The organism is Bradyrhizobium erythrophlei (assembly GCF_900129425.1).
Classification (GTDB): domain Bacteria; phylum Pseudomonadota; class Alphaproteobacteria; order Rhizobiales; family Xanthobacteraceae; genus Bradyrhizobium; species Bradyrhizobium erythrophlei_C.
The window spans coordinates 455,764-569,007 of record NZ_LT670817.1; the positions used below are offsets into that span (position 1 = coordinate 455,764).

Annotated in this window: 109 protein-coding genes and 4 pseudogenes (2 of these 113 cut by a window edge); 39 read left to right on the forward strand and 74 right to left on the reverse strand. The window is 60.3% G+C overall.

From position 1 onward, the window contains the following. A protein-coding gene (locus tag B5527_RS02160) for a GNAT family N-acetyltransferase (protein ID WP_079599837.1) crosses the window boundary here: on the forward strand, window positions 1-368 show its 3' portion. The gene continues 220 nt to the left of window position 1, outside the view; only the last 368 of its 588 coding nucleotides appear in the window; its start codon lies off the left edge, out of view; it ends in the stop codon at window positions 366-368. Between the two features lie 122 nt (window positions 369-490). Next, a complete protein-coding gene (locus tag B5527_RS02165; protein ID WP_425305055.1) occupies window positions 491-1,174 on the forward strand; it encodes a hypothetical protein in 684 nt (227 codons plus the stop codon). A gap of 138 nt (window positions 1,175-1,312) precedes the next feature. Here the strand turns inward: B5527_RS02165 and B5527_RS02170 are convergent, their stop codons facing one another. The 5 genes from B5527_RS02170 to B5527_RS02190 form a co-directional block, all read right to left on the reverse strand. Next, window positions 1,313-1,798 carry an ATP F0F1 synthase subunit B gene (locus tag B5527_RS02170; protein ID WP_079599838.1) on the reverse strand — a complete coding sequence of 162 codons (486 nt, stop codon included), beginning with the start codon at window positions 1,796-1,798 and terminating at the stop codon, window positions 1,313-1,315. A gap of 5 nt (window positions 1,799-1,803) precedes the next feature. Beyond that, window positions 1,804-2,361 (reverse strand): F0F1 ATP synthase subunit B', encoded by a 558-nt coding sequence (locus B5527_RS02175; RefSeq protein WP_079599839.1) that lies wholly within the window; start codon window positions 2,359-2,361, stop codon window positions 1,804-1,806. 65 nt (window positions 2,362-2,426) lie between these two features. Beyond that, window positions 2,427-2,654 carry a F0F1 ATP synthase subunit C gene (locus B5527_RS02180; protein ID WP_009796340.1) on the reverse strand — a complete coding sequence of 76 codons (228 nt, stop codon included), beginning with the start codon at window positions 2,652-2,654 and terminating at the stop codon, window positions 2,427-2,429. 41 nt (window positions 2,655-2,695) lie between these two features. Further along, window positions 2,696-3,445 (reverse strand): F0F1 ATP synthase subunit A, encoded by a 750-nt coding sequence (locus B5527_RS02185; protein ID WP_079599840.1) that lies wholly within the window; start codon window positions 3,443-3,445, stop codon window positions 2,696-2,698. A 65-nt stretch (window positions 3,446-3,510) separates the two neighbouring features. Continuing rightward, window positions 3,511-3,888: an AtpZ/AtpI family protein gene (locus tag B5527_RS02190; RefSeq protein ID WP_079599841.1), complete on the reverse strand. Its 378-nt coding sequence runs from the start codon at window positions 3,886-3,888 to the stop codon at window positions 3,511-3,513. A 525-nt stretch (window positions 3,889-4,413) separates the two neighbouring features. On the opposite strand from B5527_RS02190, the gene B5527_RS02195 reads away from it, so the two are divergent. The 3 genes from B5527_RS02195 to B5527_RS02205 all read left to right on the forward strand — a co-directional run bounded on the left by B5527_RS02195 (window position 4,414) and on the right by B5527_RS02205 (window position 6,253). After that, window positions 4,414-5,037: a 2-hydroxychromene-2-carboxylate isomerase gene (locus B5527_RS02195; protein WP_079599842.1), complete on the forward strand. Its 624-nt coding sequence runs from the start codon at window positions 4,414-4,416 to the stop codon at window positions 5,035-5,037. A 62-nt stretch (window positions 5,038-5,099) separates the two neighbouring features. After that, window positions 5,100-5,627 carry a hypothetical protein gene (locus tag B5527_RS02200; RefSeq protein ID WP_079599843.1) on the forward strand — a complete coding sequence of 176 codons (528 nt, stop codon included), beginning with the start codon at window positions 5,100-5,102 and terminating at the stop codon, window positions 5,625-5,627. Window positions 5,628-5,779: 152 nt separating this feature from the next. After that, window positions 5,780-6,253 (forward strand): secondary thiamine-phosphate synthase enzyme YjbQ, encoded by a 474-nt coding sequence (locus tag B5527_RS02205; RefSeq protein ID WP_079606991.1) that lies wholly within the window; start codon window positions 5,780-5,782, stop codon window positions 6,251-6,253. Between the two features lie 78 nt (window positions 6,254-6,331). Here the strand turns inward: B5527_RS02205 and B5527_RS02210 are convergent, their stop codons facing one another. Continuing rightward, window positions 6,332-7,957, reverse strand: a complete 1,626-nt coding sequence (locus B5527_RS02210) for an MFS transporter (RefSeq protein ID WP_172842822.1) — start codon at window positions 7,955-7,957, stop codon at window positions 6,332-6,334. A gap of 377 nt (window positions 7,958-8,334) precedes the next feature. Here B5527_RS02210 and B5527_RS02215 point away from each other — a divergent pair, with 377 nt between their 5' ends. After that, window positions 8,335-9,012 carry a response regulator gene (locus B5527_RS02215; RefSeq protein ID WP_079599845.1) on the forward strand — a complete coding sequence of 226 codons (678 nt, stop codon included), beginning with the start codon at window positions 8,335-8,337 and terminating at the stop codon, window positions 9,010-9,012. Window positions 9,013-9,025: 13 nt separating this feature from the next. Here B5527_RS02215 and B5527_RS02220 read toward each other — a convergent pair whose 3' ends face one another. Together B5527_RS02220 and B5527_RS43275 are read right to left on the reverse strand one after the other, a co-directional pair. After that, entirely contained in the window at window positions 9,026-12,535 is a 3,510-nt protein-coding gene (locus B5527_RS02220) for a PAS domain-containing hybrid sensor histidine kinase/response regulator (RefSeq protein WP_079599846.1), read from the reverse strand. A gap of 81 nt (window positions 12,536-12,616) precedes the next feature. Beyond that, window positions 12,617-12,766, reverse strand: a complete 150-nt coding sequence (locus B5527_RS43275; protein WP_154071946.1) for a hypothetical protein — start codon at window positions 12,764-12,766, stop codon at window positions 12,617-12,619. Window positions 12,767-12,898: 132 nt separating this feature from the next. Between B5527_RS43275 and B5527_RS02225 the strand changes: the two genes are divergently transcribed. Both B5527_RS02225 and B5527_RS02230 read left to right on the forward strand, forming a co-directional pair. Beyond that, window positions 12,899-13,450 (forward strand): carboxymuconolactone decarboxylase family protein, encoded by a 552-nt coding sequence (locus B5527_RS02225; protein ID WP_079599847.1) that lies wholly within the window; start codon window positions 12,899-12,901, stop codon window positions 13,448-13,450. Window positions 13,451-13,550: 100 nt separating this feature from the next. After that, window positions 13,551-14,384 carry a helix-turn-helix domain-containing protein gene (locus tag B5527_RS02230; protein WP_079599848.1) on the forward strand — a complete coding sequence of 278 codons (834 nt, stop codon included), beginning with the start codon at window positions 13,551-13,553 and terminating at the stop codon, window positions 14,382-14,384. Window positions 14,385-14,402: 18 nt separating this feature from the next. On the opposite strand, the gene hemA is transcribed toward B5527_RS02230, so the two are convergent. The 14 genes from hemA to B5527_RS02295 form a co-directional block, all read right to left on the reverse strand. Next, window positions 14,403-15,632 (reverse strand): 5-aminolevulinate synthase, encoded by a 1,230-nt coding sequence (gene hemA, locus B5527_RS02235; protein WP_079599849.1) that lies wholly within the window; start codon window positions 15,630-15,632, stop codon window positions 14,403-14,405. Window positions 15,633-15,872: 240 nt separating this feature from the next. After that, on the reverse strand, window positions 15,873-17,366 hold the full coding sequence (locus B5527_RS02240; RefSeq protein ID WP_154071947.1) for an efflux transporter outer membrane subunit: 1,494 nt from the start codon (window positions 17,364-17,366) through the stop codon (window positions 15,873-15,875). 3 nt (window positions 17,367-17,369) lie between these two features. Next, window positions 17,370-18,599, reverse strand: a complete 1,230-nt coding sequence (locus tag B5527_RS02245) for an HlyD family secretion protein (protein WP_079599850.1) — start codon at window positions 18,597-18,599, stop codon at window positions 17,370-17,372. A 9-nt stretch (window positions 18,600-18,608) separates the two neighbouring features. Beyond that, window positions 18,609-20,159 carry an MFS transporter gene (locus tag B5527_RS02250; protein WP_197689261.1) on the reverse strand — a complete coding sequence of 517 codons (1,551 nt, stop codon included), beginning with the start codon at window positions 20,157-20,159 and terminating at the stop codon, window positions 18,609-18,611. A gap of 338 nt (window positions 20,160-20,497) precedes the next feature. After that, window positions 20,498-21,559, reverse strand: a complete 1,062-nt coding sequence (locus B5527_RS02255; RefSeq protein ID WP_079599851.1) for an MBL fold metallo-hydrolase — start codon at window positions 21,557-21,559, stop codon at window positions 20,498-20,500. Between the two features lie 152 nt (window positions 21,560-21,711). Then, window positions 21,712-23,853 carry a methyl-accepting chemotaxis protein gene (locus tag B5527_RS02260; protein WP_079599852.1) on the reverse strand — a complete coding sequence of 714 codons (2,142 nt, stop codon included), beginning with the start codon at window positions 23,851-23,853 and terminating at the stop codon, window positions 21,712-21,714. Between the two features lie 168 nt (window positions 23,854-24,021). Continuing rightward, a complete protein-coding gene (locus tag B5527_RS02265; protein WP_079599853.1) occupies window positions 24,022-24,735 on the reverse strand; it encodes an outer membrane protein in 714 nt (237 codons plus the stop codon). A 317-nt stretch (window positions 24,736-25,052) separates the two neighbouring features. Further along, complete coding sequence (locus tag B5527_RS47005; protein WP_276329309.1) at window positions 25,053-25,178, reverse strand: hypothetical protein; 126 nt, start codon at window positions 25,176-25,178, stop codon at window positions 25,053-25,055. 75 nt (window positions 25,179-25,253) lie between these two features. Continuing rightward, window positions 25,254-25,652, reverse strand: coding sequence for a cytochrome o ubiquinol oxidase subunit IV (cyoD, locus tag B5527_RS02270; protein WP_079599854.1), 399 nt, complete (start codon window positions 25,650-25,652; stop codon window positions 25,254-25,256). Beyond that, the gene (cyoC, locus tag B5527_RS02275) at window positions 25,649-26,281 is read right to left on the reverse strand and encodes a cytochrome o ubiquinol oxidase subunit III (RefSeq protein WP_079599855.1); all 633 of its coding nucleotides are present in this window, start codon (window positions 26,279-26,281) and stop codon (window positions 25,649-25,651) included. Before cyoC ends, cyoD begins: the two co-directional genes overlap by 4 nt. After that, on the reverse strand, window positions 26,278-28,269 hold the full coding sequence (gene cyoB / locus B5527_RS02280; RefSeq protein ID WP_079599856.1) for a cytochrome o ubiquinol oxidase subunit I: 1,992 nt from the start codon (window positions 28,267-28,269) through the stop codon (window positions 26,278-26,280). The genes cyoC and cyoB overlap by 4 nt, the downstream gene beginning before the upstream one ends. Then, the gene (locus B5527_RS02285) at window positions 28,259-29,089 is read right to left on the reverse strand and encodes a COX aromatic rich motif-containing protein (protein ID WP_079599857.1); all 831 of its coding nucleotides are present in this window, start codon (window positions 29,087-29,089) and stop codon (window positions 28,259-28,261) included. The genes cyoB and B5527_RS02285 overlap by 11 nt, the downstream gene beginning before the upstream one ends. Before the next feature lie 255 nt (window positions 29,090-29,344). Next, window positions 29,345-31,027: a phospholipase D-like domain-containing protein gene (locus tag B5527_RS02290; RefSeq protein ID WP_079599858.1), complete on the reverse strand. Its 1,683-nt coding sequence runs from the start codon at window positions 31,025-31,027 to the stop codon at window positions 29,345-29,347. 63 nt (window positions 31,028-31,090) lie between these two features. Continuing rightward, window positions 31,091-34,756, reverse strand: a complete 3,666-nt coding sequence (locus tag B5527_RS02295; protein WP_079599859.1) for a CHAT domain-containing protein — start codon at window positions 34,754-34,756, stop codon at window positions 31,091-31,093. A 633-nt stretch (window positions 34,757-35,389) separates the two neighbouring features. Here B5527_RS02295 and B5527_RS45635 point away from each other — a divergent pair. After that, the gene (locus B5527_RS45635; protein ID WP_245332466.1) at window positions 35,390-36,073 is read left to right on the forward strand and encodes an integrase core domain-containing protein; all 684 of its coding nucleotides are present in this window, start codon (window positions 35,390-35,392) and stop codon (window positions 36,071-36,073) included. Window positions 36,074-36,251: 178 nt separating this feature from the next. Here the strand turns inward: B5527_RS45635 and B5527_RS02305 are convergent, their stop codons facing one another. The 3 genes from B5527_RS02305 to B5527_RS43285 all read right to left on the reverse strand — a co-directional run bounded on the left by B5527_RS02305 (window position 36,252) and on the right by B5527_RS43285 (window position 38,895). Next, the gene (locus tag B5527_RS02305) at window positions 36,252-37,712 is read right to left on the reverse strand and encodes a YncE family protein (protein ID WP_079599860.1); all 1,461 of its coding nucleotides are present in this window, start codon (window positions 37,710-37,712) and stop codon (window positions 36,252-36,254) included. Window positions 37,713-37,739: 27 nt separating this feature from the next. Further along, window positions 37,740-38,588 (reverse strand): DUF305 domain-containing protein, encoded by an 849-nt coding sequence (locus B5527_RS47490; RefSeq protein ID WP_425305056.1) that lies wholly within the window; start codon window positions 38,586-38,588, stop codon window positions 37,740-37,742. 136 nt (window positions 38,589-38,724) lie between these two features. Beyond that, window positions 38,725-38,895, reverse strand: a complete 171-nt coding sequence (locus tag B5527_RS43285) for a hypothetical protein (protein WP_154071948.1) — start codon at window positions 38,893-38,895, stop codon at window positions 38,725-38,727. A gap of 101 nt (window positions 38,896-38,996) precedes the next feature. Here B5527_RS43285 and B5527_RS02315 point away from each other — a divergent pair, with 101 nt between their 5' ends. The 4 genes from B5527_RS02315 (at window position 38,997) to B5527_RS02330 (ending at window position 42,901) form a co-directional block, all read left to right on the forward strand. Next, a complete protein-coding gene (locus B5527_RS02315; protein WP_245332467.1) occupies window positions 38,997-39,215 on the forward strand; it encodes a hypothetical protein in 219 nt (72 codons plus the stop codon). Window positions 39,216-39,784: 569 nt separating this feature from the next. Continuing rightward, window positions 39,785-40,297 (forward strand): integrase core domain-containing protein, encoded by a 513-nt coding sequence (locus B5527_RS45645; protein WP_197689262.1) that lies wholly within the window; start codon window positions 39,785-39,787, stop codon window positions 40,295-40,297. 565 nt (window positions 40,298-40,862) lie between these two features. Then, a complete protein-coding gene (locus B5527_RS02325; RefSeq protein ID WP_154071949.1) occupies window positions 40,863-42,572 on the forward strand; it encodes a hypothetical protein in 1,710 nt (569 codons plus the stop codon). A 128-nt stretch (window positions 42,573-42,700) separates the two neighbouring features. After that, window positions 42,701-42,901, forward strand: a complete 201-nt coding sequence (locus B5527_RS02330; protein ID WP_079599863.1) for a hypothetical protein — start codon at window positions 42,701-42,703, stop codon at window positions 42,899-42,901. A 7-nt stretch (window positions 42,902-42,908) separates the two neighbouring features. Here B5527_RS02330 and B5527_RS02335 read toward each other — a convergent pair whose 3' ends face one another. Then, on the reverse strand, window positions 42,909-43,334 hold the full coding sequence (locus tag B5527_RS02335) for a hypothetical protein (protein ID WP_154071950.1): 426 nt from the start codon (window positions 43,332-43,334) through the stop codon (window positions 42,909-42,911). 155 nt (window positions 43,335-43,489) lie between these two features. Between B5527_RS02335 and B5527_RS02340 the strand changes: the two genes are divergently transcribed. The 3 genes from B5527_RS02340 to B5527_RS02350 all read left to right on the forward strand — a co-directional run bounded on the left by B5527_RS02340 (window position 43,490) and on the right by B5527_RS02350 (window position 45,632). After that, complete coding sequence (locus B5527_RS02340; protein ID WP_079606995.1) at window positions 43,490-43,786, forward strand: hypothetical protein; 297 nt, start codon at window positions 43,490-43,492, stop codon at window positions 43,784-43,786. A 337-nt stretch (window positions 43,787-44,123) separates the two neighbouring features. Continuing rightward, the gene (locus B5527_RS02345; RefSeq protein ID WP_245332468.1) at window positions 44,124-44,873 is read left to right on the forward strand and encodes an integrase core domain-containing protein; all 750 of its coding nucleotides are present in this window, start codon (window positions 44,124-44,126) and stop codon (window positions 44,871-44,873) included. Between the two features lie 213 nt (window positions 44,874-45,086). Continuing rightward, on the forward strand, window positions 45,087-45,632 hold the full coding sequence (locus B5527_RS02350) for a hypothetical protein (RefSeq protein WP_245332469.1): 546 nt from the start codon (window positions 45,087-45,089) through the stop codon (window positions 45,630-45,632). 402 nt (window positions 45,633-46,034) lie between these two features. Here B5527_RS02350 and ftsZ read toward each other — a convergent pair. Next, window positions 46,035-47,276, reverse strand: a pseudogene (gene ftsZ / locus B5527_RS02355) (cell division protein FtsZ); the annotation flags it as partial. Between the two features lie 115 nt (window positions 47,277-47,391). Here ftsZ and B5527_RS43290 point away from each other — a divergent pair. Beyond that, on the forward strand, window positions 47,392-47,724 hold the full coding sequence (locus B5527_RS43290) for a hypothetical protein (RefSeq protein ID WP_154071952.1): 333 nt from the start codon (window positions 47,392-47,394) through the stop codon (window positions 47,722-47,724). A 787-nt stretch (window positions 47,725-48,511) separates the two neighbouring features. On the opposite strand, the gene B5527_RS45650 is transcribed toward B5527_RS43290, so the two are convergent. The 4 genes from B5527_RS45650 to B5527_RS02385 form a co-directional block, all read right to left on the reverse strand. Further along, window positions 48,512-49,195 carry an integrase core domain-containing protein gene (locus B5527_RS45650; protein WP_245332470.1) on the reverse strand — a complete coding sequence of 228 codons (684 nt, stop codon included), beginning with the start codon at window positions 49,193-49,195 and terminating at the stop codon, window positions 48,512-48,514. 360 nt (window positions 49,196-49,555) lie between these two features. After that, a complete protein-coding gene (locus B5527_RS02375; protein WP_154071953.1) occupies window positions 49,556-49,801 on the reverse strand; it encodes an aldo/keto reductase in 246 nt (81 codons plus the stop codon). 188 nt (window positions 49,802-49,989) lie between these two features. Continuing rightward, window positions 49,990-51,159, reverse strand: a complete 1,170-nt coding sequence (locus B5527_RS02380; RefSeq protein WP_079599869.1) for a saccharopine dehydrogenase family protein — start codon at window positions 51,157-51,159, stop codon at window positions 49,990-49,992. 297 nt (window positions 51,160-51,456) lie between these two features. Beyond that, window positions 51,457-52,011 carry a thioredoxin family protein gene (locus B5527_RS02385; RefSeq protein ID WP_079599870.1) on the reverse strand — a complete coding sequence of 185 codons (555 nt, stop codon included), beginning with the start codon at window positions 52,009-52,011 and terminating at the stop codon, window positions 51,457-51,459. A 98-nt stretch (window positions 52,012-52,109) separates the two neighbouring features. On the opposite strand from B5527_RS02385, the pseudogene B5527_RS45990 reads away from it, so the two are divergent. Then, window positions 52,110-52,322, forward strand: a pseudogene (locus tag B5527_RS45990) (hypothetical protein); the annotation flags it as partial. A gap of 88 nt (window positions 52,323-52,410) precedes the next feature. Here B5527_RS45990 and B5527_RS43300 read toward each other — a convergent pair. The 13 genes from B5527_RS43300 to B5527_RS02450 form a co-directional block, all read right to left on the reverse strand. After that, the gene (locus B5527_RS43300; protein WP_154071954.1) at window positions 52,411-52,584 is read right to left on the reverse strand and encodes a hypothetical protein; all 174 of its coding nucleotides are present in this window, start codon (window positions 52,582-52,584) and stop codon (window positions 52,411-52,413) included. 15 nt (window positions 52,585-52,599) lie between these two features. Continuing rightward, complete coding sequence (locus B5527_RS02395; RefSeq protein WP_079599872.1) at window positions 52,600-53,964, reverse strand: MFS transporter; 1,365 nt, start codon at window positions 53,962-53,964, stop codon at window positions 52,600-52,602. A 5-nt stretch (window positions 53,965-53,969) separates the two neighbouring features. Beyond that, window positions 53,970-55,877 carry a bifunctional sugar phosphate isomerase/epimerase/4-hydroxyphenylpyruvate dioxygenase family protein gene (locus tag B5527_RS02400; protein ID WP_079606996.1) on the reverse strand — a complete coding sequence of 636 codons (1,908 nt, stop codon included), beginning with the start codon at window positions 55,875-55,877 and terminating at the stop codon, window positions 53,970-53,972. Between the two features lie 116 nt (window positions 55,878-55,993). Then, window positions 55,994-56,827 (reverse strand): shikimate dehydrogenase family protein, encoded by an 834-nt coding sequence (locus B5527_RS02405; RefSeq protein WP_079599873.1) that lies wholly within the window; start codon window positions 56,825-56,827, stop codon window positions 55,994-55,996. 33 nt (window positions 56,828-56,860) lie between these two features. Continuing rightward, entirely contained in the window at window positions 56,861-57,319 is a 459-nt protein-coding gene (aroQ, locus tag B5527_RS02410; RefSeq protein WP_079606997.1) for a type II 3-dehydroquinate dehydratase, read from the reverse strand. Window positions 57,320-57,343: 24 nt separating this feature from the next. Then, window positions 57,344-58,039 carry a hypothetical protein gene (locus B5527_RS02415; protein WP_154071955.1) on the reverse strand — a complete coding sequence of 232 codons (696 nt, stop codon included), beginning with the start codon at window positions 58,037-58,039 and terminating at the stop codon, window positions 57,344-57,346. Beyond that, on the reverse strand, window positions 58,029-58,940 hold the full coding sequence (locus tag B5527_RS02420; RefSeq protein ID WP_079599875.1) for an alpha/beta fold hydrolase: 912 nt from the start codon (window positions 58,938-58,940) through the stop codon (window positions 58,029-58,031). The genes B5527_RS02415 and B5527_RS02420 overlap by 11 nt, the downstream gene beginning before the upstream one ends. After that, window positions 58,937-60,568: an AMP-binding protein gene (locus tag B5527_RS02425; RefSeq protein ID WP_079606998.1), complete on the reverse strand. Its 1,632-nt coding sequence runs from the start codon at window positions 60,566-60,568 to the stop codon at window positions 58,937-58,939. Before B5527_RS02425 ends, B5527_RS02420 begins: the two co-directional genes overlap by 4 nt. Before the next feature lie 85 nt (window positions 60,569-60,653). Continuing rightward, the gene (locus B5527_RS02430) at window positions 60,654-61,421 is read right to left on the reverse strand and encodes an SDR family NAD(P)-dependent oxidoreductase (RefSeq protein WP_079599876.1); all 768 of its coding nucleotides are present in this window, start codon (window positions 61,419-61,421) and stop codon (window positions 60,654-60,656) included. Window positions 61,422-61,452: 31 nt separating this feature from the next. Continuing rightward, on the reverse strand, window positions 61,453-61,929 hold the full coding sequence (locus tag B5527_RS02435) for a lipocalin-like domain-containing protein (protein WP_079599877.1): 477 nt from the start codon (window positions 61,927-61,929) through the stop codon (window positions 61,453-61,455). Between the two features lie 62 nt (window positions 61,930-61,991). After that, the gene (gene pcaG / locus B5527_RS02440; protein ID WP_079599878.1) at window positions 61,992-62,630 is read right to left on the reverse strand and encodes a protocatechuate 3,4-dioxygenase subunit alpha; all 639 of its coding nucleotides are present in this window, start codon (window positions 62,628-62,630) and stop codon (window positions 61,992-61,994) included. 1 nt (window position 62,631) lies between these two features. Further along, a complete protein-coding gene (gene pcaH / locus B5527_RS02445) occupies window positions 62,632-63,357 on the reverse strand; it encodes a protocatechuate 3,4-dioxygenase subunit beta (protein ID WP_079599879.1) in 726 nt (241 codons plus the stop codon). A gap of 145 nt (window positions 63,358-63,502) precedes the next feature. After that, entirely contained in the window at window positions 63,503-64,906 is a 1,404-nt protein-coding gene (locus tag B5527_RS02450; protein ID WP_079599880.1) for an MFS transporter, read from the reverse strand. Window positions 64,907-65,345: 439 nt separating this feature from the next. Here B5527_RS02450 and B5527_RS02455 point away from each other — a divergent pair, with 439 nt between their 5' ends. Further along, on the forward strand, window positions 65,346-65,993 hold the full coding sequence (locus B5527_RS02455; RefSeq protein WP_197689263.1) for a TetR/AcrR family transcriptional regulator: 648 nt from the start codon (window positions 65,346-65,348) through the stop codon (window positions 65,991-65,993). A gap of 241 nt (window positions 65,994-66,234) precedes the next feature. Here the strand turns inward: B5527_RS02455 and B5527_RS02460 are convergent, their stop codons facing one another. From B5527_RS02460 to B5527_RS02505, 9 genes are all read right to left on the reverse strand, one after another. After that, complete coding sequence (locus B5527_RS02460) at window positions 66,235-66,504, reverse strand: integrase core domain-containing protein (protein ID WP_079599882.1); 270 nt, start codon at window positions 66,502-66,504, stop codon at window positions 66,235-66,237. Between the two features lie 651 nt (window positions 66,505-67,155). After that, the gene (locus B5527_RS02470) at window positions 67,156-67,920 is read right to left on the reverse strand and encodes a cupin domain-containing protein (protein WP_079599884.1); all 765 of its coding nucleotides are present in this window, start codon (window positions 67,918-67,920) and stop codon (window positions 67,156-67,158) included. Continuing rightward, complete coding sequence (locus B5527_RS02475; protein ID WP_197689264.1) at window positions 67,917-69,758, reverse strand: acyclic terpene utilization AtuA family protein; 1,842 nt, start codon at window positions 69,756-69,758, stop codon at window positions 67,917-67,919. Before B5527_RS02475 ends, B5527_RS02470 begins: the two co-directional genes overlap by 4 nt. Window positions 69,759-69,789: 31 nt before the next feature. Continuing rightward, window positions 69,790-70,566 (reverse strand): enoyl-CoA hydratase-related protein, encoded by a 777-nt coding sequence (locus B5527_RS02480; RefSeq protein WP_079599886.1) that lies wholly within the window; start codon window positions 70,564-70,566, stop codon window positions 69,790-69,792. Between the two features lie 42 nt (window positions 70,567-70,608). Further along, window positions 70,609-71,892, reverse strand: a complete 1,284-nt coding sequence (locus tag B5527_RS02485) for a CoA transferase (protein ID WP_338065087.1) — start codon at window positions 71,890-71,892, stop codon at window positions 70,609-70,611. Between the two features lie 75 nt (window positions 71,893-71,967). Next, window positions 71,968-72,738 carry an ABC transporter permease gene (locus tag B5527_RS02490; protein WP_172842454.1) on the reverse strand — a complete coding sequence of 257 codons (771 nt, stop codon included), beginning with the start codon at window positions 72,736-72,738 and terminating at the stop codon, window positions 71,968-71,970. Beyond that, window positions 72,735-73,565, reverse strand: coding sequence for an ABC transporter ATP-binding protein (locus tag B5527_RS02495; RefSeq protein ID WP_154071957.1), 831 nt, complete (start codon window positions 73,563-73,565; stop codon window positions 72,735-72,737). Before B5527_RS02495 ends, B5527_RS02490 begins: the two co-directional genes overlap by 4 nt. 26 nt (window positions 73,566-73,591) lie before the next feature. Then, complete coding sequence (locus B5527_RS02500) at window positions 73,592-74,644, reverse strand: ABC transporter substrate-binding protein (protein ID WP_079599887.1); 1,053 nt, start codon at window positions 74,642-74,644, stop codon at window positions 73,592-73,594. 39 nt (window positions 74,645-74,683) lie between these two features. Next, complete coding sequence (locus tag B5527_RS02505; protein ID WP_154071958.1) at window positions 74,684-75,514, reverse strand: VOC family protein; 831 nt, start codon at window positions 75,512-75,514, stop codon at window positions 74,684-74,686. Between the two features lie 282 nt (window positions 75,515-75,796). On the opposite strand from B5527_RS02505, the gene B5527_RS02510 reads away from it, so the two are divergent. Both B5527_RS02510 and B5527_RS02515 read left to right on the forward strand, forming a co-directional pair. Then, window positions 75,797-76,579: a DNA-binding transcriptional regulator gene (locus tag B5527_RS02510; protein ID WP_172842455.1), complete on the forward strand. Its 783-nt coding sequence runs from the start codon at window positions 75,797-75,799 to the stop codon at window positions 76,577-76,579. 515 nt (window positions 76,580-77,094) lie between these two features. Next, window positions 77,095-77,763 carry a hypothetical protein gene (locus B5527_RS02515; RefSeq protein WP_079599890.1) on the forward strand — a complete coding sequence of 223 codons (669 nt, stop codon included), beginning with the start codon at window positions 77,095-77,097 and terminating at the stop codon, window positions 77,761-77,763. 375 nt (window positions 77,764-78,138) lie between these two features. Here the strand turns inward: B5527_RS02515 and B5527_RS02520 are convergent, their stop codons facing one another. Continuing rightward, entirely contained in the window at window positions 78,139-78,657 is a 519-nt protein-coding gene (locus B5527_RS02520) for a phasin family protein (RefSeq protein ID WP_079599891.1), read from the reverse strand. 699 nt (window positions 78,658-79,356) lie between these two features. Here B5527_RS02520 and B5527_RS02525 point away from each other — a divergent pair. The 5 genes from B5527_RS02525 to B5527_RS47495 all read left to right on the forward strand — a co-directional run bounded on the left by B5527_RS02525 (window position 79,357) and on the right by B5527_RS47495 (window position 83,753). Further along, window positions 79,357-80,370: an alpha/beta fold hydrolase gene (locus tag B5527_RS02525; RefSeq protein ID WP_079599892.1), complete on the forward strand. Its 1,014-nt coding sequence runs from the start codon at window positions 79,357-79,359 to the stop codon at window positions 80,368-80,370. 617 nt (window positions 80,371-80,987) lie between these two features. After that, window positions 80,988-81,671, forward strand: a complete 684-nt coding sequence (locus B5527_RS45655; RefSeq protein ID WP_245332473.1) for an integrase core domain-containing protein — start codon at window positions 80,988-80,990, stop codon at window positions 81,669-81,671. 568 nt (window positions 81,672-82,239) lie between these two features. Continuing rightward, window positions 82,240-82,680, forward strand: coding sequence for a hypothetical protein (locus B5527_RS45160; protein WP_079599893.1), 441 nt, complete (start codon window positions 82,240-82,242; stop codon window positions 82,678-82,680). A 218-nt stretch (window positions 82,681-82,898) separates the two neighbouring features. Continuing rightward, window positions 82,899-83,573 (forward strand): Crp/Fnr family transcriptional regulator, encoded by a 675-nt coding sequence (locus B5527_RS02545; RefSeq protein ID WP_245332474.1) that lies wholly within the window; start codon window positions 82,899-82,901, stop codon window positions 83,571-83,573. 9 nt (window positions 83,574-83,582) lie between these two features. After that, a complete protein-coding gene (locus tag B5527_RS47495; protein WP_425305057.1) occupies window positions 83,583-83,753 on the forward strand; it encodes a DUF6894 family protein in 171 nt (56 codons plus the stop codon). Window positions 83,754-83,790: 37 nt separating this feature from the next. Here the strand turns inward: B5527_RS47495 and B5527_RS02550 are convergent, their stop codons facing one another. Continuing rightward, complete coding sequence (locus B5527_RS02550; protein WP_079599894.1) at window positions 83,791-85,068, reverse strand: DUF892 family protein; 1,278 nt, start codon at window positions 85,066-85,068, stop codon at window positions 83,791-83,793. A gap of 120 nt (window positions 85,069-85,188) precedes the next feature. After that, entirely contained in the window at window positions 85,189-85,326 is a 138-nt protein-coding gene (locus tag B5527_RS02555) for a DUF2934 domain-containing protein (protein ID WP_245332475.1), read from the reverse strand. A 739-nt stretch (window positions 85,327-86,065) separates the two neighbouring features. Here B5527_RS02555 and B5527_RS02565 point away from each other — a divergent pair. From B5527_RS02565 to B5527_RS43315, 5 genes and pseudogenes are all read left to right on the forward strand, one after another. Beyond that, window positions 86,066-86,566 carry a ferritin-like domain-containing protein gene (locus B5527_RS02565; protein ID WP_079599896.1) on the forward strand — a complete coding sequence of 167 codons (501 nt, stop codon included), beginning with the start codon at window positions 86,066-86,068 and terminating at the stop codon, window positions 86,564-86,566. Window positions 86,567-87,791: 1,225 nt separating this feature from the next. Then, on the forward strand, window positions 87,792-88,586 hold the full coding sequence (locus B5527_RS02575) for a PhnA-like protein (protein WP_245332476.1): 795 nt from the start codon (window positions 87,792-87,794) through the stop codon (window positions 88,584-88,586). A gap of 112 nt (window positions 88,587-88,698) precedes the next feature. Beyond that, window positions 88,699-88,908 (forward strand): hypothetical protein, encoded by a 210-nt coding sequence (locus B5527_RS02580; protein ID WP_079599898.1) that lies wholly within the window; start codon window positions 88,699-88,701, stop codon window positions 88,906-88,908. Between the two features lie 173 nt (window positions 88,909-89,081). Beyond that, window positions 89,082-89,309 carry a DUF6894 family protein gene (locus B5527_RS02585; RefSeq protein WP_079599899.1) on the forward strand — a complete coding sequence of 76 codons (228 nt, stop codon included), beginning with the start codon at window positions 89,082-89,084 and terminating at the stop codon, window positions 89,307-89,309. A gap of 685 nt (window positions 89,310-89,994) precedes the next feature. Then, window positions 89,995-90,168, forward strand: a pseudogene (locus B5527_RS43315) (cyclic nucleotide-binding domain-containing protein); the annotation flags it as partial. Here the strand turns inward: B5527_RS43315 and B5527_RS02595 are convergent. From B5527_RS02595 to B5527_RS02610, 5 genes are all read right to left on the reverse strand, one after another. Next, window positions 90,146-90,397 carry a DUF2243 domain-containing protein gene (locus B5527_RS02595; protein WP_079599901.1) on the reverse strand — a complete coding sequence of 84 codons (252 nt, stop codon included), beginning with the start codon at window positions 90,395-90,397 and terminating at the stop codon, window positions 90,146-90,148. The pseudogene B5527_RS43315 and the gene B5527_RS02595 sit on opposite strands and share 23 nt — an antisense overlap. A gap of 721 nt (window positions 90,398-91,118) precedes the next feature. Further along, entirely contained in the window at window positions 91,119-91,352 is a 234-nt protein-coding gene (locus B5527_RS02600; protein ID WP_079599902.1) for a DUF6894 family protein, read from the reverse strand. A gap of 335 nt (window positions 91,353-91,687) precedes the next feature. Next, window positions 91,688-91,912, reverse strand: a complete 225-nt coding sequence (locus B5527_RS43320; RefSeq protein ID WP_154071961.1) for a hypothetical protein — start codon at window positions 91,910-91,912, stop codon at window positions 91,688-91,690. Window positions 91,913-92,003: 91 nt separating this feature from the next. Further along, on the reverse strand, window positions 92,004-92,216 hold the full coding sequence (locus tag B5527_RS02605) for a hypothetical protein (RefSeq protein ID WP_154071962.1): 213 nt from the start codon (window positions 92,214-92,216) through the stop codon (window positions 92,004-92,006). 177 nt (window positions 92,217-92,393) lie between these two features. Continuing rightward, window positions 92,394-92,651: a hypothetical protein gene (locus B5527_RS02610; RefSeq protein WP_172842456.1), complete on the reverse strand. Its 258-nt coding sequence runs from the start codon at window positions 92,649-92,651 to the stop codon at window positions 92,394-92,396. A 307-nt stretch (window positions 92,652-92,958) separates the two neighbouring features. Here B5527_RS02610 and B5527_RS02615 point away from each other — a divergent pair, with 307 nt between their 5' ends. Continuing rightward, window positions 92,959-93,210, forward strand: a complete 252-nt coding sequence (locus B5527_RS02615; RefSeq protein ID WP_154071963.1) for a hypothetical protein — start codon at window positions 92,959-92,961, stop codon at window positions 93,208-93,210. A 309-nt stretch (window positions 93,211-93,519) separates the two neighbouring features. Here B5527_RS02615 and B5527_RS47285 read toward each other — a convergent pair whose 3' ends face one another. The 4 genes from B5527_RS47285 to B5527_RS43330 all read right to left on the reverse strand — a co-directional run bounded on the left by B5527_RS47285 (window position 93,520) and on the right by B5527_RS43330 (window position 96,086). After that, a complete protein-coding gene (locus tag B5527_RS47285; protein ID WP_338065088.1) occupies window positions 93,520-93,810 on the reverse strand; it encodes a sensor histidine kinase in 291 nt (96 codons plus the stop codon). A gap of 106 nt (window positions 93,811-93,916) precedes the next feature. Beyond that, complete coding sequence (locus B5527_RS47290; RefSeq protein WP_338065089.1) at window positions 93,917-94,720, reverse strand: HWE histidine kinase domain-containing protein; 804 nt, start codon at window positions 94,718-94,720, stop codon at window positions 93,917-93,919. Window positions 94,721-95,365: 645 nt separating this feature from the next. After that, window positions 95,366-95,521, reverse strand: coding sequence for a hypothetical protein (locus B5527_RS43325; RefSeq protein WP_154071964.1), 156 nt, complete (start codon window positions 95,519-95,521; stop codon window positions 95,366-95,368). A gap of 328 nt (window positions 95,522-95,849) precedes the next feature. Further along, the gene (locus tag B5527_RS43330) at window positions 95,850-96,086 is read right to left on the reverse strand and encodes a hypothetical protein (protein ID WP_154071965.1); all 237 of its coding nucleotides are present in this window, start codon (window positions 96,084-96,086) and stop codon (window positions 95,850-95,852) included. Window positions 96,087-96,797: 711 nt separating this feature from the next. Here B5527_RS43330 and B5527_RS02630 point away from each other — a divergent pair. Together B5527_RS02630 and B5527_RS02635 are read left to right on the forward strand one after the other, a co-directional pair. Beyond that, window positions 96,798-97,499: a Crp/Fnr family transcriptional regulator gene (locus B5527_RS02630; RefSeq protein ID WP_154071966.1), complete on the forward strand. Its 702-nt coding sequence runs from the start codon at window positions 96,798-96,800 to the stop codon at window positions 97,497-97,499. Window positions 97,500-97,832: 333 nt separating this feature from the next. Next, the gene (locus B5527_RS02635) at window positions 97,833-98,993 is read left to right on the forward strand and encodes an IS30 family transposase (RefSeq protein WP_079599908.1); all 1,161 of its coding nucleotides are present in this window, start codon (window positions 97,833-97,835) and stop codon (window positions 98,991-98,993) included. An 82-nt stretch (window positions 98,994-99,075) separates the two neighbouring features. Here the strand turns inward: B5527_RS02635 and B5527_RS47295 are convergent, their stop codons facing one another. Then, window positions 99,076-99,234: a hypothetical protein gene (locus tag B5527_RS47295; protein ID WP_338065120.1), complete on the reverse strand. Its 159-nt coding sequence runs from the start codon at window positions 99,232-99,234 to the stop codon at window positions 99,076-99,078. An 821-nt stretch (window positions 99,235-100,055) separates the two neighbouring features. Between B5527_RS47295 and B5527_RS02645 the strand changes: the two genes are divergently transcribed. Then, on the forward strand, window positions 100,056-100,880 hold the full coding sequence (locus tag B5527_RS02645; RefSeq protein ID WP_079599910.1) for an IS5 family transposase: 825 nt from the start codon (window positions 100,056-100,058) through the stop codon (window positions 100,878-100,880). A gap of 155 nt (window positions 100,881-101,035) precedes the next feature. After that, window positions 101,036-102,259, forward strand: a complete 1,224-nt coding sequence (locus B5527_RS02650; RefSeq protein ID WP_079599911.1) for an NAD(P)/FAD-dependent oxidoreductase — start codon at window positions 101,036-101,038, stop codon at window positions 102,257-102,259. 254 nt (window positions 102,260-102,513) lie between these two features. Here B5527_RS02650 and B5527_RS02655 read toward each other — a convergent pair whose 3' ends face one another. Next, on the reverse strand, window positions 102,514-103,494 hold the full coding sequence (locus tag B5527_RS02655) for an ABC transporter substrate-binding protein (RefSeq protein ID WP_172842457.1): 981 nt from the start codon (window positions 103,492-103,494) through the stop codon (window positions 102,514-102,516). A 253-nt stretch (window positions 103,495-103,747) separates the two neighbouring features. Beyond that, window positions 103,748-104,116, reverse strand: a complete 369-nt coding sequence (locus B5527_RS02660; RefSeq protein WP_172842458.1) for an ABC transporter substrate binding protein — start codon at window positions 104,114-104,116, stop codon at window positions 103,748-103,750. Window positions 104,117-104,710: 594 nt separating this feature from the next. On the opposite strand from B5527_RS02660, the gene B5527_RS45660 reads away from it, so the two are divergent. After that, window positions 104,711-105,211, forward strand: coding sequence for an integrase core domain-containing protein (locus B5527_RS45660; RefSeq protein ID WP_197689265.1), 501 nt, complete (start codon window positions 104,711-104,713; stop codon window positions 105,209-105,211). 37 nt (window positions 105,212-105,248) lie between these two features. Beyond that, complete coding sequence (locus B5527_RS43335; protein ID WP_154071967.1) at window positions 105,249-105,758, forward strand: hypothetical protein; 510 nt, start codon at window positions 105,249-105,251, stop codon at window positions 105,756-105,758. Window positions 105,759-106,984: 1,226 nt separating this feature from the next. Here B5527_RS43335 and B5527_RS02680 read toward each other — a convergent pair. Beyond that, window positions 106,985-107,252 (reverse strand): annotated as a pseudogene (locus B5527_RS02680) (hypothetical protein). Window positions 107,253-107,710: 458 nt separating this feature from the next. Here B5527_RS02680 and B5527_RS02685 point away from each other — a divergent pair. After that, window positions 107,711-107,899, forward strand: coding sequence for a hypothetical protein (locus tag B5527_RS02685; RefSeq protein ID WP_079599914.1), 189 nt, complete (start codon window positions 107,711-107,713; stop codon window positions 107,897-107,899). 592 nt (window positions 107,900-108,491) lie between these two features. On the opposite strand, the gene B5527_RS02690 is transcribed toward B5527_RS02685, so the two are convergent. The 5 genes from B5527_RS02690 to mdcA form a co-directional block, all read right to left on the reverse strand. Next, on the reverse strand, window positions 108,492-108,890 hold the full coding sequence (locus tag B5527_RS02690; protein WP_079599915.1) for a tautomerase family protein: 399 nt from the start codon (window positions 108,888-108,890) through the stop codon (window positions 108,492-108,494). A 304-nt stretch (window positions 108,891-109,194) separates the two neighbouring features. Continuing rightward, complete coding sequence (locus B5527_RS02695) at window positions 109,195-109,620, reverse strand: OsmC family protein (protein WP_079599916.1); 426 nt, start codon at window positions 109,618-109,620, stop codon at window positions 109,195-109,197. 40 nt (window positions 109,621-109,660) lie between these two features. Further along, entirely contained in the window at window positions 109,661-110,440 is a 780-nt protein-coding gene (locus tag B5527_RS02700) for an alpha/beta fold hydrolase (protein WP_079599917.1), read from the reverse strand. Window positions 110,441-110,583: 143 nt separating this feature from the next. After that, window positions 110,584-111,852 (reverse strand): malonyl-CoA decarboxylase, encoded by a 1,269-nt coding sequence (locus B5527_RS02705; protein WP_079599918.1) that lies wholly within the window; start codon window positions 111,850-111,852, stop codon window positions 110,584-110,586. 15 nt (window positions 111,853-111,867) lie between these two features. Continuing rightward, window positions 111,868-113,244: the 3' portion of a malonate decarboxylase subunit alpha gene (gene mdcA, locus B5527_RS02710; RefSeq protein ID WP_079599919.1), read on the reverse strand. The gene runs 276 nt beyond the window's last position; the window shows 1,377 of its 1,653 coding nt (coding positions 277-1,653); the start codon falls outside the window, past its right edge — the gene reads right to left on this strand; the stop codon is at window positions 111,868-111,870.

The following is a 113,244-nucleotide window of genomic DNA, read 5'->3' on the forward strand; positions in this document are numbered from 1 at the left end:
CCGCCGACAGATCCTATCCCTTCGTCGTATTTCGCGAATCGGATGGCGCCATGATCGGCGGCGTTACGCTGGCGAATGTGCGCCGCGGCATCGTGCAGGCCGGCACCATCGGGTACTGGGTCGGGCAACCCCACGCCCACCGCGGCTACATGACGGCGGCGTTGCGCGTGCTGCTGCCGTCGCTGTTCGGCGAACTCAATCTGCATCGCGTCGAGGCCGCCTGCATTCCCTCCAACACGCCGTCGATCCGGGTGCTGGAGAAATGCGGCTTCAGCCGCGAGGGCCTGGCGCGGCGCTATCTCTGCATCAATGGGGTTTGGCAGGACCACCTGTTGTTCGGCCTGCTGCATGAGGATTTTCGCGGCTAACCTTGGTTTCGAATGATGACACCCGCCTTGGGTTCGCCGCCATTACGCTGTTATAACGCGCGGGGCTCGCGGGCTTGCCTTCGGGAACGCGGCAGATCCGTGAGATTTTTGGGGACATCTCGATGACATGTAACAGGCTGATGCCGGCGATGGGCGTCCCCTTCGCGCGCCATCTGCGCGTCGCGCTTGCGCTTGGAGTGGCCGGCGCTGTGCTGTCGGGGTGCGGCGGCGGCAGCATGTTCGGCAGCTCGTCCGATTCCAGTCCGTCGATCGGCAGCCGGTTCAGCCAGATATTCGGCTCCAAATCGCAGGCCGTGGGCGAGGCGGCGCCGCCGCCGGTCGACAACGAATTGAGCTGCCCGCCCGTGAGTATCCGCGCCGGCGCAGCTACCTATGCGGTGGCGGCGGCCGGCAAGCAGCCGATCGGCAACGATCTGCGCTTTCAGGCGACGATCACGCGCACCGCGCGCGACTGCACGAAAACCGGCGACCAGATCACGGCGCGGATCGGCATTCAGGGCCGCGTCATTGCGGGGCCGGCCGGAAATCCGCCGACGGTCGAGATCCCGCTTCGTGTCGCCGTGGTGCAGGGCGGCGTGCAGGAGAAGACCATCGCGACCAAGGTCTACCGGACCACGGTGTCGATGGCCGATGGCGACAGCGTGCCGTTCAGCCTGGTGGCGGAAGACATGGTGTATCCGGTTCCGCAAGGGGCCGATGGCGATTCCTACATCTTCTATATCGGCTTCGATCCGCAGGCGCTGACGCCGGAGCCGAAACCGAAAGCGGCGAGGAAGAAGAAATAGTTGCGGCGCGCGTTTCGTCCAGGCGCGGCTGTCATCATCCGCGAAAGCGGATGATCCAGTAATCACAGGCGTCAGTGATTGATTCGGGAGGCCGCGGCGTACTGGATGCCCCGCTTTCGCGGGGCATGACGGCGGGTTTCAGTTCAGCTTTTGGCGAACTTCCGCAATGCCCTTGGCCAGCAGATCGTCGGCGATCGGACCCTTGACGGATTGCGACAGGATGGTCGACGCCGCCGTTACCGCGGCGTTGGCCGCAGCGGCGCGGACATCGGCCACCGCCTGGGCTTCGGCCAGTGCGATCTTGTCCCCGGCGGTCTTGGTCCGCCGGGCCACGAAGTCTTCGATCTTGGTCTTGGCTTCAGCGGCAATACGTTCGGCTTCGGCCTTGGCGGAGGCAATGATGTCCTGCGCTTCGGCTTCCGCGCTGGCGTGGCGCGCCTTGTATTCGGCGAGCAATTTGGTCGCCTCGTCCTTGAGGCGGCGCGCATCGTCGAGTTCGGCCTTGATGCGGGCGCTGCGATGATCGAGCGCCGTGAGCACGGTGCGGTGGAGGCCGACATAGGCGAAAACGCCCAGCAAAATCACGAAGGCGACGGCGACCCAGAATTCCGGTTCGGCGAACATCGAGATTATCCCTTCAAGGACGCGTCAACCGCGCTTTCGACGGACTTGCCGTCGGGCAGCATGCCGGTGAGCTGCTGTACGATCGCGGCGGCCGCATCGGCGGCAATGCCGCGGACATTGCTCATCGCCGCCTCGCGGGTCGATGCGATGGTTTTTTCAGCTTCGGCGAGCTTGTGCGACAGCCGTTCTTCCAGCGTCTTGCGTTCGGCCTCGGACGCCGCGTTGAGCTTTTCGCGGGTCTCGGCGCCGATCGCCTGGGCGCGGGAACGTGCGGCGGCGAGTTCGCTTTCATAGGCTTTCAGCGCCGCATCGGAGGCGTCCTTCAGCTTCTGGGCCTCGGCCAGGTCGCCCTCGATCACGTTCTGACGCTCGTCGAGCAGGCCGCCGACGCGCGGCAGCGCAATTCGCGAGACGATCAGATAAAGCGCGGCGAACGCAATCGCCAGCGACACGAATTGCGAAGCAAAAGTGTCCTTCTCGAATGGCGGGAAGGGGGCCTTGTGGCCGCCTTCTGCGCCGGTGTGGGCTGTCGCGCCCTTGGCGTCGCCATGACTTTCAGCCACGGGCTTCTCCTGTTCGGCTATTTGAGATTCCAATCGGGAATCTCATTGGCCAGATCGGTAAGGGATCAGAGCGCGAACAACAGCAGCAGCGCGATCAGCAGCGAGAAGATGCCGAGCGCTTCGGTCACGGCGAAGCCGAAGATCAGGTTGCCGAACTGGCCCTGGGCTGCCGAAGGATTGCGCACCGCGGCGGCGAGATAGTTGCCGAAGATGATGCCCACGCCCGCGCCGGCGCCACCCATGCCAATGCAGGCAATACCAGCGCCAATGTACTTCGCGGCAATCGGATCCATGAAACAAACTCCTTCTTGAGGTTGGCTAGAGAGGCCCTGGATTAGTGGCCCGGATGGATGGCATCGTTGAGATAGATGCAGGTGAGGATGGTAAAGACGTAGGCTTGGAGGAACGCGACCAGAAGCTCCAACGCGGTCAGCGCGATCACCATGCCGAGCGGCAACACGGCGCCGAAGTAACCGGCAATGCCAAGGCCTGCCAGCAACGGAATGAAGCTTGCGAACACCGCCAGCGCGATATGACCCGCGAGCATGTTCGCGAACAGGCGCACGGAATGCGAGATCGGCCGCAGGAAGAACGAGAACACCTCGATGAACACGACCAGCGGCAAGATGAAGATCGGGATGCCCGACGGAACGAACAATTTGAAGAACTTCAGGCCATTCTTGTAGAAACCGTAGATCAGCACCGTCAGAAACACGAGCATGGCAAGCATCACCGTGACGATGAGGTGGCTGGCGATCGTGAAGTTATAGGGAATGACCCCGATGATGTTCGATACGGCGATGAACATGAACAACGAGAACACCAGCGGAAAGAACTTCATTCCTTCCTTGCCGGCGGTCGAGCGGATGGTATTGGCGACGAATTCGTAGCAGATTTCCGCGACCGACTGGAAGCGGCCGGGGACCAGCTGGCGTCCCGCGACACCGCCGATCATCAGCAGCGAAATCAGCGCCACCGAGCCGAACATGTAGGCCGACGAGTTGGTGAAGGCGATCTCCTGATGGCCGATGTGGCCGATCGTGAAGAGCTTGTCGATAGTGAACTGTTCGATCGGATCGATCATCCGCGCGGCATCTCATGTTCCGCCGGCCACGCCGACGCTCTGCAATCAAGTCCCAGGCTCGCTTCTTAGCGATCGCTTCCGTCCGGAGCAACGCCTGCCGACCTTATCACGTTGACCACGCCGGCTACGAAGCCGACGAGAACGAACACGATAAGTCCGAAGGGCGATGTCGACAGCAACCGGTCGAAACCCCAGCCAATCAGCGCTCCGACGGCAACGCCCGCGATCAACTCGGAAGAAAGCCGGAAACCGAGCGCCATCGCCGAAGCACTGGCAGCACCGTCTCCGCCTCCAGCTCCGGGTTGGTCAGTCTCGATTTTTCGGCTGCCCCGAATATCGGACAACCGGCGATCCAGACTTCCGAGCCTTGCGGAAAGCGCGGCTTCGTCAGAGGACGACCGATCGCGACTTCCATTTCCGTCTTCGTCCGTGCCTTCAGCCATGCTGTGGGGACCCGAAACGATGCTGCGGTTGATGGAAATGACGCCCCGTCACCCTCAAAAGCCGCGCGGACCATACTGACCGCACCTAACCAAGTCAAGATTGCGTCGTAACCAGTTAGCATGTTGAATTAATTGGGATTCCGCCGGTGAAATCCAACTCCGGGGCGAGCCATCGCCGCAGTGCAATAGGCTGACGCCGTTCAATACGGCCGAATTCGCATCAACCGGACAAATGGCTCGTTCTTCCGGAGATTAAGTGACGCCATCGAGATTCACCGTCGTCCCATAGTGGCGTCAGCACCTCTCGATGGAACTGGCCGATCCGAAGGATATCTTGTGCCGTCCTGCGCGGCATTCGAAACCAGTGGTTAAATGCATTCTGAACACGTGATTATTGGGTTCTTCGGCTCGGCAGAGTGATCCGGCAAAACAGCGAAGGAAGCTTCGATTATCGATCTTGCACGGCGACGATGGGTCTGTTGGGATGGTTGACGTTCGCCGCTTTACCGTTGCTCGGGAGCCCGCATGCCACGTCAGATCGACTACTATTTTTCGCTTCAATCCCCGTGGGCCTATATCGGGCACAAATTGTTTCGCGAAGTCGCTGATACCTACGATCTCAGGGTGAACCACAAGCCCGTTGTGCTGGTCGATCTGTTTTCCGAAACCGGCGGCCTGCCCTTGATGAAGCGCCATCCGGTGCGGCAGCGCTACCGGATGGTCGAACTGCAGCGCTGGCGCGACAAGCGTGGACTTAAGTTTCATCTTCAACCGGCGAATTGGCCGTTCAACGCGCGGCTGGCCGACGGCGTCGTGATCGCGGCGATCGAGGCCGGCCATGATCCCGACCCATTTTTGCGCCGCGCCTATGCCGGGGTCTGGGAAGACCAACTCAATCTGACCGATCCCGCGACGCTGGCTAAACTCGCCGACGACAGCGGGCTTCCCGGCAAGCAACTGGTCGAGCGTTCGGGATCCGACGAGATCAGCGCGGCCTACGAACAAAACCGCCAGGATGCGCTGGCAGCCGACGTGTTCGGATCGCCGGTCTATGTGCTCGACGGCGAGGTATTCTGGGGACAGGACCGGATCGAATTGCTGGCCGACGCGTTGAAATCCGGCCGTGCGCCTTACCGCTCGCAAGTGTAAGATCAAGGCCGGACCACGCGCAGGATAAGGATACTTCATCGGTTTTGAGGCGGAGCCACTCCATGTGCCCAGCGACATCGCCCTCGAAATTCGCTTCCTCCGTCGCGGCGGCAGCGCTGTTGTTCTGGCTAGGCGGAATTGCCGCCGGCGCCGCGCAGTCGATGCCGGCCACCGAGAACGGCCGTTATGCGCTGTCGCCGGTCCCCGATGGCGTGGTCAGGCTCGATAGCCGCACCGGCGTGGTTTCGACCTGCAGCAATTCCGGCGCCGGTTGGGCCTGCTACGAGGTGCCCGACGAACGCGCCGCGCTCGATGCCGAAATTGGCCGGCTCGAGGCCGACAATGAAAAGCTCAGGGCGGAGCTGGCGGCGCGCGAGCCGACGGTGACCGGCAAGGTCGAGGAAGCCCTGCCGAAGACGGACTCGCTGAAAAAGCCCGAGCCGAAGGCGGCCGAAGGCGAGCGCAAAATAGAAATTCCACTGCCGAGCGACCGCGACATGGACCGCATGATGTCATTCCTGGAACAGGCGTGGCGGCGGCTGGTCGAGATGGCCAACCGGATGCAGAAGGACGTCACCGGCAAGATTTGAAGCGCCTTCCGCGGGTCGTCCCGGCGAACGCCGGACCCATAACCGCCGGCGTTGGTTATTGCAGAAGGTATCGACTTCCACTGCACCCAATCGAGAGGCCGCGGGGTATGAGTCCCGGCGTTCGCCGGGACGATCATATTGAGAGATCATTCATGACTGCACCAAAATCGCTGTCGCGCTCTGCGTCATCTACCATTCGCGCAGACACCATCGTGACCTCGCTGCTCACGGCCCAAACGTCCGGACGCGGCTTTGTCGATCTCAGCGCGGAGATCGTGAAATTTGTCAGGGACGTCGGCGCGACAGAGGGCGCGGTGACGCTGTTCATCCGCCATACCTCGGCGTCGCTGACGATCCAGGAGAACGCCGATCCGTCGGTGCTGCTCGATCTAATGACGGCGCTCGACCGGCTGGCGCCCGAGAACGCCGGATGGCGCCACGACACCGAAGGCCCCGACGACATGCCCGCGCACATCAAGACCATGCTGACGGCGACCTCGCTGCACATCCCCGTCGTGAAGGGCGAACTCGCGCTCGGAACATGGCAGGCGATCTATTTGATCGAGCATCGCGCGCGTCCGCACCGGCGCGAGATCGTGCTGCAATTCGCAGGTGCCGCGGGCTGAAAATAAGACCGGCCGCGGAGCGATCCGCGGCCGGTAATTGATGAGACGTCTCCGGCAACCAGGCTGCCGGAAAACCCGCTAGTTCGACCTGATGTCCACGTCCTTGGTTTCCGGCAGGAAGAAGAAGCCGACAACCACGGTGATAGCCGCGAAGATGATCGGATACCACAGACCGGCGTAGATATCGCCGGTCGAGGCCACGATCGCGAACGCGGTCGCGGGCAACAATCCGCCGAACCAGCCGTTGCCGATGTGATAGGGCAGCGACATCGAGGTGTAGCGGATCTTGGTCGGGAACAGTTCGACCAGCATCGCCGCGATCGGCCCGTACACCATGGTGACGAAGATCACCAGGATGAACAGCAGGCCGATCAAAGCGGCGACCTGCGGACGGAAGATGTCGAACGGGTTCGACATCTTCACGATGCCTGCATCGCCGGCCTTCGGATAGCCGGCCGCGGTAACGGCCGCGGCGATAGCCGGGTTGCCGGTTTTTGCGTCGGTATAGGGCACGTCCTTGCCGTTCACGGTGATCTTCACCCCTGAACCTGCCGGGCCGTAAACGGTCGAATATTTGACCGACGACGAAGCCAGGTAGGCGCGGGCGGTGTCGCACGGCGCGCTGAACACGCGCGTGCCGACCGGGTTGAACAGATCGCCGCAACCCGCGGGATCGGCGACGACCTCGACCTTGGCTGCTTCGATGGCCTTCTCCAGCGCCGGATTGGCATTGGTGGTGATCATCCGGAAGATCGGGAAGAAGGTCAGCGCCGCGATCAGGCAGCCTGCGAGAATGATCGGCTTGCGACCGATCTTGTCCGACAACGCGCCGAACACGATGAAGAAGCCGGTACCGAGCAACAGCGACCACGCGATCAGAAGGTTGGCGGTGTAGCCATCGACCTTCAGGATCGATTGCAGGAAGAACAGCGCGTAGAACTGACCCGTATACCAGACCACGCCCTGGCCCATGGTGCCGCCAAGCAGCGCGAGAATGACGATCTTGGCATTGCCCCAGTTGGCGAAGGCTTCGGTCAGCGGGGCCTTTGAACTCTTGCCTTCGTCCTTCATCTTCTGGAACACCGGCGATTCACTGAGGCGCAGCCGGATCCAGACCGAAATCCCGAGCAGGACGACCGACACCAGGAACGGAATACGCCAGCCCCAGGTGGCGAAATCGGCTTCGCCGACAGCGGTCCGGGTGAACAGGATCACCAACAGCGACAGGAAAAGTCCCAGCGTAGCGGTGGTCTGGATGAACGAGGTGTAATAGCCGCGCTTGCCCTGCGGCGAATGCTCGGCCACGTAAGTGGCGGCTCCGCCATACTCACCGCCCAGCGCAAGACCTTGCGCCAGACGCAGTGCGATCAGGATAACAGGCGCGGCAAAACCGATCGTCGCCGCGTTAGGCAGCAGGCCGACGATGAAGGTCGACAAGCCCATGATCAGAATGGTGACGAGGAAGGTGTATTTGCGTCCGACGATGTCACCGACGCGTCCGAACACGATGGCGCCGAACGGGCGCACCAGGAAGCCGGCGGCGAAGGCGAGCAGCGCAAAGATGTCGCGCGTCGCCGGCGGGTAGGCGCTGAAGAATTGCGCGCCGATAATGCTGGCGAGCGATCCGTAAAGATAGAAATCATACCATTCGAAAACGGTGCCGAGCGATGAAGCGAGAATGACGAAGCGTTCGTCCTTCGTCATGCCGCCGGTTCTGACTTGCGTTGCCGCCATTGTGGACATTTGAATCGCTCCCCGAATCGTTGACGCAAATATCGCCCCCATGCGCCGGACTGGGCCGGAGGCTTTCATTAACGGTAACATCGCCGTGAAACCTCACCCAATAAGACTTTTGGCCCTCCGCACCACTATCTCGAGTAGGCCACGACGACTCCGATCCGGCAAGTTCAGGCAACGAGTCTATTGCGACGCACAAATTCTGGCGGATTAACCGCTTTGCCGCTTGGCAATATTGCGCGCTTGCATGCGAGCGTCGGTCAGACGACAATTGAAGCAGAAAACTCGCTTGGCAGGCCCCAAAGCGGTCACGGGTTTTGCCGCAACCCTCTCGCAAGAAATAAATGACTGCCGCCGCCAGCACCCGCCTCGTTATTGCCGATGACCATCCGCTGTTCCGCGATGCGCTGCGACAGGCGGTTGCAACCGTCGTGGCCACGGCAAAAATCGACGAGGCCGGGTCGTTCGAGGAACTGACCGCGCTTTTGGAACAGGATTCCGATGTCGATCTGATCCTGCTCGATCTGACGATGCCGGGGATATCGGGCTTCTCCGGCTTGATCTATCTGCGCGCGCAATATCCGGCGATCCCGGTCGTGGTCGTGTCCGCCAGCGACGACGTCGGCACCATCCGCCGCTCGCTGGATTTCGGCGCCTCGGGGTTCATTCCCAAGCGGTTCGGGGTCGAGACGCTGCGCGACGCGATCCTGAAAGTCATGGAGGGCGACGTCTGGGTGCCGCCGGACACCGATCTCTCATCGGCGGCCGACCCGGACATGACGCGGCTGCGCGACCGGCTGGTGACGCTGACCCCGCAGCAGGTGCGGGTGCTGATGATGCTGTCGGAAGGTCTGCTCAACAAGCAGATCGCCTATGAACTCGGCGTATCGGAAGCGACCATCAAGGCGCATGTGTCCGCGATCCTGCAAAAGCTCGGGGTCGAGAGCCGCACCCAGGCCGTGATCGCGGCGGCGAAAATCGCCGGCGGCCAGTGGCGGCAAGGCACGCCGTCACCGCAATAACTCAGACGCGCGGTTACTCTGCCGCCACCATCTGCTGGGTGCGCCACTGACCGAGCAAAGCCCGCAGCGATGCCGGTTTGACCGGCTTGTTGAGCACCGCGATGTTATCGTCGCGCGCCGCGGCCCGCACATGCGGGCTGCGATCGGCGGTGATCAGGATCGCCGGAATATTCTCGCCGAACCGGCGGCGAATGTCCCGGATCGCGGCGACGCCGTTGCCGCGGTCGAGATGATAGTCGACCAGAAGACCGGTGACCCGTCCGCCAGCGGCCTCGATCGCGTCGATCGCGGTGTCGGGATCGGCCACCGCGATGACCTCGGCGTCCCAGGCGGTCAGCAGCGTCTTCATGCCGTCCAGGATCGCCGCATCGTTCTCGATACAGACGATCAGGGACCCGCTCATCGGCGTCTTCGACAGCGGGGTGGCGCTGGTGACCGCGGCGGTGTGGTTGATCGCCTTGGCGGTCGGCACCATCACCGAAAAAAACGAGCCGCCGCTGACATTGGAGTCCAGCGCAATGCCATGGTGGAGAACGCGGGCGAGGCGCTCGACGATCGACAGTCCCAGCCCCAGGCCGCGCGCAATCCGCGCGCCCTGCTCGAGGCGGTGAAACTCCTTGAAGATCTCGCCACGCTTGAGAATGGGAATGCCGACGCCGGTGTCGTAAACGCCGATCTGCAGCGACTGGCCGCGGCGCCGGCACCCGACCAGCACGCGCCCGCGCGGCGTATATTTGATCGCGTTGGAGATCAGGTTCTGCAGCAGCCGCCGCAGCAGCAGCCGATCGGATTCCACCGGCAGCGAGCTCGGCACGAATGTCAGCTTGAGCCCCTTGGCGCGCGCGATCGGCGCAAATTCGATTTCCAGCGACCGCATCAGGTCGCCGACCTTGAAGCTGGTGATCGACGTCGCCATGGCGCCGGCATCGAGCCGCGAAATATCCAGGAGAGCACCGAGGATTTCTTCGATCGCCTCCAGGGAGTCGTCGATGTTTTCGACCAGCCGGGAATCCTCGCCGCCGTTATGGCGCTCGACCAGGCTCGTGACATAGAGCCGCGCCGCATTCAGCGGCTGCAGGATGTCGTGGCTCGCCGCCGCCAGAAACCGCGTCTTCGAGATGTTGGCGTCTTCCGCGGTGCTCTTGGCCAGCGCCAGTTCCGAATTCAGGCGCGTCAGTTCCTCGGTACGATCCTGCACCCGTTTTTCCAGGGTGGCGTTGGAGCGCTCCAGCGCTTCGGCGGCCTCGAACGACGGCGTGACGTCGGAAAAGGTGATGACCAGTCCGCCGCCGGGCATCCGGTTGGTGCGCACCTCGATCACCATGTGACGATCCGGGAGACGTTCGAGATACGGCTCGCCCTCGGTCGTATAGGCGGCCAGCCGCATTTCCATCAGCGACTCGCTGTCGCCGAACCCGGGCAAGCCGATGGCGCCCATGAATTCGAGGATTTCCTTCAGCGGAATCCCGATCTGGATCAGGTGCGGCGGCAGGCCGAGGATCTCGCCGAACTGACGGTTCGAACAGATCAGCTGCAGGTCGGCGTCGAACACGGCGATACCCTGCCGCACGTGGTTCAACGCGGTCTGCAATATCTCGCGGTTGAAATGAAACGCGGCGTGGGAATCGTCGAGCAGTTTCAGCGCGGCCTTGGCCGAGACGGTGCGCTTGCGCAGCAACAGCGACATCACCAGCCGCGACGACGCCGCCCCGATCGAGGAGGCGATCAGATGCTCGGCGTGCTGCAGCAATTCGAAATCGGCCGGTGCCGCCGGCTCGAGAGGCGCGCGCTGGGTGGCCGCGAAGGCCTCGAACGAATGACGAGCCCGATCAGGGCCCAGATATTGCGCCACGGTACTCTGGATGTCCTGCACCGTCACCATGGTGCGCCAGCGCCGGAATGTCGGTGCGATCGGCGCCAGCGCGTGCGGCACGAACAGATCCGCCTGCAACCGTTCGATCGAGGACGGCTCGCGCGCCAGCGACAGCGCGATATAGGTCAGAAGGTTGAGCGACAGCGACCAGAGCACGCCGTGCAGCAGCGGCGGCAGATCGGCGCCGAACAGCGCCTGCGGACGCAACGCCTCGATCCCGAACGGGCCGTGCTGCAGCAGCATCAGACCGGCGGTGTTGCCGTCCAGGAAGCTCGGCAGAAACAGCGTGTAAATCCACACGGCAACGCCGACCAGCATGCCGCCCATCGCGCCGCGCGCCGTCGCGCGACGCCAGAACAGGCCGCCGAAAAACGCCGGTGCGAGCTGCGCGATGGCCGCGAACGACAACAGGCCGATCGCCGCTAGCTGGGTGTTGCCGAGCGCGCGATAATAGAAATAGGCCATCGCCATGATGGCGAAAATCGCAAGGCGGCGAGACCTGAGCAGGAAGTCGCCAAAATCCTTCTGGCCGGCGCGCGACTCCGAACCTCGCTGCAGCACCAGCGGCACCACGATGTCGTTCGAGACCATGACCGAAAGCGCGACACATTCCACGATCACCATGGCGGTGGCCGCCGAAAGGCCTCCGACAAAGACGCCGAGGCTGAGCAGGGGCGCATTTCCCTCGATCGGCAGCGCCAGCACATACATGTCGCTGTCGACGGCGCCGAACGGGAAGGTCACCAGGCCGGCGAGCGCGATCGGAATCACGAACAGGTTGATGGCGACCAGATACAGCGGAAACAGCCAGCGCGCCCGCCCCACTTCGGCATCGCTGGAATTCTCGACCACGCTGACGTGAAACTGGCGCGGCAGCAGCATGATCGCGCAAAACGACAGCAGCACCATGGTGAGGAAGTTGCCGATCGAGGGCACGTAATCGATGGCGCGGACGGCTTCCGGGGTCTTCATCGCGCGCCCGACCAGTTCGACCGGGCTGAACATCCAGAACGTGACGAAGGCGCCGGCCGCGATAAAGGCCACCAACTTGATGATGGATTCGGTGGCGACCGCAAGTATCAGGCCATGCTGATGTTCGGTGGCGTCGGTTTGGCGGGTCCCGAACAGCACCGCGAATGCCGCCATCGCCAGCGTCACCATCAGCGCGATATCGCCGATGATCGGAATTTTGGAAAAGGCCTCGTCTTCGCTGAGGATGGTTTCGAGCGACGACGCCATGGCCTTGAGCTGGAGTGCGATATAGGGAACCGATCCGATGATCGCGATCAGCGCGACGGTGGCCGCCACCGCCTGGCTCTTGCCGTAGCGCGCGGCGATGAAATCGGCGATCGAGGTGATGTTCTGCGATTTCGCCAGCTGGATCACGCGGCGCAGCAGCGGCGTGCAGAATGCGATCATCACGATCGGCCCGATATAGATCGCGAGAAAATCCACGCTGGTGCGGGTGGCGAATCCGACCGAGCCGAAAAACGTCCAGGACGTGCAGTAAATGGCCAGCGACAGCGGATAGATCAGCGCGCTGGCACGGCCGCGCTGGGTCGGCGACAGCCGGTCGCCATAGCTCGCCACCAGGAACAGGAACCCGATGTAGCCGAAAGCGGCTGCGATTACGCCCCAGTCGTGCAGCATCGCTGCGTAACTCCCTGTGGAGGCCGACGCCCCGGCCAAATCTAACGCGTTGCGCCACCGCAAGCGACAGCGAATTTCGCGTCAAATCCGGGAAATGAGATCGTCGTTAAGTCCAGCGGGGGTTGGGAAAAAGCAAAGCGCGACGATGAACCAGGCGGCGCGGGCGCCAAGCGGCGCGACGATGGCCGCGGTGACGAGACCGCCGCCGATGCCCTTCCAGATGATGTCCATACGCCAACCCACCTCCAGCCGCCGGGAAAGGGGGGCTCTCGATGATTACCTGCGATGTAATTGAACCGATTCACGGCAATGTGGAAGAACCGACACGGCAGGAGAGATACAACAAGGCAAAGGAAGCAGAAAATGCAGAAGTTTATTGTTCACACCATCGAGACGGCGCCGGAGAAATCCAGGCCCACGCTGCGCGGCATGCAAGAAAAGTTCGGGTTTTTACCCAATGTGATGGGGACGATGGCCGAAAATCCGGTTCTCCTCAATGGATTCGCCGCGAGCTTCGGAAGTTTTCATGGCGGCAGCTTCGACGAGTGCGAGAAGCAGGTGTTGCTGCTCACCAATGCGGTCACCCTCAAATGCCCGTGGACGGTTGCGGCTCACTCCACCTTTGCGATCGAGGACGGCCTGCCGGAGAGCGACGTCAGCGCGGTCCGCGCCGGCAAGTTGCCCAGGGACCCGAAATATGCAGCGCTTTCGGCCATCACCAAAACCCTGATCGAAAACCGGGGCAAAGCGAGCGAGGCTGATATCGAACGATTCGTTTCGGCCGGCTATTCCAGGGCCCAGATCTTCGAAGTGGTGCTGGGCACCGGGATTTCGATGACCACCGCCACGGCGACGAACATGGCGGGCACGCCGATCGAGGACCACTTCAAGGCCCAGACCTGGGCTGCGGCCTGACCTCAACGAAGCGCGCATCGTTCAGTGGGCGCCGAACCATGCGCGCTTCGTGTCGCCGCGTGATAATAAAGCGCATTCTGTCGCCGGCCATAAGGAACCGATGTCCTCACCGAAACCCACCGCAAAGCCTGCGGCGAACGAACTCGGCGTGCTGCTGCGCCACTGGCGCGATCTGCGCGGCAAAAGCCAGTTCGATCTGTCGCTCGATACCGGGGTGTCGCAGCGGCACATCAGTTTCATCGAAAGCGGGCGCAGCGCTCCCGGCCGTCAGACCCTGCTTGAGATCGCGCAAGCCCTCGATATCCCGCTGCGCGACCGCAACAGCTTGTTGCTGGCCGCCGGCTATGCCCCGATCTATTCCGAGGGCGCCTGGAACGGACCGGAAATGCAGAGCGTAACGGGCGCGCTTGAGCGCATGCTGCGCCAGCACGAGCCTTTCCCGGCGGTGGTGATGGATCGCTATTGGGACGTGCTCATGACCAACGAGGCAGCACCGCGCTTCTTCAATTGCTTCATCGACATGGCGGCGCGGAAGACGCCGCGCAACCTGCTGCATCTGATGTTCGACCCGAACGGCATGCGCCCGTTCATCGCCAACTGGGAAGCCGTGGCGAAGAGCCTGTTCCAGCGCGTCTACCGCGAATCGGTCGGGCGCGTGATCGACGACAGAACCAGGGCATTGCTGGCCGCGCTGCTCGCCTATCCCGGCGTCAAGACCGAGTGGAAAAACCCGGTCGAACTGAGCGCCATGCCGGTCATACCGATCGGCTTCGTAAGGGGCGATCAGTTGTTAAGCTACTTTTCGATGGTGACGACCGTCGGAACCCCGCAGACCATCGCGGCGCAGGAATTGCGCATCGAGTGCATGTTTCCGGCCGATGCAGCCACCGAGGCCCATCATCGCAAAATGATGGGCAGCCCTCCCGCCTCGTGAAGGGCGGCTGTGAGTGGGCTATTCCGCCGCCAGCGATTTTTCGACAAGCGGCAGGCCAAGACGCTCCCAGACCTGGACCAGCGCGTCGGCGAGCCCGTCGATCAATCCGTCGTCGTGATAGGGCGACGGCGTGATCCGCAGCCGCTCGGTGCCTTTGGCGACCGTCGGATAATTGATCGGCTGGATGTAGATGTCGTGCTCTTCGAGCAGGATATCGCAGGCCCGCTTGCAGCGCTCGGGGTCGCCGACGAACAGCGGCACGATATGGGTGTCGCTCGACATGACCGGCAGGCCGGCGGCGTTGAGGATCGCCTTGACGCGGGCGGCGCGATCCTGATGGCGCTCCCGCTCCCAGCTCGAGGTCTTGAGATGCTTGATCGCGGCGGTCGCGGCCGAGCAGATCGCCGGCGGCAGCGCGGTGGTGAAGATGAAGCCGGGGGCATAGGAACGCACGGCATCGATCAGGTCGGCGCTGCCGGCAATATAGCCGCCGAGGCAGCCAAACGCCTTGGCCAGCGTGCCTTCCAGAATGTCGATCCGGTGCATGACGCCGTCGCGTTCGGCGATGCCGCCGCCGCGCGGACCGTACATGCCGACCGCGTGGACCTCGTCGACATAGGTCATCGCGCCGTAGCGCTCGGCGAGATCACAGATCCTCGCCAGCGGCGCGATATCGCCGTCCATCGAATACAGGCTCTCGCAGGCGATCAGTTTGGGCCGGTCGGGCCCGGCGGCGCGCAGCAACTCCTCAAGATGCGCCATGTCGCTGTGGCGGAACACCTGGCGCTCGCAGCCGGCCTGCCGGATGCCTTCGATCATCGAATTGTGATTGAGCGCGTCCGACAGGATCAGGCAATTCGGAATCAGCTTGGCGATGGTCGCAATGCCGGTCTGGTTTGAGACGTAGCCCGAGGTGAACAGCAGCGCCGCCTGCTTGCCGTGCAGATCGGCCAGTTCCTGCTCGAGTTGCACCAGCGGGTGATGGGTGCCGGCGATGTTGCGGGTGCCGCCGGCGCCGGTGCCCACGCGCGTGGCGGTCTCGACCATAGCGCCGACCACCTTGGGATGCTGGCCCATGCCGAGATAGTCGTTGGAGCACCAGATCACGACATTGCGCGGCCCGTTCGGGGAGTGCCACACGGCATGCGGGAACCGGCCCGCGATCCGTTCGAGATCCGCGAAAACCCGGTAGCGCCGCTCGTCATGCAGGCGATTGAGGGCGGCACTGAAAAATTGGCTGTAATCCATCGCAAAACCTGGAACGGAAGGTGACGCCGAAACTGGCTTAAGCCCTTTTTAGAGCGTTTCCAGGATTGATGTCGAGCCGGAATCGGGTTTGCGCAAGGCCCCATGAGCGGGAATTCGGTTGCGCGAGGCGCGGACCGAAACTTGATCCGGATCAACGCTAGCTGCCGTTTGCCGCCGCGGGTATTTCAGACGCGAATTCGCCGCCAGGGCCGGGCCGACCGCGATGCCCGCGGCATCGTTCTAGGGTGTTCCGATCCTCCGTCGCGGCGCGCGATCTGCTCGCACGGCGACATCTGCGTCCTCCCATCCTTCCCCGAGGGCGCGATAAAGATTGACGAGATCGGTCGCGATCCGGGTGTCGATGTCCGCCAGATCGTTTTCGCTCTGCAGCAGCTGGGCTTGTGTCGTGTTAACGTTGAGGAAATCGATCGCACCCTCCGAGTAGCGTTGCTGGGCGGCTTGCAGGGCAGCCTGATTTTCGGTGACGGCGCGGGCCAAATCCGCGCGCCGCCGTTGGGCTTCGCTGTACGCGGTGAGCGCGTCGTCGACCTCTTGCCAGGCCCGCAATACCGTCCTCTGGAATACGATCGCCGTTTCCCGCTGCCGCGACTCGCGCAGCGCCAACGCGCCCCGCAGCCGTCCTCCTTCGAAGATCGGAATGGAAATATCCGGCCCGACGCTGAAGGCCGTCGAGCCCAGCGAAAACAAATTGCTCAGGTGCAGGCTTTGCACGCTGGCAGCCCCGTTCAACGTCACGTCCGGATAGAAGTTGGCCACCGCGACCCCGGTCTCTGCCGTCGCTTCATGCAATTGCGCCTCGGCCTCGCGTACATCAGGGCGGCGGCGTATGAGTGTACCGGGCAGGCCCAAGGGGATCCGCCGCGGCATGCGCGGCAGGGCTCGCGGTCTGCGCAACTCGCTTTCCAGCGCACGAGGAGCTTCGCCCAACAATAGCCCCACGGCGTTGATCAGTTCCGCCTCCTGCGTCCGCAGCGGCGGCAGGGTTGCGGCGATGGTGGCTTGCTGAGCCCGCGCTTGCGCCAGTTCGAGCGTGGTGGCAACGCCATTGCCAAAACGCGCCTTCACCAAATCCAAGCTCTGCTCCGCAAGACCAAGGTTGCGCTTCGCGATATCGAGACGGTTCTGCGTTCCACGCAATTGCATGTAGCTTTGCGCCAGTTCGGCGACTGCCGCGAGCGCGACGCCATGCCGGTTCTCCACGGCCGCCAGGGCGTTGGCGTCGGCTGCTTCCACGGCGCGCCGAACGCGACCGAACAGGTCCAACTGCCATGATGACGTCAGGCCGTCTTGAAACAGGGCATAGTTTACGGACGAGCCAGGCGCAGGTACGAACTCGGAGATCGGGCCATTCGGGCTCACTCGATTATAGGTGCTCAATGACTGCCCCTCGATGTGCGGCAGTCCCTGGGAGACGGCGACCTGGCGCTGCGCCACGCTCTGGACCACGCGTTCCGCCGCCGTCTTGAGATCGAGGTTTTGGACGACCAGCCTTTCGACCAGCGAGGACAGCTGAGGGTCTCGAAAACTCTTCCACCATGCTTGGTCGATCTCGCCCACGACCGCGCGGCTCGGCACGTTTGCGGCCTCCGGCGACGTTCGCCTCGGCGCTTCAGCGATCTCCGGACTCTCGAAGTTCGGTCCGACGGTACAGCCGGCCAATCCAATGCCGAGCATCGGGACGGAAAGACACGCCATCAGACGCAGCGCACGCATCGATCAATGCCCAGTCACCCGATTGGTCGATCTGCGCTGTTCGTCCACGACATCCTCCAGGCCGGTATGGATCGTGGTTTCGACCGACAAGCCGACGCGCAGGAGTTTGGCCAGCGGCTGTCCCGACGCTACCACGATCTTGACGGGCAGTCGCTGTACGATCTTGGTAAAATTGCCCGTGGCATTGTTCGGTGCGATCGGCGCAAACGAAACGCCGGAGGCCGGAGCAACGCTATCCACGGTCCCGCGCAGGTCTATGCGATAGGCGTCGACATGGATGGTAACGGGCTGGCCGCTGCGGATGTGCAGCAGATCCACTTCGCGATAGTTCGCCTCGATATAGACTTGGTCGAGCGGCACTACAGTCATCAACGTCGTCCCTGGACTGACGTAGTTGCCGACCTGCACGGACCGCTCACCCACCATGCCGTCGACCGGCGCCCGAATCTGCGTATAGGACAGATTAAGCTTGGCCTGTTCCAGTTGAGCCTCGTCGGCCTTGACCGTTGCCTCCACCGCAGATCGCTGGGCCTCGAGCACGTCGAGTTGCCGGCGTGCCGCCTCGAGCGAAGCCTCAGCGCCATCCAGCGAGGCTTGACCCTGCTGAAGCGTGCTGTCGGCTTGCTGGTGTTCCTGCGTCGTGCCGGCCCCGGTCGCGGCGAGGTTACCGTAGCGGCGCGCGTTGTCCTGCGCGAAAGCGAGCCTTGCGCGCGCCGACACAACGGCGGCTTGTTGCTCTTCTATGATCGATGGCTGGCGTGACACTGTCGCGGAAATCTCGTCGAGATGCGATCGGTCGCGCGCGACCGCAGCCTCGGCGGAAGCTACGGCGGTCTCATTGTCGCGCGGGTCGAGAGTTGCGAGCACTTGTCCGGTCTTGACGATGTAGTTGTCGTCGACCGGGACCGCGGCGACCTGGCCGGAGATGCGCGGCGCGATCGTGGCATAGTGGACCGTCACATAGGCATCGTCGGTCCATACGTCCGGGCGTGGCCCGAAAATGGTGTACAGAACCACCGCGGCGAAGATTGCCACGACGAGGCCGACCAGAACAAGAGGCCAGCGGGGCAACGGCGCGGGAAGCTTATCGGCGTCCGGCACCGCCCGGTCCTTCGCCTCTTCATCCTTCTGTTGAGTCGGATCGTCGTTCGTGCGCCTCGGGGCCGGGTCCGGCTTTTCATTCCGCTGCGGCTCGGCGGGGCGGGTATCGCGTTCGGCTACATCCTCTGCCATGCGGTGTTCCTAGTTCTTTGCAAACTGGATGCGCGGCGGCATGGTGCGGACCGGCAACGTCATCACCACGACCATCAAGAACACGGTCAGGGCTCCGAGGATCAGGAAGGTATCGCTGGTCGTTAAAATCGTCACCTGCTGTTCCACGGCGTGGCTGAAGGCTTCCAGGCTGCCCGGCGCGCGAGGCCGACCGTCCGGCAGCAACGGCGGCGGATATTGCGGCAGCACGCCGTAGCTCTGAATCACCCGCCAGCGGTCCTGGCCGACCTCATCGACGATGCGGTCGGAATGCAGCGCGCCGCGCCAGCGACCGATCAGCTCCAGGAACCAGGCGCCCGCTGCCTCGGCGAGGGCGCGCGGTGCGTTGACCAGCGCAGACGTAAAGGGGCCTTCCGCCGGGCTGGTAACGGTATTGGTGGCCATCAACAGCAGCGGCATGATCACCATCGGCTGACCGATCGCCTGGAGCAGCTGCCATAGATAGAACTGATCCCGGTTCCAATAAACCGTGAGAAAGGACGAGCCGATGCAGGACGTGAGGATCAACCCCAGCCCGACCAGGCTGACGACGCGCGAATCGACCCGCTTGTAATCCAGCAGCAGCGCCATGGCAGGGAGCATCACGAGTTGCGACACCGCGATCTCCAGCGTGATCAGGTTCGATTGCAGCGGTCTGTAACCCTGGACTTCCTGCAGGTAACCCAGGGGCACGGTCGAACCGGATTGGCCGACAATCAGGAAGGTGAACAAACCGAGCGCCCCGTAGGCCAGGTTGCGCCGGCCAAGCAACTGCAGTTTTAGAAACGGCAAAGGGTGGAACCATTCGTTGACCAGCAGTAGCGGGATGGCGATGGCGCTCACCAGTGCGAGGACGCAGATCAGTTTTGAGTTGAACCAGTCGAGCCGGTCACCCTGATACAGCATGGTGCTCAACGCGCCGGTCCCGATCACCAGGAGCAGCGCGCCGCGCCAGTCCAGCATTCGGAACCGTTGGTATTGCGGCTGATCCTGAGGCAGACAATACCAGACGAGAACGCCGGCCAGCGAGCAGAGTGGGATCGTCTGCAGAAACACGAAGCGCCAATCCACGACATCCGTCCATAACGCGGCTACCGTTTCTGCCAGCGCGGGCGTAAAGGTCGCGGTCAAGGCGTAGACGGCCAGGCCGTAAAGCCGAATGTCCGGCGTCAGAACGCGAAGAGCCGTGGCCATCAAGAGCGGTATGATCAGGCCTCCCGCGAGCCCTTGGAGCAGCCGCAGCGCGTAGATCGCCTCGATGTTCGGATTGAACGGGATCAGCACACTCGAGGCTGCGCACAGCCCGATCGAAAAAAGCATCCAGCGCCTCAAGGTGAAGGTCACCATCAGCCAGGGCGAAATCGCCATGCCGACGATCTCGGCCGACACATACAGGCTTGAGATCCAGGTTCCGGGATCGTGGCTGATCCCGAGCGCGCCGCGGACGTCGATGAGCGCGATCGATGTCACCTGGTCGTTGAATTCGGACGTCATGGCGGCGATCAGGACGCCGCCGAGGCCAAAAAAGGGTTTGATATTCACCGGACCGGCCAATCCTTTTCAACAGACTGTAATTGTCCGATCCCGCATCAAGCCATGGCACTAACCTCGCCGGCGGCTGCAAACGCGTCGAGCGCACGGGTAGGGTAGCCGGGGCCGCATCGGCATCGCGCAAGGCGCCACTCCCAACGCTTCGGCGACCTCGCCATCACGCCCTGGGAACCGGCGTCCCAATATGTGACTTCGGATTGTTTCGATCCCTGCCAGCAAGATGATGCGTGTCGGCCGGGAATTCGACTAAAAACGGTTTTAGTTTTAGCGCCGACACGCTGTTGCGGCGGCCCTTGCGCTGGATATTCGCGCTGGATAACGGAATGTCTTCAGGTGGTCCTGAAGTGCAGCACGCCGTCGGTCTCCGCAGCCGTCAGACGGCCTTCGACCAGCATGTAATTGACGTGCGCGATCAGTTCGCCGGCGGCAAACCCCATCTGGTGCACGTCCAGAACATGCTTGTGGAACACCACGGGCACCAGTTCCTTCGAGGTTTTCGGCGTCTCGCGGCAGGCGTCGGCGATCAGCCGGCAGCGGTCCTCGTGATGATCGGCCAATTGCTTGATCCGTGTCTTCAATCCGTAAAACGGCACGCCGTGACCGGGGAGCACGATGACGTCATAGGGTAGCGTCGTGGTCAGGCTCGCCAGCGAGGCCAGGTATTCGCCGAGCGAGTTCTGGTCGGGCTCGACCGCCCAGACGCTGACATTGGGCGAAATCTTGCTCAGCACCTGATCGGCGGACAGGAACAGCTTGTCGGCGGCGCAATACAGCATCACCTGGTCGAGGGCATGGCCGCCGCCGGTAATGACCTTGAAGCGCCGCGTGCCGATGGAAATCTCGTCGCCATGCGAGATGCGGCGATAGGACGGCGGCAGGATCGAAACCCGCTTCAGGTAATCCTGGCCGCGGCCGAGCAATTTGTCGGTCAGGTTCTCGTCCATGCCGTGACGCCGGAAGAACAGGCGCTGGGCGTTTCTGCGTTCTTCGGTGCCGCGGTTCTGATGATAGACCGACTGCAGATACTCGACCTGCGACATGTAGAGCGGACAGTTGAAACGCTCGACGATCCATCCGGCGAGACCGACGTGATCGGGATGCGAATGGGTCACGATCAGCCGCGTGACTTTGACGTGGGCCAGCGGGCCCTCGAACAGCGCGGTCCAGGCCGCGATCGATTCCTCGTTGCCGAAGCCGGAATCCACCATCGCCCAGCCGTCGCCGTCGGCGAGCAGATAGATGTTCACGTGGTTGAGGCGGAATGGCAGCTTGAGCCGGACCCACAGCACGCCCGGCATCACCTCGACCGCCTGATCGGGGCCGGGATGATTTTCCCAGGGGTAGCGGAGCGCCTCGGCCGAGGACTGAACGGTGTCTGTTTTCGAATGCATGATTTGGTGCCGCAATATTACGATATCGGCTTAGCCGCACAATCGGCGCGGCGCCAGCCGAAAAACAATTCCGATTTCGACAAAACAGCGGCGAGCCGGGCGCAAATCATGCGTTACGCGCGCAGGCACTGGCCTGCGGCGCATGGCGCCGCTCACGCCGCGCGGATATTGGAGAGGAACGCGTCGATTTCCGAGCGCAGCACGTCGGCCTCGCGGCGCAGCGCGCTGGAGGCGCTCAGCACCTCGCCGGCGGCCAATCCGGCCTCGCTGGAGGCGGTGCTGACGCCGATAATGTTGCTGGAAACCTCGCTGGTGCCGCCGGCGGCGTGCTGAATGTTGCGGGCGATCTCGCGCGTCGCCGCCCCCTGCTCCTCGACCGCAGCCGCGATCGCGGCGGTCACCTCGTTGATCTCGCTGATGGTCTGGCCGATGTTTCTGATGGCGCCGACCGCCGAGGTCGTGACCTCCTGCATGCTGGCGATCTGCGCGCGAATTTCGTCGGTGGCCTTTGCGGTCTGGTTGGCGAGGCTCTTGACCTCGGAGGCGACCACCGCAAAGCCCCTGCCGGCTTCGCCGGCACGCGCCGCTTCGATAGTGGCGTTAAGCGCGAGCAGGTTGGTCTGCGAGGCGATCACCTGAATCAGGTCGACCACGACGCTGATGCGGCCGGCGTTTTCGGCAAGCCCCTGCATGGTGGCGTCGGTGGCGCCGGCTTCTTCGACCGCCTTGCGGGCGATCTGCGCCGAAGCGACCACCTGGCGGCCGATTTCGGAGATCGATGAGGACAGCTGTTCGGTGCCCGAGGAAACCGTCTGCACGTTGACCGAGGTTTCCTCGGCGGCGGACGCCACCGCGCTCACCAGAGCGCTGGATTGATCGGCGGTCACCGACATGCTTTGCGCCGTGGCCTGCATCGAATTGGCCGATCGCTGCAGGCTATCGAGCGCGGTGCGGACGGCTGCTTCGAACTCGACGATCCGGGTCTCCATGCGGGAGGCGCGTTCAGCCTTGGCGATCCGATCCTTGTCCTGGTCGGCGCCCAGCGCGCGGGCCTCGATCATGCTCTCGCGGAAAATCTCCAGCGAATTTGCCATCGCCGCGATCTCGTCGCGCTGGCTCGATCGATAGATTTCCGTCTCCAGATCGCCGTCGGACAGAAGCTGCATCGAGCGCTGCAGGTTGCCGATCCGCCGCAGGATATTGCCGCCGACATATAGCCAGACGAACATCACGGATCCGATCAGGGTGAGGCCGCCAAGCGCGAGCATGACCGTGGTCGCGAGCGAAATTTGCTTGCGCGCTTCCCAGGTCGAGGCGTCGGTCTCGGTCTGCACGCCGTCGACCAGCTGCTGCACGCTGATCCCGAGACCGACGTCGAGCTTGCGGGTTTCTTCGAGAATTAGCTCGCCGTAATCGTTGGCGTCCAGTTCCTTCTGGCGAAGCTTGAAGACGCCGGTCTGGCCCTCGCCGAGCGCCAGCAATTTCAGCGCCGCGTTGCGCAGCGCCGTGGTTCCGGAGTTGCTGGGCAGCATATCGAGGTTCGATCTGACGCGGGCCTGGGTGGCCTTGAATTGCTTCTCGATGGTATCGAGCGTTTCGCTGTTGCCGGCCGAAAGCGCGGCGATCATCTCCGATGCCATCAGATGGCCGGAGGCGATCACGTCGCCGAGCTGGTCGACCGTACGCGCCGCCTGCGTTGCATCGTCCGGAGAAAGATTTGCGGATCCAAGGATGGCATTGATCTGGGCCTGGGAGTCCATCATCGCGGGGCTCGCGACGGCGACGAAGCCGGCCTGGGCGTTGCGCAGCGCCTCATATTGCGTCTGATGCCGGGCCGCGGTTTCGAGCAGTTCGTGAGCCGCCCCGACCAGGCTTTTGATGGTCTCGTCGATTTTCTTCACGGTTTCGCTGAGCGCGGCGACGACCGCCTTGTCGGCGCCGAGTTCGATGATCTCGCCGAGCTTTTCAAGCGTGACCTCCTGGGTTTCCTTGATCTTTTTGGAGCGCTCGTTCAGCGCTTCTTCGCTGCGGGACGCCAGCAGCGCCGGACCCTGGCTGGCAAGGCTTGCGCTCTGCGCCGCCAGTTGCAGGCTGGCCGAGAGCCGGGGAATGTCCCGCCCGCTGAGGTCGATCATGGTGCCGCCGAGATGCCCGAGTACCATGCCGGCGCCGGCGCTGATGGCGATGGCCATGCCGGCGATCACCGCGAAGGCGGCAATCAGGCTGCCCTTGACGCCCCATTGCGGACGCCAAAAGCCGGGGCGTGCTGCGCCGATAGTGGATCGTAACGCCATGCTTTCTGCCCCGTCTCGCCTTCATCCCCCAGGATGAATCCGAGCGGCAGTATCGCGTTACACGGTTAATAAAATGGGGAAAATTTACAGGATTTGGGCGTTTTTCGTCCCATCACGAAAAAAGGCCGGCGCGAGGCCGGCCTTTTCCGTCTCTATATCAGGTACAGATCAATAGCGCGCGGCGACCGGGCCACCCCAGTTGAAGCGATAGTTGACGCCGGCCTTGACGGTATTCTCGTCATTACGGAACCGGACGCCGACGATGTCGAGAGGACCGCTCGTGAAGGTGGTGCTGCCGAAGTTGTAGTACTGGTATTCGATTTTGGCGGACCAGCTGGGCGCGAACATGTATTCGAGACCGGCACCCACGGTGTAGCCGTCGCGATGGTTGCCGTCGGTGGTGAAAGCCACCGGGGTGCCACCGCTGGTCACGCCGATGTTGCTGCCATCCTTCCAGGCATAACCGCCCTTGGCGTAAAGCAGCGCCGGGCCCCAGGTATAGCCGAGCCGGCCGGTGACCGATCCGAGCTGGTCGTTGTTGGAGGTGACCAGCGTGCCACCCGGAAACAGCACGCCATTATTGTTGCTGCTCAGCCAGCTGTACTGGGCTTCGACACCGATCACCCAGTTCGGAGCGAACTGATAGTCCGCGCCGCCCTGCACGCCGCCGAGGAACTGGCCACTGCTGTTGTTCACGGTGCTGTCGCCGGCGAACGCGCCGCCAATGTGGCCGCCGATGTAGAAGCCGGTCCAGTTGTAGACCGGAGCGGCGTAAGCGGGAGCCTTGGTGTAGACCGGGCGAGCTGCGAGATCGGCGGCGAGTGCTGGCACGGTCGCGCCGAGAGCGACGAGAGCCACAGTTGCGAGTAGAAACTTCTTCATTTGGTTCAGTTCTCCAGAGCGTCGTTGGTTTTTAGATCTGCCGCATATCGGCGTCGTCCATGGCGCGCACTTAGCCAGCTTTTGGCTAAAAAGCTGTCACTCATCAGCCACACTCGGGAAGTTCCCAACCTATTGGGGAACAACAACTTTCTGTGATTAATGGAGCCTTAATCAAGCCTGAAAGAAGCCTTAATTTGGGCTTGCAGGGGGTGTCGCTACGGCAACATCGGGAACCGGGCAGGGCGGTGGTTCTCCTCGCGGGCGGGCGTCTTGAACGGCCCGAGGTCCGAACCGTAGGCCTTGCCGCGCTGATAAAGTTATGTGCCGAAGGCCGGGAGAGGTGTTCTCGACGGCGTGGAGGAGGTTGTCTGCGCCGCGAAGTGTGCCGCCGCGGCGCTGCCGGAAACTTCGTGCCAGCCGGCGACGATGATCTTGCGATGCATGGGGGCTCTTGACGGCGGCATGCCCAGGGATCGAGCGTCACGCCTTGACCGATATCAGTCGGGTCCGGTGCGTAGCTAACGCTGCATCCGCATGAGCTGATCCATCGGCATCATGTTGTGGTTGAGGTTCGACATAATCCACAGCGATCCGGTCATCACCAGCATGACGATCAGGATACCGAAAGCCAGCGCCAGCACGTTGTTGGTATTGTCGGCGCCGGTGGTGATGTGCAGGAAGAAAACGACATGCACGCCCATCTGCGCGATCGCCAGCACCACCAGCGCCACCGGAATGCTCGGCTCCCATACCAGACTGGTGCCGGCGACAAAGAAAGAGGTTGCCGTCAGCAGAACAGCGAGCCCCAGCCCGGTCAGATAACCGAGCACCCGCTGTGCGATGCCACCGGCTTCGACGTGCTCGTCGCCCGGTGCGAGATCGATGCCGTGGAAGGCTTCATCGTGTCCGTTGGTCATTTCGCGCTCCCGAGCAAGTACACCACGGTGAACACGGCGATCCAGATGATGTCGAGGGCGTGCCAGAACAGCGCAAAGCACAGGAGGCGGCGCTGAATGTCCGCCCTGAACCCCTTGGCGTAAACCTGCGCCATCATCGTCAGCAGCCACAGGATGCCGGCCGAGACGTGCATGCCGTGACAGCCTACCAGTGTGAAGAACGCCGACAAAAACGCGCTGCGGGTCGGCCCGGCGCCGCGCGCAACGAGGCTTGAGAATTCCCTCAACTCGATCGTGAGAAAGGCGAGGCCAAAGACGCAGGTGATGGCCATCGAGACCTGGAACCAGACCTTGTTGCGGGCGTCGACCGCGATGGTGCCGAGGCCGCAGGTAAAGCTCGACGCCAGCAGGAATCCGGTCTCGATCGCGACGTTGCGCAGGTCGAACAGGTCGCGGCCGCTCGGCCCGCCCGCGGTCTGCCCGAGCAGCACGGCGTAGGTCGCGAAGAAGGCGGAGAACATCACCATGTCGCTGAGGATGAAGATCCAGAAGCCGAAACCGGTGACGATGCGCTTGGACGCGGGTCCGCTCCAGTCGCGCACCGCGGTGGATCCACCATGATGGTCTTCGGTCAGTGCAATGGTGCTCATCTGGCGGCGGCCCCTTCGCTGAGCATCGTGCGGCGCTGCGCCCGATGGACGCGGTCGATGCGCGCAACTTCATCGGCCGGAATGGTATACTCGTCGTGATCGCGCCAGGCGAACACCACGAAAGTGGCGAAGGCGCCGATCGCTCCCAGAGCGACCATCCACCAGATGTGCCAGATCAGGGCGAATCCCATCACGGTGGCAAAGAATGCGCAGACGAAGCCGGTCGGCGAATTGCGCGGAATTTCGATCGCGTGATATTGCGGCTCGGCTTGCTCGGCCCCGCGCTTCTTGATCGCCCAATAGGCATCTTCGCCGGACACAGTGGGCAGCACCGCGAAATTGAAGGCCGGCGGGGGCGACGCGGTGGCCCATTCGAGCGAGCGGCCATCCCAGGGGTCGCCGGTTTCGTCGCGCAGTTGCTCGCGATCGCGGATACTGACGGCGAGCTGCAGGATCTGAAAGACGATTCCGGCCAGGATCAGGGCGGCTCCGCCGGCGGCCACGATCAGCCAGGGACGCCACTCCGGAACGTCATAGTGCTGCATTCGCCGCGTCATGCCGAGCAGGCCGACGGCATAAAGCGGCATGAATGCGACGTAAAAGCCGACCAGCCAGCACCAGAACGCCGCTTTCCCGAGCCCCTCATGCAGCCGGAAGCCGAATGCCTTCGGAAACCAGTAGGTATAGCCGGCGAAGGCGCCGAACAGCACGCCGCCGATAATCACGTTGTGGAAATGAGCGACCAGAAACAGGCTGTTGTGGAGCAGGAAGTCCGCCGGCGGCACGGCGACCAGAACACCGGTCAAGCCGCCGATGATGAACGTCACCATGAATCCGATCGACCACAACATCGGCGTCGCAAAGCGAATGCGCCCGCCATACATCGTGAACAGCCAGTTGTAGATCTTCACGCCGGTCGGCACCGCGATGATCATGCTGGCGATACCGAATATCGCGTTGACGTCGGGTCCGGCGCCCATGGTGAAGAAATGATGCAGCCACACCATGAACGAGATCACGCAAATCGCCATGGTGGCCAGTACCATCGAACGGTAACCGAACAGCGGCTTGCCCGAAAATGTCGAGACCACCTCCGAGAAAATGCCGAACGCCGGCAAGACGAGGATATAGACCTCCGGATGCCCCCAGGCCCAGATCAGGTTCATGAACATCATTACGTTGCCGCCGGCTTCGTTACTGAAAAAGTGAAAGCCGAAATAGCGGTCGAGTATCAGCATTGCGAGGGTCGCGGTCAGGATCGGAAATGCCGCGATGATCAGCAGGTTGGTCGCCAGCGTGGTCCAGCAGAACATCGGCATGCGCAGGTAGTTCATGCCCCTGGTGCGTATCTTCAGCACGGTGGTGACGAGATTGATGCCCGCGACCAGGGTGCCGATGCCCGAGATCTCCAGCGACCACAGATAGTAGTCGACGCCGACGCCGGGCGAATAGGTGAGCTCCGACAGTGGCGGGTAGGGCAGCCAGCCGGTGCGCGCGAATTCTCCGATCACCAGGGAGATATTGACCAGCAGCGCCCCGGTGCAGGTCAGCCAGAAGCCGACCGAGTTCAGCGTCGGAAAGGCGACGTCGCGGACGCCGAGTTGCAGCGGCACCACTAAGTTCATCAGCCCGATCACGAACGGCATCGCGACGAAGAAGATCATGATGGTGCCGTGCGCCGAGAAGATCTGGTCGTAGTGCTCGGGCGGGAGGAACCCCTGGCTATGGAAGGCAACCGACTGCTGCATCCGCATCATGATGGCGTCGGAAAAGCCCCGCAGCAGCATCACCATCGCCAGCAGGACATACATCACGCCGATGCGCTTGTGGTCGACACTGGTGATCCACTCGCGCCAAAGATACGGCAGACGCCCGCTGAGGACGATCCAGGCAAGAACGGCGAGGATGGCAAGCGCCACGACGCCGGACGCGATCATCGGGAGCGGCTGGTTGAATGGAATGGCGGACCAACTCAGCTTACCGAGCATCGGCGGCCTCCGCCGGTGAAGCGCCGATCACGCCCGCCGGCGCTCCCAACGACGGCGGTATCTTCTGGGTAGCGATCGCCTGAAAGAGATCCGGATCCGCGAGGCGGTAAGTCGCCGGCGGGTTGTTCATCGAGGGCTTGGCGATCTGACCGTAGCTGGCCTGGTCGAGCGACTTGTCGGTGCCCGCGGCGTCCTGCGCCCATTTCGAAAATTGCTCTGGTGGCACGACGTGGACGTCGAAATGCATGTCCGAGAAGCCGTCACCGCTGAAATGCGACGAGAGGCCTCCGAACGTCCCCAGGGTATCGCCCTGCAGATTGAGCCGGGTGGTCATGCCGTTCATCGTGTAGATCATGCTGCCGAATTGCGGAATGAAGAACGCGTTCATCACGCTGGACGAGGTAAGCTCGAAGTGCAGCGGCACGCCGGCGGGGACGGTGAGCGCGTTGATGGTCGCGATTTTTTGCTCGGGATAGATGAACAGCCATTTCCACTCCAGCGACACCCCTTGAATGGTCAGGGGCTTGCCGGATCCCGGGATCGGCGCTGCGGGGTCGAGTTCATGGGCGCCGATCCAGGCGACGCCGCCAAGCAGGATGATGGTGAGCGCCGGGATCGACCAGACCACCAATTCGATACGGCCAGAATATTCCCAGTCCGGCCAGTAGTAGGCCCTGGTGTTGCTGGCCCTGAACCAGTACGCAAAAGCGAAGATTGCGACGATGGTCGGCAGCACAATCGCCAGCATGATGCCGACGGAATCGATCAGGATGGTTTTTTCGGCGGCTCCGATCGGACCTTGAGGATCAAGGATATTCATCGCCGAACCCGAATAATGGAACCCGTGCTAACGCCGTGGTTGCCTCGACGTTCCATGCCCGGGAGGCCATAGATTCACCGGGACGTCGAACGCCCAGAGCGGGATTTACGTTGGCCAATTCACCGATACCATTAAATTGAAATTTAGGAAGCACCCGAAAGCGATCGGGAAGGCCGTACGAAGGATTGCGGTGTTGCCGGTTGCCGATTGGTGGCCGGATTCGTCCTCGATCCGACCAGAAGGCTTGGCCGAACCTTACATGCCGTCCTCGAACACCGCGGAGAAAGCCACGCGCTTTTGGCCGGGCGGGGGCGCCTCGCCGTCCTTGGCCACCCGCGGGGCGGTTTTTGTCGGATGCGCGGTGGCAAGCGTGTTCCAGTCGTAGTCGTAGACCTGCGCGAGATAGACCGCGATCTCCGGATCGTCGAAGATCAGGCTGGCGTCACGATTGGTTCTCACGCCCTCGTTGGACCAGTTGTGACTGCCGAACATCACGATCTTGCCGTCGATGATGATCGTCTTGTTGTGGCACGCCGGTTGAAACCGAAAGACCTCTTTTGGAAAGCCAAGCGCGACAAGAACGTCCAGGCTCTCCTGTTTCATCATGTCGCGGCAGATGATGCGGACATCGAGCTTTTTATCGATCTTGTCCTTGAGCGCCCCGATCAACAGCCGGAATTCGGTGAAGTCGTCGCTGGTGCCCCGGAAGTTGATGTACTGGTTCTGGAACCAGACGCTCTTGGTCGCCGAATTGATCAGCTTCAGCGCGTTCTCCGCGTAATTGTCCGGCGTCAGCAGCGGCTGCACGCTGACCTCGCGGTTCAGGCGCAACGGCGGGAAATATTGCGGCGGCGCCGCAAACGAGACGGCCTCTGGCTTGTCCTCCGGCACGAACAGATCCGGCGCGGCAACGCTGACGGCCTGGCCGGCCTGCGCCGCGGAAAGCTGGAAATCGCGCTTGATATAAAACTCGTAGATCGATGCCAGCTTCTGGTTCTTGATGATGGCGTGATAATCGCGATTGAATTTCTTCTGGAATCCGGCCTCCAGCGGAGCCGGGTTGGCGACGAACGGGTGCACGTTCGGCTGATTTGACGACTGCCAGTTGCCGCTGGAGAGCCAGATCGCGGCACTGTCGCGCACCGCGACCTTGATGTGATAGGCGGACGCAAAAAGCCCGTTCGGATTCGCCTTCGATTCAAGTGTGGCCCAGGCCATCTGAAAACGATTCGACATTTCCGTCGTGAGAGGATTGATGACGTCTTTCTGCTCGTCGAGGTCATGGGCCTTGACGCCGGATTTCGCCGGCTTCTCCGGCACCGGATGCAGCACCAGTTCGAATTTGCGCCCTGCGGGCGCCACAGCTTGCTCGATGGCCTTGAAGATGTGCGGCGCGGTGAATTGATACATCGCCACTGTGAGCGACGATTTGGTTTCGCCCAGGAAGGATTCGAGTTCGCCCCAGCCGGCCTCCGGACTGACGCAGATCGTCAGCTCCATCGCCTCCTTGACGAGCGGCAGGTTCGGCGGATCGGGCTCGGTATAGCCGCCGCTCTTGGGCGGCAGGAAAGCCAGCGGTTCGTCTCCGCCCATCATTTTCTCGAACGCCGAGACCATCGATCCGCCGGGCGTCCCAAAGGATACCGGCTGCTTTTTCGCCGCCGCCATCTGTTCCTCTACAGTGGCGTCGATCATGGCGACCGGAACTGCGAACTTTGCCTCCAGATCGGCGGCCTGCACCGGCGTGGTGCCCGGGGTGACGGCCACGACGATCGCAGGCACCGGCGGTGCTCCCGGCGGATATTTATATCCCGGCCGGGTCACGACCAGGTCTTGCACGCCCATCAATTGCTGGCGAACCGGACCGAGCGCTTTCATGATCGGTTCGAACGAGGCCTTCACCGCCTCCGATACTTGCGCAATGCCTGGCTGATCCATGACTGGGCTTCCCTGAAAATTGAAGTCAAACTATTCAAGCGATAAGCAACCGCCTTGCGACGGTTACGTGAAAGCATCCTTGCGAATGCGAACGGCGGGGTCGCCCAGCAGCAGGTAGTTCTGGGCATCGTTTCGCTGCCGCCACCTGTCGACCAGATCGGAGTCGGGGATCCGCATGGCTGCGGGTGCACTCTGCGAGGTTGCGCTGAGCAGCAACGCCGATAGTTCGGCGAATTTTGCACCGAAATACACCGACATCGCGTGTCCGACCGGCATGCCCGACAGGATGGTGCCGATGCTGTTGCGGAAGACGGCGATCTGCGGCGCGGCTACCTTGGCGTCCTGCATCGAAAATCCCCACGCGCGATCGACGTGGCCGATCACGGCAAGCGCGCTGCCGTTCGGATGGGAAAGCAGGCGGCGCGGCAACGCGGCGACGAATGGTTGAGGCGCCAGCGGCGGCGCGTCGGCGGCCGGCGAAAGGTCGTCGAGGAACTGATCGGTGTCGGGCGTGCCGGCGCCGAAGCAGGCGAACAGCATCGCCACCGTACCATTGACATTGGCATCGTCGGCGATATCGGCGGCGGTCAGAAAATGCGCGGGCCGCACGCTGCCGAAACCCGGCCAGTCCTGGCATAAAAGCGCGCCCTGGGAGGTGGCCTGCCCGTCCTGACCCGCGTTGAACTTCATGCCGTGCGAGGCGGTGAACAGCACCGCCGGCGGCTTCGGACCGTTCAGCGCTTGCAGCAGGTTCGCCTTGGTCGCGTCAGCTCCAAGGCTGAGCTTTCGATCATAGCCATAGGACGTGTTGATCGCCTTCTTCAGATCCCCGGTTGCTCCCGCTACGCCGTTGGCAAGGGGATCGACCAGGAACGACGCGCTCAGGTTGGTGGCGCCGTCGCCAAGATGGCGGGTGCCCCAATAGCTGATCTCCCTGGCATTGGGGACCGACTTCGCGTTCTCATAGGCGATCGTCGAACGCGCATAGCGTTCGTATTCTTCCGCCTTGTCGAACGCCAACCGGCCGACCGCGTATTCGATGCCGAGCAAATACTGGAATTCGAACGGGATGAGATCGGGCGGCCCGATCAGCAGCAGGTAGTAGGGCACGATTGCCGGATCGAGATTGCCGGCCGAGGTCCCCCAGCGCTCACACCAATCCCGCGTCTGTTCGCCTTTCCTGTAATCGAGCTCTTTGAGGCGGTCGCCGGCCTGCTTGCGGCGATGTTCAATCAGGGGACTCATGGCCTGGCGGACTTCGGGCGGGGTATCTTCATGGAAAACGATGCCCCATCCGGACTGCTCCAGCCTGTTCGCATCCATATCGACCGGCAATGACCGGTGTGCGCCGTCGCGCGCCTTGTCGAAGGAATCGACGCCCGGACGCGCCCGTACCCGCTTGGCAATCTCGTCGATCGATCTCGGCGGGAAGGCGTAATCCCCGGTGTTGAAGTCGATGCCGTTGACGTAGACGCGGTTGCCATCCTCGGCAGCGGGTGCGCTGCCGGCGGTCTTTCCTTTTGCCGCTATCGGGACGGCTGCGAGGACGGGCGGCGCCGGCGGAGCGGCGTTGACCTGAACGGCGATCGGGGGCGGCGCACTTGACGCGGCTTCCCGGGTTGCTTCGGCGGGCGCCGAAGCGTTGGCCATCGCCACCAGCTTGTCGCTGACACGTCCGTAGTGCTGGTAGGCGCCCCAACTCGACGATTGCGGCTTGAGCTCGAGCGCCTTGTTGCGCGCTTCCCGCAGCGCCTCGCCAATCGTGGCTGGCGGCGCCTTGCCGATGACGCCGGCGTCGGCGCTTGGGCTGCGTAACCCCATGAGGCGGGCGTAAAACCATCGCGCGCACTCCGCCGCGCAGGCATCGTCGACCTTCCAGCCGGCGCCGATGAAGTTCGGGATGCCGCGGCTGAAAAATGCCTGCGCCAGGCCGGTCATGTGCTTGCGCTGCACGTCGTGGTCGTCGGTCACGGACGAGAAGCATGCATTCGCGAACACCAGCCGTGGAACCTGGCGGACCCGGAAGATCTCCTTGGCCGAGAGAATGCAGTCGGCGGCAAAGACCCAGCCGGTTTGGCCCGTCTTGGGGTCGGAGAGCCCGTGGCCCGCATAGTGAACCAGGTCGTATTGCTCGTCTACCAGCAGCATGGCGAGTTCGAGCGGGTCACACGGTTTGGCGCTCGTCACGCATTTGTTCTGATCGTGCAGATTGTCGAGCAGCAATTTCGCGTCCGCATCGCCCGGCGGACCGATGCGAACCGTTGCCGTTATCTCGTACTGGCCACCCCAGGCGATCCGGGCCTGCTCCAGCACCTCGACCACGGCCGCACCCTCGTCGCGCGCGTGCGGCAGCGCCAATCTGTCGGCCGCCGGATCGGCAATGATGAGCGCCTTGAGCTCGTTGTCGAGCGCGGGCGGCGAGGTGGGCGGAGGCGAGAGCACCGAACGAAATTGACGCGACACCGCGAGGTTGGTGCCGAGATAAGGGGTGCCCGAGAATTTCTGGTGCCCGGCCATCTCCCAGGGGTATACGGCGGTGGTTTCGTCGACCTCCAAAGTGAGGTTCGCGGGGCCTTCGGTGAGTTTGCGGAAATCATCGGGGATCAGATAATTCGTGAAGAAGGTGCCGAATGCGGCGCGATCCTCCGTCGTGCAATCGTTCGTCATCCGGCCGGGAAGGTCGCGCATCAAACGGGCATTGACCTCCTGATCCCGCTGCGGGACCACCGCGAGATCGGACAATGCCGAGAACTGAAACACTTCGGTCGGGAAAAGATTTGTGGCCGGGTGATCTGCCGGCTTCCTGGCTTTGGCGGAGGGATCGGACTTTGCCCGCATTACCCTCGGTGCCGATTTGCTGCGCGTGATCCGCAGGTAGGTCACGGGACGATCCGGCTCGACGTCGGCCGCCTGGGCGTCGGCTTCGGGATCCGGGTCGACATCCGGGCCGCGGCTGATCGTAAATTTGGTGTTCCGCGCCGGCTTCCCGTTTACCAGCGCATCCAGCTCATCCCGTATTTGCTGCAGCTTGTCCTTGTCGGAATGAACCAGCTTGATCGAGAGCGGCTGAACGGCGACGCGTTCAAGGCTTTTCTGATCCTGCTTGACGGCTTGCGCGATCGCGCAAATGCGCTCGTAGCCGTCCTCGATGCCTTCAACGAAGCCGCGAATCGCCTCTGCGATCGAAAGCTCGCTCCGGCGCGTGCCCAGCAGCGAGGTAGCGAATTCACTTTCCCCCATCGCCTTCATCGCAACGACGATGTTGGAAAAGATGAACTCAAGACCGTCCTGGGCAAAGCGGCCGGGCTCTCCCATGCCTGCGAGAAGCAGGTTGCGCGCGTTCAGTTTGCCTTCCTTGTGGTACAACTCCAGGTTAATCGGGAACAGCTGTCCCAACGCCGATCCCATGATGCCGAGATCGACGGCGCGCGTCAGCCAGGAATCGAGCAGGCGGTCGAAAATCTTGGTCGGGCCAGTAAAATCCAGTCCGTCATACCGCGCTCCGATCACGACCGGCGTCTTGACGTTGGTGAGACCACCCCAGATCAGCGTGATATTCACGCCGAGCTCGGGTGGCGATGGCGGGGGGCCGTCGGTTTCGGTCGTGTTGCTGACGGGAGGCGGTGCGACGGCCGGCGCGTCCGGCGGCGGCGCCGTCACCGCGGGCTTCGCCTCCGCAGTCGTTGCGCCGTCATCCGCCCTCTGTTGCTGACTTCCCTTGGTTGACACAGCTGGACTCTCGATACCGAAAGCGTCGTCGTGAATGGTTTAGATTCTAATGATCTGGGTTAGTTAGCTAGATTACCAGCGTTGCGGCCTGGTCATTGTCGAATTTATTATATTTGAGCGGTTCTCGAAATCATTTTGTGGAGCGAAGTTAGGAGGATGCTGACACAACCAAGGGTTAAGTCAATATATCAGTGATTTTCCTCGACGATGCGCTCGGCGCCTGCGGCAAAATGTACCCGGTGTGTGTACCGAAAACCTGATCCGAGTTGATGACGTGATGGAATCGCCTAAGCTGGCCGAATGATCGGGCTGTTCTGTTTCGTTCTGGCCGTCATGGCCTCGCCGTTCAAATCGAAGCTGCGGCTCGAGGCTGAGAACGCGGTGCTTCGACATCAGTTGAATGTCGTGAGGCGCAGGCTCCATGGTCGCGTCCGGCTTACGAACCATGATCGCTGGTTCCTTGTCCAGCTGTAGCGCTGGGTTCCGTCGATCCTGCAGGTCCTTGCGATCGTCCGGCCCGAGACGCTCCTGCGTTGGCATCGGGCCGGCTTTCGCGGCTACTGGCGTTGGAAGTCGCGCCCGTCGGGAGGGCGACCGCAGATCGACACGGAGCTGCGCGCGTTGATCCGGCGGATGAGCGTCGAAAACCCGCTTTGGGGCGCGCCACGCATTCACGGCGAACTGCTCAAGCTCGGGTTTGAGGTCGCGCAGTCGAGCGTCGCCAAGTACATGGTCAAACGGCGGGGGCCGCCCAGCCAGGGATGGCGAACCTTCTTGCGTAACCACGCGCCAGACATTGCCGCCATGGACCTGTTCGTTGTTCCAACTCTCGGTTTCGACCTACTCTATGCCTTCGTCATCGTCCGGCTCGACCGCAGAGACCTCGTCTGGATCAACGTCACAGCAAATCCGACGGCGAAATGGGTTGCACGTCAAATAACGGAGGCATTTCCTTGGGATGAGGCCCCGCGCTACCTGATCCGCGATCGCGACCGGATCTATGGCCGCGTCGTCACACGCCGAGTGCGCGCCATGGGCATCCGGGACAAGCCTACCGCACCAGCCTCGCCTTGGCAGAATGGCTTTGCCGAACGGCTGATCGGATCGATCCGGCGTGAGTGTGTGGACCACATCATTGTCCTGGGCGAGGCGCATCTGCGCCGGATTCTGAAATTCTACGCCGACTATTATAGTAGCGTCAGAACGCATCGATCCTTGAATAAGGACGCGCCGGTCTCTCGCTTGGTACAGCGCGCTGGTGTCATTCGTTCACGTGCCATCCTGGGCGGACTTCATCACCATTACGGTCGGATTTAGGGTTTTCGGTACACACACCAGTGTCAGACCTGATTTGACGAACCCGTTCATCGCAATCTCCTCGGAAAATGGCCCGTTACGGCGGCTCGGTCCTTGCCGATCGGACCGACGCGCCGCTGGCGATCGGCTGAGCCCGGCCTTGGCCAGACTCAGCCGACCCCTAATCACCCGGTCTCGGTCAGCTCGCGACCTGCACCTGGGCCGGCGCACCGGGCTTGTCCGGCGTTCCCGGCAGCATGACGAGATACTGCTTCGTCGAGGGCTCATTGCTCTGGACGATCTGGCGGATCGGTCCGATGGCATTGACGATCGCCGCCCCCGCCGGGTTGGTCATGAAGGTCGTCAGCGGCTGCAGCGGGCCGCTGCCATCCGGCTTCGTGGAGAGAGCCAGGACGTAGGGCTGTTTCGGCGCGAGCCCGGTCACTGCGGCCTCCAGTACCTGGACAAGCCCCTGGTTGAACAGGGTCACGGTCGTCGGGGCTGCACCCTGCTGGGCGCCAGCGGCCGCCATCGTCAGGTGCGTCGCCTGGCCGGCCACGCCCAGCGGCTCGAGGTTCCGCATTCCGTCCCCGCTCGGCACCGCGTCGGGCACATAGGTCAGTGCCTGCGGCGCCTGACCGATCGCCGTCGTGCCGATGGCCTTGTTGGTGAGCGTGTCGATGGCGGTGACGGCGTCGCCGTTCTCGAGGCCGACATAGATCCGGGTGCCGTCACCCGAGGGCCAAAGGCCATGCGGCAGCGCGCCCACGGGGATGGTCGCGACCTGCGAGAAGTCGTCGGTGCGGAACACCTTCACCTCGTTCAGGCCGCCGATCGTCACGTAGGCAAAGGTGCCGTGCGCGTTGTGGATGATGTTCACGTGATTGGAGATGGGGCCGGTGTCGAGGATCTTCAGCGTGTTGAAGGGCGGCTTGGCGTTGAAGACTTGGGTCCTTCCGGTATCCTTCAGCGTGAACCAGACCTGCTTGCCATCCGGTGTGGCCGCGATGTTCGGGCAGAAGGGGCTCGTCTGCTTGACCGTCCCAACGATCTTGTGGTTGGCGACGGAGATCACGTCGGTGACCGGATTGAACGACGAGCAGACATAGCCGTATTTGTCGTCAGGCGAGAAGATGGTCATGCCGGGACCGGGCAGCGTGATGATCCGGGTCTTCTCCTCGAAGGTCTTGCCATCGAGCACGTCGACATAGTTCTCACCGCGCACCGTGACCCACACCTCCTTGCCATCGGGCGTCCAGAAGGCTTCGTGCGGCGCGCGGCCGACATAGGTGATGTGCTTCACGGTGTTGGTCGCGGTGTCGATGAACGTCACCGAGTTGGAGCCGATCGAGACCACGCCGATGGTGCGGTGATCCGGCGAGAAGCCCATGCCATGCACGAGCACCTGGCCCTTGTACAGCGGGCTGAAATTCGCCGGCGACGGGGCACCAAGCGGGATAACGCCGAGCGTCTTGTTGTCGGACGGATCGACCACCGAGACGGTGTTGGAGAACTGGTCACCCGTGTAGACACGGTCATGACTGCTGACCGGTATGTTCGGTGCGGATGCGCCGTAAGGCGCCTGGCCGGCAAAGGCCGGAGACAGGCCGGCGAGGGCTGTGCCGGCGAGCAGCGCCGCCGCAAGAATCTTACGCTTCATGATCAGTATTCCTTTCCTGGGTTATCGTCAGTGGGCGCCACCGGGCCTGGTCGGAGCCATCTGCATCGCCGCAGACATCCGCATCTGGGTCTGGTTGGCGTCAGATTCGTGCGCCGGCGCGTGTTGCGTCGCGCCGGAGGAAGCCTGGGTCGGCGAAGACACCGATTGCGGCAGGGGCTCACCGAGCGCGAGGCGCATCAGCGTGATCTCCTGCATCTGATCCACGATGATCTCCTGCGCGACCGTCTTCAGCTGCGGGCTATGTCCGTACTGCAGCTCAGCCTGAGCCATGTCGATGGCGCCCTGGTGGTGTGGCACCATCATCGCGACGAAGTCGTGGTCGACGTCGCCCGTGGGCTTCACGGCCATGTCGGTCATCATCTTGTCCATCGCCGCATTCGATCGACTCACGAACGCAGCATCACTGCCCGACGCGGCTTTCTGCGGAGGAGCTGCCGCCGGTGCGTCCTGAGCTGTATTCGTCACCCAGGTAGGCGAAGCGGGTTCGCCGATCGCAAGCCGCATTGCCGCGATCTCCTGCAGTTGCTCGACCACAATCTCCTGGGCAATGCGAAGAAGTTTCTGATTATGGCCGAACTGCAACTCGGCTTGGGCCATGTCGATGGCGCCCTGATGATGCGGCACCATCATCGCGACAAAATCGCGATCCGCGTCGCGCGTGGGCTTCACGGCCATGCCCGCCATCATCTTGTTCATCGCGGTTTCATTCAGCGCGAGGAACGGACCCTCGGCATTGGCCGCAACGGCAGCGGGCGAGACGCACGCCAATCCACCGATGCCAAGGCCAACGGCCAGCAGCAGACCGCGTGGTTCAATTGGAAAGCGCACCTTCATCTCCGCCGCTATCGCCTGCAAAGAGGCTCTCAATGGGAAGACAACGTGCTCGGATGATTATTCCGAGCGGCCACGAATTTTCGAGAGCCAGGCTCTGTAATGCCAACCGTCAATGCAACGTGGATGCGTGGCGCGCCCCAAAGCGGATTTTCGACGCTCATGCGCCGGACCAACACGCGCAGCTCATTGCCTGCAGCGCGAGAGACTCGCTACGGAGATCGAGACCGGTCTGAATCCCAAAGGCATTCAACTTCGCTACCGTGGCGGGGCCGCGCGCGGCGATCCCATCCGCCTTGATGCTGTTCTTCTCGGCAAAGAAAGCCTGCATGTCATCTCGCCAATGTGAGCGATCGTGAAGCCGCTACGCCTTGGGGCCGTGGCCGCGCGTGCCCGCATAAAACGGGCGCGCCGGCCTTGGGCGGCAAGCGAATGGAAGCAAATGCGATGCGTTCTGTTTTGGCCTTAGGCCTGTTGATTTCCTTGTGTGTTTCTGCGAACGCCGCAACGGTGCATCACGCCAAACCGCGACATCATCTCATCGTTCGTCCCAGCCAAGGTGTAACTCCAGGGTTCGCGATTCCCGGCTGGACCGTCGACGCGATGCTGCGCTGGCTGGATAACGCCAGCTCGGGCTGGTCACAGGCCTGAGTGAGGGCAGCGTGTGTACCGAAAACCTTATTCAAGTTGTGGGAGCAATGGAATCGCTTAAGCTGGCAGAATGATCGGGCTACTCTGTTTCGCTCTGCCCGTCCTGGCCTCGCCATTCAAGTCGAAGTTACGGCTTCAGGCTGAGAACGCGGTGCTTCGACATCAATTGAATGTCTTGAGGCGCGGGCTTCATGGTCGCGTCCGGCTTACGAACTATGATCGCTGGTTCTTTATCCAGCTGTATCGTGGTCTCCATCAATCCTGCTCGCTCTCACAATCATCCGGCCCGAGACGCTGCGTTGGCACAGGGCTGGCTTTCGCTGCTACTGGCGTAGGAAATAGCGTCGAAGGGGAGGGCGGCCACAAATCGAGACGGAGCTTCGCAGGCTGATCCGGCGGATGAGCATAGAAAACCCGCTTTGGGGAGCACCGCGTATTCATGGCGAACTGCTCAAGCTCGGGTTTGAGGTCGCGCAGTCGAGCGTCGCCAAGTACATGGTCAAACGGCGGGGCCGCCCAGCCAGGGATGGCGGACCTTCTTGCATAACCACGCGCCAGAAAATGCCGTCATGGACTTGTTCGTTGTTCCGACGATCGGTTTCGACCTGCTCTATGCCTTAGTCATCGTCCGGCTAGACCGCAGAGATCTCATCTGGATCAACGTCACAAGAAATCCGAACGCCGAATGGATTGCGCGTCAAACAACGGAAGCATTCCCCTGGAACGAGGCTCCCGGTTACATGATCCGAGACCGCGACCGGATCTACGGCACCGTCGTCACACGCCGACTGCGTGCCATGGGCATCCGGGACAAGCCGATTGCACCGGCCTCACCGTGGCAGAATGGCTTTGTCGAACGGCTGATCGGATCGATCCGGCGTGAGTGTCTGGATCACGTCATTGTCTTGGGCGAGATGCATTTGCGTCGGGTCCTGAAATCCTACGCCGACTATTACAACCGTTTCAGAACGCGTCGTTCTTTGAACAAGGATGCACCGGTCTCTCGCTCGATACAGCGCACCGGTGTCATTCGTTCAGGCGCCATCGTGGGCGGACTTCATCACCACTATGGTCGGGTTTAAGGTTTTCGGTACACACAGCCGGCGAATACGCCATCAAGTCAATGCTTGATGGTCTCTAAGAAGTCGGCCATCTCGCATTTTGGGCGCGCCTCTTAAATTTCTGCTACGCCCCGACCGCGGCATAATGACAAGTGTGAACTATCCCACACACGTAAAGCGTTTTTCTCAAGTATGATTGCTAACAGATATCTAATGCATATTGACACTCAAGCATTCTTGAAGGGAGGCGTTTTGGATCTCTTACCGCTCGAATCGGAGACGCTGTTCGGCTATCGCGGAGACGGGATTGCTCGATCCTCTTCGATCCAGCGTAGTTACTATTAAGTTTCGTCGAAGGGTCGACAAACACCAACAGCAGGTCTTTGAGCGCGCCAACTAACGTAGGCGCGTCGAGGCAGAGCATAGAGTCTGCAATAGCAAGGATGGTGCCGAGCATCGGATCGCCGCTTTGGCAAAGCATGCCCTCACATCATCCATTGCACGTTTGCCGCACGACCGACCGGATGATGGCGGCCGGCTCTGCGATCGCAATATTAGCGTATCGTTGCAAATGGAGGGAATGGTCATGGCATCTCAGAAAGGGCAAGTCGTATCCAGCGCGAGAATAGGTGAAGTTTCCATAAACCTCGACAAATTGAACAACGCACTCCAGGGAGCCATCGCTGAATCTTTGCGCCAGCTGACGCAGGAAACGCGAGGGACGGCGAAGATTGCGGTGGTGAAGACCGTGGCACCGGCGGAGGCGGAGGCGGAGAGAATCCAGATCTACGAGGACGACCCGTTCCTCGAGGCGGTGGCTGGCTCAAGCCCCGTCGCTGCCGACCCCATTCGGGTCGACGAGCCCTCCGACGCGCAGACATTGCTCCAAACACAAATCATCGGGCAGCAACCTGACCCGCAAGTTTACCAGCCTTCCACTGCGGAATTCCGCTACTGGAATGCGGACTCCGCATTGGCTCGGGCGATCAACTTCTGGGGCCCGTTGCTTCCCAGCGGCACGCAGTGGTCAGCCGATCAGCAGCCGATGCAGGTCAATGTGGACGAGGGGGAAGACTTCAACGCCTTCTATGCCCGAGAAAGCGGGCTCAACTTCTTCCATGGGCAGGTCGATAACGTCGCTCCGCCCGTGACGGTCTTCTCCTGCGCAAGTCCCGACGTGTCCTGCCATGAGCTCGGCCACGCAATACTCGACGCAGTGAAACCCGAACTTTTCAACGCGATGAGCCTGGAGGTCGCCGCCTTCCATGAGGGCTTTGGCGACGTCAGCGCGATGCTTTCCAAGCTCCAACTAGCCCCGCTACGTGACCTCGTGCTCCAGCAAACCCGCGGACACCTGGGTTCGAACTCGCGACTCTCCCAGCTCGCACGCCAACTCGGCTGGGCCATCCGGGTCCAGGTCGATCCCACAGCTGTGGACCGCGACTGTCTTCGGAATACCTCCAACAACTTCTTCTACCGGGATCCCGCCGGCCTGCCGCCGATGGCTCCCGCCACACAGCTCTCTTCGGAGCCACACTCGTTCTCTCGCGTATTTTCCGGTGCGTTCCTTGACGTGCTGGCCGCCATGTTCAAGATCGGGCCAGCCAGTTTTGCCGGGACCGACTCTGACAAGCTTCTCGCCGTCGCGGTCGACGCAGGGAAGCTCCTCATCGAGGGAGTGCGGGTGGCTTCCGTGGCGCCGGGCTTCTACAGCCAGGTTGCCGCGGGAATGATCCAGGCTGATCAGTCCCTCACCGGAGGGCGTTACCGGACGGCCCTTACGAGCAGCTTTGTCCAGCGCGGTATCCTCTCCCCCACGGCAGCTATGTCCCTTGTCCGGACTTTACGGGAGCACAGCGACTCCTTCGGCGTTACCGGACGTGCGCCGAGCCGTCAGCAGCTTCAGTTCGAGGGCGAAGGCGACGGATACAAGAAGACCGCGCAAGACGCCCCGAACCTTCCGCTCCGGCCGCTCGCGACCCGCTTCGGCGTCACCCTGCACGTGCATATGCCGGCGGAGGGCGCGCGCTTTCCTGTAGCGGCCGCCGCCCTGGCTGGCGGGACGCAAGCAACCTCAAGCGCCGAGGAAGATGCTCGTTCCTTCGTCGAGGACCTGATCCAACGTGACAAGATCTCTCATAAAGGGGCTACGGACGTCATTCCTGCCGAGCTAACCTCACCGGGCGAAGCTTCGCCCCACCATAAAACTCACTACGTGATCCGTGAGGACGGAAAGACAGTGCTCAGGCGTCATCACTTCGACTGTGGGTTCCATGGCTGCAACCACAGCCACTGAGCGTTCCCCGGCCCGCATCCGCTCCCTCTTCGGGAGCGGGTGCAGTCGCGTCGGCTCAGATCCGGTAGCTTTCGCAGAGACGACATCGTAAACTAGCTAAATAGCGAGGAGCCAAGGGAAAGCCCAAAATGACGACCGAGGCTCCCAAGCCGCAACCCGAGCAAGACAAAGAGACGCGGCTGTTTATCGAAACGCTAGAGAAGACCGGGCAGATCGTCGACGTTGACGAGCACCAAGATACGTCCCAGTTGCCGGCGCACGTAACGCACGTCCGCTATCCAGACGGCACCATTAAGCGCATCCGCTTCACTGGCCCTGGACGCCAGTGAACAATCATCATCTCGCTGTCACAGCGATCACGCGCGAAACCAAACGCCCTGTCCGTACCGAAAACTTAAGCACGGCCATAGTCTTAGTGCGCGGCGCGCCCCAAAGAGAGTTTTCGATGCTCATCTGCCGGATCAGGTGGCGAAGGTCCATCTCGATCTGTGGTCGCCCTCCCAATGATCGTGATTTCCAGCGCCAGCAGCTGCGAAAACCGGCCCGATGCCAACCAACCAGCGTCCCGGGACGGATGACCGTGAGGACCTCCAGGATCGATGGAAACCAGCGATATAACTGAATGAAGAACCAGCGATCGCTGTTGGCGAGTTTGACGCGCCCGCGCAGCTTGCGCCGCAAAACGATCAACTGATGTCGGAGCGCGGCATTTTCGGCCTCAAGCCGGGTCGTCGACTTGCATGGCGAGGTCAAGGCGGCCAAACCGAAACACAAAAAGCCAGATCATTCCGCCAGCTTAGGCGATTCCATCACGTCATCAACCCGGATAGCGTTTTCGGTACACACAAGGCCCTAGTCCAGCAGTGGCACGATATGCTTTGATGCGTGGGCTGGGACTGAGACGCATGGGTGGCCTCATGTACATAGTCATTCGAAAGTACACCAAGGTTCGTTCGGTTGCGGATGCTGCTCGCCGCGCCAAAAGCGGCATCGGTCAGATCCTAAGGGAAGCGCACGGATTCAGATCTTATTATGTACTGGATGAGGGCGAAGGCGTCGGTGTCGCTGTGATGATATTCGAGGATCGCGAAAGCGCTTATGCGGCGAACGATAAAGTACTGGAGTTTGTTCAAGCAAGTCTGCTTGACCTTAATCTTGGAGACCCCGAAATGATCGCCGGGGAAGTTTTGGTGAATATAGAATCTGATGCGTAATTGTTCGTAGAGGCTTGTCATTGTCGGAAAATCAATCCGGCTAGTAAGCGCAGTCGAATTGGGCGATGCCCTTGGTTGATGAGAGATGTTTGCAGCCTGATTTGGTTGGCGCTGATCGGATTGTTCCGGTCGCGAGCGTCGCTGCAAGTTGAGATCTTGACGCTTCGTCATCAACTAACGTGCTGTGGCGTAGATCGCCGCAGCGACTAACCTTCACCCGCATCGACCGTCTGGTATTTGCCGGGTTGTATCGGCGGGCACCTGGCGTGCTGGACGCTTTGAAGATCGTCAGGCCGGAGACCGTGATCCGCTAGCATCGTGCCGGCTTCAGAGCGTATTGGCACTGGAAATCAAGACCGCGCAGCGGCCGTCCAACGACCACGCTGGAATCCGTCATCTCATTCGCGAGATGAGTCTCGTCAACCCATTATGGGGCGCACCATGGATCCGGGGCGAGCTTCTCAAGCTCAGCATCGATGTCGGGCAAACCACCATTGCAAGGTATATGGCGCGGGGAAGGCGACCGCCGTCCCAGGGGTGGAAGACGTTTCTTCATAATCACGCCGACGGCATCGCGTCGATGGACCTGTTCGTGGTTCCGACCATCTCATTCCGACTGCTCTACGGGCTCCTGATACTGCATCACGGTCGCCGCCAAATCCTGTGGCTGGGAGTGACCGCGCACCCAACGGCTGAATGGATTTCGCACCAGCTCACCGAGGCCTATGGAGTAGCGCCGCGATACATCATTCGTGACCGCGACGCGGTCCACGGCGACGTCTTCATCCGCCGCCTTCGGGCGATGGGCATTCGGGATAGGCCAACCGCGCCGCGATCGCCATGGCAGAACGGGTATTGTGAGAGGGCGATCGGTTCGATCCGGCGGGAGTGTCTTGACCACGTTGTCGTGTTCGGCGAGCGGCATCTTCGCCATCTGCTGCGATCTTACGCGACCTATTATAACACGGCTCGCTCGCACCTTTCAGTCAACAAGGACGCGTCGATGTCGCGAAGAATACATGCCGTTGGTCGCATCGTGCCAACGCCATTTCTTGGCGGACTCCATCATCTATATGTGCGTGTTTGATTTCCGACAGGCACAGGACCGCTGCTGCACCAGATGTTGAACGTTAATCACTTCTTAACCATGCGGTCGCCTAATGCGAACCATTGGAGAGAATTAGACCATGTCGGCCCCAGCGACGCGACCGAAGTCGTTGCCTTTTTCGGCCGCTCTTACCTTTCGTTCGTTTGCCAGGCCGGCGGTTCGCGTTGCGGCTGTTCTACGCGGAGCAAAAAAATGTTGGGAAAGAACGACTTAGTGGACAATCTCAGCCGTGATCTCGATCGCGCGCGGGGAAAACGCGACGCACTTGCATCCGATGTCACGACACTGACGGCTCAGATCGCCGAAATCGAAGCCCGCCTTTCTGAGGAAAAAAACCGGCGAGAATGTGATCGCGTTATAGGGCAAATCGAAGCCATAAAAAAACGAATCAAACAAACTGCCAGCGCGTTTTCACCTGTCATCCGTGAACTCTGCGAGGCGACCGAGATAGCGGCGGCGGTCGTGCCCGAAGCTCGCGAGCTCAATAGTTATCTAATATCGGTTGCGACCGAAGTCGATACGGTGATCGATCCCTTGTTGCGCGAACTGGATCGACGCGCGGATGCGGTGCGAGTCGGCCACGCCGCACTAGATCTCCCGTGTTTAGCCGATGAGCCCCCGGTCGAGTTGCCAAAAGATGACAATGATCGCCTACTTCGGTTTCCAAAATGGCTGTCTCCAAACAAGGAGGCGGCAAAAGGAGAAACTGCGGAGAACCCGCGCAGCACAGCAGCGTGAATCATCGGTGCACTGCGCATCCCAAAGAAAACCCTCGATGCAGATCTGGCGGTCCGAAATCTGCTATAGAGCTCACAGATAGCAAGCCTACCGGTATGCGCGTCACCGCCTCCTCAATGTCGCGATGATCCGCCACTGCGGTTCCGGGATGATAGGCCTCTGCGGGGAGCCCGCAAGCATCCCCAATTGCAGCTCCACAAGAGCGAGCCGCCCGACTGCAATCGTTGGCCCCTCACTTGTTCCGGTAGAGTATTTCCCAGGAATCCGAAAGAGCGCGATCAGTACTTCGTCGCGAGTAAAAGAGTTGCGTCCGCGCGCAGCTTTGACGGTGGACTTTTTGACGCATCGGTCTACTTCCGGCACTTGGAAATCGGTTACTTTGGTTTTTCCGGCGGCTCAGTTGGCCTTGCGGCGCAGGAAGGCCGGGACATCGAGAACGTTTTCCTCGATCGAATTGCGCACAGGAGGGGAGCGGCCGTACGGATCGAGGCCCTGCGGAGCCGCATGGCGCGCATATTCCGGTCGCCCTTCGGGGTGGCGGGCCGTCGGGCGGAGCGGCGAACTCTCTAATTGCGGCAGCGGTGCACTACGCTCGATCCGGTCGGCGATGCGGCGGCTGTCGTTGCTCAGCCTGCCGGCGAGTTCCGTGAGTGAGCTTTGCGCTGGTTGAATCTGGCGCGCCGGGTCGAGATTATCGATGCCGGTCGCCACCACTGAGACGCGGACGATACCTTCCAGGCTTTCATCGAAAGACGCGCCGACGATGATGTTAGCGTCCGGGTCGGCCTCTTCACGAATGCGGGTAGCAGCTTCGTCGACCTCGAATAACATCAGGTCCTTGCCGCCGGTGATGGAGATTATGAGGCCACTGGCGCGCTTGATCGAGGGGTTCTCGATCAATGGATTGGAAATCGCGGCCACAGCGGCGGTGAGCACGCGCTTCTCGCCAGAAGCCTCGCCCCTGCCCATCATGGCCTTCCCCTTCTCACGCATTACGGCGAGAACGTCGGCAAAATCGAGATTGATGAGACCTTCCTTGACTATAAGATCGCTGATGCAAGCCACACCCGAATAGAGCACCTGATCGGCCAGGGCGAAGGCATTGGCGAATGTGGTCTTCTCGTTGGCCACCCGGAACAGGTTCTGGTTTGGGATGATCAGCAGGGTGTCCACTACCTTCAGCAGTTCGACGATGCCGGCTTCGGCAAAGCGCATGCGGCGCTGGCCCTCGAAGTGGAATGGCTTCGTGACTACACCGATGGTGAGAATGCCGAGTTCACGCGCGGTCTTGGCGATAACGGGCGCTGCCCCAGTGCCGGTACCGCCGCCCATGCCGGCAGTAACGAACACCATGTGTGCGCCGCTCAAATGATCGCGGATCTCGTCGATTGCCTCTTCAGCTGCGGCGCACCCCACCTCGGGTTGCGAGCCGGCGCCAAGGCCTTCTGTCACCTGGGTGCCTATCTGGATGATGCGCTTGGCCTTCGACATGGTGAGCGCCTGTGCGTCGGTATTGGCGACGATGAAGTCGACGCCCTGCAGCCCGGCCGCGATCATGTTGTTGACGGCATTGCCGCCGGCGCCGCCGACCCCAAACACGATAATGCGCGCCTTCATCTCGCGAATATCGGTGATGTTGGTCATTTTTGCCTCACGATTGCTCCAGCAGCCTTGGGAATGAGAGGTGCTACCTACAAGCCTTACGGTCTGCTTCCACTATGGTCGCGGCTAGATGTCCCAGTCGGCTTGCAGCTTGTCCGTGGCTATCGATCGAGCCGCCAGCTCGGCCACCGGTCCACAGAGCCGCCAGCTCACCTTCAAGCCGTGCCGTCGCCTCATTGGCTGCCATAGTCTCGGCAGTCCTCTGCAGAAGCTCAACCGTCAGGCGATCGGCGCGCTCGCGCTCGCGGTCAAAATCTGCTCTGTGATCGGCTGTCCTTGCTTCGAGCCGCGCGATCTCCGCCCTGAATGCCTCGATCTTTTCCGTAAACAGGGCGATGTTGTCTGCCTGGCGACCACCTCGTGGGCGGGGCGTATGCCGTATTTCAGCGAGATCAACACTTACCAGAGCTTTGCCATCATCCGAAAGTGAGCGCGGGAGCTGGCGTCGCTTGGCAAGCGAACGAGCGACCTCTGGCGAGATTTTCAGGCAGATACCTAAAGCGGCATATGTCAGCGCCTCAACGGACATCGGCTGTTCTCCTAGAACGAACCGGGCGGTAATCGGCTGATGATGACCGGGCGATGACCACAAGCTAGGCTGCGTTGGTTAATAGACTGTTAACGGGCGGGCGGCGATCTGTCACTTGAGCGGGCCGCGCGGCCGGGAGCAACAGCAGCTGTTGTTGGTACGCGATGCGGACATGCGGCCAGCGCTCTCTTCAGGTTCGCGTGCGCTGATTCCTCGAGCTGGACGTTTTTGTCTTTTTGCGGTCGCGGTTGAATGTCGGTCGTGAACAAGCCTGCTTCAGAAGCCCGCAACGGTGTAAATCCCGTCACGAAAGAGCCCATGGAGTTCGCGGCCAAAGCCAGCCAGCAAGTCGGTCAAGGCGTCACCCCTGAAGGTTGCTAAAGACGCTGTTTGAAGCGGACGGCTTGGTTGAGGCGTGTTCGTTCATCTGAACTGTGGGTAACTGCATCACACCCTGGACAGGCACCTCTACCCGCACACTATGCGCCCCGAGACGGAATCTCTGGAGGGCCTAGGGGGACAGTCTCGCAAGGGCCATGCGGTGTAATGCCCGCGTGGCCTTTTGTCTTTTATTGTCTGACGGTGAAAATAGGGACTCTGGGTAACGGCCGCTTCTGGCGCAATGCGGACGACCAACGGTAAATCGACGCCGGACCGCGAAATGGACGCCCGTTGTGCCTGTCGTAAATCAAATCCGGACATATTGGTGGTGTAGCCCGCCGAGAATTGGGCGACAAAGAATGTGCCCGGCGCGATCGACGGCGCGCGAGACCGGTGCATCTTTCTCCAGGGATAGATGCGTGCGGGCCCCATTGTAATATTTCATGTACGACAGCAGTAGGTGACCGAGGTGTCGCTCGCCGAACACAACAACGTGGTCAAGGCACTCCCGTCGGATCGAACCGATCAGCCGTTCGGCATATCCGTTTTGCCATGGGGAGCGCGGCGATGTCGGCCGGTCACGAATGCCCATTGATCGAAGTCTTCGGATGAAGACCTCACCATAGGCCCCATCCCGGTCACGGATCAGGTAGCGGGGAGCCTGTTCCCAACCGCATGCTTCCGTGACCTGATTTGCGATCCATTCTGCAGTGGGGTTAGCTGTGACGCCAAACCACAAAATTTGTCGTCGGCTGTGCCCCATGATCAGCAATCCATAGAGCAGGCGAAACGAGATCGTCGGCACGACGAACAAATCCATCGCCGCGATGGCGTCGGCATGGTTATGAAGAAACGTCTTCCAGCCTTGCGACGGTGGCCCTCGTCTCTTCACCATATACTTGGCCACGCTCGTCTGGCCGATATCGATGCAGAGCTTAAGCAGCTCTCCGTGGATCCGCGGCGCTCCCCACAACGGGTTGGCGATGCTCATCTCGCGGATAAGCTTGCGTATCTCTGTCGGTAAGGTTGGTCGGCCGCCACGACGTCGTGACCTCCAGCGCCAGTACGATCTGAACCCGGCGCGGTGCCACTTTATAACGGTATCTGGCTTCAAAACCGCCAGAGCGTTTAGGACTGTTGGCGCCAATCGATACACCCCGGCAAAGATCAAGCGGTCCATGGCGCTGAACGTCTGCCTCTTGGGCGAATGCCGTCTCAGTATGTTAATCTGATGCCGAAGAACCAGGATCTCGGCTGCCAACGAGGCACGCGATCGGAACAATAATACCAGCGCCGACCAGATCAGGCTGCAAGCTTCTCTCATAAGATAGAAACATTGCGCGATTCGGCTTCACTTGCCAGCCGAATTAGGTTTCCGACAGGGACAGGCACCGGCGCGCAAGCAGTCACCCACGACGCGCTCCGAGAAATAGATCTCGGCCGTGTCGATCATGCAGGAACCGGCGTCATTGACGGTCCAGTACGTCTCGAGAACCGCCGCACGATCGGCACGCCGCCACTTGTTCGTGCCGATCCCCAAGGGCAGCACATGGATGCCGGTTCGACCTAGGGGGCGCGCATCATCATCTGCGGGCATCGCTGGACCTCTCACAAGGCGAAAGCGCCGTTGGCTCGTTGGTGTCACGACGCTGGCATTTCAAGGTTACGCCATAGCGACTACGGCCGCGTCCTTGAACCGGATTTAAGGCTCGCGCTCGCCAAACCGCGCTTTCGTTGGTTACCATCCACGTAATCCGGCGCGCCGCTGAAGTTCTGAGGGTTACTTCAACGCGCGCTGAAGGTGAGGCCGGCGCGCTCCTTCAGACGCTTGCGCAACGCCGGACCCATCAGCGCGCCGGGCGTCCAGGTGCCGCCCTCGCCCTGCACGTCGCGCACGAGGCAGAGAGCGCTCTCGGCGATCATCTTGCTGGTCGAGCCGTAGCCCGGATCGCGGTCGCCCGTGACTACCGCCTCGACCCGTCTGCCATCCGGCAGCTCGCCCAGGAAGAGGATGTCGTAGAAGCCCTTCTCGCGCTCTTCCCGAGTCGGGCCTGCGCCGGGTTTGAGACCGCCGATCCCGAACAAGGAAACCATCGTGGCGAACGTCTCCGTCGTCACGCGAGCGATTTCCCCAAATCCCGGCGCGACCATCATCTCGTCGTAAACGAAGTCCGTGCCGTAGGGGTGACCCAACAGGAAATTCGTGCGGTGCACGTTCTTGGTGTTGATTGGCGCCATGGGGAACGGCACGAGCCACACGTTCATGCTCGGGTCGTATTCGGGGATGAGGCCCGACGGCTGAGACGGCCCGGTGAACCCCGGCGTCAACGCGAAGGGATCGGTCAGCAGGCGGATCAGGGCCGGGTCGCGCGCGGCGGCGGCCAACGTCGCCTGAGCGCTCGCCGCGGTGCCGCCAGACATGCCGCCTTTCACCTTGCGTAGGCGGCCTTTGACCCGCCGCGCCGGGCGTCCGTATTTCTCGCGCGCCTTCTCCTGCAGCGTGAGCACGCCGAGATCGAACGGGATGGAATCGAAGCCGCAGGAGAAGACGATGCGCGCGCCGGTTCGTTTCGCCTCTTCGTGATGGGCGTCGATCATGCGCCGCATCCAAGCCGGTTCGCCGCACAGATCAACATAGGCCGTGCCCGTGGCCGCGCAGGCCGCCACAAGCTCGGGACCGTGGAGCTGATAAGGCCCGACCGTCGTGATAATCACGGCCGCACGCTCGCACATCGAACGCAGGCTGGCCGGCTCGGCGGCGTCCGCCTTAACCAAAGGCAAATCGTCCGGTGCGCCGATGTCGGCACGCACCTTCTGGAGCTTGTCGGTCGAGCGTCCCGCGATCGCCCAGGACGGAGCATTATCGCCGCGATAGGACGTCACCAGATATTCGGCGATGAGACGGCCGGTGTAACCCGTCGCGCCATAGACGATGAGGTCGAAGTCCCGCTTCACGACGTTGGTCCTCCTCGAGACCCGGGAGAGCTATCTTCAGATCCCTGTGCAATCGCTCTGTACGGGAGGATACCACAGTTCCCGCCATGGGGGGCGCAACGTCCGGTTGGGATCTTGTGTCACGAGCGTTGCCCGTCCACACGGCAATGCGCAACGGTACGACGAAATGCGACTCCGGCAGCAGCCGCTGGGCCCTCGTGATGCCGCTAGTCAAATCGCACGTGTGCAGCTTTGCAGCTTTCAAATGCTGCCGCACACGGCGGTCTCAGATACGAGATATGTTGACAGGGCTCGGCTTTATTCCTCCTTCCATTTGATCGAGCAGCCAATAGACGCCTTTTGGTCAGCCGGCGCCACACCGGTGGTCGCAATCGCGCGCATGGCCTCGACAAGCTCTCGGGGCGCCCCCGCGCGAGGCGGAGTTGTGCGGCCTTCGTCGAGCCGGCCGCGATACTTGAGCTTGCGGTCGGCGCTGTAACCGAAGAAGTCCGGCGTACAGACCGCCCCATACGCCCGAGCGACTGTCTGGGTCTCGTCGTGGAGATACGGAAACGGGAAATCATGAGCCTTCGCGAAACGCTTCATATTCTCAAATGAGTCGTCGGGATAGCTCGCCGCATCGTTCGAGCAAATCGCCGCAAAGCCTATGCTCTCCGACATCAGCACGCGGGCGTCCGAAACCATGCGGTCGATCACCGCTTTAACATAGGGACAATGGTTGCAGATGAAGACGACGACCGTGCCTTTTTCGCCCGCAACGTCGTCCAGTGCGTAAGTCTTGCCATCGGTGGCCGGAAGCCGGAACTCCGCCGCCGGCGTATCAAGAACGACTTGGGTAGCTGTTGTCGCCATATCGCACCTCCTTGTGCCCAAATATATGCTGACGACGGCCTGCCGGGGCACAGTTTCCAAAGCCTGCTCGCCAGTCGCGTCGTTTTGGCCAGACTGAAAGGCTGATCGGCTCGATCCGCAGGGAATGCCTTGACCACGTTGTTGTGTTCAGCGAGCGCCACCTCCGTCACCTACTGCTGTCGTACATGAAATATTACAATGGGGCCCGCACGCATCTATCCCTGGCGAAAGATAGCTGGATCAAGAACCAGCGATCATTATTGGTAAGTCGGACGCGACCAGGCAGCCTACGCCTCACGACATTCAACTGATGTCGAAGCACCGCGTTCTCCGCCTCAAGCCGCAAATTCGACTTGAATGGCGAGGCCAGGACGGCCAGAACGAAACAGAGCAGCCCGATCATTCCGCCAGCTTAGGCGATTCCATCACGCCATCAACTCGAATAAGGTTTTCGGTACACACAGCCATCTGATCCTGCTTGCTGTACCGCTCTTCGTCCTCCTTGGCGGGGATGGCGCGCGCGATGGTCGGGTTCTTGGCATCGACCGATACGAGTTCCCCCCAGCCGCGCAACACAATCCTCCGACATTAGTGACCCAGCGCTTCGCGCCTTGCAGCCACGAGAGCCGCCGTGTCGTCGGGATGCGCGATCTGCTTGACCATCAGCGCCGCCGCCGCGATCAGGCCCGGGATAGCTACGATCGCAAAGATCTCGCTGAAGGTCAGTTGCCGGCGCGCGAGCTCGGCCACGAGAAAGGAGCCGGCAACGCCACCAAAACGGCCCAGGCCCAGCATCCAAGCCACACCGGTCGCGCGTCCCTGCGTTGGATAGAAGCCGGCGGCCAGTGCGGGCAACGACGACTGAGACGTGTTCATGAGGGTGCCCGCGACGAATACCGCCACCACCAGCAGTGCGAGGTTGCCCGCCATTTGGCCGATTGCATAGACGCTCACCGCGGTCAGCGCGAAACCGACCGCGATGATCACGTTGGCGTTGAAACGATCCATCAGCCAGCCGAACAGGATCGCGCCGACGCCGCCGAGTGGGAACAGGGCGGAGATCAGCGCAGCGGTCTGCGGCGACAGCCCCGCATCCTTGAACAGAAGCGGCATCCAGTTGATCAGCGCGTAGAAGATCACCAAGCCCATGAAATAGGCCACCCACAAACTCACCGAGCCCGCGAGATACGAGCTCGAGATCACCATGCCGATGCCGCTTTTGGCTGCTGTCACGCCCGCTTTCTCGTGCATGACGAACGAGGTTGCGTCCGGCACCGTTGCGGCGATGCGGTGCAGCACGCTGCGAATGCGCTCGACCGGCTGATTCCTGGCAACCATGAAGCGCACAGACTCTGGCAGCAGCAGCGCGATCAGCACGGTCAATACCAGCGGCGTAGTCCCGCCGAGCACCAGGACGCTTCGCCAGCCCCACTGCGGTATCATCCAGGCAGCCAGAAAACCACCGAAAGCCGCACCCAACGGGAAGCCGCAGAACATGGCGTTGGTCAGCGTAGCGCGCCGCCCGTCGGGGCAATACTCGCTCATCAAGGTGACGGCGTTGGGCATGGCGGCGCCAAGCCCAACGCCTGTGATGAAACGCCAGACGACAAGTTGGCTCAGGCTGCTTGCGAACGCGGACATCAGGCAGGCGACACCCATGATCAGCACCGAGCCCATCAACACCGCCTTGCGACCGACGCGATCGGCCGACGGTCCCGAGGACAGGGCGCCGGCCGCCAAGCCGAACAGCGCCGCACTCAGAACCGGCGCCAGAGCCGGCCGCTCCAGTCCCCATTCGGTGACCAATGATGGAGCGATGTAGCCGATGGCAGCGGTGTCGAAGCCGTCCAGGAGAACGACGCAAAAACAAAGCGCGAAGATCTCCCACTGAAAGCGCGAGAACGGATGCTCGTTTAGAAAGGTCTGAACGTCGACGGTGCGGGCGGCGGGCATGATTGTTATCCCTTGATGACTTTTCGGTTTCGATTCTCATCGCTATCCGGTTTCGGCATGGTTACCGGACGGGCCTCTCTTGTTTGAGCCGCGAGCCGAACTGGGGCATTGGGAGCGCCAAAGCCCTGGTAACCTCGTCGCTGCACGATTTCGAAGAAAAAACGTTCATCAAACGCGCGCGTGTAGACTTGAAAGAATTCGCCGGTATCGTCGCGATCATACAGAATTTGGTTTTCTCTCATACTTGTTGCGACCGCCGGATCGAGATCAAATCTGCTCTCAACGTCGTCATAATAATTGTCAGGGATTTTCAGAAGAGACGCGCCCGCGGAACGCATCCCTGCAACCGTCTCGAAAATGTCATCGCTTTCGAAAGCGATGTGTTGAACTCCCGCGCCAAAAAACTCCGTCAGGAATCGCGCAGACATGGTCCGCGTCGCAGCCGATCCATTAAGAACGATACGGAATGTTCTGTCAGGATTCAGAATTGCCTGGCTCTGTACAAGCCCGAGAGGGTCCGCAATTTCAAGCTGCGGTGACCTTTGAAGGTGAAAAATTCCGGTGTAGAACTGCTGCCAGGACAGCATCTGTTCGTATGGCATCGACTGCGAAATATGATCGATAGTGCTAAGATGGTTTGAACCGGTATTATCGACGATAGGCACAAAATCCTGATCCCAATTCGACGTGTCAGGATCAAGAAAATACAACAGACTTCCGCCAACACCCCGGATAGCCGGAATTTTCATTTCGTCAGTACCTACCGGCTGGTGAAACGACGTTGTGTCAAGCGCCTTCGCCCGCGCCATCGTGCGGTCGACATCATCGACGCTTAAAGCGATAGCGCAGATGCCGGACCCGTGCGTCAGGTAGTGGGATCGCGCGAAACTTTCTTCCGAACAGTTGATCAAAAGGTTGATGGCGCTTTGCGACCATCGTTCCACTGGCTTGCTGCGATGCCGACCGCTTAGGCGGAAGCCAAGCTGGAGAAAGATGGTTGCAAGATCACCTGCATGATTCTTGTCGACCGCGAATTCGACAAAAGCTACGTCCCTAATTTCCGATCTTGGGCTGATCGCCTTTGTTTTCTTCTTTCTGCCGATATTGGCTTGATCTTCCAGCAGAACCAGGGAACGCATCCCATCAATTGCTACTTCTTTGGCTGATCGAGATCGAAATTGATCATTGAAAATCTCGAGCGACAATGGGCCCGAGTATCCTGTCGCAAAAACGGATTGCATAAAGTCGCTGATATCAAGATTTCCTTGACCGGGAAAACAACGAAAATGTCTGCTCCATGACAGCACGTCCAGATCCAGTTGGGGCGCGTCGGCTAGTTGAACGAGGAATATGCGGTCTCCGGGAATGGAGCCAATGGCTGAGACTGGCAGAGACGGCGCAAGTGTATGAAAGCTATCGAGAATGATTCCGATGGATTTGTGATTGGCGCGACGTACGATTTGCCACGCGTCGCGATAGTCATTGACGTGACGCCCCCACGCCAGTGCTTCGAAACCGACGCGTAGTCCTTGGGCGCTGGCGCGTTCGCCGAGTTCACGTAGATCGTCAGCGGCGCGATCAATGCCGCCAAGCGAAGCAGGCGACACGTTGCTGCAAATGAGCAGCAAATCAGTGCCGAGCTTGTGCATAAGGTCGAATTTTCGTTCGACTCTCCTGAAATTCTGCGCACGTTGCGGTTCCGGCATGCCCTCGAAATCTCGGAAGGGCTGAAGCGCGCAGATGCTTAGACCGAGATCTCGGCACATTTTTGCAACATCGCTTGCGCTGCCGTCAAAAGATATAAAATCGCTTTCGAATATCTCAACCGCATCGAAACCGGCGGCTGCAATTGCTTGTAGCTTTTTATCCAAGGTGCCACTAACGGACACGGTTGCTATCGAGTATTTCATGATCCGACACATCCCGCTATTTCTATAAGCTCTCACCTGCATCTCGAGTTGGAAGGAGTGCTGTGACTTCGCTCGCTTCGTAAGTAGCTTGTGACGTGTTTGATGAGCTCTCGGTCAGCTCAATAACTGATTTGCGCCACATCCCGCAGTTCATCCGGCGTCGTGGTTCGAAACCCGAAAAATTCCAAATAAGCGGGGATCTGTTCAAACAGCATGTCGGTGCCGATCTGGAATTCGCAACCGCGCGCTCGTGCTCCGGCAAGGAAGGGCGTAATCTCTTGCTTCATCACCACTTCACCGACGAATGTTGACGGTGCAATGCGTGTTACGTCCATCGGCAGCGGGTCGCCGGCTTTCATACCGAGTGGCGTAGCGTTGACGACGACATCGTAACCGGCTGGGTCGATCGAGCCGACCGTAACTTTCAGGTTCGGATAGTTGGCGCGCAAACGTTCGGCGAGACCGTTCATCATCGGCGCAAATGCATCGAACAATGCAAGCTCCGCCACGCCGGCCTTGGCGAACGACGCCGAAATGGCGGAACCCACACCGCCGTTGCCCGCCACGAGCACGCGGGCCCCGGTCAATACGCGGCCCTTACGCTGGATGCCGCGCACGAAGCCCTCGCCATCGAACATGTCGCCAACGAGCGTACCGCCAACTCCGAGGCGGACCGCGTTGCACGCACCCGCGACCTTTGCGGAGATCGACACCTCGTCCAGGAGCGCGATTGTCGCAACCTTGTGAGGCATGGTCACCAGCGCGCCGTGGATGTTGGAAAGCTTGAATACCAGCTTGAGAAATGCTGGATATTCTTCAGGCTTACAACCCATCGGAACGACGATCGAGTCGATGCCGTATTTCTCGAAGTAGGGATTGTAGATCATTGGCGCCTTGAAGGACTCGGTCGGATAGCCCAGGTGGACGATGAGTTTCGTTTTGCCGCTTATCATGGCCAGAATCCTCACTCTAATGCGCGATCCGCATCAGCCGCCTTTGGTCGCAGTTTCGTCAATCAGGCGAGAAAGTCGCTGCAGGGCCAACGTATAGCCTTGGGTGCCGAACCCCGCGATGACGCCGTCGGCACGGCTCGAAACATAAGAATGATGTCGGAAAGCCTCCCGCTTGTGGACATTCGAAATGTGAATTTCGAGCACCGGACCATCGAACGCGTTCAGCGCGTCGAGGATGGCGACCGACGTATGTGTGAACGCTGCGGGATTGATCACAATGCCAGCGGCGGTCTCACGCGCCTCGTGTATCCAATCGATGATTTCATATTCCCGATTGCTCTGGTGGAACTTTAATTCCAGATTACTCTCCGTAGCAACACGCCTGCATGCAATCTCCACGTCGGCGAGCGTTTCGTGCCCGTAGATGGCGGGTTGTCGTTTGCCGAGCAAATTGAGGTTCGGTCCGTTGATGATGTAAACAACTCGTTTCATACCCGAATCCTTGGACATAGGCGGCTAAGATCGATCGAGGAGGGTGATTGGAATTTCCCGCAGAATGCCAGCAAGAACCCTCCACGCCGCCGGATTGACGTATAGCAAAGCGCGCGACCCTGGCACGATGTTCACGCGCTGATCTGGCGCAACGGACGCTCGCCGTGCGCTCTCGATGACGTGCAGGCGCACGCCGGTCGGTGCCGCGGGCATGGGATCAGAAAGACCCAACGCGATCACATCCGACACATACTCACGTTCGACCTCGGCGACGCGGAGAGCAGACCGCAACCCGGTGTCGAAGGCAATCATGATGGTCTTTCGCCCGATGCGGAGAGCCGCACCGCGCGAGGCCACGGTGAGCGGATTGTCCAGTGACCGGTCGTTGATGTTTATTAGAATGTTAGACTTCGCCGGACGATAGCCGATGGCGTGTAGCCACATCGAGAGTGGCGCTAGTGTTACGTCGCCGCCGAGATGTCCCGGCACGAGCACTACGGGTTTCCCATCCCCGTAAGGAACATTCTGGCCGCGATAAACTGCGTCCGAAGAATTGAGAAGGACCTCAACGGCAGCTTCCAACGAGTCATACGGCCAGAACAGCGGGAGGCCAAATGTGCGGAGTGTCTCATCAATAAAGCCAGCCGCGGGCCCTAATATCGTCGACACGGACGCCTGGTGCGGTACGCGCTTCTTCAGGCGGTTGAGATCATCCGGCATAGCTGTCCCCCGCATTCGCCGCCGCCTGTGTTTGTTCAAGGAAGTTTCCGATCAATGCCACGCATTGCCCAGTTGATTCCCAGATTACGCGATGGGCAAAGCCCGGCAGGATTGCGAGTTGCGCATCGGGAATCAACTCCGCCAGCACCTCGGAATTGTGGGCCGGAATCAATACATCACCATCGCCAGTCATGATCAGGGTCGGCGAGCGCACGGACGAAAGCGCCTCTGACGTGTCGAAATCCACGAAAGCCTGGAATTGCAGATCTGCCGCGTGAAGAGGAGTTGGAGTTTCGAGCTCCCGCTGCATCTGCCGCTCAACCTTGTCGATGTTGGTGGCAAGGTACTTGGGCTCGTAAGTTACGGTCCAGATACGCCGGGCCGCGGCCGCAGGATCGAGCCCATCGAGATCGTGCATGATGTTGATGACCGTTGATCGCGCATAGATGGCCCGTCGACCGCCGCAGAGCGTCGCGCAGAGCACAAGGGACAACACCCGCTCGGGATAGCGGCATACCAGTTCCTGCGCGATTGCCCCGCCCATCGAATAGCCAAGAACATTGGCGCGTGCAATTTCCAAATGATCCATAAGGCCGCACACATCCTTGGCCATGTTGGAGAGCTCATACCCGAATAAAGGTTTGTCGCTGAGACCTGTGCCGCGATTATCGAAAAGCACGACTGTAAAGCGCTCCGCCAGCGCGTCGATGAAGTCGAGCGGCCACGCGCGCGAGTTAAGACGATAGCCCATGACGAGGATAAGGGGTGGACCGGAGCCACGGATATCGAAAGCGATCTTAATGCCGTTAACCTCGGCGTCGCACATCGTCATCGGGCGACCAGCCAGTGGGATCTGTTCCTGCAGCTTGTCTGCACGATCGGACTTGCGCCTCTCTTTCATAGTGAGCCTGCTTGTTCTCGAAGCATGAACTTTTGGATCTTCCCGGTCGAGGTCTTGGGCAGCGGCCCGTAGACGAGGGTTTTTGGTACTTTGAAGCGCGCCATGCGTGCCCGGCAAAAGGCGATGACCTCCTTGTCATCGGGCTGCGTGGCGCCGGGCTTGAGTTCGAGGAAAGCGCAGGGTGTCTCTCCCCATGTCGGGTCGGGACGGGCGACGACAGCCGCCAGCATGACAGCTGGGTGCTGCGTGAGGACTTCTTCCACCTCAAGACTAGAAATATTCTCGCCGCCTGAGATGATGATATCCTTGGAGCGATCCTTGATCTCGATTGCCCCATCCGGATGCCAAACGGCAAGGTCACCTGAGAGGCACCAGTTTCCGACGAGCGTTTTCGCCGTTGCGGGCTCGTTCTTGAGGTAACCTTTCATGACAGTATTGCTGCGTACCATGATCTCGCCGACGGTCGTGCCATCGCGCGGCACCGGGATCATTGTCTTGGGGTCAGTGACCGTGACCGCTTCGACCATAGGATAGGCGACGCCTTGGCGTGCCATCTTGGCAAAGCGTTCGTCGGCCGGCAGTGCGTTCCATTCCGGCAGGAAGACGCTGGAGGTCGCGGGTCCGTAGGTTTCCGTAGCCCCGTAGAGATGCGTGACTCGAAAGCCGAGAGCTTCCATGGACCGGAAGACGGCAGAGGGGGGCGCCGCGCCGCCGGTCGCAACAGTGACCGTGTGATCGAACGGCACGCGCTGGTCGGCGGGAGCATGAGCCAGCATATTGAGTACGATCGGCGCACCGCAGAGATGCGTGACCCGATGATGGGCAATCAGCCGGAAGATTGCTGCCGGCTCCACCTTGCGAAGGCATACCTGTGTCCCGCCGGCGGCGACGACGGCCCACGGATAGGACCAACCCGAACAATGGAACATCGGCAACGTCCAAAGATAGATGCTGTCGAAACCAAGTCCAAAGCTGAAGCCGTTACCAAGCGCCGAGAGATAGGCGCCTCGGTGGCTGTAGACGACGCCTTTCGGATCTCCCGTGGTGCCGGAGGTATAGAGCAGGCAAAGCGACTGCCACTCGTCCGCGATTCCTGGCCAAGGGAACGCTGGATCGGCGCCAGTAAGAAGCGCTTCATAGTTGCGCGGGCCCAACGGCGCCGCCGAAGATTCGGAAGCATCGATGTCGATGACGACTATCTCATGATCGACCTGCTCCAACGCTTGCCGCACCAGCGGCGCATAGTCCCCATCGACGATCAGAACCTTGGCGCCCCCATGCGCGAGCGAAAAGGCGATATTTGCTGCATCCAGCCGCGTGTTGAGCGGATTGAGTACAGCACCGAGCATCGGCACGGCAAAATGCGCCTCGATCATTTCAGGAATGTTTGAAGCGATGATTGCCACGGTATCAAGCCGACCGACCCCAAGCGCCGCCAGCGCGGAGGCGAGACGCACGCAGCGATCAAGCAGTTGCGCATAAGTATAGCTGCGCGGACCATCGATCACCGCGATCTTTTCTGCGAACGCGCTTGCGGCGCGGTTGAGAAAGCTCACGGGGGACAGCGGCACGTAGTTGGCCGGATGTGGGTCGAGGCCTGCCTCGAATGCGTGCACGTCTTTCAACATCATCGGTGTTCCCCAATCATGTTCTGCGCCGACGGGCGCTCCTCTGCGGCAAGATCTCGTAGGTCTAGAATTGCATCGTCGACACTCATAGGCTTGAGACCAGGTGACCGCCGTCGACGACGATCACGCTGCCGGTCATGTAAGAGCCAGCTTCCGAAGCAAGTAGGAGAAGGGGTCCTTCGAGCTCTCTCAATTCGCCGAGCCGTCTTTGCGGGACCCGCTTGATGAGCGCCTGACCGGCATCACCCCTGAAGAAATCATCGTTGAGCTCGGTCTCGAAATATCCCGGCGCAAGCGCGTTAACACGAATGCCAAACCGGGCCCATTCAAGCGCCAGCGCCTTGGTCATTTGCACGACGCCAGCCTTCGAAATCGCATAGGGTGCGACCGAGCTCGCAACCCGGACGCCGAGGATCGAGGCGATATTGACGATGGAGCCTTTCAGCTTGTGCGCGACCATTCGCCGCCCCGCGGCCTGCGCTACCAGCCAAACGCCCTTCAGGTTGGTGTCGACAACTTTGTCCCAATCTGACTCGTCCTGATCAAATGCCGGGCGTGTTGCCGTCACGCCGGCATTGTTGACGACGATTTCGATCGGACCGAAGCGCGCTTCTGCGGCGTCCAGCGCGCTCTCGATGCTCGCCGCTGCGGTGACGTCCATCACGACGCTCTGGGCTCGACCATTCGCGGTTCCGATATCATCGACGGTTTTGGCGAGCGCTTCAGCGCGGCGCGCAGCGACTGTCACCTGCGCACCACGCGTCGCCAGGAACACCGCAAAAAATCGCCCAAGACCGCTCGAGCCACCGGTGACAAGAACATGTTTGCCGTCGAGCGAAAACAGATCACTCATTGCTCACCTCTTGCAAACACGCCGCGCATTATCATCGCACCTTGTTCCAGACCAGGATCGACCGACCCATCGTGCCGTCGAGATAACTCCTGTAGGGCGCGGTTGTGATCGTCAACACGTCTCCCTCCAGCACGAAGTGGCGGATTTGGTGGGTGCCGGTCCATGCCTGGTTCCACGAGGTGTCGATGTGGTGAACCACGACGTTCTCGCCCAACGAGAACGTGCCTGCATAGGCAACCATAGTGCCCAGCAGCTGCACGCCTTCTTCGTCCGTTGGCACCGCGTCACGCGGCGCGACGCGGTCATCGCGCGTGAAGATGGCATACATGCGGCCGTCCGGCGCGTAGCCGATGTAGCCAACTGGAGCGTCGCCGAATTGATTGTGCCGCTGCCCGTCGGACAAGCGCTCACGAACATAGGATCGCAAACTCCACGTTCCGATCACGGCACAATCGACAGGCGGCTTGCCCCGCTTCACAGATGTCAAGACTTCTTCGTCTGTCGCCATGTGAGACTCCTGTTGCTAACGGTCGTGCCGACCAACGCGTGACCGCGTCGCAAGAATCCTCGTTAAATATCGAAGAAAACTGTCTCGCGATCGCCCTGCAGATGGATGTCGAATGTGTAGACGGTGGCGCCGTCCCGCTCTGATCGCGGTGCGATCAGAGTTTTACGGCGTTCGGGTTGCTCGATAATATTCAGTACTGGGTCTTCGGAATTTGCGGCCTCTTCGTCGCAGAAATACATGCGTGTGGCGAGGCCAACGTTGATGCCGCGGGAGGCAAGCCAGAAACTGATGTGCGGCGCCATTATCTTGCGGCCTTTGCGACCTGCCACACTTCCCGGTTTGATGGTGTGGATCGTGTAGAGCCCGGTGACGAAATCCGTCCCAGTCCGCGCCCAGCCACGAAATCTCTGGTCGAGCGCCTTGTCCTGCGTGTCAGACGGATGATTGTAGCGGCCGGCGGCATTGGCCTGCCACGTCTCAACCAGCACGTCCTTGGTCACGTGCCCTGCGCCGTCGAAAATGCGCCCCTCGATAATGATTCGCTCGCCAGCTACGCCGGGACCTGCGATGTCGCCGCTGAAATTATTCTCGAAGATTTCAAAGCCCGCTTGCTTTGGTATGAGACCGATGTGGACATATGGACCGGCCGTCTGCGATGCCGTCTCCGGCAGATAGGACGGAATAAAAGGCGTCGGTGTCATGTCAATTTCCCTGCAGCTTGTTTTCGAACAGGGTTTGGCGGCGTCCGCGCAGCACGATGTCGAACCGGTAAGCGAGGCATTCCAGCGGCCGCGACGCATTGAGGTCGAGTCTGGCAGTCAAACGGTCCGCCGCCGACTTGTCGGGGATTGTTGCGAGGATCGAATCGTGGGGGATGAGCGGGTCGCCCTCGAAATACATCTGTGTGATGAGCCGCTGCGCAAAGCCGGTTCCGAACACAGAAAAATGAATGTGAGCCGGTCGCCAACTGTTGACGCGGTTTCGAAATGGATAAGCGCCGGGTTTGACCGTTCGAAAAAAGTAATAGCCGTGCTCGTCGGTCAACATCCGCCCACAGCCGCCGAAATTGGGGTCGATCGGTGCGATATAGGTGTCGTTGCGGTGGCGATAGCGTCCACCCGCATTCGCCTGCCACACCTCGACGAGCGTGTTGGACACAGGTTGCCCGTTGCCGTCGAGAACGTAGCCGTGGACGATGGTCTGTTCGCCGATGGCTTCGCCGGTCTTCGCATAATTATGGATGAGATCATTGTCGAGCGGACCGAGCTCGTCAGGCGTAAATATTGGACCGGTCACTTCCGACAGCGAGTTCTGCAGCGACCACAATGGGATGCGAGGCGAGCGTAGCACGCTTGTCTTGTAGACGGGCGTATGCGCCGGCGGATGGAGATCGCGGTCGCGTTGGTGAAATTCGGCTTCAGTTGTCATGCTTTCGTACCTTGCATGCGCGTAGCCGAGACGGTCGGGAGGTCGTCGCTTTTGTCGATCGGGATCGAACACTGCAGTGTTTGTCATGCGACATGGCCCATTTCACTAGTGCAGTCATCATCAGCATGTCATCGCCCACGCGATCTCATACCCGGGCCAGCCGCGCTCCTGCCATGGTTGCCGCCCGCATGCGGTCGTAGTCACCCTTGTCGACGGGAACAGCGCTTGGTTGACCGAGATCCTTGATTTGGATTCGATAAGTCTCCCGGGCACTCCAGGCCGCAACCGCCGCCATGATTGTAATAGCAAAGGTTATCGCGCCGATCGTAAGAGGGATGTTAGTCGAGCCGGGCGGCGCCACGGTTGCGAAAAGCGCCGGGAGCAGGGCCGTGATCGTTGTGCCGACATTCTGCGAGATGGCCATCGCCGAGACGCGGGTGCGGGTCTGGAAGAGTTCGGGGTAAAAGCTCGGGTAAATGGCGTTGTAGCCTTGGTAGACGACGCCCCACATGAGCAGCGACACGATAATCGCCAAGGGTACGCTATGGGTGCTGATGGCGTAAAGGTAGCAGAACGCGAGCAGTCCTGAACTGAGCGCACCGACGATGATCGGAGGTCTGCGGCCGATCTTGTCCGACAGGTTGCCGACAAAGGGAATGACGAGCACCGCCAGGATATTGCCCAGTACTGGAATCCAAAGGTAAATGTCTTTTTCGAAGCCGATCCCGTAGGCTGCCTGGACCGCGTAGGCCGCACCGAATATCGTGGCGACCACCGGAATGACGTTCATCAGGGACATGCAGACGACCCGCAACATGTCCCTCCAGCTAAGCATGAAAGCCTGGATAATCGGTGCCTTTGGCAGCTCGCCGTGCTCACTCTCTTCCTCGAATGCCGGAGTTTCGTCGACCTTGCGGCGAATGATGTAGCCCGCAATGATAACGAAGAAGCTGAGCAGGAAGGGAATTCTCCAGCCCCAGGTGGTGAACGTTTCTTCCGGCATGTAATGGGCAAGCGGCAAAAAAACCGCCGCGGCGAGGATTTGCCCGGCCTGCACGCCTTGGAGGGCAAAGCTCGCGTAGAAGCCACGCCGGCCAAACGGAGCATGCTCGAGAATCATCGAACTAGCACCGGATATCTCGCCGGCGACGGCGAAGCCTTGTATGAGCCTCAATACAACGAGAAGCACCGGAGCGAGTACGCCGACCTGCTGATATGTCGGCAGAAGCCCGACGGCCATCGTGGAAAAACCCATGAGGAACATACATACAATCAGCACGGTTTTTCGACCATGCGTGTCGCCCCAGTGCCCAAGAACAACCGCGCCAATGGGTCGAGCAACGTAGCCGACGCCATAGGTGGCGAGTGACGCGACGATGGCGGTCGTGGGATTGTCCGATGGAAAGAAGATCTGCGGAAAAACCAGGGACGCCGCCGTGGCGTAGATGAAAAAGTCGTAGTATTCCAGCGCCGAGCCAATCCAGCCGCTGGCAGCAGCCTTGTTGGACTGACTCTCTGCGTGAGGCTCGTCATATGTGGCGTTTGCCATCTCCGTCCCCTGCGAAATTGCTTTGATTGCGTCTCGTTGACGGGCCTCTTCGGTCTGTGCTGATCGCTTTTTGTGGTGCGTCCCTCGTTCTAGATTCCTGTTCCAGAATTGAGGACATGATTCCGCCATCGACCTGAATTGCAGCGCCCGTTGTGGAGGGGCGCTCACCCGCGGCGATGTCGCAACCTCGCGCCCGATATCCTCGGGATTGTCCCAGCGGTTGACAGGAGTAAAGCCCTCCTCAAGCTGCTTGTCGAAACACGACCGTGCTCATTCGAACCGGCAATCACATGGCTTGAAATTAGTCTACCTACCGGTAAGTTATCAGAGGTACTCAAAACGGCAAGGTGCTTTTTATCGAGAGCGATCCGCGTTAATCAGATATGGTCAGCCGCAGGGAACCTCGGAAAGGCAGTGATGGCACGCTTGGATGTGGAATGTGAGAAAGAAAATTGAACTCCACGAATCAAGATCCCGGGGGGATGGGAAGCACGTGCGGCGGAACATCATCGACGCGGCACACGCTTTGTTTGCTGAGAAGGGATATAGCGGCGCCAAGGTCGAAGAGATCGTCGTCAGGGCTCGCACGACAAAGCCGATGATCTACTATTACTTCGGCAGTAAAGAGCGCCTGTTTGCAGCAGTTTTGGAAGATGTGTATGCCGGGATGCGCATGATCGAGCAGTCCCTGCAGCTCGCCGAACTTCCGGCCCTGGAGGCAATGCGCAAGGTCATCGAGGTCACATTCGACTATCACGCAAAGAACCCGGAATGGGTGAGATTGGTTTCTATTGCTAATATTCACTACGCAAAACACATACTTACGTCGAATACTATTGCCTCAAAAAATTCCGCGATAGTCGATCTGATGAAGAACTTGCTCAAGCGGGGTGTAAAGGAAGGTGTATTTCGAAAGAGCGGAGATCCTCTACACGTACACCTGTTGATAATATCTCTTTGTTCCTACAGGGTTTCCAACCGTCATACATGGCGGGTCATTTTCAAGCGCGACCTTGAAGCCGCGAAGGAGATCAAACTGCAAAAGAGAATGGCGGTTGACGCGGTACTTGCTTATTTGCGCGAGTAGAAGTTAGCGCCAAGTTCCCACCCGCGTCGAGCCAACTGGGAGGTGAGCAAAATAGCACAGTTGGGGAGCCCACATGGTCGGATATCCCGTTGTGGACGGCGCAACGCAGTCGGGGATCGTCGGCCATCCAATCGCCTGGGTCCGGGCACCCCGACGTATGAACGTCGCAAAGGCTACCAAATAGCGGCATCGATGCCTGGCGGCCGAAGCTATCAGAGAAAATCCCTGTGCCTGTCGTAAATTAAATCCGGGGATATTGGTGATGCAGTCCGCCCAGGGTTGGGTGACAAAGAATGTGCCCGGCGCGATCGACGGCGCGCGAGATCGGTGCATCTTTCTCCAGGGATAGATGCGTGCGGGCCCCATTGTAATATGTCATGTACGACAGCAGTAGGTGACGGAGGTAGCGCTCGCTGAACACAACAACGTGGTCAAGGCATTCCCTGCGGATCGAGCCGATCAGCCTTTCAGCATATCCATTTTGCCAAGGAGAGCGCGGCGACCCATTGATCGAAGCGTGCGGATAAGCTTGCGGATCTCAGGCGCTACAGTTGGTCGGCCACCACGGCGCCGCGACTTCCACCGCCAGTACGATCTGAACCCGGCGCGGTGCCATTTAATCACGGTCTCCGGCTTCACGATCGCCAAGGCGCCGAGCACCTTCGGAGCCAAACGATACAAGCCGGCGAATATCAGGCGGTCCAGAATCCCGAACGTCGGCCGTTTCGGCGATTTCCGCCGCAACACGTTAAGCTGATGACGCAAAATCGTGTTTTCAGCCTCAAGCGAGACCCGCGACCGGAACGCTCCGACCAACGCCAACCAAATTAGGCTACAGACCTCTGGCATAAGGCAGGAGCATCGCCCGATTCGATATCAGTTGCCAGCAAGATTGAGTTTCCGACAGGGACAACCTGCGCTGCAGCCTTTCTAGCGTCTATCTGATCCTATGTGAGGCTATGCCCTGGCCGGAATCACTTTCTTTCCCGGTACTCACGTGGTTACTCACACGATTTTTGGTCCCCGGGGTCAGGGTGGGTTCGGTTCTCTTTTCTTGCCGATCCAACACAAGATACTGAAAAAAATTGCGCCCGGTCCTTCCAATCTGATCCGGCAGGCATCGGCATTACATCATTTAACGTGATGCGGAAGTGGTTGCAGGTCAAATCGGTAGAGGGTCTGGGGCAAACCCATCGATCACGAAGAACGTCGAGCCCGCCCGGCCGGATCGCCACTGCCAGACCGCCCCCTCTGGAACGAAAACCAAGCTGCCGGCGCGCGCTTCGAAGGCGCGCTGATCCGCCTGCCCCTCGACCGCGCCCTTGAGGACGTAAAGCACGCGCTCTTGGTTCTCCAGTTGCCTCGCGCGCCCATGGGCGCCGCCAACCGCAACGACGCGGTGGATCGCAAGGTGCTGCGCGCCTGCGGTCGCGGTGTCCACAATGGTCTCAACCCGCGCGCCCTCGGTGCCTTCCCAACAGACGGGTACCGGCGCGACAGCAGTCGTTACCGGTGGCCGAGGCTCCGGCTGCGGATGCACCGGGTTGTGCACGACGACGGCCCGCGGATTCTCCTGGTAAGGTGGCGCGTAGACGACGAGCACCTGCGCCGGTTCTTCGCTGGTGACTGTGAAGGAGTGGAACACGCCCTTCGGGCTAAAGCCCCAGTCGCCTGCACTGATGTGCCGCTCTTGCCCGTATACCTCGCTGACCCCGGCGCCGCGCAGCAGATAGGAGGCCTGTTCGAGGGACGGATGGGCGTGCCGTTGCGCGCCGTGTCCCTTGGAGATGGTCCCGATCAGCACTTCCAGGCGCCGCGCGCCAACAGTGTCGCGGCCGATAATACGACGATTCGAAGTACCCGTGTGATTGGCCGGTTGATAGGGGGCGACCTGATCGGGGTAGACGACGTGAGGCGAGGTGTTCATTGGCCTGTTCCTTGGGTGGGTCCATTGACGGGGCGAACGAGAGACAGGAGGGCAACCGGAATGCGGACCGGCATTGCCAGGAGAATCTGCGCCATGCCCTTGCCCAGCGCATCGTTGCGCAGGGACTTCATGCCGCCGCCGCCGAGCGCCTGCTCGCAAACGAAATTGAAGGCGTGGATGCCTGGCACTTCGTAGCGCGTGACGGGGCCGCGGACCAGATGCGCCAGGTGCTGTGCGACGCGCTCGGGCGTGAGCTGGCCGCGAAGGACCGGCAGCAACTGGAGATGCCGCGCGATGATGCCGATGTTCGAGTTATCGCCCTTGTCGCCGCTGCGGCCCCAAGCCACGCGGATCAGTGGAAGCTCGACCGCGTCCATGCCGGATTCGGCGACGTCCGAGGGCGCATCGGACGCCCGCGGTGCCTCCACGCCCTGCGCCGTGCCCGCGGGCACGCGAACATTCAGAGTGCGGCCGTCGATGAGAACCCGCGGCTGCAACCGGGATTTGTCGAGCAGGAACGCGTATTGACGGATGGACGGCGAAGCGGAAGCACGGCCGCCCCCGCCCGTCGTGCCGGGCGCCCAGGACGTTCCCGCCGGGGCCACCTCGCGGGCCAGCAGTTCGAGTGCCGCCTTGTCGCGGTGCGTCGCGGTGAGCCGTAGCACCGCTTCGCGCGTTCCGCCCGCGCGCGCATGGGGTCCGTAGCAGGATTCCGCGCCAAGCATCTCGATCATCGTCTCGGTGTAGGGCGGAAGTCCGCGCGCGCTTAGCAACTCGCTGGTGCGCTCGAGAATCGCCTCGCCGGTCCGCCGGGCCTTGGCGTCGGCATCGAAGCCGACGATGGTCAGTTGCGCGGAGAGCTTAAATCCGTCCACGTACGTGGCGCAGACCTTGTACGTCGAGGTTGGCGCGCGACCGCGGGCGCCACTCACGCTGACACGGTCCGGCCCTTCGGCGTTCAGCGTCACGCCAGTGAAGTCGCAGGTTACATCCGGCAGCAGGTAGGCGGAGGGATCGCCGATCTCATACAGTATCTGCTCCGCCAGCACTGCCGGTGTCACGAGGCCACCGGTTCCCGCCGGCTTCGTGACAGTGAAGTCGCCGTCGAAGGTGCATTCAACGATCGGGTAGCCGATGTGCGCCCAGTCAGGCACGCAATCCCAGTCGGTGAAGAGACCCCCGGTGGCCTGACAGCCGCATTCGATGATGTGGCCAGCAAGACTGCCCGCCGCGAGTCGATCGTGGTCGTCGACGGACCAGCCGAACTCGTGCATCAACACGCCCAATGTCACGGCAGAGTCGACGCACCGACCGGTGATCACCACGTTGGCCCCCTCATCCAGTGCCGCCTTGACCGGCAAGGCACCGAGGTACGCATTCGCCGTGACGACGCGCTCGGGGAGTGGCACGCCGCTTTGCAGCTCGCGCACGGGCTCGTTCGCCTCTCGCAGCTGCGGGATGAGTGGCATGACGTCGTCACCGGTGACCACCGCGATCTTCACGTTCACCCCCAGTTCCTCGGCTAGGGTCTGAAGTGCCGCCGCGCAGGCCTGCGGGTTGACGCCGCCGGCATTGCTGACCACGCGGATCCCACGCTGGACGACGTCTTTCAGGACGGCGCGCATGGCCACGGTCACGAAGTCGGTCGCGTAGCCGAGCGCGGCGTTCTTCTGCCGCGCCGCGGCCAAGATCGACATGGTCAGCTCGGCCAGATAGTCGAAGACCAGATAGTCGATTTGCCCGCTGGCAACGAGCTGCGGCGCACCGACGCTACTGTCGCCCCAGAATCCCGAGGCTCCACCAATGCGGACGGTCCGTTGTTGCGGCGATAGGTTCACTTCCATCTCCTCGTCAATTGCTCGTGCGTCATCAGCGTCCGGTCCAGTTCGGCGCCCGCTTTTCGCGGAATGCGAGCTGCCCCTCCGCAGCGTCTTCCGTCAAAGCAAACAATGCGATTTGGCTCTCGGTGAAGCGCATCGACTCTTCGAACGACATCGCTTCGATGGCCTTCATCGTGTACAGGCCGCGACGGATCGCGGCTGGCGACTTGTCCAGAAGACAGCCCAGCAGGGCCTCCAGGCCTGAATCCAGGTCGTCGGCGACCGTATTGACCAGCCCCCAGTTCAGCGCCTGCGCTGCGGAGATGGGTTCGCCCGTCAGGCACATCTGCGCCACTGCGCGCCGAGGCAGCAGATGATGGAGTACGCTCAGGACCTGCGCCGGGAACAGGCCGACCTTCACCTCGGGCAGGCCGAACACCGCGTGCGGTGCTGCCACGGCGAGATCGCACATGGCCAGCAAGCCCATGCCACCGGCCATGCAGGCGCCGTTCACGCGGGCGACCAGCGGTACAATGCTGCGTCGCGCCAGCCTGAGCAGTTCGGCAAGAGCTGCATAGGGCTCGGAATGGTCGAAGCGAAAGGCCGTGCCGGCCGCAAGGTCGGCTCCCGCGCAGAAGGCCTTATCTCCGGCGCCCGTGAGGACGACAGCCCGCACGTCGCGTTCATGCTGGACGCGCTCGATCGCATCGCAAAGGCCGCTGAGCACGCCGGGACTGATCGCGTTGCGGCGCGCCTCCCTCGATATCGTGAGCCAGAGGACGCCGCCGCGGCGCTCCTCGAGCAGTTCTGAAGAAGGGTTGGTCATGAGTCCCCCGGATGCGGATCGAAGGCGAAGCGAGAAATGAGCTCAGGCGGCTTGCGGCGGCTGGAGCACGACCGGCCGCTGGAATACCACGTTGTCGGCCACCAGTTGATTGATCCGCTGCTCGCCAAGCCCCGCCTCACGCAAGACATCGACCGTGTGTTCGCCGAGCGCGGCCGCCGGATGCCGATTGAGCGGGACGGTGCCTGACCACTCGCTCGGAACCGCGGTCTCGCGGATCCTGCCGACGATCGGATGCTCCACCTCCGTGAAGAAGCCCGTGGCTGCCAGGTGCTCGTCCTCGAGAAGCGATTCCAGCGTGTGCATCGGGAAGATCGGAATCTCGTTTTCCGGCAGGAGCCCAAGCCATTCGCGCGTGGTCCGCTGCTCGAGTTCTTCAGAGACCAGCTGGTAGAGTTCGTCGATGTGCGCCGTGCGGTTGCGGATGTCGGCGAAGCGCGGGTCCGTCTTCAGCAGATCGCCCTTGCCCACCGCCTCCAGGAAGATCTTCCACTGCCGGTCGGTGTAGATGAGACAACACACGTACCCGTCCTTGGTCTTGTACGGACGGCGGTTCTTCGCCATCAGCCGTGGATACCCAAACTCCCCCTGGCTGGGAACGAACGTGTGACCGTAGAGGTGATCGCCCAACACATACGGCACCATCGTCTCGAACATCGGAATGTCGACGCATTGCCCCTTGCCGGTCCGAGTTCGCGCGTAGAGCGCCGCGGCAATGACGCCGAAAGCGTAGAGGCCTACCGAGCGATCGGCGATCGCCAGCGGCATATAACGCGGTTCGCCTTCAGCCTGCTGACCCATTACCGCGGCCAAGCCGGTCGCCGCCTGCATCATGTCGTCGTATGCGGCCTTCGGACCGTAGGGCCCCTTCTGCGAGAAGCCGACCATGCTGGCGTAGATGAGCTGCGGGTTCAGTTCGGCCAGGCGCGCGTATCCGAGGCCGAGCCGCGCCATCGCCGCGGGTCGGATGTTGGTGGCAAGCACGTCCGCAGACTTGGTGAGTTCGAGCAGCAACTCCGAGCCGGCAGCCGACTTCAGGTCGATGACGATGCTGCGCTTATTGCGGTTGAGGCCAAGAAACAGCGGCCCCAGACCATACTCGCCGTTCGGCCCGAGTGTCCGGGTCGAGTCTCCACCAGGCGCCTCCACCTTGATGACATCGGCGCCGAGGTCGCCCAGCATCTGTGTAGCAGAGGGCCCCATGAAAACGGTCGTGAGATCGAGTACCTTGATGCCTGACAGCGGTCCGGAAAATTCAGTCATTTGGTTTACCTCCCTCGGCGCGCGAGGCAGCCGCCCCTTGCGCATTCACCTGGATTTTACAAAGTGCGCCGCGTTGCTGTTCTCGCCGTGCTGTTCGCGGTGGGATGACCATCGTCCTTCTTATCGCCACCTGAGCAGGCGGTTCTCCAGCGAGGTCATGCCCCAGCTGATGCCAACGCCGATCATCGACAACAGGAAGATGATACCGAACACGCCATCCGTCTTGAAGCTGGCAGCAAGCACCGACAGCGTCTGACCAAGGCCATGCTCGGATGCGAAGAGCTCCGCGCCGATCACGCCGAGCAGCGCGAAAACGAGGCCGAGCCTGAGCCCATTGAAGATCACCGGGACGGCGCTCGGCAGCACGAATTTACGGAAGATCTGGCTTTCGCTTGCGCCGAGCGTGCGCGCCAGCGTGATGTGATCCGGATTGACGCCACGGCCGCCCGCCACAGTCGAGGTAAGCACAATGAAAAAGGTGAGGCTGACGCCGACTGCGACCTTGGATCCGAGTCCGAGGCCGAACCAGATGATGAACAGCGGCGCAAGCGCAAGGCGCGGCATCGCGTTCAGCGCGGTGAAGATCGGGTTGAACACCGCTTCTGTCGTGGGGCTCGTGACGAACAGCATGCCGACCAGCACGCCTGAAACACTGCCGAGCACGAAGGCGATCACGGTGCCGCCCATCGACCAGTAGAAGTCGTTCAACAGGCTCTGGGTGACGAACACCTCCTGCCAAAGATACTGCACGATGCCGGTCGGCCTGCCGATCAGGATCGGGTCGACCAGTTTCCAGTTGGCCGCCCCCTCCCAGAAGACGAAGAACACGGCAAGAAACACCAGCCGCGCCGCCCAGATCTTTCCAGATCCCCACATGCGTTCGTCGGTCATTGGCTCAATCCCTCTTCAAGCCGGCTCCACACCTGGGAGTAAAGCTCGTGATAGTGTGCTTCCTTCTGCAGCGCGCGCACCGAGCGCGGCCGGCCGAGCGTGATCGGAACGTCGGCAATGATGCGCCCCGGTCGTGAGCTCATCACGATGACGCGGTCGGACATCGACACGGCTTCTGACAGGTCGTGGGTGATGAACAGCACAGTGCGCCGCTCGCGCTGCCATAGTGACAGCAGCACGTCTTCCAGCTGCAGTTTCGTCTGCGCATCGAGTGCGCCGAATGGCTCGTCCATCAACAGGATCGGCGAGTCCAGCGAGAAGGTGCGCGCCAGCGCCACGCGCTGGCGCATGCCCTGCGACAGCCCCTTCGGATAGGCGTCCTCGAAACCCTTGAGGCCGACCTTTTCCAGCAGGTCGAGCGCTCGGGCGCGGCGCTTCTCCGCCGGCACACCGCGCACCTCGGTGCCGAGTTCGGCATTGCCGAGCGCCGTGCGCCATGGCGCGAGTGCGTCGCGCGCCAGCATGTAGGCGAGATCGTGGCTGCCCGTGACTGGCGGCTTGCCGTTCACGAGCATCGTGCCGCGACCCGCGCTCGACGGCAAAAGACCGGCGGCGAAGTTCAACAGCGTGGTCTTGCCGCAGCCCGAGGGGCCGACGATCGAGATGAATTCGCCGGGAGCGATGTTCAGCGAGAATTCCGACACCGCTGTCAGCTTGGCGGTTTCGAACACCACCGACACCTTGTCGAAGATGATCGAGCCCGGCGAAGGCTTTGCTACGGCACCGGCGCTGGCTTTCGTCTGCGTTGGGTTCGTCGCTATATTCATTGTTTGCTCTTTCACTCAGGCCCGCATCAAGGCGTCTGTGGCGCCTTGTCCCACAGCACCCGCTTTGCCTCGACCTTCACGTCGATGATCTTGTTCTCGAAGCTGAAGTCCATGAGCTCCTGCAGCGCCGAGACCTTGACCTTCAGGTCCCTGCTGTAGGCGGGGATCACACTCTTGATCCAGTTCCTGCGCATCTCATCGGCGCCCGCCATATCGCCGAACGAGATCATCGGCGTGTAGATCTTGACGAGCTCGTCGAAATTCTTCGGATCGCGGAACCATGCGGCCGCGTCCGTCATCGCCGCGTAGAACGCTTCCATCAGCTTCGGGTTACTCTCCACCATTTCCTTGCGCGCAGCGAAGACGATGTTGGCGCCGATCGTCGCTTCCAGCGATTTCGGACCTTCGCCGACTGTCATGTCGATCAACGTCCCGCAGGTCTTGTTGAATTTGCAGATTTGCGTCAGCGGCTGGAACATGATCGCCGCATCGATCTGCTTGCCGATAGCGAGCGCGGTGTAAGTGGTGCTCGGTGCGCCTACTGCAACATACGTCACATCTTCCGGCTTCAGGCCGGCGTCCTTGAGCATGGCGTTGAAATGCTTCTCGCTCGAGCTGCCGCGCGCGGAAACACCGATCCGCTTGCCCTTGAAGTCGTTCATGATCGCCGGATAGCCCTTGTCTCGGCTGGGCACCGGCACGTCATTGCGCACACTGATCGACAGCACGTTCGCCGGCAGGCTGGTGCCGACGATGACGACCTCAGCGCCCGCGACCACCGCCGCACCGACGAGTTCCGCGCCGCTCTGCGTGATGTCGATGGTCTTGCCGACTAGCGCCTGCAGGCCGAGCGAGGTCGAATTGATCGTCCTGATCTCGCACTTGAAGTTGTACTTCTGGCAGAAGCCTTTTTCCTTGGCGACGATCGCATGCATGTTGCCGGTCGTGCTGGCGTAGTTCTGGATGCCGAGCGTTTCGCCGTTGGCGCGCGGCGTTTGTGCCGCAGCCTGGCCTGAACAGGTGGCGAGCACGATGGCCGACGTGGCGCACAAATTGAATGTAAATGACTGTTTTTTCATGTTTCCTCCCGTTTCGATATTTACAACTGCCTGCTTCAATCAGATGAACTGGTTCACCTCGAGCATGTTCGCAGAGGGATCCTGGAGATAGATCTGATACATCCTGTCCATCGCATACACTTTGGCATCAGATACGAGAACGCCCTCCCGTTCCAGGCGGGCCTTTACGGCATGTACATCGCGCACCGAGAATGCCGGGTGTCCGCCGATTGTCGGGTTGTGCTCAAGGCTGTATCGGGTTGGGAAGCGTGGGTCGGCGCGAACGATGTGTATGCCGCGGTTGAAGTCGCCAAGGGACAAAAGCGAAACCATCGACGGATCTACGACGACGTCACCAGCAGCAGCCGGAGCTTGCCAGCGGCCTTCGGTCATACCGGCGATATCGACATAGAATGCGACTGCTTCTCGCACATCGCAGGCCTCTAGATTGACGTGATGGATCCCCCAGCCCCAGTCGTGCACCAAAGACTGAATGGCTTGGTCTGTTGGACCACCCGTCGATCTCTGACAGAAGGCCACGACATTCATCGCCGGGTCGATCGTGTAAATGGCGGATGCGTCAAAGTCGCCAGGCAAGGCGTGCACGTAAGGTATCGCCGCTATGTCCAGTCTGCTAACGATTCCATTCAAGTCGTCAGTGTCGAAAGCGACATGGCGAGTGCCTGCGGATCCAAAAATTTCCGACGTAGTTCGGTTGAGAAGCCTCGGCGGCTTTCTGATTCGTAGGCCTCGACTGCCGCTGCCGAAAGCGATCGTCTGATCGGCGACTTTAACGGCTCGGCCTAGTCCGATATAGGATTCAAAAAAGTTCTGCGCATCTGCCAGATCGTGCGTTGCAAGGGACACTCGACGGATCGCTGAAATCGTCACTGCAGTTCCTCCCGGCTACATCGTTTCATGTAGCGTTAGAGTGATAACACCTCGGCCAGCTGCCCTCGACCGGAAGGGACGCCAGTAAGTTCTTGGTTGCGATCGTCGCCGCGCTTGCCCTGCTGATGAAACGGTCCAGCCCGGAAAGCGAAGTGCGCGAGACGATCTGCGATTGATTCTCCAAAAGTAGACTGTGGTCCAGTGGCTTGAAGCATCATTCCGCTGTATGGAACGCGAGAAGCGCGGCTCAGACTGCTAAACAGCATGATGAGGAGGACGCACATGAGTTCTGGATCCCCGGTCGAGTCGGTTCGACGCGCCTTCGCGCTTCTGGAAGAGCTGAACCGCCAGCGCATCAACAGTGTTCAACATCTGCACGGGGCAACCGCTCTTCCGAAGTCGACCATCGTACGCCTGCTGGAGACTCTTCGGCTCCTTGGCTACGTGGCGAACGATCCACGACAGGGCGGATACCAGGTGACCTCGGGGGTTCGCGGGCTAAGCTCGGGCTTCCATGGGGATCCGCTGGTGGTCGAGGCGGCTCGTTCTTGGGCGATCGAATTCACCCGCCGGCACAAGCTTCCGATCGGCGTTGCCGTGTTCGATCGGGACGCCATGGTTGTGCGATTCTCGACAACGCGTGACAGTCCGATGTCACCATTTCACGCGACCGTTAACATGAGGCTGCCGCTTCTGACGCGTGCAATGGGCCGCGCCTACATCGCGTTCTGTCCCGCAGCGGAGCGCAAGTACATTCTTCGTGTCCTCGCTCGCTCGGCTCATCCTGAGGATCGGGCCGCACGACAGCCGGAGGAGGTCCGCGAAATCATTGCGCGCGTGCGGCGCAACGGCTTCGCGGAACGATCGCCTGATGTCCAGCCGAGGTCAGCGAACACCTTCAGTGTCCCCATACGCCACGGGAGCAAGGTTCTCGCCACCCTCGGAGTGAGTTACTTCATTTCGGCAATGCCGAAAACGAAGGCGATAGCATCTTACGTCCCTCCGCTTTTGGATCTGGCCAAGAAGATCGAAGCGAGCGTAACTGATCTCACAAGAGTTCAGTGAGCAATTGTCTCCGCTGAAGGAGCTAGGCGCCAGCAAGCAAGATGACCGAAGTGCGTTAGATGTTGAGCCTCAACAAGTTGTCCCGGTTGGACCGAGTCTGCTGATTGGCGGCTTTGATTTGACACTGCCATCGCCTTGCCGACGACCGCTCGCTCAGCACAACTCCGGTGGATATCGCCGCCGAAGGAGAAAGCGGTAGAAGCAGAGCTTAGTTGCCGTCATGAGAAGCACGTCTAGGGCCGCAAGACACGCCGTGGGCCAGCCGTTGCGCCATAGCGCGCGATCAAGTTGACATTGCTAATTCCGCCCCAGGGATGGGTGCGAGCCGGTACTGGTGGGACCTCGTACCGGCTTCTTCTTCGATGCCCTAACGGCGGGGGGCTTTGCCTCCGCGGGCGAAGAGCTACAGTCCATTTCCCATCTCGCGTGACTTAGGCCATGCAGTTGCTGCTGGACGGCGCAGGCGACACAATTGTTGGTGTCTGCCGAGCGTAGCACGCGGCGCGCAAGCCCCAGTGGATCGAGCGGGGAGCCTGAGCTCATATGTCGATGCCCTGCCGACCCGGGTTCACAAGCTGGAGCACCGCGCCATAAGCGAGAAGGCACGAGCCGAGCGCGCCGAGCAGAAGGCCCGGCTGCAGCTTGCCGTCTATGAAGCCGGCGAGGAGATGACGTGCCAGCTCTGCGGCCGCCGCATCTGCAGCAAGTTCGGCACGATTGCGCACCACGGTTATACCCGCCCGGGCGATGGCTACCAGACCGCGTCGTGCGATGGTACGCACCACAGCCCCCTCGAGGTCACGAACGATCTGCTGCTGAAACACATCGGCAAGTACGAAGCGCGTTGCGAGGAAACGAAGCGCCTGATCGCCGACATCCGCGCCGATCGTGCCGAGATCGTAGTCACGATCTCGCCGCACTGGGGCGAGCGCCGCAACTATCCGTACACATTCCGCTTCACCGCGGACACCTGTGCGCAGGTGGTGGCGGCGAGCGAGGGCAAGCTGTCGGAGCACGTGTCTTTCTCCGATCGAAAGAAATGCTACGTAACCGAGCTCGAGGGCCGATTGTGCGCCCAGAAGGTCGTTCTGGCTGAACTCCGCGATCGCAACGCCAATTGGATGCAGACCCGCGTCTTCGTCGACGGCGAATTCAAGCCATTCGTCCGCGAAGAGGCGGCTTGAGAAGGTGCCGGCTTCGGCATGACGAAGCTGCAAAGCTTTGCCCTGGTATTGAGCTTACCGTCCCTACTCCCAATGATGAAGTCACACTGGGTGTTCAATCGGGGCCGGGAGAGCCGGAACGATGGAGCAAAAAAAGTGTTCAGGGGCGGTCGCTGGTGCGACGACATGCGCCGCCGCAGGAAGCCTTGCCAGTCTGGCCCTTTCGCCGCGGCGCGATCTCGCATTGTCTCCTCAAGGCTTCAGGGCGCCCGGGACGGTCAAATCTCTAGTTGACATTGAGGTCGTCGGCGCACGTACAGGCTCACGCGGAAGCTGAGAGTGGAATGAAACTATCGAAGTCCGCTTAGCGGCAAGTAGGCGGCCTGGTTAGGCTGTTCACTGCTTGGTTAATTCAGCCATTTCTTTCGAATACTTCAGAAACATGGCCATCCGCTTGCTTGTGAATTCTGCATTGACACTGAGAAATTCAACGGGCGACCTGATCGCCGCAAGCCTCTGAGCGAATTCAAAAGCAAATTGCATGTTAGCTTGTGCCATTTCCAGCAGCTTTGCTTGATAAGCTCGCACGTTCGCCGTGACTGAAGAAAAATTGAACTCTTTCTTTGAAGCGTTATCCGTTACCGTCTCTTTGCAGTTATCTTGTAAGGCTGTCACCGGATTTTCAACGAGAGGAGCCTCTTGTTGTAAGGCTGTCACCGGATTCTCAACAAGGGGAGCCTCTTGTTTTGAGGTGTTATGATGCTTCGGGGGCGATTCAGTCGAGCCCGGCTCAACCGAGCGCAGACGGCTGTCTTTCGGGCTTCTAACAATAGCCTGAGCGGCCCGTTGGGCCTTCGCGGCTATTTTCGGGCTATGGGTGTGCTTTGACGCCGTTGCCGGTTTACGTTTGCTCATCTGACAACTCCAAGGCGTGAGGGGAACGATCGCAAAGGTCATTCGTGCAGAGGACAACATGCCGTGCAGAGTAACGTTCCAAACGCAGGGTTGTGAGAGTTCCACCTCACCAAGATTAATTCATCGCATGTTCGTTGATGCCATGTCGCACCGCTGCAATTGTGACGCGCTATGCTTGGGGGACCAGGCTACCTGTCGACGATCTCGCCCACTTGGCCCTTGAGCGTAGGCCTTTTTTAATTAATAGCCCGACGGCTATTGTCTTTGGAGTTAGCTGCTACTCTCTGAAATCGTCACCGACTATGTAGACGAAGGTTGCCGGCGAGTGCGCGAGCGTGGCCAGATCGACATCTCATTCGGTCTGCGACCTGTGTCGACACGGACGACAAGCGCGTGGCAATTCGTCGAACAGCCGATATTGGCGCGTAAGCGACCACCGTGCCGGCGGTCGACGATCAAAGCTCGATCTGCTCAGCGATATTCAAAGCGTCATCCACTTGCGCCGGCAACGTCCAGCGACCTGCCGTCCGATATTGGATCAGGGCGACTTCGCTGTGCTGGCCTGCCTCCAGCAATATTAATCGCGGGAACCCACGTGCTTTTTCGGAACGATCCTTGTCATCGCTGGTTCACTTAGCGCGCTGCAACATTTCCAAGGATCATCCGGATTTCGTGCACGCGCCTTCCCGAGTGCTATCCATGACCTCAGCCCATGCTGTTAGACGCCTGCGTTTTTCCATCCCAGTCCAACGTCGCAACATAAAGGCGCCTTCCTTCGCGGTAGCTTCGGCAGTTGCGATCGGAACCTTGGCCGCAATGGCCCTGGTCAATCGTCATCTTGCGAAGAAAGCGGAGCGTGACAATCCGGCCGCCGGCCGCTTCCTCGACGTCGACGGCGTTCGGCTGCACTACGTTGAGCGGGGCTCGGGCGAACCGCTAATTCTGCTGCACGGCAACGGCAGCATGATCGAGGATTTCGAATCCAGCGGTCTGATTGATCTCGCTGCCAAGAACTACCGGGTCATCGTTTTCGACCGTCCCGGCTTCTGCCACAGCGACCGCCCGCGCAACGTCGTATGGACGCCGGATGTTCAGGCAGAACTCATCAAGCACGCCCTCGAGCGGCTCGACGTTTCAAACGCCACCGTTCTCGGACACTCATGGGGCGCGTCGGTTGCCGTGGCACTGGCCCTGAAATATCCCGATCTGATCCGCGGACTGGTTCTCTACTATCCGACGGCAAGAACCGACGTCATAGCGATGGGCGCGCCGGCCATACCGGTCATCGGCGACATCCTCAGTCATACCTTGTCGCCCCTGATCAGCCGCGCGATATGGCCGCTGATGATGGCGAAAATCTTCGGTCCTCGATCCGTGCCTGAAAAGTTTGGAGCGTTTCCGAAGGAGATGGCGCTGCGTCCTTCGCAGATACGGGCGTCGGCGGCTGAATCGGCGCTGATGATTCCCGACGCCTTTGAGCTGCGCAATCAGTATCCGGATTTGAAGATGCTGATCGTCATCATCGCGGGCCAGCAAGACAGGCTGATCGACGTCGATACGCAGTCGGCGCGACTCCATTCCGACATTCCGCAAAGCAGGTTTCACCGAGTTGCCGGAAACGGCCACATGATCCAGCAGACGGCCACAGATCAGGTGATGTCGGCGATAAGGGAAGTTGCAGGCGGATCCGTTGAACTTGCGGCTGCCGAATAGCGTGGTGGAGCTACGTGGTGGAAAGCGGGTCGGCGATGCTTTCGAGCGACCTTCCCTCCGCGTCGATTCCCAGCACCAATTCCGTCCCGGCGGCCACTAGCAGCAGTGCAGCGGCCAATGCGTACCCGCCACTCACGCGCCATGCAGATCCGGACTCGATGAGCCAGCCGAACAGAAGCAGTGACGTGCTTCCACCGATCGCGGTGCCGAGTGCGTAGAAGCAGGCGATAGCCTGTCCCTATCGTAAATCCAATCCGCTGGCGGTTGATCGAGAATCGGGCGATGCTGCTGGTCGATGTTAGATTTGTGCAAACTGGTCTTTGGGGCGGTGATCGATCTGCTATGGTCGCGCGCAACGCTTGAGGCAGAGATTCTGGTGCTGAGGCAGCAAATCAATGTGCTGCGGCGTCGTAACCCCAGGAGACTTCCATTTGGGTCGATTGACAGGCTGATATTGGGAGGCGTCTGCCGACTGTTTCCCAGGATATATGAGACACTTGCAATTGTCCGGCCCGATACCGTGATCCGCTGGCACCGCGCCGGTTTCAGATTGTATTGGCGCTGGAAGTCGCGACGCCGCTGCGGACGACCAACCGTGCCGTTGGCTAATCCGCGAGGTGAGCGTCGCCAACCCGTTGTGGGGAGCGCCGAGAATCCATGGTGAGCTTCTCAAGCTCGGCATCGATGTCGGCCAGACCAGCGTCGCCAAGTATATGGCACGGAGGAGGGGCCCTCCCTCGCAGGGATGGAAGACGTTCCTTCGCAACCATGCTGATGGCATTGCCGCAATGGACCTCTTCGTCGTGCCGACAATCTCGTTCCAGCTGCTCTATGGATTGCTGATCATGAGCCACGGCCGGCGGCAGATCTTGTGGTTTGGGACCACTGCGCATCCGACCGCCGAATGGATCGCCAATCAACTCACTCAGGCCTGTGGCTGGGAGCAAATCCCCCGTTACCTCATTAGGGATCGTGATCGAGCTTATGGCGAGATTCTTCTCCGCCGGGTTCGCTCGATCGGCATTCGAGACCGCCCGACGTCTGCCCGCTCCCCCTGGCAAAATGCATATGCTGAACGGCTGATCAGTTCAATCCGTAGGGAATGTGTTGATCATATTGTTGTGTTCGGCGAGCGCCATCTACGTCACGTGCTGCTGTCGTACATGGATTACTACAACGCCACGCGCACTCATGTGTCATTGAACAAGGATGCCCCGCTCCCTCGCGGCGCCGAGCGGGCCGGGACTATTGTCTGCCGCCCGATCCTGGGCGGTCTCCATCATCAATATGCCCGGATTTGATTTGCGATAAGGACAGCCTACCTCGCGGTAGAGCGCTTTATACACCCAATTGTTGGGTCCCTTGAGGCCGGCAGGCTTTCCGGATCACGGCAAAAGCGTGGTGCCCAACCTCACCATCCGGCACCAAGTAGGGACGGATGAGATGGCGGGGATCAATGCTGCCGTGATCGCAGGGCGAGGTAATTGCGCCGTTCCTAGACTGCCCGGCGCGGCCCGTCTCTTTGGTCTGGTTGGAACGGCCTTCGCTGGCGTCGTGCCTGGCATTTTCCCTTTGGCCGATGATCGGTCTGCAACTATTCGGCATTCCGCGTGTTGAGGTTCCGGACTGTCAGGTGACGCCATGAATGCAGACCAGGACCTGCTGCTTTACCCGTTGGCTACGGCGGAATTGCCCTCCTGCCCAGCGTGCGGCTGCGCGATGGCAATTGTTCTGCATGAGGCCAGGGATAAAGGCCCGGACTTTTCGACATTCAGGTGTGAAGAGTGTTCTCGCTCCGAGCGATTTGTTTGCGAGGAGTAGTTAGGCGTCAGTCGGCCGCACTATTAACTCTCGAATGGAGAACCGGCCATGCCCGATCAGAAGGCGTTAAAACCGGAAGATCTCCCGGTCCACACAAAGCAAAGTGAAATTATCACCGACACCGGCAAACCTGTCGCGGAAGCATGCGATAAGAAGACCGCGGAAGACGTTGCCGACCGTTTGAACACTGAGACGAAGAAGATCGCTGGGCTTAGCGTTAACCGGTTGTTTCACTTGGCTGCAGGTATTGCTGGCTGCGCCGGCTTTGGCTGCTTCACCGGTTGGCTGTTCGAAACTTCTGGTTGGTCGCGGTCGTCGGCAGAAGCCGATAACGGTCCTTCGCTCTATAACGAGCGCGATCGCTCTTGCGTGGGGGCGTCATTTCAACTGGTTAATCCACCGAAAGCTGAGAATTGCACTCGCGGCTCCTGGCGGCAAATTTATAGCGGCACCACGAGCGTATGCGTGAACCGCTTCAGCCGCTCTTGAAAAGATAACTTCTCGTCTCCTCCGATTTCGCCTTTGTGCTATGAGAGCCTCCGGACACCGTCGCCGGCATCCTTTTTTAAACGACGTCCTAACTTTTGGTGGGAACCGAGAAAATCCGCTGCAGTTTTCTTGTCATCCTCTTGCAGTGTTGGAGCTCCGCCCTGACCAACGAATCCATAACGAACGCGCTTATCACGCGACTTCGGACAACATCGGCGTTGGACGACCAGGATGTCCAGGCGGTTCGGTCCTTGCCGGTTGTGGTAAAGCACTATCAGCCGGGTCAGGCCATTGTTCGAGACGGTGACAGGCCGGCCGAGAGCTGCCTCCTTTCTCAAGGGTTTTGCGTTCGGTCCAAGACGACGTCAAACGGCCGGCGGCAAATTCTCTCGATCCACGTACCCGGCGAAATACCCGACCTCCAAAGCCTGCATCTGCATGTGCTGGATCATGATCTCACTACGCTAACAGAATGCACCTTGGGCTTCATCAGCCACGTTTCCCTTCGAGAGATCACCCGCCGAAGGCCGAACCTCGCAGAAATCTTCTGGCGCGATACCTTAATCGACGCCGCTATGTTTCGGGATTGGATCGTCAATGTAGGACAGCGCCCGGCGCCAAGCCGGCTTGCTCACATTATCGTCGAACTCCGAGAACGCTTGAAAGTCATCGGGCAGGTTCAAGGCGCACGCTTCGAAATGCCTTTGACACAGGAACAAATTGGGGAAGCCATGGGAATCACCTCAGTCCACGCCAATCGGGTCGTGAAACAATTGCGTGACGACAACGTCCTGGAATTCCACCGCGGCAGTGTGAGGGTCATCGACGAGCAAAAGCTTTTGGAACTAGCCGACTTTGACGGTCTTTATTTGCATCAGAGGCCATCTCTTTAAGGCAAACGAATGCTACGGTTTTACTTCCGCATCGTAGAGGACGGTCGCGTCGTCACAGACGAAGAAGGGCAAGAGCTTACCGAAAGAGATGCTGTTCGCGAGGAAAGCAGTGGAAACCGGCCCTTCAACTGCCAGGGATGCGTTCATCCGAGGGAGCGTGACGTGCGCCCCCTAGAGTGATGGCACCGCACGCTTCCAAGCAGCCTCGGAGCCCTAACTATTCAGCTCCGTCAATCGTTGCCTGCTCAATCGCTGCCGGCATCTTGGCGACCGACATGAGTGAACGAGCGACTTGGTTGAAAAGCTGATCGGAGTTTTCTTCCTCTGCAAGGGATTTGGACAGCAGCGCCACTATCGCACTGTGCCTGAGCTGCTGCGCGAGATTCCGGGCCGTGGTGTAGCCCGAGATCTCATAATGCTCTACCCGTTGCGCGGCGCCGATAAGGGCGAGATCGGCGGCCGCGTCTTCCTTCTTTTCGCCTTCCTCCATAATCTCCTGGCCTTCCTCGACAAGGCCCATCATTCCCCTGCAGGGCTTGGCCCGGGCCGTCTTGCCGAGGAGGTCAAAGCATTCGTTCAAACGCTCGATTTGCGTTTCGGTCTGCGACAGATGTTGCTCGAACAATTCGCGAAGCTGGTCGAACCGCGCCGCTTCCGCCATTTTGGGAAGAGCCTTGGTCAACTGCTTTTCGGCGTGAAGGATGTCCCGAAGCTCATCGATCAGCAGTTCGTCGAGACCTTCCGGGCTTTCTGCCGGTGAACTCTCTGTGACAATGACCCCGAGCTCGCCGCTCTGGATTGCGGGAGATTCCACGAAAACCCAGTCGTCGCCCTCGTTCCAGGGACCGCGTGTGTCGATCTCGCCGTGATCGCCGGCGCCTGTCGAGTCGTTGAAGTATTGATTGACGAGACCGGGTGTGGGCGCGACGCGGCCGATGCTAAAGGCCGGCTTGCCCATGCTCTCCAGCGCCAGCGCGAAGGCCTTCATATGCGTGATTTCCCGCGTCATCAAGAATTGCAGGGCATCTTTAGTGCCCGCGTCATCGCAGAAATTGATGAGCCGCTCATAGACGATCTTGGCACGAGCTTCCGCGGCGATATTGCTGCGAAGATCAACATCAAGTTCACCGGTGATCTTCAAGTAATCGGCGGTCCAGGGATTGCCTTGCGAATTGAAGAGGTTCACCCCGCCGCCGCCTGCGATCGCAATCAAGGGGTCGGCCTCGGCGGCCTGACGGTCGAATTTGGATGGTTTGAGATGCATCCGCGCCAGGCATCCCACGATCTCGAGATGGCTAAGCTCCTCGGTTCCGATATCCATCAGGAGATCCTTGCGGTCAGGGTCTTCGCAATTGAGGCCCTGGATCGAATATTGCATCGCGGCTGCGAGTTCGCCGTTCGCGCCGCCGAACTGTTCAAGGAGCATATTTCCAAAACGCGGGTCCGGTTCGTCGACGTGGACGGTGAACATGAGCTTCTTGACGTGATGATACATGGCCGGCCTCGCTTGAGTTTGTGAAGTTGCAACCCTAGCCGATGAATTACGTTCCTGATTGTTCTCGGAAATCGCTGACGGCCCAAAATCGTTAGCCCCACGAAAGGCGCCGAAGGGGCATTAACGTGGCTGTTCTGGGATGGCTTGTTCGTTTGCTGTTTGCAATTCCCGTTCTGCCTGATGATAGAATTCCTGATCTCTGCCGTCAGGCTTTCCCGCTTGCTCCCAAAGTCCATAAGCGCGGCGAACGATATCCATTTCAGCGGGTCTCTGCATTTCAACTTCCAACTTAGCACTCGCTTCGGAGGCATCCGCCCGCCGCAAATATGGGGATTTGCAAACGCCACTCGATAGCGCGCTTTAGCCACAGCACCGCCTGATCAAATCAGTCGTCGTATCGCTCTGCCGGCGTGAGCGTTCTGCAACGGATAGATGCATGTTTGAGGAGGCCCTGGCGCGGGCACATCTCACTGCGGCGTTTGCAGGCCCGGAGACGATAGCCATTCGTCGATGTGCGAGGCGGTCTCTAACTGGCGAGCTTTGCGCAAAAGGCTCTCGCGCTCCTTGCCGATCGGCACCGTGCGAGCGTTTTGTCTTAGCCGCTCTGCCTCATGAGCTAGGCGATAGCCCAATGTGGTAGTCTGTGTGAAACGGTTTCTTTGCATTCGCTGGTGCCTATTTTGTGGGGTGCGAGCGCCATCAGCGTTCTCATCACCGATAAAGCGAGGCGATAATCCGATGGAGACAGTGGACGCCTAAATCACAGTCTGCGCCCGAAATCATGGAAGGCACTACAACAAAAGTTAAGTGGCGCGGGCCAATGTTGGGCAGTAGCGGTTACTGACACGTCAAAGGGACAGTTGTTCTGTTTCAGCACGCGGGAAGCAGTGCGGGTCCAGAAAGAGCTACGTTCCTTTTAGCTGCCTGCACCACGAAAATAGGAACAACAGTTGCTTGTGCGTGTTTACGGCCCACACAACCATAATTGGAGCCGCCGATGGCACAAACAGCACGAGAGATTTTTGTTGTTGGCCTGCGCAATGCGCACACCATGGAGACCCAAGCACGCGAGTTGATGGAGCGTCAGTCGGAGAGGCTGGACGAATATCCCGAGGTGAAGGCTAAAGTCACTGCCCATCTTCAGGAGACAAACGAGCAGCTCAAGCGGCTGGAGCAATGCCTTGATGTCCTTGGTGAAACAACGTCCACTCTGAAGGACACCGCCCAGTCGGTCATGGCTAACGTGATGGCGATGACCCATGGTATGGCCGGCGACGAGATACTCAAGAATACCTTCGCGAACAACGCTTTCGAAAATTTTGAAATCGCAGCCTACAAATCCCTGCTCGCGCTTTGCGAGCCAGCTGGTTCTGACAGCGCACGGCCACACCTTCAGGCTTCACTCAGGGAAGAGGAGCAGATGGCCAAGTGGATCGATGCCAATGTTGAGAAAGTGACGCTGGCCTATCTCAACCGCGAAGTGCGAGGGGCGGCCTAGTCACCAGGAGCCGGAAGCGGATGTACCTTTTCGGCCGCAAGAGCCTTGGAGCCGAGCTCCGGGGCTTTTGCGCCTTCGCCAGGGTATCTACCGCCGAATTGCGGAGAACGCGCGTCAGGAAAGAGCACACGCCCGGCCGCTTCCGATCGAGCGGCCGGGCATGTGGGCGGATGTCCCTTGCATGGTTGCTGCCTTCGGAGCGATCGGGGCCTTGCTTTATGGGCCCGGCCGCGCGCTAAGTACAAGCGCGCAATCCCGGTCCGGAATATCGGCAGTAACCGCGTGCCGTGCGCACACTTCTCGCCAACGAGTTATCGGCTGCCCCTTCCGGCGTCCTTACTTTTGATAGCCGGGAGAAAGTCTTGGATCGAATTGTCGCGCGTTCTGTTCCTGGACGGTTTGGTTTGGCACAGGTTGAGAGTTCGGCCCGCCCGGCGTAGTTGTCGACGGATTGTTGGGGCTGACGGCCTCATTGACGGTGGTGTTCGCTCGATTCGTTTGACCGGTGGTTTTTACTGAGGAGGCTCCGGGCGACGCACCTACGCCGGTTGACGTGCTACCCGTGCCTGCGCTGCCGCTCCCACCCCCTGTGCCACCGCTTGCGCTCCCGGCGGCTCCCGCGCTCCCGCCGCCCGCTCCACCGGCCCCACCCGCCGCCTCCTTGGGCAAAGGCACTGAGCGGCAAGACGATCGCTGCGACCAGCGCCGCACTCCCAATTGATCTCTTAGACATTGGTTATTCTCCCTGTTTGAGTTCTTTCTTTAACCGAGAAAAACACGCTAGGTTCCTAGCAACCGGCGTCCTGCCGACGCGCTTCAATCGCTTTGCGTTTGGCGGAGTTGCGTATATGTGCCCAAGCCGACTGCGCGATTGCTCAGAAGCATTCGGCAGCCGCGATTGCTGGGTCTGGCTAATTCGCTCCGATGTTGGATGCAGAGCAACGGCCGGTGACCGTGGAATTTGGCATGCCGCAGCCAGCGTAAGCCGCACGCACATTATTCAGCAAGATAGGAACATCGTGGGCAAAAGAAGGTTACAGGCAAAGTTTCCAATTTGCAGAAGGTGCGTACAAAATGGCTTATTCACCCGAAATGGCTCGCCCAAACGAGCACCGAAATCCTCCCCAAGTGAGTGAAGTTGCTCCCGCTGACGACATTCGCACGATAATGTTGAATCAGGTCTCCTGGGGTGCCGTGTTCGCCGGTGCCACGATTGCCCCTTGTAATGCAGATAATTCTCAACATGGTTGGAGTCGGCGTCGGTCTCTCGACCATCGACGCAGCCGCGGGGGATACGCCGACTGCCGGATCCCTCTCAATAGGTGCCGGTATCTGGTGGGTTATCTCCGGAATAGTTGCGGCTGCGGTTGGTGGCTACATCGCTGGGCGGCTTTCAGGAAAGTCATCTCAATCGACAACCGCCTATCACGGTTTGATTGCGTGGGCGGTTTCGACCCTAATCGTGGTTTACCTGCTCTCGACGGCTGCCTCGGGTCTGATTGGCGGCGCTGTGAGCACGGCATCGTCCGCGCTTGGAGGAGCCGGCAAAGCCATCGGCGGGTCCGTTCAAACTGCCGTTCAGACCGCAGCGCCTTCTTTGAATAATATGAGCGATCCGATGGCTACCATCGAGAATAAGGTTCGGAGCACCTCGGGCGGCCAGGATCCTGCAGCGCTTCGAGATGCCGCCGCGACAGCTGTTCGTGCGGCGCTCTCGGGAGACCCCGCTCAACAGGCCGCTGCAACGGATAAAGCTGCTGATGCTTTGGCCAAGGCGCAGAATATCCCTCCCGATCAAGCCAAGGCTCAGGTCGAGCAGTACCAACAGCAGTACCAAAAAACGGTCGCCAAAGCCAAAGAACACGCAAAACTCGCGGATACAACAGCCAAGACGGCGTCGCGGGGGGCGCTATTCGGTGCCCTGGCTCTTTTACTGGGGGCTCTGGCCGCGTTTTTCGCGGGCCACGCGAGCGCAGTAACACCGACGGTAACGGGCGGATCCAAACGGTCATTTGCTTGAGCTGGCGTAATTGAAGCGGGCTGCCTCCTTCGTCGGTGCAGCTCGCCTTCCTGTCGATAAAAATGTCGGATGTGCCAAGTATCCTTGACCCTTTGGCGAGTTCGATAGCGTGATGGACGACGCGCTTAACATCGCGATGGACTATCTCATGCGCACCGGTCAGGCCGTGAAGTTCCAGGAAGCGCAGGAGGTGGCGGCGCATGCGAAAGAGGTCGCGTGGCGCTCGCAGGTCAGGAACCGACTGCGGCTTTCCAACCTGGCAATTCGGGCTATGGAACAGGGGGAAGATTTTACTGAAGAGCGGTTAGGCGTGCTTCGATGAGGGTGGGCCTTTGCAGAGGACCACTCGACTGAAGTCACCGGCAGACTTCCGTCAGGGGCAGCGCCAAATCTGTGCGACGGCGCGGCACTTGGAGGCTGTGTTGTAAACGCTTGGGGCGAACTTCTTTGAAACGGAACTTTGGAACGGAACGGTTCTGGCTTGGTTGTGCGATCATGAAACGGTTCTTCTTTGATTTAGTCGGAGAGATTCGCGCCCGCGATTTCATGGGCCATGAATGCTCGTCCAAAAACGAAGCCAAAAGCCACGCAGCCTTCATTGCACATCGCATCGGAACTGAACGGCCAAGCTTCGCCAAACGAGGTAACTTCATCGCTGTCCGCGACGAACGTGGCGCAAAGATATTCGCGGCGCCAATAACTTCGACCGTCCGCCATTTCTAACTAACCTCTACTGTGGCGCCGGTCCTTGGCCGCGGCGCCGGTCAATCGGCTCCAGTGAGCCGCGGCGCGCTCAGATGTTTTTGGATAGCTGCAGCGACGCAATCATCAAGCGCCGATCGGCGTAGCACCCCCGCCCGCTTATCGCACACGATGCGCTGTCAATGGAACGGAAATACGCTGAGGCCGTTGCTCTGGGATGAGAGGGTTTGACAATGTGGTCACGCTGGATATGCGTTGCTGCAATTTGCTTGGGGCTGGCTCCGCAGGTGGAAGCCGCTGAGCGTTCCGGACTCGTCCAACGCGCTTCGTGCACCGTCATCAGGTACTACGTCGCCAAGTACACAGCCCCCGCAGCCGAGGCGTGGGCCCGAAGCAAGGGAGCCACGCAGGCCGAGATCGAAGCCGCCAGGCATTGTCTCAAAAATGCACCTGCGCAGACGGCCCAGTGGTCTGGTCAGTGACCTCAGCCACGTATGTTCTCTTGGGGCTGATGTCGTTCAAGCAAGCCGCGCTCAATATCTCGCGGGAGGACAGCGTGCGCCTGCCCGGATGACACCATGCGAAACGGCGGAGCCTGCGCCGGGCGTAACGCTTACTCCCGACCAGGCGGAGCAGCGCCGCTGTGCTATCCAAGCGACGTGACGGCGGCGATGATCGACTCCTATAGGCAGAGGCAGGCCGCTCCGTGGAGAAGCCAAACATTTTTGACCCCAAAGACTTTCTCGCCAAAGTGGGCGCAGGAAAGCATATATTGGAATTCCGTAAAGATCAGCAAGTGTTCGAGCAAGGCGATGTTGCCGACACGGTGTTTTATATTCAAAGAGGCAAGGTCAAGCTTACTGTCGTGTCTGAGCAGGGAGCAGTGTGTGGTTCACGATACCCTCGAGAAGGTTGAAGCAGCCCCATCCCATCAGTACAGAACCGACCAGCGGCAGCAGCCAACTGCGGTGAACCCGGAGAGCCGAACGCCAAAGTAGGAAAACGCCAGTCAGCACGAGGATGTAGGTTCCGGAATGAAAAATGCCATCCCAAAAGATGTTGAGTGTAAGATTGTCAGGTGAGTTAATCGGATACCAGCCGCTCAGCATGTGGTGCCTCGTTGCAAGGAGTCGCGAAGTTTTTCAGGATGGTGAACTGGCCGCACCTCACCGCGCCGTTCCGCAGGGTCGTCGCTCACGCTACGCGATGCCGACCCTGACATGAAAGAGGCGGCCGACTGAGGCGGCCTACTTCTTTGCCACAACGAGTCGCATGACTGTTTTGGAAAGCGGGGCCACATTGTTAACTGGAAAACGGACAGTCCGAAGCGCATATTGGGGCATGTCAGAATCCGGTCGTCGATCCTGTAAATGCGGCGCGGTTTATGACCGCAGCGAGCATATTGTAGAGGAGCGCGAGATCAGCAGCTTCGAATGCGCCGTGTGCGGTGCAACTATCGAGAATTGGAACTCCGCTTGGGTTCCCCGATATCGGTTCATTGCCTGTCCAGCTAGGGATGCCGAATGACTGACCACCCCAAACGCCCAAGTGTGCACTGAATCAAATTAGGCCACCGCGAAAATCAAATTAGGCCACTGAGGGTCGAAACAGGCTACTGTCCTAATTGGCGCACTCGATATTCAATTAGGACGGAACGATTCATCTTGGGGGTTCTTGGTCCCTTAGCTTTCGGCGATCCTATCTCCGAATGCCAAGCCACCGACCGGTCTACATTTTGCCCCAATGCCCGGCGGGAGGTCTCAAGCGGCCTCAGATGCCCCCCCACTGAGGCCGTTTTGCTTGGAAAAAGAGGCCGCCAACTGAGGGGGTCTAGTCCAACGTCTCCGCTACAAGGCGGATTCTAAACACCGGCTCTTTGGCCTGGTCCAAGAGTTCGACCTGCCACTCGGCGTTTTGTTTTAGATCGCGCGCAGCGCCGCCGATCAGATCGCCGCAGACTTTCGTCATCTCTGCCCAAGCAGCATTACGGTCGACGACATCAAAGTCTGGATCGGAAACGCCACAGTATTTCCCGTGGCTGATCCTGAAAAAATAGAGCCCCATCTGCCACTCCTTTCCGTTTTAGGGCGACTCAAGCACCGAGAAGATTACTCGTCTATCGGGATCAAACGACGAAGATACGGCCGCCGTAAAACTACCGGTCGCGTTGATTGTGGATACTCGTGCACCCCTGCCGGGGCGGAGCTGTTCGCGGTATCGGGCGGCAGGTGGAAATGGTCGGTCGCGTTCGACACAGGCGTATCGACGGAATTCCCTAAAGAGCGCTTTCCAAGCGAGCGGCGGATGGATCGACATGCGCGATCTCGGCGCGGTGCTAGATCACAAAGGGGGCCGCGCGGCCTGCGACATGCCGCAGTAGCCCCATCCCCGAGTTTGCGCTAACGCTTCCCTAAAAAACCAGACCACAGCCTGTCAGCAAGCCAAATCAAAAAGATCGCAAGAAACGAGAGAGCGAATAGTTCTGCGGTGAACAGAAATGCTTGCGCGGCACTTGTCATGGCGTCCTCGCCTGTCGTTGATTTTTTGCTCCGTTCGTTCTCAGGTTGATACTCAGAGTATGCATAATTTCCGACAACCGCCGAACCGATGTTGCGATAGATCAACTTCGGAGCCGCTCTGGTTTGCGAGGCGCGCGAGCGCCGCCCATGCAGCGGTCTATTGATCGACCGAGTGGACACCGGGCGGATCAAACGCTTATGGTCGCTGATCCTTTGGGACAAGACGTCCGTCTTTCACCCTGTAAGAAACTGCGACACGGTCTATTGGCTTCCTGTCCTTGGCTATTTCCTCGGCAAGCAACGTCAGCAGCATTTTGTGCCGTTGCTGGTCGCTCGATGGATCGAGCCTGGACTCGGATACGAGCCGTCGATAGAGGCCGATGTTTGCTGTGTTGACGAAGCGCTCCATTGCGACCTCCATGGGCCGTGAGCGAAGGCGGCGTGCCACCGGAACCCGACTATGTGAGGTTCCAAATTCAAAGCAATTAAATTAGCGAACGCGGTGAACTAAAAGTGGGACAGCATCACTGCCTTAGCGAGAGTACGATCATCAGCATCGCCAGATCAGGGGCAGCCGGCACGTTTGTCATTCGTTCCGACTCTTGCGAGGCAGGTTTTGTTCGGCCTGATAGGTACGCTCCGCTTCCCGGTCAAGTTTGGCGACTTCGGCCTTCGCGGCTTCTTCTGAGTCCGTTATTTCCATAACGGTCTCCTTGCCGTCCGTGTCAATCCGGACGACATGCCAGTGCTGAATGCATCTCGCGATATAGCGTTCGCGTGTCATCCTGCGAATATGCGCCCCGGAGCGTCCGTTTTCCAGTGTGGAAGTCGGCCACAAATTCATTGGGTCTTCTGCCAGAGCCTTGTAAGCCAGTCTGCACTTAGGACATGCAAATGTCCCCAAATCGGGACCAGCCAAGCTGAGCTCGACACGGACCAGCATCATGCGAATCTGGCACTGGGGGCAGCGAGGTCGCTCGATCACAGTAAGAGACGACTCAGGGAAATGAGATTGAAGCATGTGACGCTCCTTGGATCAGGCGGGAGTGCAACCTCTCAGTCACCGACAAAGCGCATGGTCGCGCGCCATTAGATTGTCACCGGAGTGCTTGACGGCTTTGACCTACGTCAAGGCCGCGCGAGCGTCACCCATGCAACGGCGTATTGTTCGAGGGCTGGATACCGGGCGGATCAAACGGCGCTGGCATGCCGCGCTAGGGCTGCACAGCGGCGACAAAGGCGGCTGCGGATTCTCGGCGTTCTTGCCAATCGCGACGGCGCTGGCGTTCCACGGCCAAGGTCTCAGCCGCTATCGCTCGCATGATCATCTGATCGACCTCATCGCCGTCAGAACGCCGCGCTCAACAATCGCATCCACCAAAGCCGTTACGACCCTGAGGTGAGCAGTTAGCAGAGCCAATGCATCACGGTCGGCACCAGCATGTTGCCGATTGCCGGGTTTCAGTTCGCCCTCAACGCGCCGTCATCGGTCGGGGCCAGCGTCACCTTCGTCGCACGCAGGCTGACGTCGGATGATTGCCAGCGGGATAGTGATGTCTGCTTTACCTCGACGAACAGACATCCCGAAACAGGAGGGTCAGGTCCGAAAAGTGCCACAAGCGGAAGTCGCGAACTTCATTACAAGGCAAAGCACCGCTGTTGAATGTCTCAAGATTAATTGACATAGCTGCTTGAACGCTGATCGATGACTGTCAGGCCGGTGCGACGAGCGAGGTCATCGGGACGTCCATCGTATATGTAAAGCCGGTCGGCTTATACGCCAGTCGGACCTCGCCCTTCAACTGCTGGCCGAGAGACTCCATGAGACGCGTGCCAAAGCTCTGCCGGGAAGGGGCATATACCGACGGACCACCTTTTTCTGACCATGTTAGCTGTAACCGCTGCTTTCCTTCGTCGATCTTCCATGCGACGTCAACGCTTCCCGCTGGAACGGACAGCGCACCGTATTTCGTTGTATTGGTACAAAGCTCGTTGAGGGTCATCGCAAGCGCAATCACAGCGCCAGATGTAATTTTAATGTCAGGTCCAGAAATCGAAAATCTACCTGATCCTTCGCTGTCATAAGGCTCTGTCGCACTTCGTATTGTATTAGCCAGGTCGGCGTTGGCCCATCGCGCCTGCAAAAGGCAGGTCGTGCGCTCGACCAAGCGCGATCAAACGGCCTTTGATGGCGTGCTGGCCGTGCTCAAGGCTCGTCGCTGTTCGGAGGCTTTGAGAGGCAATGGCGCTTACGGTTGCCAGCGTGTTCTTGATCCGGTGGTGCAATTCTTCCAGAATGAGTTTCTGCAACTTGTCGGCAGTTTCACGTTCCCTGGCGTCGATGCCCGCCTGAGCCAGCAAAACTTGCGCGTCGATGCCTGCTTGCTCAAGCAATAGGCGAAGGCTGTCGTTCTCTGCCGTCAATAATTCGTTAGAAGTGTGACTCTTCGATACCGCCGGGCCAGCATGGTGAGACGTTTTGGCGCTTGGAATGGTTGCGAGAAGTTTTGAGATATCGGCAGGTATGATCCTCAGGATACCTTCCCCCAACATTTCCTGCAATTCCGCGATCATCTTTTTCACTTCAAGCGGCTTTCCGTAAAAGCGGCTGTTAACCGGCCTTTCGGTGTCGGTCGGAGTCACTTGACCGGACACCAACATGATTTTGATAGATGGCCACCGAGCGTGGACAGCGTGAGCCAGTTTCAGGCCGTCCATAGTTCCCGGCATCTGAATATCCGTGAAAAGAAGATCGATATCCGACCTTGATTCAAGAATAGCGAGGGCGTCGTCGGCGTTCACCGCTTCAACAGGCATAAAACCCGCGTCTTCTACGATATCTACGGCACACATCCGCAACATCATTTCGTCTTCAACAACGAGAACTTTGGCCGTAGGTTGGTGCAAAACCATATTGTTATTGCTTTCCCTTGGAGCCGTTGATTACCGCGCCAGCGGCCGTCGCCTATGAAGGAGTGTTATAGCCGCTTGTAGCTCAAGGGCGGCAAGGGAGTGTGAGCTATGTTGCTCACTTGTCGTTCCGGGTCTAAAATGGTCGTGTTTTACCCCCGAAAGCAGACATCGGTCAGCTACGCTGCCGATTGCGATGTCATGGTCTGCTACGGCAACGCCAAGCGCGTTGAAAAGCACCTCTCCGCCCACGGTGCATTGCGTTGATGGCTAGATTATTCGTCGATCTGAGCAAAGTTGATCACGCTACAATCACGGAACGGGCCATACTCGGGTGATGGCCCCCAAAGTCGAAAATGCTCAGTCGCGAAGAGTTTGCGTCCCTCCTTACAGTCGGCAATACGGTGCGCTGTGCTCGAACCGCCGTCGTTAATCCCCGCCGAACACAGCGCCCGGCTGATTGAGCTTGGTTACATGGCGGACCTAGCGGGCAGGCTCCGGATCACTACGCCCGGCAGGCAGCGCATAGCGGCGGGATTCCAAAACAGGCCACTGCTCATTTCAAATTAGGCCACTGAGGGTCAAAACAGGCCAGTACCGGACTATGAAAGAGGCCGCCAGCTGAGGCGGCCTTATTGCGAGCCGGAGTCACTCCAAATCCAGTTCGCGCGCCCAACGCTCTAAATCGTCCGCCAACTGGCGCGCGCGCTCGGCCGCTTTTGGGTCCGGCATGTGATCGGCCAGAAAGCGGCAATGTTGGATTTCCGCCTGAATCACTATGAGAACTTCCAGACGATGGGCCATTACTCGGGCGGCCTAAGTCCGGCAGACGACACCCATTCATTGATTTGCAAAGCGGTCTCTAGTTGCCGAGCCTTGCGGGACAAAATTTCACGCTCCCTGCCGTGAGGGAGGAATTTGATTTTCTCTTTGACACGAAGCGCTTCTTGCGCGAGGCGTTGCTCAAATGGGGCTTTGGGTTGAAGGCGCGGCATAGTTGGCTCCTGGCAACGGGCGGGAGCGCAACACTCTCAGTCACCGATAAAAGTCCGAAGGCGGGGCGGAGATCGAAGCAGCAAATTCTCTTTATGTCCGGTAGTCGATTAAATTCAAAAGGGGGCACTTCACTTTTTCAAAAAGGGACCAATCCCTTATCCGAATAATGGAAAGGGGCCAGTACCCCGGCACCGATAGGAACAGGCCGAGAGAAACCAGAACTTTCGGTGAATGAAGGCGCGCGGCAAGCGGATGTCAGTCGTCCTGCGACGCCATCGCCATCGGGTGGCCACGGTTCAATTTCGCTTCCCTTGAGCAGGCCGGTGTTGCTCTCGTTGGTCTCCGCTTCTTGGCGCTGCTGGCTGCGCAGCATGGTGAGGTATCCCGCTTATCTTCACGCCTACTCAACGTCGCCGATCAGCGGGCATAGAATACCGATCCAATGGTGACAGTGATAGAACACCGCCGGGTCGCCGGATATCGGTCCAGCCGCGACTCGCCAGCATCAGCCAGAGCCAGCGTCATCCTTGACGCGTCGGCTGCATCGGGTGACGGCCAGCGCAGCCGCGATGTCCGCCTTACCCCGACGAACGGACGTCGTCAGTGTGGCTGGTCGTGATTGTCGGGGCGATGTCAGCGGCCCTGGTCGAACGCGCCTCAATCACCGGGCCTTATCGTCGCCTCCGACCTGACGGCGCGCCCCGACCAGCACCAAGACGATCTCGTTCACCGGCTACCGATTCGATCTCGCCCAGCTCGCCGATGCGGAGGCCGCTGGTGCGTTCTGCCCTTCGACGCTGTTACGGCACGACGCGACCCCGCCAGCACCACGACAATCTTGAGATCGCCGACGCCGATCCGGCGACGCGACTTTGCGACGACCCGTACCCGCCTGCCTGCATCCAGATAAGGACAGATAGCCCGCATAGCCTCGTTGGCATCGGAGCAGTGACAAGATAGCGCAGGACAAACCCGAGCCTTGGTTGTGTAGGCTTACCTTTAAAAAAGGCGCGGGGGCGACGATTCTCGGACGGCACATCTATCCCCGCAGGTATCAGTCCTAGATCGACAGGGGGAATGAGCCGTGCATGCAATCGATCCGGACCCGCGCAGCAATAAGTTGCTGGCGGAACTTCCGCCTCAAGACCTCCAGTTTCTCATTCCACATTTCGTAACAATGAAATTCGCTCAAGGTACCGTCCTTTGCGAGCCGGGCGTCGATGTCGATCACGTCTATTTCCCGATGTCCGGCGCGGTCTCGCTGCTGGCCGTCATGCGCGATGGCAAGGCCATCGAGACCGGCACCGTGGGGTGCGAAGGCGTCGTCGGCCCTATGCCCGGAATTGGCCCCAGTAAATGGCAGGTGAGAGTCATCGCCCAACTGCCGATGTTCGCCAGAAAGATCGCCTCAACCGAATTTAGGAAGGCAGTCTCCTCCAGCAAAGCGATTGCCGATCTTTGTCTACGCAGTAACGAGGGTCTGCTCACACAAGCGCGGATCGGCGCGGCGTGTAATGCGCTGCATCGGTTCGAGGCGAGGTTCTGCCGGTGGCTGTTGCAAACCCGCGACCGAGCCGAGAGCGACACGATCATGCTCACGCACGAATTTCTCGCTCAGATGCTCGGGGTTCGCCGCACGACGGTCACGGAGACGTCCATTAAAATGGAGGCGGCTGGTGCAATCGTTTGTTCGCGTGGCCTCATCAAGATCATCGATCTCGAAGCGGTCAAAGCCTTGTCCTGCGAATGCTATGAGACCTTGCGGGAGCAAACGTCGGTGAACTGATCCACGCAGCCGAGCCCGCTGGTGCGTTCGCTCGTCGGCCGCTGTCGCACCGCACGACACAGGTGCAGATCGACGCGCGGTGCCCCGCGCAGCGATGAGGGTGCCGTCTCGGATGGACCTTATCGGTTCATTCTCAACGCGCTGTCATCGGTCGGAGCCAGCGTCACCTTCGTCGCACGCAGGCTGCGTCGGATGACTGCCAGCGGAACGGTGATGTCTGCTCTACCTTGATGAACCGACATCGGCAGCTCGGCTGTTTACGTCCGTTAAGTGCGGTGGGCTCAACCGGTCGATGCAACACTTTATCTTAGAGGGAAAAGATGGAGTGAGACGATGGAACAGAGATTTCGTCGAGGTTTTACAACGGCCGAGAAGACGGAGTTATGGGATCGCTGGCAACGCGGGGAGTCTTTGAAGGGGATCGGGCGAGCGTTTGGGAAGCCGTCATCGTCGATTTATTTCCAGGTGGCCCCGCACGGGGGCATCCGTCCTGCAGCAAGGCATCGCTCAAGGCTGGCATTGGCGCTTTCGGAGCGGGAGGAGATTTCCAGAGGGATTACAGCGCATCAATCAGCCCGATCGATAGCCAAGATGCTGGGCCGCTCGCCTTCGACGGTGAGCCGAGAAATTAGCCGGAATGGCGGCTATGATCGATACCGAGCGGCTCTGGCGGATGACCAGGCCTGGGCCCGAGCCCGCCGTCCGAAACGTTGCAAGTTGGCGACTAATCCCGGGTTGCGACAGGCGGTAACCAGCAAGCTGAGATTAAATTGGGCACCCGAGCAGATAGCCGGCTGGCTTAAGAGAGCCCATCCTGAAGATGAGAATTGTCAGGTGTCACACGAGACGATCTATCGCAGTCTCTTTGTTCAAGCTCGCGGAGTGCTTAAGAAAGAGCTACTTTGCCATCTTCGATCGAAGCGCACGATCCGTCGATCGAAACAGGCAGGTCTTCACGGCGATGGACGGGGACAAATCAAGGATCCCGTCTCGATCCGTCAGCGCCCGGCAGCAGTTGAAGATCGAGCGGTGCCTGGCCATTGGGAAGGCGATCTGCTGTCCGGTTCGAAGAACAGCTATATCGCGACCTTGGTCGAGCGTCATACCCGTTACGTGATGTTAGCAAAGGTGGCCAACAAAGACACCCAATCGGTCGTCTCCGCGCTCATCAAGCAAGCTAGAAAGCTGCCGACCGAACTGTATAAATCGCTAACCTGGGACCGGGGCAAGGAACTTACGGATCATCGACGATTTACGTTGACGACCAACATCGACGTTTATTTTTGCGATCCGCAAAGCCCGTGGCAGCGCGGGTCGAATGAGAACACCAATGGCCTGCTGCGACAATACTTCCCGAAGGGCACCGACTTGTCGGTGCACTCGCAAGCCCACTTGAACAAAGTGGCTCGCCAGCTTAACGAACGGCCGCGTAAGACCATGCAATTTGAAACCCCAGCAGAGAGATTTAACGCCTGTGTTGCATCGACCGGTTGAGCCGGCTGCCAACAACCGACGTTCGATATATCGTCCTCGTTCGCATCTCGGAACCACGTCGCGCACGCCGTAGTTAACTGCCCTATTGTACTCGCTTGACAAGCTGCGGTCTCCACTGACCATCGAGGATAGGGCTCCCCGCCCAGTAGGCGCGAATGTAAAGCGAGAACGGGCCACTCGCGGGCAGCCAGTTCCTCTCTCTGTCTACGCCCGGCGATTTGGCGCCAGCGCACAGCGTCAGCGAACCGTCCTAACATCGAACATTCCCTTCGCAGGGAACGTTGGCAGCATCTTGCCGCTCTCTTCGCGCGGGTCGGTGTAGAGGTCGAAGAAGGCAGCGCCGGATTCGCCCACCCATACGCGCTTTTTAGTGTTACCTGGCGCGCCTCAGCGCCAGGTTGCAGGTTCGCAGGGAGGCTTATTGTACGGACCTCCGGCAAACTGGCCAACGTCTGGAGCCCGGATGCAGTGAACGACGCTGGAGGCAGGGATGACTGCGCCGTTTTTGTCGTACCACGCCGCCATGGCCGGATTAGCGAACATGGCCCGCGGCGATCAGTCCTACCGAGACAAGCTTACTCATTTGCGCGTCTCCATATGATATCAGTGATTGAACGACTGACTAACCTTTGCTGCTTATTTCTGGCGAAGAGACTGCGAGCATCATTTTTACGGTATCGACGATGCACATCATCAAGTGTTGATCTACATCAACCTCGTTCCCGAATACGCTCATGACCTGGGTCATAAACGGAAGTGGCCCCGTTGGACTGGCATGTCCGCTCTCCCATAGGCGCGAACGTTCAGTATCCTTTGCGATCATCTTCCTGTTCGCCTCCAAAGTGCGAACTTTGACGGGGCTGAAACTAATATCAAATTTATTGCCGGATCGGAAGCTGATTTCCGAAATGGGGTCAAGAACGGAAGTGGTCCGGCTTGAGCGGCATGTCCGTTCTGCCTCCCAAGACCAGACATCCTGAGGGCCTGACCGAAAAAGAAAGTTGAGTGATTCCAGTCCGTTGTGATTCTTTCGTGTTTGCGAAGACCCGAGAGGAGCACAACATGTGTTGGACTGAAATCACCCGCGAACAATATCGGCGCGACGGACTGCGTTATGCAAGCGACATGACGGATGAGGAATGGAAATTGATCGAGCCGTTGATGCCTGCGCGATCGCGGCACGGTCGTCCCCGCGAAATCAGCCTGCGCGTGATCATGAATGCAATCCTCTACATTGGAGCCAGCGGCTGCCAATGGCGAGCGCTGCCGAAGGACTTTCCGCCATGCTCGACGGTTCAGTACTATTTCTACAGGTGGCGCGGTTCTGGCTTATGGCGCACGATCAACGATGCGCTGGTCCGGCGAATGCGCGAACGGCAAGGACGCAAACCCACTCCATCCGCTGGGGTTATCGACAGCCAGAGTGTGAAAACCACGGAAAGTGGGGGTCCAAGCGGGTTTGATATGGCCAAGCGGGTCAAGGGACGCAAGCGTCATATCGTCACTGATACTGAGGGATCTTTGCTGGCTGTGCAGGTGCATCCCGCCAACGTTCAAGACAATCATGGTGCAGTCCCGCTGTTGCGAATCATCGGCCGCCTGTTCCCCAACCTGCGCCACATCTTCGCTGACCGTGTTTATCGTGGTCCAAAGCTGCTCGATGCAATCGCTGATCTGGGCCGGTGGACGATTGAAATCGTCACCCGCTCGCAAAGCGTTGGAACATTCAAAGCCGAGCCTCGACGTTGGGTCGTCGAGCGTACGTTTGCTTGGTTCGGACGCAATCGTAGACTGGCCAAAGACTTCGAGGCAACCATCGCCAGTGCGGAGGCCTGGGTCTTGATCGCAAGTATCCGCCTCCTTTCCCGCCGTTTGGCTAGAACCTGAGATGCCAATGACTTATTTTGAGTCAGACTCTCAGGCCACCCCGACATGTCCGTTTCGTGCCATTGGCGGACCTTCTTCCCTGAGGGCAGCGCAGGTCTGTCTAATATGGTAATCTGGGGCGTTCGCTGACGAACAATAGATTTGGGAGCAGGGCGTTGCAACGCATCTTGGTCCTTGGCGCTGGGTTTGCCGGACTATGGGCGGCTATTGGTGCGGCACGCAAAATCGATCAAATCGGTCCGGCAGCCTCGGAGGTTGAAATCCTGGTTGTGGATCGAAACGACTGTCGCAACATCCGAGTTCGCAACTACGAAGTCGACCTAAGCGACGTCACCATTCCGCTCGCCGATGTGCTCGATCCGATCGGAGTCAATCATATGAGAGCGGAAGTCCAGGCGGTCGATCCATCCGCTCGGCGTGTAGCGGTTGAAACGGCCGTCGGCCAGCAGTGCCTAACTTACGACCGACTTGTGCTGACGCTCGGCAGCCAATTGGTGCGACCCGCGATTCCCGGCCTAGCAGTCCATGGCTATGACGTAGACACATATGTGGCGGCCGCCCGACTCGATGCTCATCTAGAGGAACTTGGTAAGCAGGCGCCTTCTGAGGGGCGCTCCACGGTTGTGGTGGTCGGTGCTGGATTTACCGGCATCGAGGTCGCGACCGAAATGCCCGCCAAGCTGGACCGGGCACACCTCTCAGGCCAACGTCGCATTGTACTCGTTGATCCAAATGCGGATGTTGGCATGACCATCGGGGAACACTCGCGCCAGACAATCCATGGTGCCCTTTCGGCGCTTGGCGTCGAAACACGACTGAACGTCTCGGTGATCTCGGTCCAAGCAAACGGAATCAAGCTCAGCTCGGGCGAGTTCATCTCGGCAAGAACAGTAGTTTGGTGCGCCGGTATGCAGGCCAGCCCAGTTGGCGCGGCATTTGCTTCTGAGCGTGACCGCCATGGCCGCCTCCTTGTGGATCGATTTATGCGAGCCACCGGACTGAGGCACGTCTTCGCCGCCGGCGATGTCGCTTCGAGCGTAATTGATGGCATTCATTTGACAGTGATGTCTTGCCAGTTCGCCAGACCCATGGGCCGGTTCGCGGGACACAACGTGGTGGCTGATCTGTTCAGTTTGCCTATGCTCCCTCTTCAGATCGACTCGTATGTAACCGTGCTCGATCTCGGCGCCTGGGGCGCTCTATACACCGTCGGATGGGATCGCCAGGTGCATGCGGTCGGCGCGTCCGCCAAAATGACCAAACAGATTATCAACCGCGAGCGTATCTATCCGCCGCGAACTCGTAGCCGTTCGGATCTTCTCGCGGCGGCCGCGCCTACCATCCAGGCACCGCCGACGTCGCGGACGCCGCAGGCATAAACGAGCTTTGGAGTACTCGGTCCAAACCTGTTTACCCGCTCTATCAATTCGCTTTGCAAGACCTCTAACGTCATAGCCGTTTCACTGCCGGATGCTGAGCGTCCTGTCCAGCTTAGCCGCGCCAATGTCGCCTTTGGGGTTCATTTTCAGACCTCGGGCCGCGTCCGACTTAGGTCCGTTGATCCCTCAACCGCAGACATGCTTCGACTGCATCGGCATGTCTCAAATGTGCCAAAACCGGAAGTAGGCGAGACTCACTCGATCACTTCGTCGGCGGCCGCAAGCAAGGTGGGCGGCATGTTGAAGCCGAGCGCTTTCGCGGTCTTCAGGTTGATCGACAGGTCGAATTTGTTGGGTGCCTGGATCGGCAGGTCCGAAGGCTTTTCTCCCTTCAGCAAGTGGTCGGCGTAGACGGCGGCCTGCCGGTAGACGTCGACGAAATCCAACCCCCAGGACAGCAGTCCACCGCTTTGGGTGAACGAGCGGAATGGAAATACGGCCGGAAGGCGTGCGCGATTGATGCGCTCGATCAGCATCGCGCGATTGTTGACGACCAGACCATCCGGGAAAACGATGACTGCGCGGTCGACGCCCGCGCCAAATTGATCCAGGACGGTTTCGATGTCTGCGACGGTCCGCACCGGGCCGGACACCATCTCCACCGCATATTCAGCCCCCATCGCCTCGACCGATTTTGCCAGCGCCAACGTCCCTGAGTTCTGCGGGTTGACCAGGAGCAGGATACGGTTGATGCGCGGCTCGATCTCCTTGAGCGCGTCGACCCATTTGCCCGGAAAGGAATATTCGTAGTTGGTCAGGCCGGTGAAATTTCCGTCCGGCCTGGCAAGGCTCTTGACCAGCCCCTGCGCCACGGGATCGGCCACCAGCGTGAACACGATCGGAATGGTCCGGGTTTCGTCTTTCAGCGCCCGCAGCGCGCGTGAGCCGAGCGCCACGATGAGATCGGGATGGGTCGTGACAATCGCCGCCGCCGTCTCCTTGAATTGCGCGGCATCCGCGATCGCAAAGCGCAGGTCGATCCGCAACGCGTCCGGCTTCCAGCCCTGCCACTGCAATTGATTGCAAAACGCCTGGACCAGCGGCTGCATCTGTGCCTCGGAAAATTCCGAGAGCACAGCGATCTGCCTGACGCGCTCGCCTTGCTGCGCGCGCGCCGCTATCGGCCAAGCAATCACTGTACCGCAAGCCAGCGCAATGAAATCGCGCCGTCTCATATCCGGCCTCCGCTGAAGACGCGCCATCATATCCATCGGATCGAGCCTTTTCTAGGTGATAAACGGCTGCGTCGTCCTACCCAAAGTCCGCTTCATCTCCGGAAACCAGCATCGACGGCGCACTAACCATATCCGCTAAGGGGTCATTCTCGACCGAATTGGGCTGTCCGCATCATGTCTGGTCTATCCCCGATAGCGACCGTATTGCGGACGTCCCCGCTCGGCAGCTTCGTGCCAAAACCGGAAGTCGTTATCATTCAATCACGTCGTCGGCGAGCACAATGACAGTTGGCGACATTTCCAGGCCCATTGCCCTCGCCGTCTTGAGGTTAATCACGAAGTCAAATTTGGTTGGCTGCATAACAGGAAGGTCGGCTGGCTTCTCCCCATTAAGAATCCTGCCGGTGTAGATGCCTACCTGACGGTAAAGCGCTGCTGTGTTCGCGCCGTAACTCATCAGGCCACCTGCTACCACGAATTCGTGGAAAGAAGAGATTGTGGGGATAGCGTGGCGGGCAGCCAATTCGGCGAGTTTACCGGACCGGTTGTTAAACAATCCGTCCGAAAGGACCATGAGCGCGCCGGCCTTTTGTTCGACGAGAGTGTCGAAAGCCGTTGGCAAGTCGCTTTCGGAACTGGTGTGTGTACCGAAAACCTTATCCGAGTTGATGACGTCATGGAATCGCCTAAGCTGGCCGAATGATCGGGCTACTCTGTTTCGCTCTGGCCGTCCTGGCCTCGCCATTCGAGTCGAAGCTGCGGCTCGAGGCTGAGAACGCGGTGCTTCGACATCAGTTGATTGTCTTGAGGCGTAGGCGGCGTGGCCGTGTCCGGCTTACGAACAATGATCGCTGGTTCCTGATCCAGCTGTATCGCTGGTTTCCGTCAATCCTGCAGGTTCTCACAATCATCCGGCCCGAGACGCTCGTGCGTTGGCATAGGGCCGGTTTTCGCTGCTACTGGCGTTGGAAGTCGCGCCCATTGGGAGGGCGACCGCAGATCGACACGGAGCTGCGCGCGTTGATCCGGCGGATGAGCATTGAGAATCCGCTTTGGGGCGCGCCACGCATCCACGGCGAACTGCTCAAGCTCGGGTTTGAGGTCGCGCAGTCGAGCGTCGCCAAGTACATGGTCAGACGACGGAGGCCGCCCAGCCAGGGATGGCGGACCTTCTTGCGTAACCACGCGGCGGACATTGCCGCCATGGACCTGTTCGTTGTTCCAACTATCGGTTTCGACCCTGCTCTATGCCTTCGTCATCGTCCGGCTCGACCGCAGAGACCCCGTCTGGATCAACGTCACAGCGAATCCGACGGCGGAAAGGGTTGCACGTCAGATAACGGAGGCATTTCCTTGGGATGAGGCTCCGCACTACCTGATCCGCGATCGCGACCGGATCTATGGCAGCGTCGTCATGCGCCGATTGCGCGCCATGGGCATCCGGGACGAGCCCACCGCACCGGCCTCGCCCTGGCAGAATGGCTTTGCCGAAAGGTTGATCGGATCGATCCGGCGTGAGTGTGTGGACCACATCATTGTCTTGGGCGAGGTGCATTTGCGTCGGGTCCCGAAATCCTACGCCGACTATTATAATAGCGTCAGAACGCATCGATCCTTGAACAGGGATGCGCCGGTTTCTCGCCCGGTTCAGCGAACTGGTGTGATCAGTTCACGCGCCATCCTTGGCGGACTTCACCACCATTACGCCCGAGCTTAAGTTTTCGGTACACACAATGGCAAGTGCATCGTAACTCTTGGGAAACGATCCGCAGACGCCTCCCAATATCAGCCAGTCAATCGCCCCAAATGGACGTCTGTTGGGACTGGCACGCCGCAAGCACATTGATTTGCTGCCTCAGCACCACAACCTCTGCCTCGAGCGTTGCGCGCGACCGTACCAGATCGATCACCGTCCCAAAGATCAGTTTGCACAAATCCAACATCGAGCGGCAGCATCGCGCGATTCTCGATCAACCGCCAGCGGATTGAATTTGCGACAGGGACAGGAAGATCAGAATGACAACTCAGCAAAAAGTGATCGGGTAAGCCGTATGGCAGGTAGCCGCTACACGGTTGATCGTGCCGGCTTGATCGCAGCGCCTCATAAGAAGATCATTCTCTTCCAATATGGGATTGCAAAACTCCCGCTTCGTACGTCGGGCGTAACAGCGAAGGATGTGGCGCTGACCGACGAACCGCCAAGCTCGGGCGATCAAATCCATCTCGCGCTTGTTATGTTTGATCACGACCAAGTTGTGATATGACGGTCGTAATTCCATTGACTGGGCGCGCAGGCTTTCTACTTCGTGTAACGCACTGGTAATTGAGGTGTGGCTCGTGAGGTGCACACCCATTCTTCCCAATCCAACGGAGATAGGCGATGGCCAACTTCAAGCGTTTCAGCATAGCCGCAGCTCTGTCGGCGGCAATCACGACCCCAGCAATCGCACAACAAGCTGTCCAGGAGCCTGGTTTACTGGCATTTTACCAGAGCCTGGGGGTCGGGTCAGCTTCAAGTCGGACAGCGTACGCGCTCGCACCAGCTGGCAGAGTCTCTTTATCGTTGAGTGCGGCTGCTAAGCAGCATGCGCGCGCCAGGCACTATGGCAACACGCTCACACGGTGATGCGGCAGGCTGGGCGACTGAGTTACGAGGCGATGAGGGCGGGGGAAGGGCGTGATGCTGATCCGCTCTAATCCGCTTCGCCGCCGTGCCCTTTGCTTCTCACTGGCTTTACCTGGTGGAAGAAGATCGCCTCTTCAGTCTCTTGTGACAGAGAACGGCCAGTGAGGCTTATTGGTCGACACATGATTTCTGGGAGCTACACCCATGGAATTCAGTTGGCAAAGGTTGAGAATGATTGCCGTTACAGGCTTGGTCCTAATCGGCTGCGGCAGCGCAATCGCAGTCGGCCGTCCGCACGCCGTCTCCGATCCGATTTTGGGAGCGGCTTGGCAATGCAGCCGCACGGTGTTCGTCGTCACCTGTTCTCATGCCGTGAGATGAGTGTAAATCGGCGCCGAAGCATGCCCCCTCCAATGACATGTGGATCAGAGACATATCGTGCCGATCGGCGTCGGGACCCCAAGCGATTAACAGCCAGCCTTTCGGGCAACCTCTACAAGCTCCGAAATCGGCTGTTGTCAGGGAGCTACTTTCCGTCGCCGGTGCGGCGGGTCGAGATTCCAAAAGCAAGTGGCGAGACGCGACCGTTGGGTATTCCGACGGTCGCTGACCGCATACCAGGAAGTCGCCCGGCGCTAGTTTTACGCCGGGGCGGCAGTGTCGGGGTTGCCAAATGTCCAGGGCCGGAGAACTTCTCGAGCGGAAGCAAGGCCTGCTCGATCGCATGCAGAAAGAGCCTGGCGCCATAGAACGCACGGAAATCGAGCAAGCCCTCAAGGTAATAAACGAGGCGCTAAACCGCCTGGAGTCCGAACAGCTAGACGCGCCTGTGCCGCACCACTAGGCCAACACCGCCGCCCAGCGTCAGAGATCGGGCGGGCACTCCGGGCACATGTCGCCGATTGAGCCGAGTACGTCCTCCACCGCAGAGGCTGCCTCGTCCGGAGAGACGCCGGACGGTGGATCCTGGCGGGCGGCGGCGGGGGGCGCGTTCGCGGGCATCCGGGTCACCACAGTCCTTCATCCAGCCGTGCTCCTCGCACTCGCGGATGGCGCCGGCATCCAGCAACACCGAGATCGCCCAGCCCTGCAGCGTCCGGATCGCCGGCCGCCGCTTCTTCATCATCAGGATCGAGAAGCCTTCCTGCGCCAAGAAGGATACTGCGTCGCCGGCTTCTCCGATCCGGAACGTCGAACCGAGAATCTGCACGGCCTCTTCAGGGTACCAGAATGGAGTCCACCTCGTTCCGAATGCACTCTACCGCCTCGACAACACTGTCGAGCCCACCGTCCGCGCCGAACATTGTCGACAAGAAACCCTAGGAAGAGGCGGCCAGGGTCGTGTTCACGGGTTATCTCATGCAGGAAGCGGTGTGTGTCTTGCGAAAACCGATGAGTCGCGCTGGCCAGAGCGGCAAGGACAATACCTGCAAATGTCTTCATACAAGGAGTATCGTGACATGTTTGCTACTGCCGCGTGGCGCAGCTGTGGGGACAAGAAGCGGCCATGGGCTCGGCGTTGAAGCTGATGACGGTTGCTGCTCAGGCTATCTGTGGTACTAAGGCCGCCTCACAACCAAGGAATACTAAGTGCCTAAAAAAGCAAAGAAGAAGACTGTCGTGCGTCGCGAATACACCAGAGCCGATGTGAAGGAATTGCGTGCGCACTCAAAGGCGAAAACACCCGTCGTGCAAATTGCGAAGCTTACGAAGCGCAGTGTGGGTTCGTTGCGGCAGAAGGCGCTTAAGCTTGGGATTCGTCTAGGCCACCGGCGCTAGGTCCAATGCCGCCGACTCGATGACAATATGGTCTGCAGCGCGCCCGTCTCGAGAGGTGGCCACAATCCTGGCAGCAATCCGATGATGGGGCTTATTGCGACTCGGAATGAGCGGCGCGACGTCATTGTAGCTGATTTCACCATTCGCAAGCCCCGTAAAAGCCGGAGGTCCAGAAAGGGATTTCCATCGGGGAATTCAGCGCAACTCGTAAAGCCTACAAACAGCTGTTGTTTGCTGTGAACGGCCGCTTATGGCAAAGCGGACATTCGCAAATTGCCAATGTCGGGTAAGTGCCAGCAACGGACTACAAGTATTGCAGCCGTACCAAGTTTAGCAGCAACGGGCCTGGGATCGGACTCGCCACCGATCCGCGTTAAGAACCGATCCAGCTAGTACCTATGGCAATATTCGCTATCCCTATCGGGGATGGCTGCACCCACCGTTGCCTCACAATGCGGCCTTACGGCCGCCATCAGATCTGCCGGGCTTGGCGGCGCTTCGGGCTTGAATGTCGCGAGGCGACATGGCCTAGTAGCCCACTTCCCAGAGTAGCTCTTTCGTTGCCTCCACGAGCTGGTCGCGCTTCGGCGGCTTAGGCATCCGCGGTCGCCTCTCGCCTGATCGACGCAGCAGGAAAGCGCGGGAAGTTCGGTTCCACCTCGTGGAAGACGAATAGGATGTCCTGAGGCGCGAAGTGTAGGCGCTCGCCGAACAGTCTGACCGCTTCGTCCGCAATGGTGGCGGCGGTTCCTGTCGGCCTCCCGCTGGAGATGACTACCTCAACGACCATGAACCGATCGGTTCTGTCCGTTGCGTAGTCGGAGAAGCGGGGATCTACCAGAAGGTCATCCTGGTCGACCTCGAGAAAGCGGTGAAAGCGGTCGGCTCGGTAATAGCCGGCGGCCTCCTGGGCTTCTAACATTGCCTCCGATAAGCGGGACTTGTCGGCGGCGCTGAGGCCGCGCCGGACGCTGAAGGTTACAAACGGCATCTCCAGTCTCCACGCTTTAGGATGTACCAATTGCGTTGATGCGCCGAGTGCGCCGAGTGCGCCGACGCCTTAGCCGCCAGCAATTTGAGCTACTGGTATGTCAAATAGAAAGTGGTCGGCCGATGTGGCTAAGTCCGTGATAGGGTGGGGCCCAAAATGCCATCGGTCCGATCCTCGACACAGTCACATTCGCTGAGTGCGCAAACTACTTCACCAGTGCCGGATACGACCAAGCCTAATCTCATCCCGCTCTAATAAGAGGCGCGCAGCGCGGCGAACTGCCGCGCGCCTCTTCAGCGTAGACTCACGAGACGAGGGTGGCGCCGAAGCCAATCTCGACCTTCATCAGTTTGGAGACAGGGCAACCGGCCTTTGCTTTTTCGGCGATTGACTGGAACGCGGCCTGGTCGATGCCGGGTATCATCGCGGTGACGGTGAGATGGACCGAGCTGATGGAAAAGCCATCGCCGTCCTTGTCGATGACGACTTCCGATTTGCTGTCGAGTTGCTCCGGCACGAAGTTCGCCATGCCGAGCAGTCTGACGAACGACATGGTGAAACAGGCGGCGTGAGCCGCCCCAAGCAGCTCCTCCGGATTGGTGCCTGGCCTTTCACCGTAGCGGCTGAAGAACGTGTAGGGATAGGTTTCCAGCGCGTGGCTCTCGGTCGAGACCGAGCCCTTGCCTTCACGCAGGCCGCCGTTCCAGGCGGCAGATCCAAAGCGTTTCATGGCTCCTTGCTCCTTTCGTGCTGTGCACGTGCTGGGCTCGTCAGGCTTGCTGTCCCGCAGCCTCGAGAATCAGTCGCGTGATTTCGTCGGGATGGGAGATCAGCGAGAGATGGCTGGCCTTCACTTCGATGGTCTTGGCGTTCATCCGCTTGGCCATGAAGCGCTCAAGGTCCGGATTGATCGTGCGGTCTTCCGTTGAAACCGCGTAGTAGCTCGGCTTCGATCGCCAGGCCGCGTGCGTCGTCTTGCCGGTGAGAAGGGCCTTGTGGAACGGCTCCTGCACGGCGTAGAGCACCCTGGCCTTCGCTTCCGGCAGATCCCCCGCGAAATCGCGAAGGAAAGCCTCCTCAGAAAGGCGCCCCTCATCGCCGTCGAACACGATCCCAGCCGACGCCGGCGGCGTCGGATACGTCTTTGCCAGGGCCGTGTAGTCTTCGCCCGCATCCGGCGCGCGCGCCGCCACATAGACGAGCGCGGAGACGTTCGGATGCACACCGGCCTCGGTGACGATCATTCCGGAGAAGGAGTGACCCACTAGCACCATCGGGCCGTCCTGCCGCGCCAGCACCCGCTGCGCCGAAGCCACCGCCTCAGGCAGCGTCGTCAGCGGATTTTGCACGGCCGTCGCGTTGAGCCCCGCCGCCTGCAATCGCGCTATCACTTCGGACCAACATGAGCCGTCGGCGAACAGCCCGTGCACGAGCACGACGTTCTTCGCCTTCACTGGAGTTGAATTTGCGGCCATACCACGTGTGGAGATCAGCGAAGCTGCGGCACCCGTCACGAGGGCGGCGGAAAAAGCGCGTCTGTTCATCATCATGATATCTCTTCCTTCAAGGTTAGGTGGGAATGTCTGGTTGCATCGTGTGGGCGGCGCAGAGCGTCGCCGGACGTCCGAGATTTCGATGGCGTGTCGCCGTTCACCGCCTTTCTGTCGCCCTGGTGCGAGCGACCTGCATGGGCTCAAGGTTCGAGCAGTGCGTCGACATCGGACGATCGCACGATGGTCCCATCACGCACAAAGGCCTCGTGGTTGTCCTCGATGCTGTCATGGTCGTAGAGATAGTTGACCATGATGCCGAAGGATTCCTGGATGCCGCGTGGCGCGTTGTTGCCGAACCAATTGATCCGTTCGAGCCGTGCGCCATTGCCGAGGTGAAAGCGCGCTACGGGGTCGATACGGCTTCCGGGTGACGGCTGCCGCGTCAAATACAGCGCGCAAAACCGCATCAGGACGGGCCGCAGCCTCTCGCTTTTCGCTAAGTCATGCCACCAGCCGTCACGTTCAAGTTCGGGCAACAACGCGGTGTCGGAATCGCTTCCTTCCGCGAGCCAGCGCCGGAAGCCTGGCACCGGCGACAGGGTGGAGAAGCGCTTCAGTTGCGGAAACTCTGCCTGTAGCTCCTCGACCACCTGTTTAATCAGGAAATTGCCGAACGATATGCCGCGCAGGCCATCCTGGCAGTTGGAGATCGAATAGAAAATCGCGGTGTCGGCGCGCGCAGCTTGTGTCCGTGCGGCCTCTTCATCCGTCTCCCGTGAGAGCAGCGGCGGCATGGCGGTGGCCAGTCCCTTTACCAACGCGACTTCGACGAAGATCAGCGGCTCGCCGGGAAGCGCGGGATGGAAGAATGCGAAGCAGCGGCGGTCGGGCGCAAGGCGCCGCCGCAGATCGTCCCAGCCCTTGATCTCATGCACCGCCTCATAGGCGATCAGCTTCTCCAGAACCACCGCCGGGGACTGCCAGTCGATCCGCCGCAGTTCGAGAAAGCCGCGGTTGAACCAGGAGGCGAAGAGATGCCTGAGGTCGCTGTCGAGCAGCTTCAATTCCGGCTCGTCGTGCAGATGTGCGGAGATTTCACTGCGCATCGCGATCAGCGCGCCGGTGCCTCCGGGCGCCATGTTCATGCGCCGCAACAGCTCCTGCCGGGGTGGATCGGCGGCCTGCGCGAGCGCGGCCGCGGCTTCCGCCGTGGTGTTTGCGAGATAACGCTCCGCTACCGTGCGCAGTACCGCTTTGTCGGGCTGAAACTCCGTCCCAAGATAGCGCTGGAAGCTGTGCCGGTCGTCCACATCGAGGGCGCGCAGCACGTGGTGCAGTTCGCGCGCGACCTGCGCGCCGGACGCCTCGCCGCGCTCCGACAGCAGTGTCGCTGCGAGCTGTTTCACGCGATCGACCGGCGCGGGCTTCGAGTTGGCCAGGCCATTTGAGGTTTGCGTGTTCGGGGTCATAGTTGCTTCCTATCCTCAACCGTGGGGGACCGTGGCCGGGTGGAATCTCGCCGGCGGCACGTAGAGTCCGCCTGACGCCGTCACGAGGTCGTCGATGGTTTGGGCCGCGAGCCAGTCGCGGGTTGCGGTATTGACGTCGATGCCGAGGTCGGAGGGGAACATCACGATGCCGCGGCGGCGCAGGCTGTCGCTTATTTCGCCCGACTGTCGCCTGCCGAACTCAGTATAGCCGGCGACGGCGCGCAATGCGGCTTCGCGCTGCAGCGGCGACCAGCAGCGCAAAAGGTTGGCCACGCCACGTTCGGTGACGACATGGGTGACGTCGTCGCCATAAATCATCACCGGCGGTAGCGCAAAACCGGCCGAGGCTGCGAGATCGAACGCGTCCAGCCGTTCGACAAAGCTCGGTGCGCCATTCGGCTGATGGGTCTGCACCATCTGCACCACAAGCTTGCGTCCGCGCAGGGTCTCGCCCGCTTCCTGACCGGCGCGCAGCCAGGTGGGACTGTCGTGGCGGCGGCCACGCGGGTCGGCGCCCATATTCGGCGCGCCGCCGAAGCCCGTGATCCGGCCTTTTGTTGCCGTCGAGCTATTGCCCTGTGCGTCGATCTGCAACGTGCCGCCGATGAAGAGGTCGCAGGCATATTGTCCGGCGACCTGCGCGAGCGCGCGGTTGGACCGCAGATTGCCGTCGGCGCCGACCGGGAATATATCGGCGCGGTTCGAAACGTAGCGTTCCATGCCCAACTCGGAGCCAAAGCAATAGACGCTGTCGACAAAGCCGGCTTCGATCGCGGGGATCAGGGTCGGGTGCGGGTTCAGCACGAAATGACTGGCGATCTTGCCCTTCAGTCCGCGCTGGGCGGCGTAGGTCGGCAGGATCAGTTCGATCGCCGCGGTCGCATAGCCGATGCCGTGATTGAGCCGCCGCACCTGGTAGGGTTCGTAGACCGCGGCGATCGCCATCATCGCCATCAGCACGTTCTCGTTCCTGATCTTGGCGGGATCGCGCGTGAACAGCGGATCGATCAGATAGGGCTTCGGGCTCGGCACCACGACATCGACCCAGTCGCCGGGCACGTCGACCCGCGGCAGCCGGTCCACGATCTCATTGACCTGCGCGACGACGATGCCGCCGCGGAACGCCGCCGCCTCGGTGATGGTCGGCGTGTCTTCGGTATTGGGGCCTGTGTAGAGGTTGCCGTTGCGGTCCGCCTTGTCGGCGACGATCAGCGCCACGCGCGGCGTCAGGTCGACCAGCATACGAGCATAGAGTTCGAGATAGGTATGAATCGCCCCGATCTTTACCGTCCCGTTCGCGACCAGTTCGGCGAGCTTGCGGCTCTGCGGTCCCGCGAAAGCGAAATCCAGCCGGTTCGCGATGCCGCGCTC

What these genes read in the sequence shown, in the direction of transcription:
- B5527_RS02165 (WP_425305055.1), top strand. Translation starts at nt 491, where the DNA reads ATGACATGTAACAGGCTGATGCCGGCGATGGGCGTCCCCTTCGCGCGC.
- B5527_RS02170 (WP_079599838.1), bottom strand. Translation starts at nt 1,798, where the DNA reads ATGTTCGCCGAACCGGAATTCTGGGTCGCCGTCGCCTTCGTGATTTTG.
- B5527_RS02180 (WP_009796340.1), bottom strand. Translation starts at nt 2,654, where the DNA reads ATGGATCCGATTGCCGCGAAGTACATTGGCGCTGGTATTGCCTGCATT.
- B5527_RS02185 (WP_079599840.1), bottom strand. Translation starts at nt 3,445, where the DNA reads ATGATCGATCCGATCGAACAGTTCACTATCGACAAGCTCTTCACGATC.
- B5527_RS02190 (WP_079599841.1), bottom strand. Translation starts at nt 3,888, where the DNA reads ATGGCTGAAGGCACGGACGAAGACGGAAATGGAAGTCGCGATCGGTCG.
- B5527_RS02195 (WP_079599842.1), top strand. Translation starts at nt 4,414, where the DNA reads ATGCCACGTCAGATCGACTACTATTTTTCGCTTCAATCCCCGTGGGCC.
- B5527_RS02200 (WP_079599843.1), top strand. Translation starts at nt 5,100, where the DNA reads ATGTGCCCAGCGACATCGCCCTCGAAATTCGCTTCCTCCGTCGCGGCG.
- B5527_RS02205 (WP_079606991.1), top strand. Translation starts at nt 5,780, where the DNA reads ATGACTGCACCAAAATCGCTGTCGCGCTCTGCGTCATCTACCATTCGC.
- B5527_RS02210 (WP_172842822.1), bottom strand. Translation starts at nt 7,957, where the DNA reads ATGACGAAGGACGAACGCTTCGTCATTCTCGCTTCATCGCTCGGCACC.
- B5527_RS02215 (WP_079599845.1), top strand. Translation starts at nt 8,335, where the DNA reads ATGACTGCCGCCGCCAGCACCCGCCTCGTTATTGCCGATGACCATCCG.
- B5527_RS02220 (WP_079599846.1), bottom strand. Translation starts at nt 12,535, where the DNA reads ATGCTGCACGACTGGGGCGTAATCGCAGCCGCTTTCGGCTACATCGGG.
- B5527_RS43275 (WP_154071946.1), bottom strand. Translation starts at nt 12,766, where the DNA reads ATGGACATCATCTGGAAGGGCATCGGCGGCGGTCTCGTCACCGCGGCC.
- B5527_RS02225 (WP_079599847.1), top strand. Translation starts at nt 12,899, where the DNA reads ATGCAGAAGTTTATTGTTCACACCATCGAGACGGCGCCGGAGAAATCC.
- B5527_RS02230 (WP_079599848.1), top strand. Translation starts at nt 13,551, where the DNA reads ATGTCCTCACCGAAACCCACCGCAAAGCCTGCGGCGAACGAACTCGGC.
- hemA (WP_079599849.1), bottom strand. Translation starts at nt 15,632, where the DNA reads ATGGATTACAGCCAATTTTTCAGTGCCGCCCTCAATCGCCTGCATGAC.
- B5527_RS02240 (WP_154071947.1), bottom strand. Translation starts at nt 17,366, where the DNA reads ATGCGTGCGCTGCGTCTGATGGCGTGTCTTTCCGTCCCGATGCTCGGC.
- B5527_RS02245 (WP_079599850.1), bottom strand. Translation starts at nt 18,599, where the DNA reads ATGGCAGAGGATGTAGCCGAACGCGATACCCGCCCCGCCGAGCCGCAG.
- B5527_RS02255 (WP_079599851.1), bottom strand. Translation starts at nt 21,559, where the DNA reads ATGCATTCGAAAACAGACACCGTTCAGTCCTCGGCCGAGGCGCTCCGC.
- B5527_RS02260 (WP_079599852.1), bottom strand. Translation starts at nt 23,853, where the DNA reads ATGGCGTTACGATCCACTATCGGCGCAGCACGCCCCGGCTTTTGGCGT.
- B5527_RS02265 (WP_079599853.1), bottom strand. Translation starts at nt 24,735, where the DNA reads ATGAAGAAGTTTCTACTCGCAACTGTGGCTCTCGTCGCTCTCGGCGCG.
- B5527_RS47005 (WP_276329309.1), bottom strand. Translation starts at nt 25,178, where the DNA reads ATGCATCGCAAGATCATCGTCGCCGGCTGGCACGAAGTTTCCGGCAGC.
- cyoD (WP_079599854.1), bottom strand. Translation starts at nt 25,652, where the DNA reads ATGACCAACGGACACGATGAAGCCTTCCACGGCATCGATCTCGCACCG.
- cyoC (WP_079599855.1), bottom strand. Translation starts at nt 26,281, where the DNA reads ATGAGCACCATTGCACTGACCGAAGACCATCATGGTGGATCCACCGCG.
- cyoB (WP_079599856.1), bottom strand. Translation starts at nt 28,269, where the DNA reads ATGCTCGGTAAGCTGAGTTGGTCCGCCATTCCATTCAACCAGCCGCTC.
- B5527_RS02285 (WP_079599857.1), bottom strand. Translation starts at nt 29,089, where the DNA reads ATGAATATCCTTGATCCTCAAGGTCCGATCGGAGCCGCCGAAAAAACC.
- B5527_RS02290 (WP_079599858.1), bottom strand. Translation starts at nt 31,027, where the DNA reads ATGGATCAGCCAGGCATTGCGCAAGTATCGGAGGCGGTGAAGGCCTCG.
- B5527_RS45635 (WP_245332466.1), top strand. Translation starts at nt 35,390, where the DNA reads ATGAGCGTCGAAAACCCGCTTTGGGGCGCGCCACGCATTCACGGCGAA.
- B5527_RS02305 (WP_079599860.1), bottom strand. Translation starts at nt 37,712, where the DNA reads ATGAAGCGTAAGATTCTTGCGGCGGCGCTGCTCGCCGGCACAGCCCTC.
- B5527_RS43285 (WP_154071948.1), bottom strand. Translation starts at nt 38,895, where the DNA reads ATGCAGGCTTTCTTTGCCGAGAAGAACAGCATCAAGGCGGATGGGATC.
- B5527_RS02315 (WP_245332467.1), top strand. Translation starts at nt 38,997, where the DNA reads ATGGAAGCAAATGCGATGCGTTCTGTTTTGGCCTTAGGCCTGTTGATT.
- B5527_RS45645 (WP_197689262.1), top strand. Translation starts at nt 39,785, where the DNA reads ATGGACTTGTTCGTTGTTCCGACGATCGGTTTCGACCTGCTCTATGCC.
- B5527_RS02325 (WP_154071949.1), top strand. Translation starts at nt 40,863, where the DNA reads ATGGCATCTCAGAAAGGGCAAGTCGTATCCAGCGCGAGAATAGGTGAA.
- B5527_RS02330 (WP_079599863.1), top strand. Translation starts at nt 42,701, where the DNA reads ATGACGACCGAGGCTCCCAAGCCGCAACCCGAGCAAGACAAAGAGACG.
- B5527_RS02340 (WP_079606995.1), top strand. Translation starts at nt 43,490, where the DNA reads ATGTACATAGTCATTCGAAAGTACACCAAGGTTCGTTCGGTTGCGGAT.
- B5527_RS02350 (WP_245332469.1), top strand. Translation starts at nt 45,087, where the DNA reads ATGTTGGGAAAGAACGACTTAGTGGACAATCTCAGCCGTGATCTCGAT.
- B5527_RS45650 (WP_245332470.1), bottom strand. Translation starts at nt 49,195, where the DNA reads ATGAGCATCGCCAACCCGTTGTGGGGAGCGCCGCGGATCCACGGAGAG.
- B5527_RS02375 (WP_154071953.1), bottom strand. Translation starts at nt 49,801, where the DNA reads ATGCCCGCAGATGATGATGCGCGCCCCCTAGGTCGAACCGGCATCCAT.
- B5527_RS02385 (WP_079599870.1), bottom strand. Translation starts at nt 52,011, where the DNA reads ATGGCGACAACAGCTACCCAAGTCGTTCTTGATACGCCGGCGGCGGAG.
- B5527_RS02395 (WP_079599872.1), bottom strand. Translation starts at nt 53,964, where the DNA reads ATGCCCGCCGCCCGCACCGTCGACGTTCAGACCTTTCTAAACGAGCAT.
- B5527_RS02405 (WP_079599873.1), bottom strand. Translation starts at nt 56,827, where the DNA reads ATGATAAGCGGCAAAACGAAACTCATCGTCCACCTGGGCTATCCGACC.
- aroQ (WP_079606997.1), bottom strand. Translation starts at nt 57,319, where the DNA reads ATGAAACGAGTTGTTTACATCATCAACGGACCGAACCTCAATTTGCTC.
- B5527_RS02415 (WP_154071955.1), bottom strand. Translation starts at nt 58,039, where the DNA reads ATGCCGGATGATCTCAACCGCCTGAAGAAGCGCGTACCGCACCAGGCG.
- B5527_RS02420 (WP_079599875.1), bottom strand. Translation starts at nt 58,940, where the DNA reads ATGAAAGAGAGGCGCAAGTCCGATCGTGCAGACAAGCTGCAGGAACAG.
- B5527_RS02425 (WP_079606998.1), bottom strand. Translation starts at nt 60,568, where the DNA reads ATGTTGAAAGACGTGCACGCATTCGAGGCAGGCCTCGACCCACATCCG.
- B5527_RS02430 (WP_079599876.1), bottom strand. Translation starts at nt 61,421, where the DNA reads ATGAGTGATCTGTTTTCGCTCGACGGCAAACATGTTCTTGTCACCGGT.
- B5527_RS02435 (WP_079599877.1), bottom strand. Translation starts at nt 61,929, where the DNA reads ATGGCGACAGACGAAGAAGTCTTGACATCTGTGAAGCGGGGCAAGCCG.
- pcaG (WP_079599878.1), bottom strand. Translation starts at nt 62,630, where the DNA reads ATGACACCGACGCCTTTTATTCCGTCCTATCTGCCGGAGACGGCATCG.
- pcaH (WP_079599879.1), bottom strand. Translation starts at nt 63,357, where the DNA reads ATGACAACTGAAGCCGAATTTCACCAACGCGACCGCGATCTCCATCCG.
- B5527_RS02450 (WP_079599880.1), bottom strand. Translation starts at nt 64,906, where the DNA reads ATGGCAAACGCCACATATGACGAGCCTCACGCAGAGAGTCAGTCCAAC.
- B5527_RS02470 (WP_079599884.1), bottom strand. Translation starts at nt 67,920, where the DNA reads ATGAACACCTCGCCTCACGTCGTCTACCCCGATCAGGTCGCCCCCTAT.
- B5527_RS02480 (WP_079599886.1), bottom strand. Translation starts at nt 70,566, where the DNA reads ATGACCAACCCTTCTTCAGAACTGCTCGAGGAGCGCCGCGGCGGCGTC.
- B5527_RS02485 (WP_338065087.1), bottom strand. Translation starts at nt 71,892, where the DNA reads ATGCGCAAGGGGCGGCTGCCTCGCGCGCCGAGGGAGGTAAACCAAATG.
- B5527_RS02490 (WP_172842454.1), bottom strand. Translation starts at nt 72,738, where the DNA reads ATGACCGACGAACGCATGTGGGGATCTGGAAAGATCTGGGCGGCGCGG.
- B5527_RS02495 (WP_154071957.1), bottom strand. Translation starts at nt 73,565, where the DNA reads ATGAATATAGCGACGAACCCAACGCAGACGAAAGCCAGCGCCGGTGCC.
- B5527_RS02500 (WP_079599887.1), bottom strand. Translation starts at nt 74,644, where the DNA reads ATGAAAAAACAGTCATTTACATTCAATTTGTGCGCCACGTCGGCCATC.
- B5527_RS02510 (WP_172842455.1), top strand. Translation starts at nt 75,797, where the DNA reads ATGAGTTCTGGATCCCCGGTCGAGTCGGTTCGACGCGCCTTCGCGCTT.
- B5527_RS02520 (WP_079599891.1), bottom strand. Translation starts at nt 78,657, where the DNA reads ATGAGCAAACGTAAACCGGCAACGGCGTCAAAGCACACCCATAGCCCG.
- B5527_RS02525 (WP_079599892.1), top strand. Translation starts at nt 79,357, where the DNA reads ATGACCTCAGCCCATGCTGTTAGACGCCTGCGTTTTTCCATCCCAGTC.
- B5527_RS45160 (WP_079599893.1), top strand. Translation starts at nt 82,240, where the DNA reads ATGCCCGATCAGAAGGCGTTAAAACCGGAAGATCTCCCGGTCCACACA.
- B5527_RS47495 (WP_425305057.1), top strand. Translation starts at nt 83,583, where the DNA reads ATGCTACGGTTTTACTTCCGCATCGTAGAGGACGGTCGCGTCGTCACA.
- B5527_RS02550 (WP_079599894.1), bottom strand. Translation starts at nt 85,068, where the DNA reads ATGTATCATCACGTCAAGAAGCTCATGTTCACCGTCCACGTCGACGAA.
- B5527_RS02555 (WP_245332475.1), bottom strand. Translation starts at nt 85,326, where the DNA reads ATGGATATCGTTCGCCGCGCTTATGGACTTTGGGAGCAAGCGGGAAAG.
- B5527_RS02565 (WP_079599896.1), top strand. Translation starts at nt 86,066, where the DNA reads ATGGCACAAACAGCACGAGAGATTTTTGTTGTTGGCCTGCGCAATGCG.
- B5527_RS02575 (WP_245332476.1), top strand. Translation starts at nt 87,792, where the DNA reads ATGCAGATAATTCTCAACATGGTTGGAGTCGGCGTCGGTCTCTCGACC.
- B5527_RS02580 (WP_079599898.1), top strand. Translation starts at nt 88,699, where the DNA reads ATGGACGACGCGCTTAACATCGCGATGGACTATCTCATGCGCACCGGT.
- B5527_RS02585 (WP_079599899.1), top strand. Translation starts at nt 89,082, where the DNA reads ATGAAACGGTTCTTCTTTGATTTAGTCGGAGAGATTCGCGCCCGCGAT.
- B5527_RS02595 (WP_079599901.1), bottom strand. Translation starts at nt 90,397, where the DNA reads ATGCTGAGCGGCTGGTATCCGATTAACTCACCTGACAATCTTACACTC.
- B5527_RS02600 (WP_079599902.1), bottom strand. Translation starts at nt 91,352, where the DNA reads ATGGGGCTCTATTTTTTCAGGATCAGCCACGGGAAATACTGTGGCGTT.
- B5527_RS02605 (WP_154071962.1), bottom strand. Translation starts at nt 92,216, where the DNA reads ATGGAGCGCTTCGTCAACACAGCAAACATCGGCCTCTATCGACGGCTC.
- B5527_RS02610 (WP_172842456.1), bottom strand. Translation starts at nt 92,651, where the DNA reads ATGAATTTGTGGCCGACTTCCACACTGGAAAACGGACGCTCCGGGGCG.
- B5527_RS02615 (WP_154071963.1), top strand. Translation starts at nt 92,959, where the DNA reads ATGCAACGGCGTATTGTTCGAGGGCTGGATACCGGGCGGATCAAACGG.
- B5527_RS47285 (WP_338065088.1), bottom strand. Translation starts at nt 93,810, where the DNA reads ATGACCCTCAACGAGCTTTGTACCAATACAACGAAATACGGTGCGCTG.
- B5527_RS47290 (WP_338065089.1), bottom strand. Translation starts at nt 94,720, where the DNA reads ATGGTTTTGCACCAACCTACGGCCAAAGTTCTCGTTGTTGAAGACGAA.
- B5527_RS43325 (WP_154071964.1), bottom strand. Translation starts at nt 95,521, where the DNA reads ATGGCCCATCGTCTGGAAGTTCTCATAGTGATTCAGGCGGAAATCCAA.
- B5527_RS43330 (WP_154071965.1), bottom strand. Translation starts at nt 96,086, where the DNA reads ATGCTGCGCAGCCAGCAGCGCCAAGAAGCGGAGACCAACGAGAGCAAC.
- B5527_RS02635 (WP_079599908.1), top strand. Translation starts at nt 97,833, where the DNA reads ATGGAACAGAGATTTCGTCGAGGTTTTACAACGGCCGAGAAGACGGAG.
- B5527_RS02645 (WP_079599910.1), top strand. Translation starts at nt 100,056, where the DNA reads ATGTGTTGGACTGAAATCACCCGCGAACAATATCGGCGCGACGGACTG.
- B5527_RS02655 (WP_172842457.1), bottom strand. Translation starts at nt 103,494, where the DNA reads ATGAGACGGCGCGATTTCATTGCGCTGGCTTGCGGTACAGTGATTGCT.
- B5527_RS02690 (WP_079599915.1), bottom strand. Translation starts at nt 108,890, where the DNA reads ATGCCGTTTGTAACCTTCAGCGTCCGGCGCGGCCTCAGCGCCGCCGAC.
- B5527_RS02695 (WP_079599916.1), bottom strand. Translation starts at nt 109,620, where the DNA reads ATGAAACGCTTTGGATCTGCCGCCTGGAACGGCGGCCTGCGTGAAGGC.
- B5527_RS02700 (WP_079599917.1), bottom strand. Translation starts at nt 110,440, where the DNA reads ATGATGATGAACAGACGCGCTTTTTCCGCCGCCCTCGTGACGGGTGCC.
- B5527_RS02705 (WP_079599918.1), bottom strand. Translation starts at nt 111,852, where the DNA reads ATGACCCCGAACACGCAAACCTCAAATGGCCTGGCCAACTCGAAGCCC.